At 43.3% G+C, this 88,712-nt stretch carries 71 protein-coding genes and 3 pseudogenes; 38 read left to right on the top strand and 36 right to left on the bottom strand.

Annotated features, from left to right (window positions below; genetic code table 11):
• The 6 genes from A1QO_RS14450 to A1QO_RS14425 form a co-directional block, all read left to right on the top strand.
• Positions 1-1,654 (top strand): calcium-binding protein (locus A1QO_RS14450; protein ID WP_026027073.1); only part of this gene is annotated, 1,654 nt, incomplete at its 5' end.
• A gap of 20 nt (positions 1,655-1,674) precedes the next feature.
• Complete coding sequence (locus A1QO_RS14445) at positions 1,675-1,953, top strand: DUF3467 domain-containing protein (protein WP_017034550.1); 279 nt, start codon at positions 1,675-1,677, stop codon at positions 1,951-1,953.
• 3 nt (positions 1,954-1,956) lie between these two features.
• On the top strand, positions 1,957-3,783 hold the full coding sequence (locus A1QO_RS14440; protein WP_017041472.1) for an efflux RND transporter periplasmic adaptor subunit: 1,827 nt from the start codon (positions 1,957-1,959) through the stop codon (positions 3,781-3,783).
• On the top strand, positions 3,765-5,903 hold the full coding sequence (locus A1QO_RS14435) for a site-2 protease family protein (RefSeq protein ID WP_017040745.1): 2,139 nt from the start codon (positions 3,765-3,767) through the stop codon (positions 5,901-5,903). Before A1QO_RS14440 ends, A1QO_RS14435 begins: the two co-directional genes overlap by 19 nt.
• Positions 5,896-6,792 (top strand): efflux RND transporter periplasmic adaptor subunit, encoded by an 897-nt coding sequence (locus A1QO_RS14430; RefSeq protein WP_017041471.1) that lies wholly within the window; start codon positions 5,896-5,898, stop codon positions 6,790-6,792. Before A1QO_RS14435 ends, A1QO_RS14430 begins: the two co-directional genes overlap by 8 nt.
• Positions 6,793-6,807: 15 nt before the next feature.
• A complete protein-coding gene (locus A1QO_RS14425) occupies positions 6,808-8,175 on the top strand; it encodes a TolC family protein (RefSeq protein ID WP_017041470.1) in 1,368 nt (455 codons plus the stop codon).
• Positions 8,176-8,361: 186 nt separating this feature from the next.
• On the opposite strand, the gene A1QO_RS14420 is transcribed toward A1QO_RS14425, so the two are convergent.
• A complete protein-coding gene (locus A1QO_RS14420) occupies positions 8,362-10,041 on the bottom strand; it encodes a GGDEF domain-containing protein (RefSeq protein ID WP_017041469.1) in 1,680 nt (559 codons plus the stop codon).
• Positions 10,042-10,495: 454 nt separating this feature from the next.
• On the opposite strand from A1QO_RS14420, the pseudogene A1QO_RS20770 reads away from it, so the two are divergent.
• Both A1QO_RS20770 and A1QO_RS14410 read left to right on the top strand, forming a co-directional pair.
• Positions 10,496-10,615: pseudogene (locus A1QO_RS20770) on the top strand (integrase); the annotation flags it as partial.
• 347 nt (positions 10,616-10,962) lie between these two features.
• Positions 10,963-12,669, top strand: coding sequence for an autotransporter assembly complex protein TamA (locus tag A1QO_RS14410; protein ID WP_017041467.1), 1,707 nt, complete (start codon positions 10,963-10,965; stop codon positions 12,667-12,669).
• Positions 12,670-12,727: 58 nt separating this feature from the next.
• Here A1QO_RS14410 and A1QO_RS14405 read toward each other — a convergent pair whose 3' ends face one another.
• The 3 genes and pseudogenes from A1QO_RS14405 to A1QO_RS14395 all read right to left on the bottom strand — a co-directional run.
• Positions 12,728-14,179: a phospholipase D family protein gene (locus A1QO_RS14405; RefSeq protein WP_017041466.1), complete on the bottom strand. Its 1,452-nt coding sequence runs from the start codon at positions 14,177-14,179 to the stop codon at positions 12,728-12,730.
• Positions 14,180-14,280: 101 nt separating this feature from the next.
• Entirely contained in the window at positions 14,281-16,320 is a 2,040-nt protein-coding gene (locus tag A1QO_RS14400) for a carboxylesterase family protein (protein WP_017041465.1), read from the bottom strand.
• 224 nt (positions 16,321-16,544) lie between these two features.
• A pseudogene (locus tag A1QO_RS14395) lies at positions 16,545-16,799 on the bottom strand (hypothetical protein); the annotation flags it as partial.
• A gap of 467 nt (positions 16,800-17,266) precedes the next feature.
• Between A1QO_RS14395 and A1QO_RS14390 the strand changes: the two are divergent.
• The 3 genes from A1QO_RS14390 (at position 17,267) to A1QO_RS14380 (ending at position 19,177) form a co-directional block, all read left to right on the top strand.
• The gene (locus A1QO_RS14390; protein ID WP_017041464.1) at positions 17,267-17,476 is read left to right on the top strand and encodes a hypothetical protein; all 210 of its coding nucleotides are present in this window, start codon (positions 17,267-17,269) and stop codon (positions 17,474-17,476) included.
• Entirely contained in the window at positions 17,476-18,738 is a 1,263-nt protein-coding gene (locus A1QO_RS14385) for a hypothetical protein (RefSeq protein WP_017041463.1), read from the top strand. The genes A1QO_RS14390 and A1QO_RS14385 overlap by 1 nt, the downstream gene beginning before the upstream one ends.
• A 187-nt stretch (positions 18,739-18,925) precedes the next feature.
• A complete protein-coding gene (locus tag A1QO_RS14380) occupies positions 18,926-19,177 on the top strand; it encodes a hypothetical protein (RefSeq protein ID WP_010430691.1) in 252 nt (83 codons plus the stop codon).
• A gap of 354 nt (positions 19,178-19,531) precedes the next feature.
• On the opposite strand, the gene A1QO_RS14375 is transcribed toward A1QO_RS14380, so the two are convergent.
• The 4 genes from A1QO_RS14375 to A1QO_RS14360 form a co-directional block, all read right to left on the bottom strand.
• Positions 19,532-19,750, bottom strand: a complete 219-nt coding sequence (locus A1QO_RS14375) for a hypothetical protein (RefSeq protein WP_017041462.1) — start codon at positions 19,748-19,750, stop codon at positions 19,532-19,534.
• 92 nt (positions 19,751-19,842) lie between these two features.
• Positions 19,843-20,835: a DUF2955 domain-containing protein gene (locus A1QO_RS14370; protein WP_017041461.1), complete on the bottom strand. Its 993-nt coding sequence runs from the start codon at positions 20,833-20,835 to the stop codon at positions 19,843-19,845.
• Positions 20,825-21,931: an HlyD family secretion protein gene (locus A1QO_RS14365; protein WP_017041460.1), complete on the bottom strand. Its 1,107-nt coding sequence runs from the start codon at positions 21,929-21,931 to the stop codon at positions 20,825-20,827. Before A1QO_RS14365 ends, A1QO_RS14370 begins: the two co-directional genes overlap by 11 nt.
• Positions 21,932-21,950: 19 nt before the next feature.
• Positions 21,951-22,445, bottom strand: coding sequence for a hypothetical protein (locus A1QO_RS14360; RefSeq protein WP_017041459.1), 495 nt, complete (start codon positions 22,443-22,445; stop codon positions 21,951-21,953).
• 146 nt (positions 22,446-22,591) lie between these two features.
• Between A1QO_RS14360 and A1QO_RS14355 the strand changes: the two genes are divergently transcribed.
• Positions 22,592-23,272 (top strand): potassium channel family protein, encoded by a 681-nt coding sequence (locus A1QO_RS14355; RefSeq protein WP_017041458.1) that lies wholly within the window; start codon positions 22,592-22,594, stop codon positions 23,270-23,272.
• A gap of 256 nt (positions 23,273-23,528) precedes the next feature.
• Here the strand turns inward: A1QO_RS14355 and A1QO_RS14350 are convergent, their stop codons facing one another.
• Complete coding sequence (locus tag A1QO_RS14350) at positions 23,529-24,491, bottom strand: nuclease-related domain-containing protein (protein ID WP_017041457.1); 963 nt, start codon at positions 24,489-24,491, stop codon at positions 23,529-23,531.
• 641 nt (positions 24,492-25,132) lie between these two features.
• On the opposite strand from A1QO_RS14350, the gene A1QO_RS14345 reads away from it, so the two are divergent.
• Both A1QO_RS14345 and A1QO_RS14340 read left to right on the top strand, forming a co-directional pair.
• Positions 25,133-25,996, top strand: coding sequence for a phage integrase N-terminal domain-containing protein (locus A1QO_RS14345; protein WP_017041455.1), 864 nt, complete (start codon positions 25,133-25,135; stop codon positions 25,994-25,996).
• Between the two features lie 246 nt (positions 25,997-26,242).
• Entirely contained in the window at positions 26,243-26,575 is a 333-nt protein-coding gene (locus A1QO_RS14340; RefSeq protein ID WP_017041454.1) for a hypothetical protein, read from the top strand.
• A 207-nt stretch (positions 26,576-26,782) separates the two neighbouring features.
• Here the strand turns inward: A1QO_RS14340 and A1QO_RS14335 are convergent.
• The 8 genes and pseudogenes from A1QO_RS14335 to A1QO_RS14300 form a co-directional block, all read right to left on the bottom strand.
• A pseudogene (locus A1QO_RS14335) lies at positions 26,783-27,684 on the bottom strand (DMT family transporter).
• 96 nt (positions 27,685-27,780) lie between these two features.
• Positions 27,781-28,494 (bottom strand): helix-turn-helix domain-containing protein, encoded by a 714-nt coding sequence (locus tag A1QO_RS14330; RefSeq protein WP_017041452.1) that lies wholly within the window; start codon positions 28,492-28,494, stop codon positions 27,781-27,783.
• A gap of 109 nt (positions 28,495-28,603) precedes the next feature.
• On the bottom strand, positions 28,604-28,966 hold the full coding sequence (locus A1QO_RS14325) for a DUF6404 family protein (RefSeq protein WP_017041451.1): 363 nt from the start codon (positions 28,964-28,966) through the stop codon (positions 28,604-28,606).
• Positions 28,967-29,584: 618 nt separating this feature from the next.
• Positions 29,585-29,863 carry a 50S ribosomal protein L25 gene (rplY, locus tag A1QO_RS14320; RefSeq protein ID WP_017035298.1) on the bottom strand — a complete coding sequence of 93 codons (279 nt, stop codon included), beginning with the start codon at positions 29,861-29,863 and terminating at the stop codon, positions 29,585-29,587.
• 283 nt (positions 29,864-30,146) lie between these two features.
• Complete coding sequence (locus A1QO_RS14315; RefSeq protein WP_017040749.1) at positions 30,147-31,505, bottom strand: ATP-binding protein; 1,359 nt, start codon at positions 31,503-31,505, stop codon at positions 30,147-30,149.
• Between the two features lie 63 nt (positions 31,506-31,568).
• A complete protein-coding gene (locus A1QO_RS14310; protein ID WP_017035300.1) occupies positions 31,569-32,228 on the bottom strand; it encodes a response regulator transcription factor in 660 nt (219 codons plus the stop codon).
• A 28-nt stretch (positions 32,229-32,256) separates the two neighbouring features.
• Positions 32,257-32,649: a PepSY domain-containing protein gene (locus tag A1QO_RS14305; RefSeq protein ID WP_017038896.1), complete on the bottom strand. Its 393-nt coding sequence runs from the start codon at positions 32,647-32,649 to the stop codon at positions 32,257-32,259.
• A gap of 73 nt (positions 32,650-32,722) precedes the next feature.
• Positions 32,723-34,465 (bottom strand): DEAD/DEAH box helicase, encoded by a 1,743-nt coding sequence (locus A1QO_RS14300; protein WP_017038897.1) that lies wholly within the window; start codon positions 34,463-34,465, stop codon positions 32,723-32,725.
• Positions 34,466-34,643: 178 nt separating this feature from the next.
• On the opposite strand from A1QO_RS14300, the gene rsuA reads away from it, so the two are divergent.
• The 3 genes from rsuA to A1QO_RS14285 all read left to right on the top strand — a co-directional run bounded on the left by rsuA (position 34,644) and on the right by A1QO_RS14285 (position 37,351).
• Entirely contained in the window at positions 34,644-35,339 is a 696-nt protein-coding gene (gene rsuA, locus A1QO_RS14295; protein WP_017035303.1) for a 16S rRNA pseudouridine(516) synthase RsuA, read from the top strand.
• 141 nt (positions 35,340-35,480) lie between these two features.
• Positions 35,481-36,689 carry a Bcr/CflA family multidrug efflux MFS transporter gene (locus A1QO_RS14290; protein WP_017035304.1) on the top strand — a complete coding sequence of 403 codons (1,209 nt, stop codon included), beginning with the start codon at positions 35,481-35,483 and terminating at the stop codon, positions 36,687-36,689.
• Complete coding sequence (locus A1QO_RS14285) at positions 36,689-37,351, top strand: DUF2913 family protein (protein WP_017035305.1); 663 nt, start codon at positions 36,689-36,691, stop codon at positions 37,349-37,351. The genes A1QO_RS14290 and A1QO_RS14285 overlap by 1 nt, the downstream gene beginning before the upstream one ends.
• A gap of 79 nt (positions 37,352-37,430) precedes the next feature.
• On the opposite strand, the gene A1QO_RS14280 is transcribed toward A1QO_RS14285, so the two are convergent.
• On the bottom strand, positions 37,431-38,864 hold the full coding sequence (locus A1QO_RS14280) for a DUF2867 domain-containing protein (RefSeq protein WP_017040750.1): 1,434 nt from the start codon (positions 38,862-38,864) through the stop codon (positions 37,431-37,433).
• 293 nt (positions 38,865-39,157) lie between these two features.
• Between A1QO_RS14280 and A1QO_RS14275 the strand changes: the two genes are divergently transcribed.
• The 14 genes from A1QO_RS14275 (at position 39,158) to nspC (ending at position 57,148) form a co-directional block, all read left to right on the top strand.
• Positions 39,158-39,829, top strand: coding sequence for an ABC transporter ATP-binding protein (locus tag A1QO_RS14275; protein WP_017035307.1), 672 nt, complete (start codon positions 39,158-39,160; stop codon positions 39,827-39,829).
• On the top strand, positions 39,810-42,263 hold the full coding sequence (locus A1QO_RS14270) for an ABC transporter permease (RefSeq protein ID WP_017041450.1): 2,454 nt from the start codon (positions 39,810-39,812) through the stop codon (positions 42,261-42,263). Before A1QO_RS14275 ends, A1QO_RS14270 begins: the two co-directional genes overlap by 20 nt.
• Positions 42,264-43,394 carry a lipocalin-like domain-containing protein gene (locus A1QO_RS14265; RefSeq protein ID WP_017041449.1) on the top strand — a complete coding sequence of 377 codons (1,131 nt, stop codon included), beginning with the start codon at positions 42,264-42,266 and terminating at the stop codon, positions 43,392-43,394. It begins immediately after the preceding gene.
• Between the two features lie 258 nt (positions 43,395-43,652).
• Entirely contained in the window at positions 43,653-44,810 is a 1,158-nt protein-coding gene (gene nhaA / locus A1QO_RS14260) for a Na+/H+ antiporter NhaA (protein ID WP_017035310.1), read from the top strand.
• 487 nt (positions 44,811-45,297) lie between these two features.
• Positions 45,298-47,586, top strand: coding sequence for a putative monovalent cation/H+ antiporter subunit A (locus A1QO_RS14255; protein WP_017041448.1), 2,289 nt, complete (start codon positions 45,298-45,300; stop codon positions 47,584-47,586).
• Positions 47,586-48,020, top strand: coding sequence for a Na+/H+ antiporter subunit B (locus A1QO_RS14250; protein ID WP_017035312.1), 435 nt, complete (start codon positions 47,586-47,588; stop codon positions 48,018-48,020). Before A1QO_RS14255 ends, A1QO_RS14250 begins: the two co-directional genes overlap by 1 nt.
• Complete coding sequence (locus A1QO_RS14245) at positions 48,021-48,374, top strand: Na+/H+ antiporter subunit C (protein WP_017035313.1); 354 nt, start codon at positions 48,021-48,023, stop codon at positions 48,372-48,374.
• Positions 48,371-49,867, top strand: a complete 1,497-nt coding sequence (locus tag A1QO_RS14240) for a Na+/H+ antiporter subunit D (RefSeq protein ID WP_017041447.1) — start codon at positions 48,371-48,373, stop codon at positions 49,865-49,867. Before A1QO_RS14245 ends, A1QO_RS14240 begins: the two co-directional genes overlap by 4 nt.
• Positions 49,864-50,337 carry a Na+/H+ antiporter subunit E gene (locus A1QO_RS14235; RefSeq protein ID WP_017038905.1) on the top strand — a complete coding sequence of 158 codons (474 nt, stop codon included), beginning with the start codon at positions 49,864-49,866 and terminating at the stop codon, positions 50,335-50,337. Before A1QO_RS14240 ends, A1QO_RS14235 begins: the two co-directional genes overlap by 4 nt.
• A gap of 4 nt (positions 50,338-50,341) precedes the next feature.
• A complete protein-coding gene (locus A1QO_RS14230) occupies positions 50,342-50,617 on the top strand; it encodes a monovalent cation/H+ antiporter complex subunit F (RefSeq protein WP_017035316.1) in 276 nt (91 codons plus the stop codon).
• Positions 50,610-50,993, top strand: a complete 384-nt coding sequence (mnhG, locus tag A1QO_RS14225; protein ID WP_017035317.1) for a monovalent cation/H(+) antiporter subunit G — start codon at positions 50,610-50,612, stop codon at positions 50,991-50,993. The genes A1QO_RS14230 and mnhG overlap by 8 nt, the downstream gene beginning before the upstream one ends.
• A 758-nt stretch (positions 50,994-51,751) precedes the next feature.
• The gene (locus A1QO_RS14220) at positions 51,752-54,640 is read left to right on the top strand and encodes a pyridoxal phosphate-dependent class III aminotransferase (protein WP_017041446.1); all 2,889 of its coding nucleotides are present in this window, start codon (positions 51,752-51,754) and stop codon (positions 54,638-54,640) included.
• A gap of 22 nt (positions 54,641-54,662) precedes the next feature.
• Positions 54,663-55,907: a carboxynorspermidine synthase gene (locus A1QO_RS14215; protein WP_017035319.1), complete on the top strand. Its 1,245-nt coding sequence runs from the start codon at positions 54,663-54,665 to the stop codon at positions 55,905-55,907.
• A 92-nt stretch (positions 55,908-55,999) separates the two neighbouring features.
• Positions 56,000-57,148: a carboxynorspermidine decarboxylase gene (nspC, locus tag A1QO_RS14210; protein WP_026026757.1), complete on the top strand. Its 1,149-nt coding sequence runs from the start codon at positions 56,000-56,002 to the stop codon at positions 57,146-57,148.
• A gap of 73 nt (positions 57,149-57,221) precedes the next feature.
• Here the strand turns inward: nspC and A1QO_RS14205 are convergent, their stop codons facing one another.
• Together A1QO_RS14205 and A1QO_RS14200 are read right to left on the bottom strand one after the other, a co-directional pair.
• On the bottom strand, positions 57,222-57,737 hold the full coding sequence (locus A1QO_RS14205; protein WP_017041445.1) for a glycine cleavage system protein R: 516 nt from the start codon (positions 57,735-57,737) through the stop codon (positions 57,222-57,224).
• Positions 57,738-58,010: 273 nt separating this feature from the next.
• Entirely contained in the window at positions 58,011-58,922 is a 912-nt protein-coding gene (locus A1QO_RS14200) for a DUF3943 domain-containing protein (RefSeq protein WP_017041444.1), read from the bottom strand.
• Between the two features lie 191 nt (positions 58,923-59,113).
• Between A1QO_RS14200 and A1QO_RS14195 the strand changes: the two genes are divergently transcribed.
• Positions 59,114-60,349 carry a CinA family nicotinamide mononucleotide deamidase-related protein gene (locus tag A1QO_RS14195; RefSeq protein WP_017041443.1) on the top strand — a complete coding sequence of 412 codons (1,236 nt, stop codon included), beginning with the start codon at positions 59,114-59,116 and terminating at the stop codon, positions 60,347-60,349.
• Positions 60,350-60,621: 272 nt separating this feature from the next.
• Positions 60,622-60,876 (top strand): hypothetical protein, encoded by a 255-nt coding sequence (locus tag A1QO_RS14190; RefSeq protein WP_017035324.1) that lies wholly within the window; start codon positions 60,622-60,624, stop codon positions 60,874-60,876.
• Between the two features lie 33 nt (positions 60,877-60,909).
• Here the strand turns inward: A1QO_RS14190 and yfaE are convergent, their stop codons facing one another.
• The 4 genes from yfaE to ubiG all read right to left on the bottom strand — a co-directional run bounded on the left by yfaE (position 60,910) and on the right by ubiG (position 65,871).
• A complete protein-coding gene (gene yfaE, locus A1QO_RS14185) occupies positions 60,910-61,188 on the bottom strand; it encodes a class I ribonucleotide reductase maintenance protein YfaE (RefSeq protein WP_017038908.1) in 279 nt (92 codons plus the stop codon).
• The gene (nrdB, locus tag A1QO_RS14180; protein ID WP_017040758.1) at positions 61,188-62,321 is read right to left on the bottom strand and encodes a class Ia ribonucleoside-diphosphate reductase subunit beta; all 1,134 of its coding nucleotides are present in this window, start codon (positions 62,319-62,321) and stop codon (positions 61,188-61,190) included. The genes yfaE and nrdB overlap by 1 nt, the downstream gene beginning before the upstream one ends.
• A gap of 103 nt (positions 62,322-62,424) precedes the next feature.
• Positions 62,425-64,707 carry a class 1a ribonucleoside-diphosphate reductase subunit alpha gene (nrdA, locus tag A1QO_RS14175; protein ID WP_017038909.1) on the bottom strand — a complete coding sequence of 761 codons (2,283 nt, stop codon included), beginning with the start codon at positions 64,705-64,707 and terminating at the stop codon, positions 62,425-62,427.
• 453 nt (positions 64,708-65,160) lie between these two features.
• Positions 65,161-65,871: a bifunctional 2-polyprenyl-6-hydroxyphenol methylase/3-demethylubiquinol 3-O-methyltransferase UbiG gene (gene ubiG, locus A1QO_RS14170; RefSeq protein ID WP_017041442.1), complete on the bottom strand. Its 711-nt coding sequence runs from the start codon at positions 65,869-65,871 to the stop codon at positions 65,161-65,163.
• Positions 65,872-66,153: 282 nt separating this feature from the next.
• On the opposite strand from ubiG, the gene gyrA reads away from it, so the two are divergent.
• From gyrA to A1QO_RS14155, 3 genes are all read left to right on the top strand, one after another.
• Positions 66,154-68,817 (top strand): DNA topoisomerase (ATP-hydrolyzing) subunit A, encoded by a 2,664-nt coding sequence (gene gyrA / locus A1QO_RS14165; RefSeq protein ID WP_017035329.1) that lies wholly within the window; start codon positions 66,154-66,156, stop codon positions 68,815-68,817.
• A 139-nt stretch (positions 68,818-68,956) separates the two neighbouring features.
• Entirely contained in the window at positions 68,957-69,586 is a 630-nt protein-coding gene (locus tag A1QO_RS14160; protein WP_017035330.1) for a LysE family translocator, read from the top strand.
• 509 nt (positions 69,587-70,095) lie between these two features.
• Positions 70,096-71,667: a BCCT family transporter gene (locus A1QO_RS14155; RefSeq protein WP_017035331.1), complete on the top strand. Its 1,572-nt coding sequence runs from the start codon at positions 70,096-70,098 to the stop codon at positions 71,665-71,667.
• 134 nt (positions 71,668-71,801) lie between these two features.
• On the opposite strand, the gene A1QO_RS14150 is transcribed toward A1QO_RS14155, so the two are convergent.
• The 8 genes from A1QO_RS14150 to A1QO_RS14115 form a co-directional block, all read right to left on the bottom strand.
• The gene (locus tag A1QO_RS14150) at positions 71,802-72,518 is read right to left on the bottom strand and encodes a 3'-5' exonuclease (protein ID WP_017040490.1); all 717 of its coding nucleotides are present in this window, start codon (positions 72,516-72,518) and stop codon (positions 71,802-71,804) included.
• Positions 72,519-72,527: 9 nt separating this feature from the next.
• The gene (locus A1QO_RS14145; RefSeq protein ID WP_017035333.1) at positions 72,528-74,417 is read right to left on the bottom strand and encodes a putative nucleotidyltransferase substrate binding domain-containing protein; all 1,890 of its coding nucleotides are present in this window, start codon (positions 74,415-74,417) and stop codon (positions 72,528-72,530) included.
• 225 nt (positions 74,418-74,642) lie between these two features.
• On the bottom strand, positions 74,643-75,746 hold the full coding sequence (locus A1QO_RS14140) for a phosphoribosylaminoimidazolesuccinocarboxamide synthase (protein ID WP_017040491.1): 1,104 nt from the start codon (positions 75,744-75,746) through the stop codon (positions 74,643-74,645).
• Positions 75,747-75,970: 224 nt separating this feature from the next.
• Entirely contained in the window at positions 75,971-76,360 is a 390-nt protein-coding gene (locus tag A1QO_RS14135; protein WP_017035335.1) for a SulA-like leucine-rich domain-containing protein, read from the bottom strand.
• Positions 76,361-76,598: 238 nt separating this feature from the next.
• Complete coding sequence (locus tag A1QO_RS14130) at positions 76,599-76,781, bottom strand: hypothetical protein (RefSeq protein ID WP_017035336.1); 183 nt, start codon at positions 76,779-76,781, stop codon at positions 76,599-76,601.
• Between the two features lie 183 nt (positions 76,782-76,964).
• On the bottom strand, positions 76,965-78,011 hold the full coding sequence (locus A1QO_RS14125; protein WP_017040492.1) for a J domain-containing protein: 1,047 nt from the start codon (positions 78,009-78,011) through the stop codon (positions 76,965-76,967).
• Positions 78,012-78,109: 98 nt separating this feature from the next.
• Complete coding sequence (locus A1QO_RS14120; protein WP_026026758.1) at positions 78,110-78,793, bottom strand: DUF2786 domain-containing protein; 684 nt, start codon at positions 78,791-78,793, stop codon at positions 78,110-78,112.
• A 301-nt stretch (positions 78,794-79,094) separates the two neighbouring features.
• Positions 79,095-79,778: a DUF3334 family protein gene (locus A1QO_RS14115; RefSeq protein WP_017038915.1), complete on the bottom strand. Its 684-nt coding sequence runs from the start codon at positions 79,776-79,778 to the stop codon at positions 79,095-79,097.
• Between the two features lie 210 nt (positions 79,779-79,988).
• Between A1QO_RS14115 and ydiJ the strand changes: the two genes are divergently transcribed.
• A complete protein-coding gene (ydiJ, locus tag A1QO_RS14110; RefSeq protein ID WP_017041441.1) occupies positions 79,989-83,039 on the top strand; it encodes a D-2-hydroxyglutarate dehydrogenase YdiJ in 3,051 nt (1,016 codons plus the stop codon).
• A 207-nt stretch (positions 83,040-83,246) separates the two neighbouring features.
• The gene (locus A1QO_RS14105; RefSeq protein ID WP_017035341.1) at positions 83,247-83,708 is read left to right on the top strand and encodes a methyltransferase family protein; all 462 of its coding nucleotides are present in this window, start codon (positions 83,247-83,249) and stop codon (positions 83,706-83,708) included.
• A 135-nt stretch (positions 83,709-83,843) separates the two neighbouring features.
• On the opposite strand, the gene A1QO_RS14100 is transcribed toward A1QO_RS14105, so the two are convergent.
• The 4 genes from A1QO_RS14100 to A1QO_RS14085 all read right to left on the bottom strand — a co-directional run.
• A complete protein-coding gene (locus tag A1QO_RS14100) occupies positions 83,844-84,569 on the bottom strand; it encodes a DUF3581 domain-containing protein (RefSeq protein WP_017035342.1) in 726 nt (241 codons plus the stop codon).
• Between the two features lie 187 nt (positions 84,570-84,756).
• Positions 84,757-86,289, bottom strand: a complete 1,533-nt coding sequence (gene hutH / locus A1QO_RS14095) for a histidine ammonia-lyase (protein WP_017041440.1) — start codon at positions 86,287-86,289, stop codon at positions 84,757-84,759.
• Between the two features lie 163 nt (positions 86,290-86,452).
• Positions 86,453-88,150: a urocanate hydratase gene (hutU, locus tag A1QO_RS14090; protein ID WP_017035344.1), complete on the bottom strand. Its 1,698-nt coding sequence runs from the start codon at positions 88,148-88,150 to the stop codon at positions 86,453-86,455.
• 154 nt (positions 88,151-88,304) lie between these two features.
• On the bottom strand, positions 88,305-88,712 hold a 408-nt coding region (locus A1QO_RS14085; protein ID WP_017038918.1), incomplete at its 5' end, for an arginase family protein.

Here is an 88,712-nt window from a genome sequence, read left to right as displayed (position 1 = left end):
CGAAGAATCACAAGGTGGCAACGATGTGATTACAGCGGGTCGTGGTGATGACGTAGTAATTGGTGGCGTCGGGTCAGACAACATTCAAGGTAATCAGGGTATTGATGTGTTGCTGGGGGATTTAGGCATAGTCTTCCCTGCTAATGGTTCACGGGCTGATGTTATTTCTCGTGAAGCCGAACTGGGTGCAGACGACACGATTTCTGGAGGTGACGGTCATGACGTTATCATTGGTAGTGGTGGTCAGGATGATCTAGATGGTGATGCTGGCAATGACATGATCCTTGGCGATAGTGGGTATGTCATTCGTAACCAAGCTCAACAGGCATTGAATATTGTGACGACTCAGGTCGACATTGGTGACAATGATAAAATTTTAGCTGGAGAAGGTGATGATTTCGTCATTGGTGGACAGGGAGATGATGTCATCACTGGTGAGCAAGGGCGAGACATTATGCTTGGTGATGCTGGCTACCAAATTAATGATGCTAATTGGGTGGCTCGAGAAATGGTTTCTACCGACTTTAGCATTGGTGGCGATGACAGAATCTTTGGTAATCAAGGTGAAGATTTCGCTATTGGCGGAATCGGCAATGACTATTTAACAGGTGATCAAGGGCGAGATACCCTCATTGGTGACCAGGGCATATTCAAGTGGCTGAGTAATGGACATAGAGATTCAGCCAAAACGATTGCTCAGGTAAACGTGAACGGTGAATTTAACGATGAGCTTTATGGTGGCGAAGGCAACGACAATTTATTTGGCGGACGTGTTAACGATAAGCTATACGGTGGCATCGGCAGTGACATCTTAGTTGGTGATGAAGGCAACATTTTCTTTAAAAACGATAAAGAGTACATTGCGCAGTCCAAAGAGTCCTTTACTGGTGGTGCTGACACCATGCATCTAGGCACTTGGGAAGGTAATGCTGAAGGTGTTGACCTCTCTCCCGATTTCTTACTTGGCGGTGAACAACCAAACTTCAATTTTGCTGACGCTCTATTAGATATGATCTTGCATGAAAATGCGCATGTTGAAGTCAATCCAGACCGAATCGGTGAGTGGGACGAACCTCCGTTCCTTGGTGACCCTGTCGCGACAACGACAGACGACTTCTTCTCTTTATCCGGTGAAATGGACCTGTTAATAGACGAGTTAGAAAACCGCGAATCAATCAACACGCAGTTTAACGAGCCAGAGACTTCTCGAAATGCTTTGAACCGAGATATGGGTGCTGATGTTCGTGGTATGAACAATTCTGCTAAACCCAACAATGTCAACTTACTAGGTGACACTTTGCTAGGTGACACTGGAAACGAAGAGATTGCTGCTCTCACAGAAACTGAGAATGAGAGTAATCCTGTTGCCACGACAAACTCGATCACTTCAGCGCAATCGACCCCAGCGTCTTCAAACAAAGGGCAAACAAATAATGGTTCAGATTCAAATCAAAGCACGGCACCAGCGCCAAATGATGCCAAATCATCACAACCTAGTTCATCTTCTGAAGCAAGCAATGACGAAGAGGCTGAATTAGAAGATCAAGTGGGTAATCTACTGTTTTTCGATGCGCAGTTAGGCCTCTGGATTAAAGCACAACCTGAATCCGATGTTCGTATTCAGGATAATCAACATAAAGTAAGAATCATCTAACAAGTAGTAAGGATTAAATGATGAGCAATCAAGACAAAACACCGAGCAACCAGACAAACATTAATTGGAATGACGATCAAATGCGTTCTACTTACTCGAATGTTGCCAATGTAGGCAGCACCATAGAAGAGTTTATGCTGCTATTTGGAACGAGCCAAAACTGGAATGGTTCAGCAGAGCAGATTGATGTTGAGTTAAGTGACCGCATTATTATGAACCCTCGTGCTGCCAAGCGCCTATTTTTACTGCTTGGTAAAGTGCTCAAAGAGCATGAAGAAAAGCACGGTGAAATTAAATAATTAATGATTATGCAAAGCAATACCCCCGTTAGTGACTCTGAGCTATGGCCAACCTTTTCTAGGACCAACGATCCTGAGCAGCTTGGCCAAACATGGTTGGCCATCGTTTTGAATCAATTTTCACAACGGGCGGATATAGCAATACAAGATGGCTTGCTGGCCGTTGGTCAGCCAGCCTCTGCTGATTATAAAACCGTTGCATTTACCTCAAATGGCGCGAAGTCATCGGCAATATTAAAGCAAGTGGGTGAGCAGGCTATGCAGCGATTAGCGCCTGTCGTTCAAAGCGAGGAGCAAAAGGGACTCTATTTCTTAGCGTGCCCGTTAGTGGTCGAAAATCAACTCTATGGTGTGGTCATTTTATCGCTGAAGCTAAACCATAAGAGCTTACTGACCAAAGCGACAGAAATAGTACAGTGGTCGATTCCCGTTCTTGTACAGCGTTTAACGCCTTCGAATCAATATGCAATCGCCACTGAAGATTCTAACTCGCCCGTGTTTTCTCTATTGGAACAGATAAATCAGCCTGTCCCAATTGCTGATATGGTCGAGTGGGTATGCACAGAGCAGCTTAAAAGGTTTGGTTTAACTCGCTGTGTTATGGTGATTGCGGACGATAAAGCCAATTCTCTTTTGCAAGTGGGCACGTATACGGGAGAACTTGAATCCAAATCTGAAACAGAGGTTATTATTAGCCAAGCTCGTGAAGCCTTGCTGCAAGGGAATGGGCCAAATAAACTGCGCGACAATGCCGATAACATCGGTCTACAGCTCAAACATCAAGATCAGGTCTCATGGGCTGATTGGTTTACCCAACCGCTGACATACCGAGAAAGTACAGTACATGTTCTTTGGTTGGTTTCTTGTGACAAAGTACCTACGGCGGGGATAAGAGATCAGATACAGCAAACTCTCTTTACTCTTTCTTCTCCTCTGGTCTCTAAATATTTTGAGCAACAGTCTTTAACCCGCACGTTGACGAAATCAACAAAAGTCAAACTATCTAACTTTTTTCGCAATCGAAAAAAGACGCCAATAACGCTCGGTACGTTCATCCTATTGGCTGCTTTTTTATTTTGGCCAGTGAACTATCAAGTGGTTGCTGATGCGAAAATTGTCGGTGCGGAGAGACGGGTCATTTCGGCGCCATTTGATGGGTATATATCAAAAGTGGCTGTTCGACCAGGTGATGAACTCATTAAAGACCAATTGATGTTCTCTCTCGATGACAAAGAGTTAGAACTGCAGAAACTCGATCTCAAAGCGAAATTTGTAGAAGTTTCTCGTCAAATGGACGCAGCGCGTGGTGAGTATGATATTGCAAAGTCAAATATTCTAGCGGCCTCTCAAAAGCGCGTAGAGGCAGAAATTCGCTTGATTAATCATAAGTTAAGCCGCACTCAGATTCTTTCGTCATTAGACAACGCCATAGTGGTCAGTGGTGATCTTATTGACGCTATTGGAACGCCGGTTCGTCAGGGAGAGGTTCTCGCGGAGTTATCCCCTCTTAATCAGTACAAATTGTTGATTGAAGTTGAGCAACTGGACATCGGCTATATTGCTCTCGATCAGTTAGGGAAAGCACTGCTTACTCCAATCCCTAATCAACCTTTTGAGTTTAAGGTGAGTAGAGTGACACCCATTGCCCAGGCTAAAGATGGAAAAACGGTGTTTCGTGTCGAGGGTGTGCTGCAAGGTGATGTTTCGGATCTTAGACCAGGAATGGATGGAGTGGCGAAAGTAGAGACTGTTTCTCAACCTAGGGTATGGAACTGGACGCGCAAATTATGGGCATGGGTTTCTATTAAAACATGGGTACTCATGCCGTGAACCCAAGTGCCTGGAAAGCAGTTGCGACGTCACGACCAACATTAAAACCCGGACTTTCGACAGCAACACACCTTTATCGAGGAAAACAGTGGTGGGTCATTCGAGATGATGATACTCATCGCGTTTTTCGCGTGCCTATCAATGCTGTGTCTTTTGTTTTGGCGCTTAAAGGTGCTCAAACAATCGAGCAAATTTATCAAGCGTATAGAGAGAAGGGGCACGAAGAATTACTCAGCCAGGAAGAACTTCTATCGTTATTGAATCAGTTAGAAGTGCAGGGGTTAATTGTAGGGCTGAGTCAATTAGGGCTAGAAAAACTGACCCAGAGAAGAACTCGACAGAAGAGGTTGGCACTATTTAGTAAATACGGTAATCCAGTCTCATTTAAGCTTCCTCTATTGAATCCAACAAGATTCGTGGCTCAGATGGTTGGTGTGGCTGGTGCTCTATTCAATCCCTATGCGCTGTTTTTATGGGGAATGTTAGTGGCTGTTAGTGGAATTCTAGCGGCTATGCATTGGCGAGAAATTACCGATAATCTCAATGATAAATTTTTCAGTGTTGAAAATGCATTATTGGGCTTAATCGTTTATGTGTTGATTAAAGCCTTTCATGAGCTTGCTCACGTCTTTGCGATAAGTCGCTATGGTGGCCGGTGTAAAGAGGTGGGCTTACTGTTTATTGCGTTTGTACCCGTCCCTTATGTGGATGCGTCACAATCTTCGTTGCTACCCAATAAATGGCATCGTGTATGGGTGAGTCTTGCTGGAATACAGTCTGAATTGTTACTGGCTGCTATCGCAACCTTTGTCTGGTTAGCCGTCGAGCCCGGTTTACTGCGTGCAGCAATGTATAACGTAATGATGATCGGTTGGATCAATACCTTGCTTCTAAATGGTAATCCGCTGCAACGTTTTGATGGTTACTTCGCATTGCAAGATGCGTTTGAGCTTCCAAATCTAGCCACACGATCTGCTAATGCTTATCACTATTTAGCCCAATATTATTTGTTAGGTGATCGGTCTGCGGTAAAGCCTGACTACCAGAGAAAAGAATGGCTGTGGTTTCTGGTTTATTGGCCTGCGTCATGGTGTTTTCGTACCGCAATCATGGTGACGATTGCACTTTATTTAGCAGAACATATTCCTTTTGTAGGCTGGATATTAGCCGCGTGGACTTTGATTCAGATGTTCGCTATTCCTTTGATAAAGTTTGTATTGTTTATGAGTCGTAATAAAAAAGAGACACAACAATCTCCAGTGCTGCGTCGAGGGCTACTACTGAGCTTGATGATCGTGCTGTCTATTTCATTCGTGCCATTACCCAACAATTCAGTCGTTGAGGGTGTTGTTTGGCTTCCCGATGTTCAGCGAGTGAGATCGACGTCGAATGGCTTTGTAGAACAGCTTCATGTTGATCCTTCGACTCTAGTGACTGCTAAGCAGCCTCTAGTCACATTAAAAGCGCCTCTCATTGAATTAGAACGCAGTGAGAAACAGGCACAACTAATACAGCTAGAAAGACAATACGACGCTGATTTGGTCGATGATCAAGTGAAAGCGGCGATTACTAAAGAAAGAATTCAACAAGTTGAGTTTGAAGTTTCAGAGCTTGAGCGCCGTCTTTCCGAGTTAGTGGTTTATGCGCCCAGTGATGGGGAGTTTGTAATGTTAGAAGAGTCACTCATTATTGGCAGTCATGTAAAAAAAGGTGACCCGATAGGAGAAGTCCAACTGGTAGATTACAACTCAGTTAAAGCCGTTATACCAATGGATAACATTGATTTAGTGCGAGAATCTCTTGTGAATGTCGAAGTTCGGGCAGCCCACGCTCCATTCAAAGTGAGCAATGCGAGCATTGTTCGTTTAGATCCTGGAGCAAGTCAAACGCTGCCTAGTGAGGTTTTGACCATAGAAGGTGGTGGTTCTTTTGCCGTTGAAGATGCAGAAAAATTAACCAGCCACCAGTTGTTTTATCTTGCTGATATTCGCTTAGCGAACCCAGAACCATTTTATGGTGGAGAACGCGTGACGGTTCGATTCCAGCACGAATATCAGCCTCTTTTTTTCCAGGTTGCAAGGTTAGTACGTCAGACATTACTAAGGAGACTCGATGTATAAAGTAACATTGGCAATGCTGTTACCTTCGTTGGCTGCAATGCCTCTAGCGGCCCAGACATTTCCCTGCCAAGTCAAGCCAAGTGAGTTACTCGAATTAGCATCGCCAGTCGTTGGTGTTGTAGCTGAAGTCCATGCCAATCGGGGTAAATGGGTTAAGCAAGGAGAGCTGCTTGTAAAACTCGATGATAGGGTTGAACAAGCAAGAGTTGCCTATTCCAAATCCCGAGCACAAAGCAACGGTTCAGTGAGCGCACGAAAAGCGAAATACGAGTTTGAGCAGCGTCAAATTGAGCGAAACAAAGAAGTGATGGCACAAAATATCATTTCAGCTCAAGCCGCTGATGAAATTCGAACGGGGCATGTAATCGCGAAAATGGAATTGAAAGAAGCTGAAGAGCAACAAGCGATTTTCAGAGATGAACTGGCAATGGCAAACGCTGAGCTAGCGCTAAAACGCATTCATTCTCCGATAGATGGAGTGGTGGTAGAGCGTTTTGTTGGTTTAGGAGAGCAAGTCCGGGATGAGCCAATCATTAAAATTGCGAAGGTTGACGTTCTCTATGTCGAAGCTAGCGTGCCTGTAGAGCAATATGGACAGTTTAAAACAGGTGATAAAGCTACCGTCTCTTTTACCTTACCCGGATTAACGGACAAACAACTGCCCATTACTTTGATTGACCCAGTAGCAGACCCTCGAAGCCATACTTTTAATGTACGCCTAGAGCTACAAAATAAAGATTTTAAAATCCCGGCTGGGAGCAAATGTTTAGTCAAAATAGATCTTATCGAATCTAAATCGTCGGCCAATGACGACTTACTATCAACGGCGTTGTCAGATTTAGATTCTTTGTTACCCGAAGCCCAATCGAATATAGATAAACATCAATAAGGACGTAATTAAAGCATGAAAACACCTAGAAGAACCCTTTCAGCGTTGATATCAATACTGGCTGTTTCAACGGCTTCAGCAGGGACTTTACTCGATGTTTATAGTCAAGCGACTCTCAACAACCCAAGTTTGCAAAAAGCGGAAGCACTCACCAATGAGGCAGAAGCGGCTTATACGAACTCTTGGTTGGGTATTGCTCCAAGAGTTAACTTGACTCTCGATTTTGAATCGGTGAGTCAAGAGCTTAAAAGAACTGAAAACCCAACGTTTAACTTGGGGGAAGCTGAATTCGACAATTCGAACCGAACCTTATCGATCGTTCAGCCAATCATCGATGCATCGTTGTTTGCTTCAATACAACAAAGTAAATATCGATTAAACAAACAAGTGTCTGAGTATCAAGTATCGGAACAAAATCTGGCTTTTGATACTATCGAAGCGTATTTAATGGCACTAGCGAGCCACGATGCTTACCTGCTTGCTAAATCGGAATATGAGATCTACGCAGAGCAGAAAAATCAGCTAGAGGTTCGTCGAACCAGCGGGTTAAGTAGCAGTTTGGAGTACAGTGAGATCACAGCAAAATTGAGTTTGGCTAAAACTCAAATGTTGCAAGCTTTGGCTCAAGTAGACAATAAATTCTCAGAGTTAGAAGTGCTGACAGGACAGAGGCTAGAATACATTCAGCCGCTCAATGTCGATTTTCCTTTGCAGCCACTCGCGTACAATGATGTTGATTTTTGGTTGGCACAAGCCCAGAAGCAAAGCCCAGATTACCGTGCTCTCGAGCATGATGTAAAATACGCGAGGTCAGAGCTTGCTAAGCAAGATGGTGAGTTACTACCTACCGTTGAATTAAGAGCGACAAATACCTATCGTGATATTGGTGGTGCACTTTTTGGCTCTGCTTCTGAAAGTGAAGAGACCATTGTGGTTTTGCGCTTCAATGTGCCAATCTTTAACGGCAATGGCGTCGGCTATGAAAGAATGGAAGCAGCTCACGCATGGAAGTTTAAGCAGTATGAAAAAGTCGAATTTGATCGCGCATTGAGGCAGCAAATCAAAACCGCATTAGTACAAGTTAATAACAGTATTGAACGTCTACCTCATCTCAATACTTTAGTAGAAAGTCGCAAAGCCATTGTTGAGAGTAGTGATAAGCAACTTTCCGCCGGTCTAATCACGGTCGATACCTTGCTTGATGATGTTAGTGATGTCTATAGCGCGAAGCGTCAGCAATTGTCAGCAAGCTATAACTATTTACTGGGTAATTTATTGTTAAATCGCTTAACGGGTGAAATTAATATCGCTTCCGTTGAGCGAGTTAATCAATTGTTAGACATGAGCGCAATTCCAGTCGAAAGACCGACCTTATTTAATTAAGACATCGGCTCAGTTCAATACTACCTACTTCCTGTCAAGTAGGTAGTATTGGCTTATTTACTTCAACGCAGTGATCTATTGTTTTATTAAGTTCTATTTATTTGAGATATATTTATTAAGTAATGCATTATTAAAGCAATGTTCCATGTAAGTAAGGTTATATTGGCACAAGCTGAGCACTCACCTTTACATATAGAAACAGTTTCTTCCTTTCTCTTTTGCTTTGTATAAAGCCTTATCTGCGTTGTGCAGTAAACTTCCCATCTCTTGCCCGTTGGTGGAAGCCGCGCAGCCAATACTGACACTCGTAGAAACACCCTCAATATCAAATGGGTGCGAAGCAATAGAAGAACGCAAGCGCTCAGCAAGCTCAGTGAGGCGATTATTATCAGAGTGCTCGATAAGAATGAGAAATTCATCACCACCCCATCGAGCAGCACTATCACCGGGTTTTATTGAGTTTTTCAGTATCGTTGCTATGGTCACTAAGACTGTATCTCCGACCGTATGTCCATGAGAATCATTGATACTTTTGAACCAGTCGATATCAATCCAGAGAATACCAACCTGGGTATTATCTGAGGCAGATTTCTCCAAACTGGCTTCGATCCTGTCTGTCATTCCACGACGGTTATACAGCTCGGTAAGGGGGTCTATCTGAGTCAGTCGCTCTAATTCTGCAGTTCGATCCTGAACTTTTTGTTCCAGATCCCGTTTTGATTCCAGAATGACCTCCGACATACGCATGAAATGTTGAATCAAACTTGCTAGATCCCCTGAAGCATTAATACTCAGATCCGCGCTGGGGCTTTTTCCTTTCTCCACTCTATTCATCGCATGTTCTAGTTTGCTCATCGGGTTAAGTACCAGGCGGTTTATAAAATAGTTCAATAGAATAAGAGCAACTAAAAGGCCAGCGACAAACATAATAGCGATTTTCACGAAATTCTCGGTAGGGAGAATATAGCTAAGATCAATCAGAGAAATTTCATACCAGTCGATTTCTGGTAGATACACAACACCAACGAGATGTCGCTGACCAAAGAGAGTAACAAAACCGGTTACGACCTCATTCTCCAATTTCTCCGCTTGTTCCATTGCGCGATAAACCGTCTGTTTATCCTCTTCTTTTTCAAAAATGAGGTCGACCGTCTTTTGTGTCCCTTCATGCTTTCCAATAGAACCAAAATCAATAAAATCCTGATTTCTGTGTAGCTGAATTGCACCCGAGTGATCGAGGAATAAATTAAGGATACCGGGTTCACTGTCGCTAGTCAGATCATTGAGTACCTCTGTCAAATCTAGGCCTGTACCTGCAACCCCCAGAATCTCGTCACCACTGCGAATTAACACATCAATCCAAAGCTTCGTAACGCCAAGCTCGACATCAGGGTTCACGTTAATATGAATATCACGTCCCTGTTCAATTAAACTGTAGAACCAGTTATCAGATTCTTTATCAGCATCGAGTACATATCGAAATTCATGGCCCCTAAACTCATCGGTACTATTATTGTGGTAATAGTGCCCATTGCTTAGAAAAGAGACAAAAAAATTCTGTCCTCTAAAATTCAGGCGATAGTTTTCTAGCTCTTCCAGGGCTGTCTTTTTTAGAACTTTATTTTCAGGGTCTTGAGCCCACTCTCGAATAAACCCAGAAGTCGCGAGTTGCCGAGAAAGTGCAAGTTCCCGCATAATAGGCTGTAGAGTCCTGCTTTTGTCATACAGCGCCTGTTTAATCATAAACTTAGACGCCCACTGCTGAACAATATCTTCTGATAATGTACGGATTGACCAAGAAACCCCAATTGCTGTCACCAAAAAGAGTGTCGCTGTAAGCAATAAAAAGCGTGGTTTTAAGTTCATTCCTTTTCCCAATACCGAGCCGAATATATCCATGTATTCAGCAATTTTTTATATGAATTAGATGCCCCGTAGTAGGTCATTGAATTCTTTTCTATTTATCCCGGTATATTCCCGGCAGAAGACTTTACATTAGAGCTTAGTATACATTTGTTATATCGACCTCTGGAAGTCTATACCAGGACGCCATAAGTGCTTTAGGTCATATAAATAGGTTTATGATTTGTTGAATAGTTCTAATTGATAACGAAATGAAAGTATTTTGGAAGTAGCAATGATCAGCGTGTTGTACGGGGAGTCTGATGTTTAGAATGCTAAAAACGGTGAAACCCCGATGTTGGTAGTAATCTTAGTTGTATGGTATTGATTTATATGCATTTCATGTGTTTGGAGCTGGTGGTTAAGCTCTAATTGGCATAAAAAACGGTTAAAAAGGCCAATGAAATAGCCAAATAAAATCAATATATTTCCTATCGGGACTGTAGAGCAAGAAGCGATACAAGCTGCGCATGTTTATAACTTGCAGTATCGCCCTGAGCTAGGAAACGCGTTTTCCCTTTCTGAGATGACCCCATTTCTAGCTGGAAACTAGGAAGAAATTCTTCTCGATTACCTAAATCACCTTTGCCCCTTTCTAATTTTGCGCGGCTTCTCATATCACTTTTCACGTATTGTCATGGCATAAAATTTTGTAATGCTTTCGTAGAATCTTTGATTCTTATTTTTTGGTAAATTAATGTTTTTTCAGGCTTATTTGAGTTGTTTCATGTTGAACAATGGACTAGATTTAAAAACTGGTGTATCTCCTACGTGAGTTTTAATCATTATATCTAAATTTGTAGGAGTTCATCCTACATACACGATTAACGTGATTTCTTGAGTGCGATTAGCCTAGTTGGGTGTCAAACCCACTAAGGCAGATTTGTGGCTTCTCTCGTCCAAAAACTCGTTGGAATTTCTGTATTCGTCTTCATACCTTTTGGTGACGTATTGGCTGCTGAATTTGCTATTCAAGGTTTATCCAAACCGCTAGAGAGGAATCTGGAATATCACCTCATGCCGTTAGCGAATACTTCAGCCAATGACATTCCCGTAAATCAGCTCAATAAGTTGGTTAGGTCAGCATTGAATCCTTATGGCTACTACCATTCTAAGTTCAGTGTTCAGAGAGAGCCGAACGATCTCATTGTATTAGATGTGGAACTTGGTGAGGTCGTGTTGGTAGCAAAATCTAATATCGTCGTGTCTGGTGAAGCCTCAAACGATGAAGATTTCCTCGAGTTAGTCAATCAAGCCCAGCTTAAACAAGGGCAGCCGCTACTGCATTCTGAGTACGATACGCTAAAACGAAACTTGACTTCATTAGCCCAGAAAAAAGGTTATTTGGATGGGCGCTTTATCGAATCGTCTTTGGAAGTCATCCCGAGCATGAATCAAGCAAATGTGAACCTACATTTCTCGAGTGGTTCTCGTTACCAGTTTGGTGCGTTATCGGTACCAACGTCGGGTATTGAGCCAGCTCGAATAGAAGTGATGCGAACGTTTGAGCAGGGTGACGATTTTGACACCGTGAAACTGAGTCAATATCAGGCCGACCTCTCCGGCACTGATTGGTTTCGCAGTGTGATTGTGAAAGCGAATTTCGAAGAGATATCCGATGGCCAAGAGGTGCCGATAGAAGTGCTCGCAGAGCCAAGCTCACGCAATATCGTGCAAGTCGGCGGTGGGTATACGACAGACTTGGGATTACGTGCTGCGCTGAATTGGACTAAACCTTGGTATAACACACGTGGACATAGTTTTGAGGCACAAGCGTACGCTTCAAAACCAGAACAGTCGCTATTGCTTGGCTACAAAATTCCGACCCAAAATGTCCTGACTGATTACTACGGTATTCAGTTTGAATCTAAACATGTCGACTATCGAGATACGTCGAGTTTTTCCAATGATTTGTCGTTTGAAAAGCATTGGCGGTTAGACAGTGATTGGAAAAGCACTATGCACGTTCGTTACTTGCAAGAGAGTTATCAACAAGCGTCGGAAAATAACGACTCACAGATGCTATTGCCAGGGGTAACGTTTTCATTGCTTGATCGCAAGAATGATCAATTAGAAGTAAAACACCGTCACGTTTACTCATTGGAATACTCGGATCCGAACTTTTTCTCAGATTCTCGTTTGCTGCGTATTGAAGGCAACAGTATGCTGTCTTGGGATATCAGCGAAAAACACAAGTTTCACTTTCGTTCTAATGTCGGCATCAACGTGGCTGAGGCTTTGAGCGATATCCCATCATCATTACGTTTCTTTGCGGGTGGTGATGGCAACCTTCGCGGTTATGGCTATGAGTCAATCTCTCCGAGAGATGAAAATGGTGATTTAACTGGTGCCCGTTACCTGTTCACCGCTGGCTTGGAATATCAATATCAGGTCTACCATCAACTATGGCTTGGTGCATTTTACGATGTAGGTGATGCCTTCAATGATAAGGTGGATTGGAAAAGTGGTACAGGGTTGAGTTTGATATGGAATTCAAAATACGTGCCCGTCAAAGTGGATTTTGCTTACGGGTTTGATGCGCCACATGGAGACCAATTTCGTATTCACTTCTCATTAGGCACGCAGTTTTAACTGCCATAAAAAAGGCTCTCATCAATGCAGATAGAGAGCCTTTTTTATGTTTTATTGCTCAGAGTTCGAACTCACCATTCAGTTGCTTGAATATCCAGTTAGGCGCTTTATGCCATCCACCATAGTTTGGATTCATAGTATGGGTTTCATTCATTGATTGCCACTGAGTTTGGCCTTGTCCATCTCGAGATACTTGCCAAAACAGTTCATCTTGTTGTCGGGTTAAGTAGTGCATGACATGTTCTGCAAAGACTTCGCTTTGGATCAACACACCAAGTTCCACATTGAGGAAATCCGATCTTGGGTCGAAGTTTGATGAGCCGATATAAGTTAGCCGATCATCGAGTATCACCGTCTTGTTGTGATAATAAGTATCCGAATGGAAGTAATGGTCATCATTTTTCGCTTGGTTTTTGTACTCCAGTATATGAACGCCCTTATCCAAAAGGTTTTGACGGTGCTCCTCGTAATAAGCCGGAATAAAGCCAGAATCATTAGAAGCAGACGAATTCGTCATTAACGTGATGTCCGCTTTTTGCTCCATCAAGGTATCAATAAAGGCAAATTTACCATCACTCGGTACCACGTAAGGCGTTGATATTACGGCTTTGTTCGCGGTAGCTAGTTGTTGCCAAACTTGGTGCTCTGCCCGCTTTCTAAAGTAGGGTTTGTTGTTTGCTAACTTGTTTAATGAGTCGAAAACGGGGGTGACTTGCGCAGTGATCAAGTCGGGACTGGTCAGTTGTTTAACCTGTTTTTCAACTTCAGCCAGAATGATGTTTTTGTCTTTCTCCCCTTTATTGACCGCTTTAGCAAACGCGGAATAGTTTGGGTTTACTTTAACGATATTTTCTATTGGTGTGACATGCTTGCTGTTCCAAAGCTGTTGGTAGTTTTGATCGAACGCTTGAATGATGCTGCCTTTAAACAACACACCCATATCAAAGAAGTTGGCTTTGCGGCTGTAACCAAAATAGTCGTTGCCAATGTTGCGTCCACCTAGAATCATCCATTGATGGTCGACGTTGAAATACTTCTCGTGTAGACGATTGTCCAAACGTTGTTGATGAGTAGAGAAGTTGACGGCGCGACCAATCCAACCTGACTTACGTGAATCAAACGGATTGAATAAACGGATTTGAATGTTGTCGTGAGCACTGAGATCAGCAAGCCATTTCTCGTTAAACACTAATAAATCATCGAGAGTGAGTCGAACTTGCACGCCTCGATCTGCTGCTTGTTTGAGTTCACTTAATAACATCAAACCAAGCGTGTCACTCTCCCAAGAAAAGTAAGTCATATCGATGCTTTGTTGAGCATTTCTTACCAGTTCAACGCGACGAGCAAAGGCTTCTGGAGCGGTAGGAATTAAGTAAACATCGGCTTGATGCGGAGTAGTTTGCCAATTGGCTTCAAAATCCGGTTCAACTTCAGGGTAAGGCTGGGCACAGCCGACCAATAGCGCGCTGAAGGTAAAGAGTAGCAGAGCGCGAAGGGCGTTAGGAAACATGAGTAAACCTTCCTAATTATGTTCAAGGAATCAGGATGAAAAAAGCCAGCGAACTGGCTTTTAGACATTCGGTAATGAGTTTTTAGTGATTGAGGATAACGTTACATGTGACTAAGAATCAGCCCGAGTTCCTCGAGACCGTTGAGGCGGCCTTGACGCAGTTTTGGATCGATGCCTGTGTGATGAGCATTGTCCCAGTCTTGCGTGGATTGAATGCCGCCATCGTTATCGATCAGCAATACTTGATCAGTCGCACTGTTGTATTGGAAGTCTTCGAATAGACGTTCGCTAAACCACATGCGAGAGAGTTCGTTCATCATTGCTTTGTCTTTATTACCTGGACGAACACTTGAACCATCGAGCTTTAATGCTTTGTTAAACACAAATGGTAATTCCGATGCATTGCAAGCGCCCACAATACAACTGATGCTGTTGAGCAAGTCACCCACGTCTAAATCGCCGTTTTCACCTGTGGTGTCATAAGTCCAAACATTGAAGCCTGGTGTGTAGTCAAAGTAGTAAAAGCTTTGCGTTGCTCCTGTTGTTTCTTCACTTGAAACCTTATGACGGTTTGGACCCGTGAAGAGTAAGTCATGCAACGCGGTTTTGAATTGCTGCATGTTTTTGGCTGCACCATCCAGTTCGTTTTCATCGTTAGGGAAAAAGTCAGCCAAAGCGAGTAACTCAGCTGTCGAATCAGAGTTCCCTAAACCAAAGAACAATTTGGTCATCGCTTCATAAGCGCTACTCGGCAGTCGCTCTAACAAGTCAGACAGGTCAAGATCAATCGACGTAGAGTCGTTAAGTAATGCCCGATATTCCGTGCGCAAGCGGCTCACATTCGTTTCCGACTCTAGCCACTCTCCCATGTATTCGACGATTAAGGTTTCGTCGCCACTTTCGATGATGTCTGACGCTTCTTGGCTCAACATTTCAAGGATAGTTGGGATCAAAAACGTCAGGCTCGGCAGCATGCCCAGCGTGTTGCTTTCTGCGCTGTTTGAGCCAATCACAGTCGGTACTATCCACTCACTCTCAATAGCTTGTTCAGTAAAGTGATGGCCTGGTACTTCTTCCACTAGCAACGCTGGTGGGCGGTGCTCAATGTACGGCGCAAAAGGCATCAACGTGGCTAAAGGGCTGTTGTCTCGTGTCGGGCTGATTAACGGAATGTTAGCCGCGGTCAGTACCCAGCTCTTGAGACGCTGAATAGGGTCAAGTATGTCACCCTGAACCTTCAAGACCTCATCAAGTGGTACTAACGTAAGCTCGTCAAGGTTTTGTTCTGGTCTCTGGCTCTTGGCTACATCGTAACTTTTGTACTCAAAACCGTAAGCGTTACTCTGCATAATCGCACGTTGAAAGTGCTCACCTGCGATTGCAGCACCACCTTTAGATTGCTGTAAAATACCCAGCGACATCGCCCCCGCGCCTTGACCCATAAGTGTCACGTTTTGTGGATTGCCGCCAAAGGCTTCTATATTTTGCTGAACCCACTCAAGCGCGTGTTTTTGATCGCCCAAGCCAAAGTTACCGCCTTCTGGGTTTTTCAAACCATCTACCCAAACACTGCCCAGTAAGCCCAAACGATAGTTAAAAGTCACAGCAATAAACGGCTTACCATCGTCGGCGCCTTGTGCAACCACCATATCACCGTGAATCAACGGCTCTGACCCCGCGCCGTATTCAAAGTCTCCGCCGTGAATGACGACGTAAACTGGTAAATCTGCATACGCTTCTGTGCCTGCTGGTCGCCAAATGTTTAGGTTCAAGCAATCTTCTGATTGTGTTTGTGTCGTTGTTTTTAACTGTGGACACGCATCACCGAACTGAGTCGCATCAATGTTGCCTTCAAGCGGCGCAACAATGCTGTGCTGAAAGCGGTCTGCTTGCGCAAATTGGATACCTTTGAACGCTTCTACTGCTGCCAGTTTTTCACCTGAACCAAGAGGCGTGATGACAAGAGACTCTTTGGCGGCTTGAATGGTCGCATCGCCAATTTCCAAGGAGATTTGCTCTGGTGGTGACGGTTGTAACGGCTGTGGATTGTAAGGAACGCTGGGTTTACTTGAATCATCACCACAGGCAGCTAAGGCAAGAGTGATAGTAATAGCTAAAGTTGAGCGATTGAGTAAAGTCATTGTTATGTCCAAAAAGTCATTTGGTGCGTGCACCGAAAGTGATGAACGGCATCGAACAAGCGACGTCCTGACGCTTTGGTATTAATCCGTGAATGGTTGGATGGTTTGTTGTATTGATGGCTCAAATGGTAGGGCATCGGTGACAGTTTCAATAATCGCCTTTGTAGGATGTCATCCTACTAACTAATGGCCTACCCATGTATGTGCTTGGTGTCTCTGTGCGCTTAGAAGCGATAACCCAAATTCAAGGTTAGTGCGGCACGTGTTTCACCTTTGTTGTAAAGCATGGTCAGGTTATAGTTCTTACCAATTTGCTTATTGAAACCAGTCAGGAATGCCCACTCGTTAAGCTCGACACCGATGTCGTAATCGAACTCGATATCACCGCTTTTGACTCGGCCATCCATACGAGAGTCCAAACCTTGGTATTCAGCACCCACGAAGAACTGAGCACGGTAGTCGACCAACTGAACCCTTAATCCACCCAGAAAATCTAGGGGTAAAGTGTGGGAGAGGAAAGTTGATTGATTTCAGTGTATTGCGCGATATTTTGAACGTTTTTGAAGGCTCAGAAACGGTGAAACCCCGATGTTGGTAGGAAGCCGTTGGTAAACTATTGATTTAGGTGTGTATTCAACTGGTTAGCGTGTAGGTTTTGGGTTGGTTTTAAATGAATTATCATGAGTTTAGCGTTCATCATTAGTGATTTGTAATCAACGCCTTACTAAAAGCACTCTACTGTATAAGTACACCCTATATCGGGATGAATATGGAATGATTGAACTAGATTTATGCTCTTGTTCATCTTCTTAGTTTTATTCATGGCCATTGGTTAAAACACAAACGGCTGCGCGAATAGAAATTTTCCTCAAGTCTCATTCATAATTCTTCTGTTCATTCATGAATAACCCCGCACTTAGACGTTAAGTTGGGGTAGGGAGATGCTATGACAGTAAGAAAAATCAGACCGAAGCAATTTATTGATGAGTTCTATCCTGATTCAGGCTTATGTCCTAGAACGGTTGTTAGCTGGATCAAGCAAGGTAAGTTATTAGGAGATAGAACGCCCACTGGGCGATTTTACGTATGTATCGACGTTGAAACGGGGAACCCAGTTGATAGGGTCAATGAACTCGTTCGATTCTTGGAGCTATGATGGTAGGGCGCAGTCGAAGTAAGGAGACGGCTCACTATCCTCCTTTCTTGATAAAGATGAGCCACAGGGGGCAACAACGTTTTCGGTTTACGACTATAGACGGTGTGAAAAAGCTTTTTCCAATTGGAACTACCGAGCAAGAGGCAATACAAGCATCTTATGTGTATAACCTGACGTATCGACCTGATTTGGTAAAGGAGTTTGCTCTGAATGATAGTTCAGGCTTTAAGGCCGCAATATCCAAGGCAAAAAGGGACAAGTTCAATAAGCCTCTGAAAGATTGGATACCATTAGTATTGTCACGAATTGAAAAAGAAGAACGTCTGTCTGATGGGGTGTATAAGAACCTGCAGCGTGACTGTAAACGTTTGGTTGATTACTTGGGGAGAGTACAGAGCAAATCACTGACTTTACCTCACATTAATGAATTTATTAACAAACACTATTCCACCATTAGTAATCGTCAGCTGAACAACAAAATCAGTAATCTGAAGAAAATATTCTCATATCTAGCGGATGAAAGTGCGATAGAAAGTAACTTTGTTTTGAATAAGAAGCAGCGTCGATTATCCAAAGAGGATTACGCTAAAGTTCGTCATGACCTAGATTTTGATCACTACCAACAGATTTATGATGCAGCGCCTTTATTTCTTAAAGTTGCAATGAGCTTAACGCTTGAAACTACTCATGCCGTTAGAGAAATCTACCGCCTCCGCTACCGCATCTATAAACCGCGTGAAGGTATATGCGGCATTCTTTGGAATTTGGAAGGGAGGGTTGAATACATAAATGGTCATGCTGTTTATGGCACGCTGTATATACATCGAGAAAAAGTTAAAAAATCGCAATCATCGACGGTGGCTATCCCAGTTACTCAGCGAATCAAAGATATCGTTGATTTATCGAAAACCTCAAGACTTCATTGCCCATACATTGTCCATCGCAAACCTAGGCAGCTTCAGCGTGGCATCTCTAAAGATAATGATCACTTATACCAAGTGCATCATCACAATATTAGCAAGGAGTTCAGTAGAGTTCGTGATACTTTGGGCTTGTACGATCATCTTGAGAAACCATTGAGACCGACATATCACGAGATTAGAGGGCTAGCGGCCAGAATGATTGAGCAACAAGGGGAGAGTGCCACACAGAGAATGGCTCATGCTGATGCAAAGACCACCAAAATTTATACAGGTAGTCAGGAGATCAAGTGGAATGAAGTACCACCGATTGAAGTTATGCCTAGATCGAAGAGCAGCTAAGAGAAGTTCGAACTTCGAATTTCTCTTAGCTGCTGAGTCCACAGAATCGCTTGATGCTCATAACTGGCTTTTGAAATCTATAACTCAGTTTTGCCCCATTTCGTTTCAGGACAACCCCCTTACGCTATAACGAATAACTCAGTATGCTATAAATAATCTAATCTCATTTTGAATGGAAAGGCGTACTATGAGCAAAAAACGGTTGTCTGCAAAAGAACTGCTGGAGGGGATGACACCCCATACTGCGCATAGTGATGATCTAGCCGAGGTAACATTGGATGAGTTGGGCCTTGAAATCTCTGAAAGTGATTACAAGACAGCGTTGAAGCGAATTGAATCACTGTTTGATGTGGCCGAACCTGGCACGCCTGAAGGTGAAGAGCTAGAAAGGCTAGCGGCAATGGTTGAAGAGTATGAGGAAAAGCACTTCCCCATTTAATAACTGCAACGCACTTCTGCCCAATTGCTTACGAACTGTATATGAACGTGGCAAATTTGGACGGAAGAATCTTAGCTTTTCTAATACCCAGATACGACAAGAGCCACTGTAGTGGCTCTATTACGCGCTACCTGCGGTCAATACTCTATGAGCGGAAGAGAACAGGGCTATTGAAAATGCGGAGGTCTTTGGTTATCGCGGCGCGGCCTGCGACTCTTTAGAGTAGACACCAATGTACTAAAAAGTCCCGCTATCATTGATATCATCTAGTCTATCCCTAAATTAAACAACAAAGCAACCTGAGCTTGAACTAGTTAACGGACTCGCGTAATCCGATAGGTCTTTATGCTGCCTTCAGCCATAGCTTTCAGGTAAGCTGCTTTGATTGCCTTCAATGCTTTCAATTTTTGCTTTTCGAGCTTTTGTAATTGGCTTCGCTGACTTCATAGCTATGCCTTTACCTATTAACCACTCGTCACAGCATACCACGCTACAAGCATTGATGCTCCAGCAAGTCACTCTGAATCGAGTTAACTCATCTTTGCCCCATTCCTTGTTATTACGCTCACTCATTCACATCATATTGATGCTACTTGCACGCAGTACAACTTATCCCAAAATAAGACAACCAAGCCGAGTTAAACCTAGGCTTGGTTGTTGTGACATTAAGTTCTAGTTCTAGGGTATAAGATAATCAAACTCATGATACCGATTAATACCGCGGCAAAAACCGAACTAAAACGCACGAGGTCATCTGAAATCGCACTGATACTTGTTGAAGTAATCCCATAGAATACTAAAACCACATAACTGGAATACATCAGTTGAATTGAGTTATAGCTAGCTTTCTTTGTAACGGCATGAATCCCCATAAATAAAGCACTGACTACAGCAACACCCACAGTTCCTACCAAATTGACTTGCAGCAAACTCATGATTAGGGGAGGAATGGCATACAGCACGCTCGCGTATGTTGTAAGCAGCCTTCTTAAACCATAATCTTTACCAATACTAGGATCAGGATTTTTAATCATTAACGCGACGATGATGGTAATAATCGTACTTTGTTCTAAGTCCAATTGTATCGTACATACCATCATGGTCATGACAATGATCGCTTTGAGCAAGGTTTGCCAATCAAGCAAATATTTCGTTGTCGAATTGACAGGTGGCATGCTTATCGCGAGTGGCTCACCTCGTGGAAATAGTAGGTAGGCCAAATAGGCGGTGAAGCCAGCGATAAAAATATTTTTTAGCAGAGCCATGGGGATTTGCTCAACGCTAATCCCTTTTTGCTGCGTAAAAACAGCAATCATTGCGGTTGAGACAATCAGCAATATAGCAAATACATCTTGCGGATTTTTCTTGGTACGCTCCATGCACCAGTAAAAAATTCCAAACAAGAACAGATAGTAAACATGTACGTAATCAATCAATAGTTCACTCATTAGTGCCTGAAACCAAGCAGTAATGAATAAAATGCCCCCCATAACAAACACCATAATTACAGGCGGTGGTTCATGAGTTGTAGTGAGAAAAACCGCACACATCGCTGGAGCGAGTAAAGGCAAATCCGTCCCATATACATATTGCCAAAACAGCAAAAGGACAGGGAATACCGCAACTCTTATAATTGGGTTAGCGGCACTATGATACATAACTGATATAACTCCATGCCCAGATCCACAAATCTTGTAGTCTCTCACCTAGGTAGCTTTCATCAGGGTAGAAACCCACCACAGCTCGACCACCGTATCTCAGATTTAGATCGGCAGGCAACGACGTGAACTCGATATTGACGGGGAAACGCTGCGCTTTTGAACTGCTTGTTGGTGACGTCATAAGGCCATTACTGGCATCTTGGGCAAGGCTACCATTACCGCTACTTCCCCAACCGATTGAAGATATTTTTCCTTCATAGACCTCTCCAGGGTTTGCATCAAAAACAATTTTGACGTTATCGCCAGGCTTTAGATGAGCCAGTGAATTCTCTCTCACCATGGCCGTCAGCCATAAGTTGTTGTTATTGATAAAGGTAAGAAGTGGTTGCCCAGCAGCAGCATAATCGCCAACAGCAACATCCATATTAGTGATAACACCATTAGCAGGTGCCGTCAGTTTGGTGTGATTGAGATTTAGTAGAGCCTGCTCTTGTCGGTTTAATACCGATTGGATTTCAGGGTTATCAATTCCTCTCGGGCCAAACTCTTGTTTCGCCTTTTCTAGTGCTGATGACGCTTGAGCCAACCCCGCTTGGGCCGTCTCTAGTTCGGCGATTATGTTATCCATTACCGCTTGACTTATCGTTCCTTTATTGGCAAGTACTCGATTACGCTCCACATTCTTCTTAGCATTATTGACCTTAACACGAGCTGCGACTTCATTTGCTTGAGCGACACTGATTGCTGCTGAATCCGCTTCATAAGACTGAGCTGCTTGTTGCAAATCAAATTTGGCGGCCTTAACGGCTAATTCAAAAGGACGCGGATCGATCGTGACGAGTTCATCTCCTGCCTTGACAATACTATTGTTAGTAATAAGTACTTGTGAAATAGGGCCAGAGACTTCTGGGCTAATGCGGATCAATTGGCCATTTACTCTAGCTTGATCTGTCATTGGCGTCATTCTGTCCGCCCATAAGGTGTAAAGCCAAAGAGCAGCAACTAAGGCAAAAATATAGTAAGTGAAAGAGCGAGCTTGGCTAATTTTTTTATCGCTATGTTCAGCACTGGTTTGGGCATTGTTATCTGACATTTTCTTTTCCTACTGTCGTTTACTGAGGTTGTTCCAGTAAATTTATCTTTTTATAAATGATACTTTTCTTAGTTCGTACTTCGACGGCAATGGTAATGATGAATGCAAATAGGCCAACCAGTGCAACAGCGCTTGAAGAAGAAACCATCACTTCGCCAGCGTATTTAGTCCAGATCACAGCTATAGCCACAAACCAGCCAAATAGCGCTGCTGCATGGGTGACTGCAATAGGAACAAGGTGAGACCAAAAACCACTCTGAAGTTGACTAATGTGTTGTGGGTGGGATTTGTTGAGCTGATGAATAAATAGCTTGGATGTGATCAACGACAAAATGATCCCTAAACCAAAAGTTAGAGATACCGCTTGTCCCCACACAGTCACTTCAGAATTAGTGATCACGTTAAGCGACATCGGTACGCTATCCATTCCTTTGAAATGGTGGCTCGCAATATAACCATTGATAACGCCGTTAATCACGCCACCAATCAATGAATCTTTCACTTTGATATCCACGTCTAGCACCTTCACTGTTGTACAATAAACTCTTACTGATTATAACGAGAATGTTCGAATAAATGCATATCAAACATGACCATTTTTGATACTGTTGTGGCTAGAGCATATTTGTGCGCCATGATAACTGTGGAAAGGGGTCAATCATGAATCTCGATAAAGCGTTGTCAAATATTAGCGAGAAGAATAACTTTATCTACTTAACGTTAGCTTTAATCATGCTGTTAATTGCCGCCGCCCTCGTTCAACTACTACAAGACAATGTGATCGAATACGTCATACAGGGGATTATGGTAGTGATTTTTATTGTTTGCTTTGTAAGTTTGCGCTTTGATCGAAAGTGGACGCATTTTTTAAGAGGTTTAGCCGTGGTTTGGATAGCTGCTATTGCCGCGAAACACCTCTTTCATATCAAAGAGATGAGCATATTTATGCTTTCTCTGACTTTTGTCTTTTTCTATGGCACTTTCCAATCTTTAGTAAGAAAAATCTTGTTTTCAGGCCAAATAGACACCAACAAACTTATTGGTTCTGTAACCCTATTCTTATTGCTTGGTTTAATGTGGGCGGTGGCTTACCTTTTGTTACTTGAGCTAGACCCTTTCGCATTTCGCGGGTTAGAAGCAATTCCTTGGGAAGATAATTTTTCTAATAGCGCTTATTTTAGCTTCGTGACCTTAACCACTCTCGGTTATGGAGATATCAATCCAGTGACTCCAATTGCGAAAACGTTAGTCTATTTAAAGTCGGTTGTTGGTGTTTTTTATATGGCAGTAGTGGTGTCTAGTTTAGTCAGTTCGAATTTAGGTAGAAACACGGCTAGATAAAAGATATCCCTTAAGTGGTCAAGTTATCACTAATGACAATTGCTATATTCGTATTGCTTCATAATATGATAAGGGACTGTTCCGAACCTTACTTTCTAATCAGTATTGCCGTTTGAGTTTTGGATTAGTAAACGTTATGTCAAAAAGAAATAGGGTTTTTTAGCTCTAAATGACTTCTGTCCAGAAACGAGTCAAAGGGCTCAGTCCTGACATTTGTGATCACCAAGTAATTTAATTCAGTAAGGCTTCAATTGTCTTACTGAAATACCACCTGTGTTCCTTCGCCACAATCACAAGAAATACTATAAGTGTTCTTCTTCTTAGTGACTTTTGCTCCACTGGAGTTGCAGAAATGGCAGCTAATACGCATTGCAGTATTAGTTTTGCACTTAGGGCAGAAAACGTAGTATCCGTACTTGCCATACTTAGGTTCTGTTTTCTTGCTCTGGCATTTCTTGCAAGCAAAGCCACTTTCAATGCTCGGCTTGGTAGTCTTCTCTTTGGATATATCACTAATCGGTGAGTCGGGAACCATCTCAATTTCTTCTATTTGTCGTTTAGTTATTTTTTGAGAACTGGCAGCGGTTGGGGTGTGTTGGTCAATGAGAAAGTTGACGATTCGATAAAGCTCATCTCGGCTAAAATTGGGGTTAGCGTTTAGAATAGTACCTGAACGATGTTGTTTGATTAGTTTTTTAACAGCGCTACCAATAGACTCTGCCTTAGTGAGTTTCTTGGATATACTTTTGGGAGCTGAGTTACGGTCTATTAAGGCATCATTCGAAGCGGCACATAGTTGATCCCAGCAACGTCCACCAAAGTACCCTTGAAGAAACGCTACCTTTTCTAGTAGTGATTTAGCGTTCTCATTTAATAGTGCTTTTAAGAGTTGGCTCTGGAGTTTAGCTTGTTCGATTGGAGACGGCATTCCCGTCCACTTCCCTCTAACAGTTCGGCTCCACTCTAATTGCTCATTGATTTTTACTTCACCTCGAATTGATTTTGATTCGATAACAATGAACCCCTTGTTGTAGATAACGATGTGGTCAATTTGTGCTGTTTCATTTTTTAACTGTACCCGCAAATCATTGATGATGAAAACATCACTCGTTTCTCCAAACTCTCTACGTAAATAGAAGGCAACATCTTGCTCAACTTTAGCCCCTGCTTTTTGTTGAGGGTTGGTATCTGGCTTTGAATCTCTGTCCTTGGTAATCATTTTATCGTCCTAATGTCTTCATCTCTAAAGATTATCAAATGCACTAGGGTTCATATTTATTTTGATGCAAATTATGCGACATAAGTACTTCTTCAAAAGAAAGTAATCGAATTAAAGACGGAATTAATCAGTCCTGTCACTCCAATTTAGGGGAGTGACAGGACGGGCAGCATACGCCTACTGGGGGCTACAAGCGAAATATCGGAATTGAAAATGAATGACGGCGAGAATTTATGACGCTGACAACGCCGCTAAATTTGTGGGTAGATTAGATTGAGACAATAATGAAAGAGAAATTAAAAGCAGCTGTCGCTGCAAAGACTACTAAACGTAGATACTTCTTTAATAACCAGCGCATTCTTATCTCAAATGCCTTACAGGCTTCTGGGAATTAGCAATTGCACATGGCTTACAGTCATTCAATTGTTCGGAATTTCTGGCCGCGCAGTAGTCCAGCTCTAGTACCGAATAACTTCATTGAAGTGATAGGCGTTCTGTCGAAATGAACGGGAGCAATAACACTAATCAAAACTCGCAATGATACCTACTACTGCACCCATGAAATAAGAACCTTGAAATGACAAAAGCACGAGCCACTAATCAAAGTGGCTCTTTTTTCCATTAAAATTAGAGGTGTTCACATGGCGACAAATTTCTATTATCAAATAAAACAACTTCTACACCGTAACTTAGATGGGTCAAAGGCGACTCAGGCAGAGCGAAAAAAAATTCTTAAGTTGGTGGATAGGCAACTTAAAGAGCTCGGCTTTAGGAAGCTTGAATTGCGAAACCTAGGCCGAAAACACATTGAGAAACTAGTAGAACACTGGAAGTCTCAGCGCCTCGCTGCTGGCACTATCAAAACTAGAATGACACATTTTCGGTGGCTAGCTGAGAAAATTGGAAAACCAGGCTTGATACCGAAAAGCAATGCTTTACTTGGCATTGAAAATCGACAATACGTAACTAACCAGAATAAGTCCTGCTACCTAGTTAAAGATAAGCTCAGCAATTTGAATGATTGTTACCTAGAGGCTAGCTTTCGCTTGCAAGCGGCATTTGGGCTACGCAGAGAGGAATGTATGAAAATACAGCTAAAGATTGCAGATAGAGGTAGCCATCTACTGTTAGTTAAAACAAAAGGCGCTAGACCGAGAAGCATTCCAATACTCACTCTAGAGCAGCGGAAATTAATAGATGAAGTGAAAAAGTGGGTGGGGGATGGGTCACTGATTCCTCCTAAGTTTAAGTACGTGACTCAAATGAAGCGGTACGAGCGAGCATGTATAAAAATGGGACTGAATAAAGCCCATGGTTTAAGGCATGCTTACACGCATGCTAGGTATCTTGAGCTGACAGGAAATATGGCCCCCGCAGCCGGTGGTGCATCCACTAGAGGGCTGACTGGCGAAGAGAAACGCATTGACTATGAAGCCAGAATGACAATATCAAGCGAATTAGGACACGCTAGAGAAGAAGTAACTGCTGTGTATCTGGGGCGATAGCCCTAACCAAGAAGGCTTTCGAAATTCGAAAGCCTTTGTTACTGCTCATTATGCTTGTGATGCGACACTTGCCATGTAACGAACCTATCTCTTATAAAACGTCTTTAATAAATTTGTGAGTTTGCACTGAGTATTTAGCTGTAAGCTAGGCTGAACTGTTGAGTCTAGGTGGGTAGTAAAGCACCATGTAAATAAGCGCTGTATGGGTTTTTATGTGCGCTGATTAATCAAATAGGTGGGGTTGGTATGAGTCTAAGTTTGGGTGATTGGGCAATTAAAAATATCAGAGAAAGTTTAATCGTTGAGCTAGAAGCGGAGATACAAATCAACTATGCCAAACAGTTTTCTCTGGTGAGAGAGGTAACTTTGATTGGTCTTGTGTTTATTGAGACAAACCGGCAGCTACCACTCGCTGTGTTTCTAGAAGAGTGGGCTTCAATTGAAACATCAATACAGACTGGTTTTGATCTCATGTATTCAACTAAGAAAGATTGCTATTTAGCCGCTTTTAATGAAATCAAAGCTGATCCAGGAGCATTTCAGGGCTTAATTGACGCAGTTACTTGTGGGCCTGCTTAACTTGTTTTTGGACATTTCTGAGTTAGCGACTTTGCTACTTTAGTAACATGCGAATAATTCTAGGTATTGGAAAATCGCTTGGTAAGGTGTCTAATTTCGTGGTGCGGCTCGATATAGAGCCATCAAACCACTTTAGTAGTCAGCCTAATGCTTAACATAGGACACAATTAGGCATGATAGTATCCATGAGTATTTGTTCGTGGGTGGCTAACTGTCTTTTACTTGAATCAACAAACAAATGAGGATTAAACCGATACCACTCCAACCAAGCAGCGGTATCGACTCACCAACCACCACCACAGCTAAAGCTGCTGCTACAACAGGCTCAAAAAGCGTAATCAAACTTGCACTGCTTGCGGTCACAAACCTTAGGCCAAATCCATAAGCAATATAACCTAAACCCATTGGAATCAAAGCCATATAGCCAACTACCAGAATATTGGTTGTTGATGCAAAAAGGTTTTCGCCAGTGACCAAAAGTGTTGGGAGCAAAATTAATGAACCAAAACCAAAAATACAGCCTAAAGCCGATTGGGATTCGACACCCTGTTCAATGAGTGTTTTAGCAACCCATGAATAGACGGCATAAAATAAACCCGCCATAAGACCCAACAAGATGCCAATCAGTCTTAAGTTACTGACTGTATCGGTTGCAGATGACTCTGAGAAAACTAACAACATGATGCCTGCAATTCCGACAGAGAAGCTTAGCAACCATTTTTTCGTGATGTTTTTACCTTTGCTAAATAGACACTCAAGTAAAACCGCAAAAAACGGTGCTGTAGCAATAGAAATCACGGTACCAATTGCGACACCAGCCAGCCTCATGGAGGAATAAAATGCTAATGGATAAGCAGCTAAAGCAATTGCACTAATCGCCAATTTCCTCTTATGATTCAGAATCTTTTTGAAATCATGTCGAAGTTGCTTGCGAGACAGTGCGACTTGAAAAAGCCCACCAACCCCCATTGAAAAGCACCTATTGCCAGAGAACTGATATCTGGAGCTAAACTAGCGACTGTGCCAGTAGTGCCCCATAAGATTGAAGCAAACAGTATCGAGAAAATGCCGAGCTGATAGGAAGTATAGCGATTGTACAACATAAATATATCTACCGAGGAACTGATAACAAGGCAGAAATATTAGGCGATTAATCACATCATGTATTTGCTAAAAGGACGCAATAGTTGCTTAAATAGACCAACTCAAGAACGAGCGAACGCTCTTGGTGACATTCCATAGTAGGTGGAAAAACGTCGACTAAAAGCTGAAAGGTCACTGTATCCTACTCGTTCAGCTATTAACTGCACAGGTAAGTCAGTATGGGTTAGCAGTGCCTTAGCCTTTTCCATACGTTGCTCAGTGATGTATTTGAACACACTCATTCCTATGTTTTCTTTAAAAAGCTTCTTGAACTGGGTTGGACTAAGATATATAGCCTTAGCAAGCGATTGAATAGTTAGAGGCTCGGCTAGCCGTTTGCTGATCATGTTCTGCACTGCACGAATTCGTGGATCGCTCGTTCGAGACAACTCTTGCTGTCCCAGCAATAAAGTAAAAATATTGACTATAGAGGCTTCAATTTGATTATCCACCTGATATTCAAGTTGCTTTTCAACAAAGTGAAGAAAGCTCAACAAAGGGGGAGAGGTTGAAAAAACGGCTAACTCCTCACTGATCAAATGTGAAGGAAGTTGACCATAATCAGCTACAATGAATCGTGCGGCTTCATCAGCAGTAAATCCATGTGCTATTCCTTTTGGGATCACCACGCATTCACCGACACTCACCTTACCCAAGAAACCATTCATATCAATATTAATATTGCCTTGAATAGGCAGTACCAGTTGATGATAGCTATCGTGAACATGGCTACTAAAGTGCTTTGTGTAAGTGCGAATACTTAAACTAGTTTTCATATCAACAACAAGTTAAAAAAACAGGCATCTTCAGCCACTTTCACTCATAACAAAAAGTAGGTCAAGCAGACGCTTCACGTAACTTACAATGGGGCAAAAGCCAGCTACCTCATGACTGGGGATAGTTATCCTCTCTCCATTGCTGCCAATCTCTTGTACCAGTAAGTTTTTGAGCTGAAACAATATGATAAACATCTATTGTGGCGCAGGCAGTTCCAACAAACAAAGAGGCTATAACTTGGGTAGTTGTAGGCTCTAGTGTTCTTTCCCAAACAAGAAGCCACATCAAAAAAAACCAATAAAACGATAATACAAACGCCTGTTTAACCCAAAATACATAAGGGTTTTCAAACACTCTTGGCATGGTGTTATGTGTGACGTACTTACTTAAAAGATAAGGATAGGGTTTAACGGAATTACGATGTACTCCCTTCGCTAATAAATGTTGACGTTCAAATTCATTTAGGTTCATCTTGTTCTCCAGTGGAGAGGACATTGTAAAGGCTAAAAATTCATCCTGGAGTTAGGATTGAAAAAGATGCGATGGAAAAGGCACCTAATAACTCGCACTAGAAACCTAGTTACACCTTTAGGAGAGAGAGCCCAAAACAATTAAGCTTCATGGCCCCCACGTCCTGTAAAAAGGTGAAGCTACAGACGGAGATCAACCTACGTCTTTGGATTAGACAAACTAGACCACTACACATATTGCATGAGGGCTGCAGTCAACATAATTAGCTAAATGATAATGGGGTACAACTGAGCTAGCTAGAGCGCTATTTGCAGCTGAGACATTTGAATTTGGCTTAAAATCAATCTAAGATTTGTTACTAGAAGAACTACTGTATAAGTCCACCTTTCGTCCACCTTTAATCCACCCAGAATGAATAGGGTTATATATTAACGGTAGGTTCTACAGGTATTTCAGTAGCTTGAATGGGAAATTGGAAGATTTTAGACCGTTAAAAACGGTGAAACCCCGATGTTGGTAGCATCGGGGTTTCGAATTTTTAGACTATCGAATGGTAAGGTCGATTATCTTATCTATGCAGAAGGCTTGGAGTTATCCAATCAATTCCTTGGTAGGGAATTAGATACGGATGAAGTCCATGTGCTCAACTTTAGGCTTGAACGCGTGACGTTGAACGTCTTGCGGCTTAACCTTAACTTCAGCGCCGTCAACCACTAGAGTGATTGCTTCGTAGAATTCAGGCTTATCCATTTGGTTGATCACGTCAGAGTGAACAAGTTCGATAGATACTGCTGGTGCTTCACCACCGTAGATTACAGCTGGGAATTTACCAGCGTGACGTAGGCGGCGGCTCGCACCTTTACCTAGTTCAGTACGTACTACTGCTTCAAATTTCATAGTTTTACTCTCAATTAGTAAACATTAAATATCACAACACAATGCGACCTTGTGATGCGCTTACATTCAACCGTAACCGAAGTTACTTTCAAACGAGCGCGGATACTATCATTCTCTTTGTTTTCGAGCAAGAGCCTACCTTGATTTTAAGGCGTTAACTTAGCGTAATTTCAGCGTTTGATTAGATATCGTTCAGTTGAAGCTTCATAAGCCTTGGTATAGAGTTTCGATATCATATTCCAATGTATTTTATCTGTGCCTCAGGCTGGTTACTGAGACCAAGTTACGGATGTGAAATATTCAATGTTAAGGCTGCTTTCAAGCCTCCCATGGCGCTTTTCGACAAGGTGACGTTTCCTCGGTAACTGTGGGCCATTTCGCTTACTATATTAAGCCCAAGACCTGTGCCTGGTGTTGTTTCATCGAGCCTCACCCCACGTTTGGTAACAAGATCAAGTTTTTCTTCAGGGATCCCAGGCCCATCATCTTCGATGATAAGAGTGACATGGTTACGATCAACGCTTTGGGAGTGAACTCTGATAATGCTACCCGCCCATTTGTACCCATTTTCAAGAAGGTTCCCGATCATTTCATCGAGATCGGCGGTTTCTACTGAAACTTCAATCTCGGAATCAAGTTCATTGATGAGTGTTATGTCTCTGTGGGCATACACTTTATCAAAGGCCATTGAAATTGCGTCAACACGCTCGCTTGGGTTTGATTTGACCGACAGAATATTCATAGAACCAGCCATTCGAGCGCGGCCTAAATGGTATTCAATATGATTTTGAATCTGATGGATCGGTTGTGAGAATTTTTCGGCATCTTTTTTGGGTAGTGTTTCAACTTCATTCTTGAGCACAGACAAAGGCGTTTTAAGCGCATGAGACAAATTACCAGCGTGATTGCGCGCCCGTTCAAGTAATTCCTGATAGTGAAACAGTAAGGCGTTCAAATCTGACACAAGTGGGGACACTTCTTTCGGATAATTGTCCCCTAAAGATTGTTGTTCACCGTTTCGAAGTAACACTAATTCTCGTTGCATCCTATTTAATGGCAATAGTGACCAACTGACTTGAATCCCGATCAACAGCAAGATACCCACAAAGAGCAATGACAAAATCAACCAGATTTCCCTTGTGATTTGTTGGACTGTTGATACTAGAGGCGCTTCATCAACACCGATGGTGATGGTTACGGGTACACTGAGATCGGGCAAATACACAGAGCGAGCAATATAGATGAGTTTTTCATTCTTTGCGCCAGTCACCGTGAGACCTAATGGCTTCTTTTTGAATGAGAGGCTTTTGTCCCAAAGGGAGCGAGAACGCAATGTCTTATCGGTTGTTTTGGCTGTCCAGTATAGACCACTATATGGCTGATAAAACCGAGGATCTGAAAGTCTGCTCAGCATCACTAAATTGCCATTGGTATCGGTTTCAATGTTGGCGGTGAGTTCATCCATAGCAAGGCTGAGTTGCTGCTTTATATCATCAGTAAGGTAGTCTTTAACGAGCTTAGGAATGCCAAGGCCTGCGGCCAAAATCATCGCGCCAAGCCAAAAAGCCGCGGCGAGAAGCAAACGGCTCTTAAGGCTGATGTTCTTAAGGTTTTTCTTGGATGGAGAGGCTAGCTTAGGCACGATACGCTCTTAATGTCATTGATGATAAAGAGGTGGTTAACCGATGTGGGCATATTAACATCATTACTCACAATTCAGTTGGTAGCCTAATCCACGCACTGTTTTTATGATCTTAGGGGCAATCTTTTTACGAATTCGTCCAATAAAGACTTCAACGGTATTTGAGTCACGGTCAAAATCTTGTTTATAAATATGCTCCACCAATTCAGTTCGTGAAATCACCTTATCTGCGTTATGCATAAAATAGGCAACGACTTTATATTCTAGGGCAGTCAGGCTGACGGCTTGTCCTTGCCAAAGCACTTTTGAACTGCGAGTGTCTAAGCTTAGGTCGCCAATTTGTTGAATAGGCGACGCATTGCCTGATGCTCGACGCAGTTGTGCACGAATGCGAGCAATTAACTCAACCATTTCAAAGGGCTTGGTTAAGTAGTCGTCAGCACCGGCGTTTAATCCTTCTACCCGCTGGCTCAAGGTGTCTCGTGCGCTTAAGATAACAACTGGCGTATTGATGTTTTCATCTCGGATGCCTTTTAAAACTGTTAAACCATCAAGTTTTGGCAGGCCAAGATCGAGAACAATGGCATCCCACGGCTCAGATGTTGCTCGGTATAATGCGTCAATGCCGTCTTGAGAAAGCTCTGGCACCCAATCTGCTGATTCAAGTGTTTCAATAATTTGTTCGCCAAGACGAGGGTCGTCTTCAACCACTAAGATTTTCATAGGTCACCACGTTGTGTTTATGTCGTTTTTATTTCTTGATCACATCTTGCAGATTGCGGCCCTTTATCTCTAACATTTCTAGAGTGGTGGCGTTGTATTCTACTTTGATTACGTTGTCATTATGAACCAACTTTAACTCGTAGATCCATTCATCGTCGTCTTCTTCTAATTCAACTTTGATGACGCGACCGTGCAGTTGTGATTCAATGGCATCGTAAAGGTCAGAAAAAGGCAGTATCAAGCCCTCTTTTACTGCTGTATACACTTCATCTTGGTCTTCATCGAACTCGATACGAGCACCTTCTTTGTACTCATCTTGAACGAGGTCATGACCATTTGTGTTGGAGTCTGACATCGCGACATTGGGTAATAAAAGCGCGCAAAACAAAGACACGCTAGCAATGGTTGTTTTACTAAGCATAACTGATCCAAAGTTGGGGCGACCTTCATTATCTTAAAACAATGAACATGAATAGAAGGTGAATTTGCCAACCTTAACGGTTTTGAAGCTCGTCATCGAATATTTTGTCTCTCATTTTCCAAAATCGGCCAGATTTACGTGCGATCACAAATTGAGGCAACCGAAATCGGTGTTGATTAGCAGCGACTTTGGTTGGAGACGCCGCGTCAAATGCGCGATGTTTGTCAGCTAAGTGCGGACGAACAAACTGATCTTTAAAGGCTTGTTTCTGTTTTTTTGTGGTGAGGGACCAAAACTCATGGACCTGGGCTTGGTTCTCGCCACGATAAGTGACTTTCAACTGAGACTTACCGTGACTGTCTTTAAAAACCGCGATATCCATTTCTAAGCACTCAAAGACCAAAGCGTCTTTTAGGTTCAAGGCTTCTTTGAGCTTTTTGTCTGGGTCGACTAATGTCGCATCACACTCATGGCATATGCGTGCTGCTATATCGTTATCGGCACCGCATTCATTGCAGTATTTGGCGCGAAAGCGATAGCCGCAGTGTTCACGTTCGCCCGTATCTTCATCGGTAAAAAAACCTTGGCAACGTCGGCCAAAGTGTTCGAGTAAGAAGCCGTTGCTGTCGAGTTTGCCCCAGAAATTATTGTTAAATCCACAGGCGGGGCAGGGAATGGTAATGATTTCGCTGTTCGAGTCAGGTTTAGGGTCGCCCACTTCTGGTTGGTAGAGGTCGTAGTTATTGCCTGCGTAATCGAGAACCAAGCACTCCGCCTTTCCAGGAGATAAACGTAACCCACGTCCAATAATTTGCTGATAAAGACTCACGGATTCTGTGGGCCTCAAGATGGCAATGAGGTCGACATGAGGGGCATCAAAACCGGTTGTTAAAACAGAAACATTGACGAGATATTTAATCTTTTGCTGCTTAAAACGCTGAATAATGTCGTCACGTTCGTGTGTCGGTGTGTCACCAATGACAATCGCTGACTCGGCTACGGGAAGCCGTTGCAAAATCTCTTGAGCATGGCGCACGGTTGCGGCAAAAACCATCACGCCTAACTTGTCTTGCGAATACTGCAAAATCTGATCAACGATTTGAGGCGTGGCCCGTTTTGCTTTGTCGATCACCATGTCCAGTTCGGCTTCTTTATAGCGCCCAGTGTTGGCCGGTTTTAGTTGAGAGAAATCGTAAGAGAGTACAGGTGCATCCATCATTCGAGCGGGAGTTAAAAAGTCTTCATCCAGTAAGTAATGAATGGGGAGTTCAAAAATGCAGTCGCGGAAGAAGCGGGGTTCTTCACTGCGTACCTGGCCTCGGGTGTGATATTGATATATCCACCCCATACCAAGTCGGTAAGGGGTGGCAGTTAACCCAAGTATTTTTATTCCTGAATTGAGCTCTTTTAGATGAGTAATCACTTTTTGATAGCTGCTGTTTTTGTCGTCGGGAACACGGTGGCATTCATCAATAACCAACAGTGAAAACTGGTTCTTAAAATCATCGAGATTACGAACCACTGACTGAACCGACGCAAACACGACTTGCTGGTCAGTCTCTTTTCTTCCTAACCCAGCAGCATAGACAGAACCTTTTAAGCCGTAGCCTTCATATTTTTCGTGATTTTGCTCGACTAGCTCTTTGACGTGAGCAAGTACCAAAACACGCCCTTTAGCGAGGCGAGCAAGTTCTGCGATCACTAGGCTTTTCCCGGCGCCAGTGGGCAGCACGATCACTGAAGGCGTCGAGTGCTTGCGAAAATAGTGAATAACCGCTTTAACTGAATCGGCTTGGTAGGGGCGAAGGGTATACATGGTAGTTATCGTTCTTTTTTATGGACCACTAGTATACAGGCTAACGGGTTAAGGCGACCACTAGCAGCTGATATAATAAGGAACATTGGCAATAAACAGCAGATAACCTAGGGCAAGCGTTCTTAGTTATCCATTTTCCATGTATACTGCGCGCGAAATTAGTGCGTTTGAGGCAGATATGCGTTTAGATAAGTTTTTGTGTGACACGCTTGGTGTAACAAGAAAAGAAGCTCACCAGATATTGCGATCAAAAAAAGTGATGGTTGACGGTGAGATGGAAAAAAGAGCAGCGTCACATGTGACGGAAGAGTCAGTCGTTGAATGGCAAGGTAACCAACTGGCGTTATCTGGGCCTCGTTACATTATGCTTTACAAGCCGGAAGGGTTTGTTTGCTCACACGAAGATGGCGCGAACCCTACGGCGTTTGAACTGATCGATGAAATAAAAATGGACGAGCTTCACTTTGCGGGTCGTTTGGATGTTGATACGACAGGATTGGTTCTGATCACCGATGATGGACAGTGGTCCCATCGAATCACCTCGCCGAAGCACAAATGCCAGAAAACTTACCGTGTTTGGCTAACGGAACCTGTTGAAGATGACTATGCAGAAAAATTCAAACAAGGTATTCAGCTGAAAAGTGAAACTGGATTAACGCTACCTGCTGAACTCGATGTGCGAGCGGAAAAGGAAGTGTTGCTAACCATCCATGAAGGTAAATATCACCAAGTGAAACGAATGTTTGCTGCTCTTGGTAACAAGGTAGAAGCGCTACATCGTGAGAAAATCGGTGATATAGAAATGGATGAAAGCCTAGAGCTCGGTGAGTATCGTTATCTTACGGAAGATGAAGTGAACTCTATCTGGAAATAACTCGGCTTTAGAAACACGTATATTTCTAAATGAGAACTAGTCTTTTTTATAAGAGTCGTTATTATTATTCGTTAATAATACGCCACGAGTTGGTTATGGTATCGGTACCATAATCAAATCGGCCACTGATTTGATAACCTAATGACAAATAATTCGATATCTTCTCCTGCCAGCTCACAACAAATAGGACTGATTCTTTTTGCGGTGCTTGGTGCTATTGGTGCTTTAACGCCACTGGCCATCGACATGTACTTACCTGCGATGCCATCCATTGCTAATGACTTGGGTGTGACGGCTGGTGAAGTTCAATTTACCTTGACTGCTTATACTGCGGGTTTTGCGATTGGTCAGTTGTTTCATGGGCCATTTGCTGACAGCTTTGGTCGTCGTCCTGTACTACTCATTGGTGTGGCTTTATTTGCTATTGCATCCATAGTGAGTGCGACCACTACGGGCATTGACGCGTTAACGTTTATTCGATGTGCACAAGGTTTTGCAGGGGCAGCGGCAGCCGTCGTTATTCAAGCGGTTGTCCGCGATATGTTCGACAGGGAGGACTTCGCTCGAGCGATGTCTTTTGTCACGCTCGTCATGACCATTGCTCCTCTTCTTGCGCCTATGATTGGCGGGCACCTCGCTATCTGGTTTGGTTGGCGCTCCATCTTTTGGGTGTTGGCTGTTTTTGCTGTTGTGGTGATTTTGCTTGTGGTTTGGAAAATTCCAGAAACCTTGCCAGTAGAAAAACGGCACCCGTTGCGCTTAGGTACGACAATTCGTAACTACTTGGGTCTATTTCGTAACCCGACCGCGATGGGGCTAATATTTTCAGGTGCATTTTCTTTTGCTGGGATGTTTGCCTTCTTAACAGGTGGCTCATTCGTTTATATTGATATTTATGGTGTTCGTCCCGATCAGTTCGGGTACCTTTTTGGCCTTAATATTGTCGCTATGATTATTATGACGAGTATTAATGGTCGGCTTGTTAAGCGGGTAGGGTCGCACGCTATGCTGCGCTTTGGATTGGTTATTCAGCTTATCGCTGGCATCGGTTTATTGGGCAGTTGGTTGCTTGATTTAGGATTATGGGGAACGGTTCCTTTTGTGGTCTTATTTATCGGCACTATTTCAACCATAGGCAGCAATACGATGGGCTTACTGCTCAGTGGTTATCCAAATATGGCGGGGACTGCATCGTCGTTGGCGGGCACGTTAAGATTCGGAACCGGGTCTATTATTGGTGCCGTTGTTGCGGCTATGCCAAGCGATGTAGTCTGGCCGATGATATTCGTAATGACAGCGTGTTCTGTGCTGTCAGTAGCATTCTATTGGACATTAGGAAGAAAGGCATAGTGTCAAATTATACAGTTGAAATTCAAAAGGTCGTCAATCTAGCCTTAGCAGAAATGCAGGCTGAACATGCCTCTGGCAAGTTGGCTGATGCGCCAATTGCCAATAATCATTTCTTGGTGCGCTGGGTGACAAAAGCTCTCAAAAGTCAGCGTTTTGAACGGTGTGTCGTGGATGATTTAATTCGTTGGCAAAAATCAGGGCGTTCAAAAGGCGATAGTGCAGGACTACCCTTTATCTTTAAACGAATTTCCGTGTTTTATGCGCAGTTTTTCCAGTCAGACGAATTGCTGAAAGAGCTTAAAGACAGTGATATTGAAACGTTTTTGGATGTAATGATTGCCGCGAATTGGGACGTTTCAACCTCAGAGCCGTTAATTGGTGGGGGTAAAGTTCAGATCTTTACGGATGGGCATAGTTCGCTAGCATTGTGCGCTAACCAGTGTGATGACTGCTTTGAGGGGGAGTTACTCACTCAACCAATGCACTGGTTTGTACGGGGTAATCATGCCGAGTTTATTGAAAAATCGGCGGCGGCAGGTTTTATGGTTCACAAGGTAACGGATTACAAATCTGTGGTTAAATACCATGGTGAATACGTGATTTTCCCACGAAATCAGGGTAATCAACTGGCTGAAATTCCATTGAATCTGAAGATAGATTAAGACGTTAAGATAGACGAAGCTTTCAGAGGTTAAACAAGATTTAATGAAAAGACGTACTCAATGAGGGCACGTCTTTTTTTTACTTGTTGCCGTGTGCATTTTTGACTATAGCTTTAACCATTCCGTTGAAGATAAAGAGGTGAGCTGGCATCATTGCAAACCAGTAGAGTAACCCTAAGAACCCTTGTGGGTGCCACCAAGCGGTGATGGTGAGCTCTCTTTTATTTCCTAAGTCTGCAATCGCGACCTCTAAGCGCCCTAGGCCCGGCCCTTTCATTCCAAACAAAAGAGAAAGAAATTGATCTTTTTCACATCGGATGACTTTCCAAGAATCAATGTAATCTCCGACCTTGAGCTCAGGCCCTTCTGGCTCGCGACGTTGCGGCACTCCTCCACCAAATAAAACATCCAGCCACTCCCGTGTACGCCATAGAGTATTGGCAAAGAAATACCCGTGTTTACGACTGCCTATTTGCTGAGCAACCTTCCACAATTGCTCCGATGATAAGTGTGTTTTAATCGTGGCACCTGCCTGTTTAGGGTAATAACCGTAACCGGGTTGCCATCGACTGAGCGCTTCCGGTTCAAATCCCCAAACATTGCTTCGAACAAATGTGCCTTCTTCTTTGATGGCGGTCTTAACGGCTTGTTTATAGGAAATAAGAGTCTGCGGGTAGTCTTTCTGAGCTTGGTTTGAATCGGAAATATAATCATGCTCTAAGCCCGCGAGTAACGCTCGGCCTATGTTACTTGGAACGGATGTGACTAAACCTAGCCAGTAGGACGCTAGCTTAGGTGTCAGCAAGGAAGTGGACCAGAGCCGAAACGGTTTATTCGCGATCTCGCAAATGGTTTTAAACTGCTCTCGATAAGAGAGGACATCTGGACCACCGATAGAAAACTGTCGATGTTCAGTCGGGGATTCTTTGGCGATTTCAATCAAATAGTGATTGAGGTTTTCAAGAGCGATTGGGTTTGCTTTTGAATCGACCCATTTAGGTGCAATCATCACGGGTAAGTTGTAAACGAAGTCCCTCATTATTTCAAAAGCTGCTGAACCTGGCCCAATGATAACCCCCGCTCTTAGCTCAGTGACCGGTACGCTGCTTTGCCTAAGAATATCGCCAGTCTGACGCCTTGCATCTAGGTGCGCGGAATTACCCGTTTGAGGTTGCAACGCGCTGAGGTAAATGACTTGCTGTACCGAGCTGTTTACCAATGCAGCTTTAAAGTTGTGCGCTAGGGAGAGCTCGTATTCTAAAAAGTCGTGCCCTGCGGCCATGCCGTGAACAAGAAAGTAGATCAGATCAAATTGAGGAATCAATTGTAGAGTTTCTTCACGATGAGCAAGGTCTAGGTAGGTAAACCTTAAATTAGCGTGAGGCGTTACTCTTGCTTTCAAGTATTCAAGATTTCGAGCTGCTGCTGTTACATTGTAACCTTTAGAAAGGAGGATCGGTAATAACTGAGAGCCTACGTATCCTGATGCGCCAAGAACCAAAACCTTTTTCATACATTCCCTTCAATCACCATGGTTAAGAATATATTACTGTATACTATAACGCGTTGATTTTCTGTTTATTGAGCGTATGAGGTTCAAGTGCCAGATTATCGCGGTCATGCCGAATACCCCTATGCCTAGTGCAAAAGCAACAAGTAAGAAAATAGTTTATTATAAAATGAGAAGTGACGCGGTTAATTGTTGCAATTGAATGCATATCTTGTGATCAGGTGTCCAAAATACTTTCTAGAAAGCTCAATTTAGTGTAGATTCTCCTTCCCAGTCATATTATTGCGAGCTATTTAATGTTAAAGCTGAACAACCTATGTAAAGGATACGTTGACGGTGGTGAATTCCACCCAGTTTTACAAGGTGCAGAACTGACATTAAATCAAGGCGATCAGGTTGCTCTTATGGGCGAAAGTGGTACAGGGAAAAGTACGTTACTTAACTTGATAGCCGGGCTTGACACCATCGATTCAGGAGAAGTTCAATATCCGAATTTCTCGATGCATGACAGTCCAGAATACCTAAGAACAGCATATCGCCGTAACAATGTTGGTCTTATTTTCCAGCAATTCAATTTACTCCCTACGCTAAATGTTGCCGATAACATTCGCTTTTGTCGTCAGCTTAAAGGGTTACCAGAAGATCATGGACTGTGGCGACAAATTTTGTCGGCGTTGGATCTTATGCCTCTCTTAGGGCGCTACCCAGAAGAAGTATCAGGTGGGCAGCAGCAGAGGGCTGCCATAGCAAGAGCCTTGTATATGGAGCCAAAGATTTTGTTGGCCGATGAGCCTACCGGTAGCTTAGATGAAAGAAACGCTGAAGCGGTGATGCGCTTGCTGACTTCCTTAACTCGCCAGTTAGATTGCACGCTTTTGTTGGTCACGCACAGCGATAAAGTGGCCGAGCACATGGATGGTCGGATTCGTCTTCAAGGAGGGCAACTCCATGTTATGGCCCGTAGTTAAAGCGTTATTCGGGCACTATCGTCGTTACCCTTTACAGATGCTCTTAGTTTTACTTGGGTTAACGTTAGGGGTTTCTTTGCTGGTTGGGGTTACTTCTATCAATCATCATGCTCGTCAGAGCTACGCTGACGGTGAGAAACTCTTTTCTAATCCATTACCCTATCGAATTCGCCCTAAGCACATTAGTAATACGGTCCCTCAGGGCTTATACATTCAGCTAAGACGAGATGGTTTTAATGAGTGTGTCCCATTCGTTCAACAAAATCTCACGACCGATGATGGCGACGAATTAGTGTTGGTAGGTTTGGATCCTATTTCCATGTTTCAAACTGAACAGGGGATGTCACTGGCACAACTCAAAAGTCTGGATCTCATGGATCCACCGTATCCAATTGTTGTGAGCCAAGGGCTAGCTGAACGTCATGACTGGAAAGATGGAGATTCAATAACGCTAGACGATCAATCGCTTCTTGGGCCCATTGTTGTCGACAAAAATAAAAGCTTGAGCGGCACTCGCATGATTGCTGATATCTCACTACTTAAAATGCTTAATCGTAGCTCCGGTATAGGCCTGATCGCTTGCGAAGAAATGCCAAAAGACAAATTAGCCAAATTAAAGAGCAGTCTTCCTAACGGTCTATCTTTATCACGTAGCTCCCATTCAGAACTTGAATCATTAACCAATGCCTTCCATATGAACCTAAGCGCGCTTGGTATGCTGTCCTTTGTCGTCGGATTGTTTATCTTTTACCAAGCCATTTCACTCTCATTCGTTCAGCGTCAGCCTCTTGTTGGCATTTTACGACAGACTGGGGTGTCAGGCTGGCAATTGGCTCAAGCGTTATCAATAGAACTCATTGGTATGATATTAATCAGCTGGCTATGTGGCAATGTGTTCGGATTGATGCTTGCAAATCAATTAATCCCAGCTGTAGCCACCAGTTTGGGTGAGCTTTACAACGCGAATGTAGGTATTGATATTGGTTGGAGCTATTACTCAAGTTTTTACAGTCTAGGCATGTGTGTACTAGGGGTGATTACTGCATGTATTTGGCCACTTGTTCGGTTGCTGCGCTCACAGCCGAATCGATTGACTTCGCGTTTATCGCTGGTCAGGTTTGCTGGAACCGAATTTACCCTCCAAGCTTTTTTAGCTTGCGCACTATGTGTTGCGGGTGTGGCTATCTACCAAGTGCCCCAAACACAAACATCAGGCTTTGCCATTATTGCGCTAATGATGATGAGTGTTGCGCTCTTTACTCCGTTTCTGATATGGAAAGTGTTTACCAGTTTTACCTACTCATTGCGTTGGGTGAAGTTACGTTGGTTTTTTGCCGATGCAGCGACCAGTATGAGTTATCGTGGTGTGGCTACTATGGGATTAATGCTCGCTATGGCTGGTAATATTGGTGTGGAGACCATGGTTGGTAGCTTCCGTGATACGACCGATAAGTGGTTAACCCAAAGGTTGGCCGCTGACCTTTATATTTACCCAAGTAATAGTTCTTCGCCTCGCGTAAGTCACTGGTTACAAAAGCAACCTGAAGTTGAAAGTGTCTGGTGGCGATGGGAAAAAGATGAACCGACAGCAAGAGGCGTACTTCAAATAGTAAGTACCGGTGCTTCTGACGCAGAACTTGACGCGTTGACCGTCAAACTTGGTATTCCAAACTATTGGTATCACCTGCACCACTCGAAAGGTGTGATGATCAGTGAGTCTATGTCGTTGAAATTAGGCATCAGACCTGGCGACTTTATCAGTCTTTCTAATCAGCTTGGGCAACGGTGGCAGGTTGTTGGTGTCTATTACGATTATGGTAACCCGTATAACCAAGCTTTGTTATCGCATCGGAATTGGCTCAATGAATATGCAGGCACCGGAGATGTCGCTCTTGGCGTTGAGCTTAAACCGGGGGTGAACCCAACCGGATTAAAGCATCGACTGGCCTCTGTGTTTCGTTTGAATTCCGACCGCGTGTTCGATAATAGTGATATTCATACTCAGGCTATGAAAGTGTTTGATAGAACGTTTGCTATCGCTGATTCTTTAGGCCATATCACATTGTTTATCGCAGTTTGCGGCATCTTCTTTGCTACCTTAGCTGGTGAGGTTTCTCGCCAGCGGCATATCGCTTTGTTGCGTTGTTTTGGCATTTCTGGAAAAGAGCTCGTGATTATAAGTGGGCTTCAACTTCTGGTGTTTTGCATGATTTCAGTGGTGATAGCAATGCCACTTGGGTTGGCCTTAGCAAGCCTTGTGGTGGATGTTGTGATTAAACAATCGTTTGGATGGACCTTGGAGTTGAGATTTGTTCCTATGGAATATGTTAAGACAATATTCTGGGTGATTGCATCGTTAATGGTGGCTGGCGCACTGCCGGTATGGCGAACGATCAAGAGCACCCCCATGAAGTCTTTACGGGATTCGCTATAAATGAAAAATACTCTCAAGACCCGTAAGTTAAGCTTTATTCGTTTGTTATCTTCTGTTGCTGTGATTCTTTTCGTATCAATCTTACTTTATTTGAATTACGATCTCTCTGACTCTAAGGTACACGATCATTCGCATCAGGCTGTTGTCCAAATGCTGCAAAAAAAAGTGTTTGAACCTGTCCTACCAGATAGAGCGGTGACTCTTCCTCACGACTTTAAATCCCACCCGGAATATCAGCATGAATGGTGGCAGTACTTTGCTAATGTTGTTGACCAGCAAGGCACTGAATATGCTATTCAGTGGAGCTTCTTTCGAATAGCTCGGGATGAGAGAAAGACTGAAGGCTGGCAAAACCCGCAGATCTATATTTCTCATGCCGTCATTTCTAATAAAACGCAAGTGTGGAAAGAGCAGAGGATTGCTCGTGGGGGAATCGGACAGTCGGGCACGAATGTGAACCCATTTAAAATATGGATTGATAATTGGGGGTGGCAGTCATTGGGCTATACGCCATTTCCTGGCGAATTAGATATTTCAACTAATGACTTCAGCATAAACCTTCAAACATTGACAGCAGGCCCTTTTGCGCTACTTGGCGAGAATGGGTATCAGCCCAAACATGATCTCCTTCCTATCGCGGCATTTAACATTAATGCGCCATTTTTGTCTGTATCTGGCGAACTGAGCCTAGATAATGGTGAGCCATTGAAAGTGAAAGGCAGTGCATGGATGAGCAAAGAGTGGGGGAGTCAGCTGATTTCGAAGCATCAGGAAGGTTGGGATTGGTTTGTCATTAACTTAACCCCGACTGAGACGTTAACCATAAGTCGTTATCGTCATCATGAACAAATGCCGTATCTCTATGGTTCTATCATCAGCAATAGTGGAAGAATAACGTTACTTGATGAAACGAGTATCTCGTTAAGCCCTTCAAAAACGACGGTATTGTCGAACGGAAAAAAAATACCTCTTGAATGGAGTATAGTGATTGCTGAGCATGGCATCGATGTATTACTCACACCGGTTAATCGCCATTTATTATTACCTTTTGTTATTCCTTACTGGGAAGGGCCAGTTGAAACATCAGGTTCTCACGAAACAAAAGGATTTATGCAACTAACGGGCTATTAATACCAAATGTAGTATAGATCTCATTTTTTAGATGATTAGACTCGCTTAATCTTTTGATTAGCGAGTTTTTTTTATTCTAGTTCTTTTGTGTAACATTGTGTTATAAATTGAATGATTAAGTGTGCCTCTGATTGTTATATCGGAAATTCCGAATTAACATATCAGAAGAAACGAAATTATATTTGCTGAGGATAAAAGCTAGTCACCATTAATTTCGTTAATTTTTTAATTATTTAAAATTCTAAGGGCAACAACAACATGACAAGTATGATTCGTGACTTCTTAAAAATGGAGTCATCTAGTGGTATTTTACTGGTCATTGCCGCAATCACTGCGATGATGATAGCTAACTCGCCTCTCAACGGCTTTTATCAGGGTTTTTTACATACTTATTTGTTGGGGATGTCTCTATCTCATTGGATCAATGATGGCTTAATGGCTATCTTTTTTCTTATTATCGGTCTTGAAGTGAAACGTGAGCTGGTTGAAGGTGCGCTGAAGTCAAAAGAAACAGCGATGTTCCCAGCAATCGCGGCAGTAGGTGGAATGTTAGCGCCTGCACTTGTTTACGTTTTATTTAATTATCAAGATCCAGAAGCCCTCGCCGGTTGGGCAATACCTGCTGCCACCGATATTGCATTCGCACTTGGGATTATGGCCCTTCTGGGTAATCGTGTTCCTATCAGCCTAAAAGTCTTTTTACTTGCGTTAGCGATCATCGATGACTTGGGCGCTGTTATTATTATTGCGCTTTTCTATACCAACGATTTGTCGGTAACTGCGTTGACAGTCGGTTTTATTTCAACTGCTGTTTTGTTTATCTTAAACTCACGTCGTGTCACGTCTTTACCTCTGTACCTAATTATCGGCTTCGTGCTTTGGTTCGCGGTACTAAAATCTGGAGTGCATGCAACGTTAGCGGGTGTTGTTGTCGGGTTCGCTATTCCATTAAAAGGGAAAACAGCCAGTGACTCGCCACTTAAAACGTTAGAACACGCCTTACACCCGTACGTCGCATTCGGTATTTTACCTTTGTTTGCGTTAGCTAACGCAGGCGTATCTTTACAGAATATCTCGGTAGAAGGTTTAACATCTATGCTTCCTTTAGGGATCGCTTTAGGCCTATTGGTGGGTAAGCCTATTGGTATTATGTCTTTCTGTTGGCTGTCGCTGAAATTGGGGATTGCAAAGCTTCCTGACGGGATTCAGATGCGACATATTTTTGCCGTGTCTATCTTGTGTGGTGTGGGCTTTACAATGTCGATATTTATATCTTCATTGGCTTTTGGCTTTGAGAAAGAAGTCATGGACACATATGCTCGCCTAGGAGTTCTACTTGGCTCTACAGCTTCTGCACTATTGGGGTATGCAATTTTAAGTATTGTTTTACCAAAGCAAAAAGCCGTGACAAATTAATTTAAAATAGTTCGCAAAGGCAGACTTTAACGTCCCTTTGCGAACTCTTCTCCTATCCAAATCTCTCGCCCAGTTACACTTAGATACAGAAAATTATCGTTTAATCTACAACGTTATTTGACAAGTCATTTCTTCCTTTTATTCATTGAGCAATAAGTAATCAGTCCGTTGTCTTTTGAATATTTACTAATCTATTTAGATGGTATTTTCGTCGTATTTGTCAGTTTTTTACGGAAATACCGAGTTATTGGTTCATAACAAGCGAGTATTCAAGCTAGTGCTATTTAAATAAACTCCTCGTTCAATAATAACGTTACTTTCTGTATTTCGTTTTTGAATATTATTGCGTTATAGATTGGTTGTGATTATGCTTTTTTTAAGGTTTCTCATGCCCTAACTCGTATACACTAATTCAAATATCGGATTTATTTTGAGTTAGCGTCTTGCTACTTGATTCTATGGTCGAAGTTTTTGGAGGCTATTTTTAATGCTTATTGCTGTCCTGTCAGGTTTTTTCCTGGCGGCATTTGTTCCTTGGTTGTTTAAGCGTTTTGGTGAGAAAACCAGCCACTTGCTCGCACTGTTGCCAGCGGCTTTGTTTGTCTATTTTCTTACTTTTATGCCGGCTGTGACAAGCGAAGGTCGACTGCTGATCAGTTATGAATGGGTACCACTATTAGGTATCAGTTTGAATTTTTGGCTAGATGGGTTGAGCCTACTGTTTGCGTTACTGATTTCGGGTATCGGCTTTTTCGTCATTATTTATACAGGCAGCTACCTAGCTCATAAAGCCGATCAGCGTAAGCTCTTAATGTATCTGATGGCATTTATGGCGGCGATGCTCGGCGTTGTGCTGTCTAGCAACCTGATGGCCATGTTTGTCTTCTGGGAACTGACCAGCATTACTTCGTATATGCTGATTGGCTATTACCATGAAAAAGAATCATCGCGTAAATCAGCGCTTCAAGGACTCATGGTGACCGTTGGTGGTGGTCTTGCGCTACTGGCGGGCATTATTATGCTTGGCCTGATTGCCGGTACTTATGAAGTCAGGGAGATTCTTGCTCAAGGCACGAGTCTTCAATCCCATCCCTTATTCCCTGCAATGATGGTGTTGGTTCTACTTGGTGCATTTACTAAGTCAGCACAATTCCCATTTCATTTTTGGTTGCCTAACGCGATGGCTGCCCCAACGCCTGTCAGTTCTTACTTACACTCCGCCACCATGGTAAAAGCGGGTGTCTATTTGATGGCTCGATTGCAACCTACGATGGCAGGTTATGAAGCATGGACTGTTGCGCTTACATTCTTTGGTGCGACGACAATGTTACTCGGAGCCACTTTGGCTGTCACTAGTACCGATTTGAAACGTATTTTGGCGTACTCAACCGTAATGGCATTAGGTACGTTAACGATGCTCATTGGTATCGGTACGGAAGCTTCATTGGTTGCAGCGGTAGTCTTTCTGTTAGGTCACGCGCTGTATAAAGGTGCGCTCTTTATGGCCGCGGGTACGATTGATCATGAAGCGGGAACAAAGGACGTACGTGAATTAGGCGGGCTTAGAAAGGCTATGCCATATACGGCCGCCTTTATGTCATTAGCCGCTTTGGCACTGGCTGGCGTTCCACCACTGTTCGGCTTCATTGGTAAAGAATTGATGCTAGAAGGCGTTTTATCTAGCCCTTGGGCTGTACTTCTCATCTTCATGACGTTGTTAACCTCTGTCTTTATTGTTGTTTGCGCAGGGTTGCTTGTGATTAAACCATTTTGGGGTGAAAAGAAAGCAACACCGAAAGAGGTACATGAAGCGCCGATGGGTATGCGTTTAGGTTTTTCTGTACTGGCAACAGTAGGGCTGATTTTTGGGTTAATGCCAAGTCTCGTGACACCGTTAGTCTCTTCTGCGGTGAGTGCGATCTCATTTGGTCAGATTGAGTCCGTTGATTTAGCACTTTGGCATGGTATCAATCTACCGCTGATGATCAGCGTTGCCGCTCTTGGTTTGGGTTATTTGCTGTTTAAGAAGTGGGACACGTTAGGCCCACGAGCATCAACATTGAAACCTATGCTTGAGTACGGACCTGAACGTGGTTACGAAATATTTATGGATAACTTAGTGACGTTTGCTAAGTGGAGTACCATGAAGCTGCAAAATGGCTACATGGCAAACTATATCCTAACGATATTTATTACGACGATTGCTCTAGTCGCGTATGCGATGTTCACTAAAGTTGGATTCCATTGGGATATTGATTTCTCTGATGTGACGCTTAAAGACGTAGGCATCTCGATTCTCATTATCGCGGTGATTACCTATGCGTGCATGACGCCTCTTCGACTTGGCGCCGTTGCCGCTATTGGTGCTCTGGGCTTTTCGATGGCGTTAATCTATGTCTTCTTTAGTGCTCCAGATCTAGCGATTACTCAAGTACTGATAGAAACATTGACGGTTATTATGCTTGTTCTCGTGCTGTTCAGATTGCCTAAATTCCAAAAACTATCAAGCAGTGACGTGCGTTGGAGAGACTGTTTTGTGGCGGTTACTTTTGGCGTGATGATGGCCGTTCTACTGTTGACGGTTACGCACTTTGCGATGCCTGATCGTATCAGTTCTTATCTTATTGAAAATAGCTACACGATTGCCAAAGGACGAAATATCGTCAACGTAATCCTAGTCGACTACCGTGCACTTGATACGTTAGGTGAACTATTCGTACTTTCCCTTGCAGCCATAGGGGTTACAGCCATGCTTCGAACTCGGGAGGAAAAGTAATGAACAATACGGGTACTTCTCTCATTCTTCAGGTAGTGGCGCGTTTCTTACTGCCAATGCTGTTGTTGTTTTCTGTGTTTTTGTTGTTACGTGGGCACAATGAGCCAGGCGGTGGTTTCATTGCTGGTTTGGTCGCTTCAGCCGCATTTGCGCTTCACTTTTTTGCTTTTGACGCGACTCAAACCCGAAAACTTATTGGTATCGATAGTAGCTACTTGATGGGTGGTGGCTTGCTGATTTCGTTATTAAGTGGGTTTACTGGTTTTCTCATGTCAGGCCGTGCTTACCTTAGTGCTGTTTGGTGGGATGTGTATGTCCCTGGTATTGGGGAATTAAAAATAAGCACACCTTTGATTTTTGATGTTGGCGTTTACCTTGTCGTTACGGGCATGGTTACAACGTTGCTCTTCTCGTTAGCACAGTTGGAGGAATAAATGACAACTCTATTTGCTATTGTCATTGGTGCTCTTTACGCCGCAGCACTCTATATGATGCTTCGACGTAGTGTGGTTAAGCTTGTGATTGGACTGATGATTTTGTCTAATGCGACCAATTTGTTGATCTTCACTGGCGGAGGCTTAATTCGTGGTGCGCCTCCTCTTATTGAAGAAGGAATGAAAATACCATCAGGGCCGATAGCCGATCCATTGCCTCAAGCGCTTATTCTAACGGCTATCGTGATCAGTTTTGGTGTGTTGGCATTTGCTGTTGTACTGATAAAGCGCGCTTATAAAGTCATAGGCGCAGACGACATGAACGAAATGAAGAGTACAGATTCACAATTATGATGATATTAATGCCAGTACTGATCCCAATGTTTGCGGCAGCGTTATCAATGTTGCTGTGGAAACATCGAACGCTACAGCGTTGGATCAGTGTAATCTCAAATTTTTCGCTGCTGGTTGCTGCGATTACGTTATTTAACAAGGTTTACACGAGTGGTATTCAGGCCACCAATCTAGGAGGCTGGGAAGCACCGTTTGGTATCACTTTAGTGGCCGATTTACTTGCAGTCGTCATGGTAACAGTGTCTTCGGTTGTGGCTTTTTGCATATCAATCTATGCATTGGCCACCATGACCAAAGAACACGAGAAGTTTGGTTTCTATCCTTTATTGCATCTAATGCTTGCGGGCGTTATAGGCTCGTTCCTGACCGGAGATATATTCAACCTGTACGTTTGGTTCGAGATAATGCTCGTGGCATCGTTTGGCTTGCTGATCTTAGGGGGTGAACGAAGCCAGATGGAGGGTGCGCTGAAATATGTAACGCTTAACCTACTGTCGTCAGCGCTGTTTCTAAGTGCGGTAGGCTTGTTGTACGCCTATGCGGGCACGTTGAATATGGCCGATTTGGGACAAAAGTTGTCAATGTCTGCCAACCCTGAGGTTGTGACGGTCATATCGCTGCTCTTCTTGGTCGCCTTTGGTATTAAAGCCGCTGCTTTTCCGTTGTTTTTCTGGCTACCAGCGTCGTATCACACGCCTCCTGTTGCGATCTCTGCGGTCTTTGCAGGTTTGCTAACCAAAGTGGGTGTTTACGCTTTATACCGAGTGTTCAGTGTTATCTTCGTGGGTGATGTGGACTTTACTCATCACACTTTATTGATGTGGATGGGTATCTTTACCATGGTCACGGGTGTGTTAGGCGCCGCCGCTCAGTTTGAAGTTCGTAGAATTCTCTCGTTTCATATTGTGAGCCAAATTGGTTACATGATTTTAGGGCTCGCGCTCTTTACGCCATTGGCGATTTTAGGAGGCGTGTTTTACTTGTTCCATCACATTATAGTCAAAACCAATCTATTCCTAATCAGTGGTGTGATGTATCGAATGCACGGTAGCTACCGATTGGAGAGGTTGGGTGGACTTTATAAGTCAGCGCCTTTCTTAGCCGTACTGTTTGCGGTTCCTGCTATGTCACTGGCTGGGATTCCTCCACTATCGGGTTTCTTTGCCAAGTTCGTCGTTATACAAGCGGGTATTGAAGCTAAAGAGTGGATCGGTGTTATCGCTTCCTTAGCGGTTGGCTTACTTACCATGTATTCAATGATTAAGATTTGGTCTGAAGCGTTTTGGAAGAAATTACCAGACGATGCTGAGATCAGACCGGCGATGTCTGATTCTGAACGTTTGTGTCTTTACTTGCCAATCATCGTGATGGCGGTCATTACCATTACTATTGGTATCAATGCGGAATGGTTTGTAAATCTAGCTTCTATGACGGCGGAACAAATACTCGACCCGCAGCAATACATTGACGCTGTATTGGGAGGTCAATCATGAAGGCATTTGGATGGAATATGCTGCTAGCATTGGCTTGGCTAGTGCTATCAGGTACTTATACCATATCTAACTTTTTTGCAGGCATGCTGCTGAGCTATGTCGTTTTGGCTTATGTATTGCGAGACCATGAACCATTTAAAGTCTATTTTGGTAAGCTGCCAAAGATGCTTAATTTTATTCTGTTCTTTATTTGGGATTTAATTAAAGCGAATGCGAGAGTGGCCTACGATGTCGTCACTCCGACGCATTTAATGAAACCAGCGGTTATTGCAGTGCCATTGGATATCGACACTGAGGGTGGTATTACGATCTTCTCTACTTTGATTACGGTAACACCTGGATCGCTGGCATTGGATGTATCAACGGATAAAAAGGTGCTTTATGTTCATCTGATGTATTTCGAAGATGAGAAACTTCATATCGCTGAGCTTAAGCGCCTTGAAGCCATGGTTATTGATTTATTAGGTTAAAATTATGCTAGATACTGTTTATAACATTTGCTTCATTATTATGACCTTGGCGTTGCTACTTTCCTCGGTCAGGTTATTGAAAGGGCCGTCTTTACCAGATCGAGTTGTCGCACTTGAATTGATGGCGTCCATCACTGTAGGGCTGGTTGTTCTCTATAGCATTGCTCATAGTGAGCCAAAGTTCATTGATGTCGCGATCGTATTGGCACTGACGTCGTTCTTAGCGGCGGTCGGTTTTTCTCGATACTTAGAACAAAGAGGAATTAGAGAAGATGATTGATATGATCGTAGCTTTTTTCGTACTAACAGGTGCTTGTCTCATGTTATTGGCCAGTATCGGTATTAATCGCATGCCTGATCTTTTAACGCGCATGCACGCAACTACGAAAGCTGGCGCCCTGGGTATTGGTTTAATTGTGGTCGCGTTCTCGATCATTTTTTGGAGTGATACAGCGGTGGTCGTGCGTGCTATGGCGGTTGTGCTTTTTGTTATTCTTACTGCTCCTATTGCGGCTCATGTACTGGCTAGAACCAGTTACTTTGTCGGCGTTCCAGTGTGGGAAGGGACGGTGAAAGATGCGATAAAAGAGCAGTACGACATGGATACTCACCAGCTATCGAGTCGCTGTGCTGAAAAGAAAAAGGCGTCTGAATAGGTTGGTATAGTTTGCCTTGTTGGTGAGATTTGTCATCATGAAATGAGGTCAAGCAATGATTGAGTTAGAAAACGGTAATGTCTGTCTTTTCTCAGTCTCAAACTTTTAAAAATGCTCCTTAGAATAGGGAGCATTTTTTTTCGCATCGCACGTGGTTGAACAAACATTAAAGGGCGAGATTAGAAAAATAGCACCAGCTTGTCTTTTTATCCCGCAGGATAGAAAGATTTATGGGTATAACAACACTAAATGGAGGGAATATAAGCAAGCAGAAAGTGAGTGAAGGAGCTTGGTTTTATTTACAAATTGGTTAGTAAAAATAGTTGCCAGCCTCTTTGAGTTTGTGATACTTTTCCGCGCAATCTCGGAGCACTTATTAATGCATTACTCTGGGGGATACTCGTAACGTACATTCGGCTGATTGTCTCGTTGCGTAGGGTAGGTATCAGCAAGCCCTTGTTGATAGACGGGATATTTTTGTTGCATTGGCAACAGATGAGAGAGAAACCCAACAGTGAAAACCTTTAATTTATACAGCCTAATCAGCTTCGTACTTCCTAAGTGCCCTGTACTTCACGTCAGTAGCATTACTGAACCCTGAATTCCAGAACTCCTAACGGACCATTCTAAATGGTCACGATCTTAATCCCGAACGTATGGATGTTTTCGGAAGGTATTGCTTTGCCTCTTTTTTATCAACCGAGTGTTTATCAACCGTGTTGAAAGAGCGCAAATCCTCTATTTTTTAGGGAATTACAATGAGTACAGTTTTTGACGTCGATAACGCGCTTATCGCAACCCCTTTTTCTACAAAAGTTCCTCATGTAGAAGGTCTTTATGATCTCACTCCAGACCAAATCCTGCTGGATCAAGCAGAACATGAGTCTGAAGTTCGTTCATACCCAAGACGTTTACCCATAGCGATAAAACAAGCCCACGGTGTGCTTGTCGAAGATACGCGTGGTCAGCTTTTTTTAGATTGCCTAGCGGGTGCAGGCACCTTGGCTCTGGGTTATAACCACCCAGAGATCAATCAAGCGCTAAAAGACCAACTTGATTTGGGCTTGCCATATCAAACTTTGGATATGACGACCCGAGCAAAAGACACCTTTATCAAGCGTGTGAAGGCATTTTTACCTAAAGAGTTCGCCCATAATTCTGCGATTCAGTTTTGTGGCCCGTCAGGGGCTGATGCTGTTGAAGCGGCGATTAAGTTGGCTAAGCAAACCACAGGTCGCAATACCATGTTTGCTTTTCGCGGCGCGTACCATGGCATGACCAATGGCACCATGGGTATGATGGGTAACTTAAGTACCAAAGCGCGTCGAACGGGTTTGATGTCTGACGTTCACTTTATGCCCTTCCCATACAACCTGCGTTGTCCATTTGGTTTGGGTGGCGAGGAAGGGGCACAAGCGAGCATTCGTTATATTGAGCGCTTACTTCATGATGATGAAGCAGGAATCATGAAACCTGCTGCTATTATTGTCGAGCCAGTTCAAGGTGAAGGCGGGGTTTTACCGGCTCCTGCATCTTGGCTTCGGGAACTTAGACGTATTTGTGACGAGCATGAGATTTTACTTATCCTTGATGAGATTCAATGTGGTGTAGGAAAAACAGGCTATCGATTTGCGTTTGAAGAAGCGGGTATCTCTCCGGATATCTTGTGTCTATCCAAAGCCATTGGTGGTGGATTACCGATGTCTATCCTTGTATTTAACAAAGAGATTGATACATGGAAAGCGGGTGAGCATACCGGTACGTTCCGCGGTAACCAGTTGGCGATGGTATCCGGTGCTAAAGCCTTAGAAATCATCGAGCGTGATAACTTGGTTGAGCATGCCAATATTGCCGGTCAATATTTGCGAATGGGTCTTGAAAGCATTCAAAAGCGGGTGAACTGCATAGCAGAAGTTCGTGGTAAGGGCTTGATGCTAGGCATGGAAATCCAAAAGGCCGATGGTTCGACGAATAAATTTGGTGAGCCTGTCGCCGATGGTGAATTGACACTTGCGATTCAACGTGCAGCACTAGAGCGTGGCCTGATGGTTGAAAAAGGCGGGCGTGATGGCTCTGTTATTCGTTTCCTTCCACCAATGATTATCTCGTTTGAACAAATCGATTTCGCACTTCGAGTCATGGAAGAAGCGATCTTGGCTGCTGGTGGCGGCAAGCGAGAGACACTCGAAGAGAACGCAAAGTGGAAACAACACTTTATTCATACCGGTGAAAATGGTGCTGATAATTATGCGACGGTGATGAATCACGCGACAAATGCGTTAAAGCAGATCTTTGAGCAGGTCGATAAGCCATACACGGGTATGGATCCCAAGCTTCTAGAAGCTCAAGTTAACGCGGTGTGTTTAGATTCTGCCAACCACAGCTTAAAAGAGGTGATTGATAGCACCAGTGAGTTAGTTGTAAAGAATTCTATTTTTACACAGCACCCTAGCTGCATTGCACACTTACATACACCACCTTTGATGCCTGCGATAGCGGCTGAAGCGATGATTGCGGCTCTGAATCAATCTATGGATTCATGGGATCAAGCCTCTTCTGCAACCTATGTTGAACAGCGTGTCGTTGATTGGCTATGTGGGAAATACGAGCTGGGTAATCAGGCTGACGGCATCATCACCAGTGGTGGTACTCAAAGTAACCAAATGGGTCTATTACTCGCTCGTGATTGGGTTGCCGATAAGCTTTCTAACCATTCCATTCAAAAGCTGGGTCTGCCTGAATACGCTCACAAACTGCGCATTATCTGCTCTGAAAAATCACACTTTACGGTACAGAAATCTGCATCGTGGATGGGACTTGGTGAGAAAGCAGTAGTGACTGTACCTGCACATGTGAACGGTACCATGGACACATCGCTTCTTGATTCGATGATCAGTGAGCTTAAGCAACAAGGTCTTATCCCATTTGCCATCGTGGGCACGGCGGGTACCACCGATCACGGTGCCATTGATGATTTAGTATCACTGGCGGATTCAGCGAAACAACATGACCTATGGCTCCATGTGGATGGCGCATATGGTGGCGCTTTGATTCTAAGCCGTCACAAAGATCGATTAGCTGGTATTGAGCGAGCGGATTCCATTAGTGTGGACTTCCACAAACTCTTCTATCAAACAATCAGCTGTGGTGCGTTATTACTTAAAGATAAGTCTCAGTTTAAGTACCTGCTTCATCATGCTGATTACTTGAACCGTGAACACGACGAACTGCCTAACTTAGTGGACAAATCCATTGCGACCACCAAACGTTTTGATGCGCTTAAAGTCTTCATGACCATGCAGAGTGTTGGCCCGCAAGCACTGGGTGATATGTATGACCATATCATCGCTCAAACGCTTGAAGTGGCAGATAAAATTCGTGCGCATGAACATTTTGAACTACTGGCCGAGCCGTCATTGTCAACAGTGCTATTCCGTGCGACTGGCACGTGTGAAGGCTCTACCGACAAGCTTAATCAAAAAGTTCGTATTGAAGCGTTAGTTCGCGGTGTGGCTGTCCTCGGTGAAACTGTGGTAGCAGGGCAATCCGCGTTGAAGTTTACGATCCTGAATCCATGCCTGACGATGGCAGATTTTGAGACATTAATAACAGATATAAACCAGTTAGTCACAGAACTCGCTGATTAATAGAACATAAGGTAAAAGAACAATGGCAATTCTACAAATTGGTGCAGGTGGTGTTGGTTGGGTAGTAGCACATAAAGCGGCGCAAAACAATGAAGTATTAGGTGATATTACCATTGCGTCGCGCACTCTTAGTAAGTGTGAAAAAATCATTGCGTCTATTAAGGGAAAAAATAACCTTAAAGATACGACCAAGAAATTAGAAGCACGCGAAGTTAACGCAGATGATGTAGACGCATTAGTTGCACTTATTAATGATGTAAAACCCGATCTAGTGATCAATGCGGGTCCTCCTTGGGTCAACATGGGCATTATGGAAGCGTGCTACCAAACAAAAGTGTCGTACTTAGATACATCGGTCGCTGTTGACCTATGCTCTGAAGGGCAGCAAGTTCCGCAAGCTTACGATTGGCAGTGGGAATACCGAGAGAAGTTTACCGAAGCAGGTATCACCGGCATCTTAGGCGCGGGTTTTGATCCAGGCGTTGTTTCTATTTTTGCTGCGTATGCGGTTAAGCACCTGTTTGATGAAATCGATACGATTGATGTGATGGACGTTAACGCAGGCGATCATGGTAAAAAGTTTGCGACTAACTTTGATCCAGAAACGAACATGCTAGAGATTCAAGGTGATTCGTTCTACTGGGAAAATGAAGAGTGGAAACAGGTACCGTGTCACTCACGTATGCTTGAGTTTGATTTCCCGAACTGTGGCTCTCACAAAGTGTATTCAATGGCCCACGATGAAGTTCGCTCTATGAAAGAGTTCATTCCAGCGAAACGCATTGAATTTTGGATGGGCTTTGGTGATGCCTATTTGAACTACTTCAACTGTATGCGTGATATCGGTCTATTGAGCCCAGATCCACTGACGCTTCACGATGGAACTGTGGTTCAGCCATTGCACGTTCTTAAAGCACTGTTACCAGATCCAACTTCTTTGGCTCCCGGTTACACGGGTTTGACGTGTATTGGTACATGGGTTCAAGGTAAGAAAGATGGCAAAGAGCGTAGTGTATTCATCTACAATAATGCCGATCATGAAGTCGCGTATGAAGATGTTGAACACCAAGCCATTTCTTACACAACCGGGGTGCCAGCCATCACTGCTGCACTCCAGTTCTTCCGCGGTAAATGGGCAGACAAAGGGGTATTTAATATGGAACAGCTTGATCCAGATCCGTTCCTAGAAACAATGCCAGAGATTGGCCTTGATTGGCATGTTCAAGAATTAACACCAGGACAGCCAGATATTAAAATCCTAAAATAGGTCTAATGGGTTATCTATTTAATATTCTAAGCCGATGCGATTGCGTCGGCTTTGTTCAATTTAAAAGCGATTGAAAAATGAGTACAAACGACTTGATGAAAAATGACTTGAAAACACCATACTTCATGATCAATGAAGAAAAATTGATGGCGAACCTAGAGAAAGCTAAGCAGCTAAAAGACCGGTCAGGTGTAAAGTTAGTACTGGCACTGAAATGCTTCTCGACATGGGGAGTGTTTGACATTATCAAACCGTACCTAGACGGTACAACCAGCTCTGGGCCTTACGAAGTTAAGTTGGGCCACGAAACCTTTGGTGGTGAAACTCATGCTTACAGTGTCGGTTACAGTGAAGAAGATGTCAGAGAAGTCGCTGATATTTGTGACAAACTGATTTTTAACTCTCAAACCCAGCTTGCGGCGCATCGTCACATTGTGGAAGGCAAAGCATCCATTGGTTTACGGTTAAACCCAGGTGTAAGTTATGCAGGTCAAGACTTAGCCAATCCAGCCCGTCAATTTTCTCGCCTCGGGGTACAAGCAGATCACCTAGACAGTAAAGTTTTTGATTCTATAGATGGTGTGATGTTCCACATGAACTGTGAGAATAAAGATGTAGATGCTTTTGTCTCTCTTCTTGATGCCATTTCAGAGCAGTTCGGGTCTCATTTGGACAAACTTGATTGGGTCAGCTTGGGTGGCGGGGTGTTCTTTACCTGGCCAGATTATGATATTGAAAAGCTGGGTTTAGCATTAAAGGCTTTTTCAGAAAAACATGACGTTCAACTCTATTTGGAGCCGGGTGAAGCAATTATCACTAAAACCACCGATTTAGTCGTGACTGTCGTGGATATCGTAGATAACGTGAAGAAAACAGCGATTGTTGATTCAGCAACAGAAGCACACCGTTTAGATACGTTGATCTACAATGAGCCAGCAACGATTCTAGAAGCGAGTGAGAAAGGTGAACATGAGTTCATTATTGGTTCTTGTTCATGCCTTGCTGGTGATCAGTTTTGTGTTGCAAACTTTGATGAGCCACTCACTATCGGGCAGCGTCTGCATATTACAGACAGCGCAGGTTACACCATGGTTAAGCTTAATTGGTTTAACGGTTTGAAAATGCCTTCTATATATTGTGAACGTTCAAATGGCGATATTCAAAAGCTGAATGAATTTGGTTACAGTGATTTCAAACGTTCATTGTCGCAGTGGTCAGTCATTCCTGTTGATAATAAATAACGCCCTAGATAGCTGGTAGATAAAAAAAGAGCAGAAAATCTGCTCTTTTTCTTTTAAGGATTCTATCCACCTCTTATAATGCTTCTAAAATAACCCGAGTATCTTCACTCAGTAATTCGAGTTCATTGGCTACATCTTCAATTTGCACTTCACTCGGTAGCCGGACGGCTAAATTCGCGGTAAAGAGGCTTGAACTTACTCCTCCACCACCGGCAACAAACACACGCTGACAATCCATATCGAGAATACTGATCCCTTGAGCATCAAGTACATGGGTTATCTCATTGACTATGCCTGCGCGATCATTGGAATCGAGACGAAATTGGAAGATGGTTTCTTCTCGATGTGGTGATGCTTCTGAATCGACTATCTGAACTAACAGATCTTGGTGCGATCTAAAAGCGGCTTTGACAGTATCGACATTAGTTTCAGGGAGCTGAACCTTAATAACGGCAGCGACTTGGTCTTCAATAAAGTTAACTTTACTGATCAACCATTTTCCACCGTTATCGTGGGTTACGGAAGCAAATTGTTTAATTGTGGCGGGAGTGGCTTTCCCGACGAAATTGACGATAAATGTCGTATTCATAATGATTCTCCTGCGCCAAGTGGGGATAACTAATTAAAATAATTGATAGTTTCAGTGTAGAAGTTAACAGCAGGAAAGATTTGATGAATGTCAATTTTTGAGGGTAAAGAGGTGACTCAGTATTGATAACGAGTTATCAGACACACAATGGAAACAAAAAAGCGCCTATAGATAGACGCTTTAAACGTTGAACAATGTGCATAGTTTTGAATGCAGAGGGCAATATTATGGTTAGAAACCTGCTGTTAGAAACTTGTTGTCAGAAACCTATAGTTAGAAACCTATTGTTAGCTCAACGCCGTAGAATTGGCGGTCATAGGAAGCCCCTGAATCCATTGCGAACGCAGCGGCATTCGAGTTTCCAAACCAAGGAGTGCTGCTATATTGAAATTCAGCACTGCCACCCCAAGCGCCACTTACCCAACCGTGAATATGACCAACGGGATTGAGGAAGAAAAGGGTAAAGCTACCTACGCCTTCCGAGCCGAATACTTCGCCGCCATTGGCAACAATATCTTGTTCGGCTTCAAACATCATCTCACCGACGACAGCGCCAAAAAATGGGGTAACAAATATATCTTGCCAAGAAGGGACTTCAGCAAACGCTTCCACGCCCATTTCCCAAAAGAAGGTAGACATAGCAGCAGAATAGACAAATGATTCAAACTCGTTAAAACCTGCGTGTCTTGCTGCGGTATAGTACACACCACCAAAATACGGGTGCATCACATAATTCAAAAAGTGCTCGTCGCGATCCCATACCGGACCTGCACTGATGTTATCTTTCCATTTTGAGCCTAATTGACTCATATCACGGTCTTCTTCATCCCATTTTGTAATGGACTCTGGTAATAGCGTCATTAAGCCCACAGTCGCCACGCTTAGACCTAAGATAGTGTAGGTTTGCCCCATAAGGTAGTCCCAGTCTTTTTCATCTTGCAGGACAAGATATTTAGGTAGACCGGGGTCTTCAACGTTAAGCTCTGGTTCTTTCAATGAGAGCATGAAGCTCTCTTCATTATGGAACAACGTAGGTTGGTAAGAGTATGTGCTGTCGTTAAGACAGAAGCTATTTTCACAATCGACCGTGTAAGAAAATTCTATATGTTGATTGACGTTAAAGTTGTTGGCGTTTGCACAAGCGGAAAACGATAACATCATTGCAGCGATGTTTTTCTTTAGCACGGTGGCTCCATTATTATGTTTATAAGATCCTAGTCACAATTATCTAATAAAGGACCGGTAATAGAAACCATAAAATGAACTATTTTAGGGAGTTATGAAGATTATTTTCGAATCATGAGAGTAAACGTTGCATAATTTTAATCAAAGTATGTGATGATAAGCATTGCAGTTCTAAATGATAGGAAATATTAATGACAAAAATCGCAATGCTTAGTACGGGGGAAGAGGTCCTCTACGGAGATATTGTTGATACCAATGCCGCTTGGTTATCACGACTTTTCTTTGCTAATGGTTTTTCTTTGTATAAGCGCTCCACCGTAGGTGACAGTTTGGTTGCGCTGAAAGAAGAAATACTCATGCTAAGTTTCAATTGTGATGTTGTCATCGTAAATGGTGGACTCGGACCGACAACTGATGACTTAAGTGCCGCTGCCGCCGCAGAGTCAGCAGATGAAGCGTTGACTTTATTCCCAGAGTGGCTGGAAACGCTCCATGCTTTTTTTAATGCTCGAGGTATCACGATGCCAGAAAGCAATGTTAAACAAGCCATGCTGCCTCAAAGTGCCACGATTATAGATAACCCGATAGGAACAGCGTGCGGTTTTAAAATGGTGATTAATGATTGCCTGTTCTACTTTACGCCAGGTGTTCCTAAAGAGTTTGAATTGATGGTGGAAACTCAGATCTTGACGGATTTAAGACTCCGTTTCCCTGAACGAGAAAGTTACAGTTGCAGTCGACTATATACACTAGGGACTTCCGAGTCAGTGTTGTCAGATAAATTAGACAAGCTGCAACTTCCACAGGGATATATGATTGGGTATCGCTCGTATTTGCCTTTTATCGAAGTGAAGTTATTTGCGCCTCAAAACGACTTGGAGACTCAAGTTCGTGTGCTGCAAATGATCTATAAGCTTATTGAATCCAACGTGGTGAGTGTTGATGAAAGCATGCTTTCCCATGTTGGTCATCTGGTTGCCGAAAAGAAACAGTCTATCTCTATTTCAGAGCAATCAACCCATGGATGGCTGTCAAATTGGCTCCATTCAGATGTTAATGCGAATCCATTTTGTGGCCACTCATGGATTATGAGTGGTTCTTTAGATGTTTCAAGCCAAGAACAGAACCCTCTGGCCGCTGCATTTGCTCTAGCAGGGGCAACACGAGAAAAGTGTTCAACTGACATTGCGTTAGTGACAGGCAAGTTAGAAGGTAATGAGTTTTCTATCGCGTTATCGACGTCCAAAGGGGAATGGGGGCAAACGCTAGAATTCAAACGTCAATATTCTATGGCTGAACGAAAAGAACTGATCTCGACGATCGCGGCAGATATGCTACGACGATATTTGTCAGGTAAACCAATGTTCATTCAGTACAGTTCAGTGACAAGCCTAAAAGAGATGTTTATTCCTTCAACTCTTATTTAATCTGCAACACGCCTTAATCAACAACTCAGGAGGCTACTTATATCAAAAGTAGCCTTTGTCAAACGTCTACCGAGTGCCGTGCCGTAATAAATTGATGAAATTACTCCTTATTACATACAGAAGAACAACTTTATTTTTTATAAACAAATGGTCTAAATGTAAGTCGATGATTTCAATATAGCGGCTTCATTGTCCTATTTTTGAGGCTATCAATGATGGTGATTACTTGTACACTATCTCCTTCGATGAAACATTCGGTCAAGGAGGTCACTGTGTTTTCTCACTCGAAAATTTTAGTCTGGTATCAAGTGGCAAGTCAAAAAGTGGTTTTAGGTGAAGCGCTTAGGACTCATGGTTACGACCTAGCATCTGATTGGCGACACGCGCCTATTGAAGACAGCAGCAAAGTGGCGCAAGGATATCGTCTCTCTTTGTTTGATGATGACGGTCGAGAAATTGCGGATAAACCGGTTTCGATGTTTACAGCCGATGCATTTTTGGAAGGTATAAAAAAGGCCAGTTTATAACTGACCTTACTCGCTGATTTTTATGAATACGCGTTATGCGCGTTTTTCTTTCATTCTGTAGCGAACATTTGATAGCTCAACGTTGCTTTTGGCTTTACAGATACAAGGTAAAATTTCATTTTTCTCTGTATAGGCCATAGCAAAACCAACAAACTCTACTTCCCCTGAATCTAATGTACAGCGGCACGCTCCACAGTGCCCATCACGGCAATTGTATTCTGGCTCAAGACCAGCCAACTCGAGCGATTCCAATAAGGTATTGGAAGAATTTGACTCAATGGTGGTGACTTTGTTGATTTTAAGTTGTGCCATTACAGTTCAAAATCCTCAAAATCATTTGCGCTGACTTCGTTGTCAATCTGTCCAACCAAGTAAGAGCTGATTTCTGCTTCCTGTGGCGCTACTTGCACGTTATCTGAAGATAACCAAGCGTTGATCCAAGGAATTGGGTTCGATGTTGCTTCTGGGTAAGCAGCACCTAGGCCAACGGCTTGCATGCGAATATTAGTGATGTACTCAACGTATTGGCAAAGAATGTCTTTGTTAAGACCAATCATAGAACCATCTTTAAATAGGTATTCAGCCCATTCTTTTTCTTGTTCTGCTGCTTCTTTGAATAGGTCAAAACATTCTTGCTTACATTCTTCAGCAATTTGCATGAATTCAAAGTCATCTTGACCATTGCGCAGCAAATTAATCATATGCTGAGTACCTGTTAGATGAAGAGCTTCATCACGAGCAATTAATTTGATGATCTTCGCATTACCTTCCATTAGCTCTCGTTCAGCAAAAGCGAATGAACATGCAAAGCTCACGTAGAAACGAATCGCTTCTAGAGCATTAACCGACATTAAGCAAACGTAAAGCTTCTTCTTCAGGTCGTGAAGTGAAATCTTAATGTCTTCGCCGTTGATGTTGTGGTTGCCTTCACCGTAGCGGTGGTAGTCAGCCGTCAGCTTGATCAAATCATCGTAGTAAAACGCGATGTCTTTCGCACGTTTCAGGATCTCTTCGTTCTCAACGATATCGTCGAATACGACGCCTGGATCATTCACGATGTTACGGATGATGTGCGTGTATGAACGAGAGTGAATCGTTTCAGAGAATGACCAAGTCTCAATCCAAGTTTCAACTTCTGGTAGTGATACCAAAGGAAGTAGGGCAACGTTAGGGCTGCGGCCTTGGATAGAATCTAGAAGCGTTTGGTACTTCAGGTTAGAGATGAAGATGTGCTTTTCATGCTCTGGAAGCTTGTTGTAATCGATACGGTCGCTAGACACGTCTACTTCTTCTGGACGCCAGAAGAAAGAAAGCTGCTTTTCGATCAACTTTTCGAAGATTTCGAATTTTTGTTGGTCGTAACGTGCAACGTTTACCGACTGACCCAAGAACATTGGTTCTTTTAGTTGGTCATTTTTTTGCTGAGAAAAAGTACTGTAAGCCATAAATGCCTCAAATCCTTTAAAGACCCGTAATAAAACGGACCCTGTTAATGCTTTAAACCCAGAGAAGATAACTCTTCTCTGGGGTCTTAATGTTTATTGCGGTTTAGATCTTACAACCGCCGCCTTCACAATCTTCTTCCGGCACTTGAACTGCATCGCCTTGGTCGTCTTTAGCACCATCACGAGTGTTATGGTAGTAAAGCGTTTTAACACCGTATTTATAGGCAGTTAGCAGATCTTGAAGCAGCTTCTTCATTGGAACTTTACCGCTATCATACTTACTAGGGTCATAGTTAGTATTTGCAGAGATAGCTTGATCAACGAATTTTTGCATGATGCCAACTAAATGTAGGTACCCATCGTTTGGACCGATATTCCACAATAACTCGTAGTTCTCTTTGAGATTAACGAAATCAGGAACAACTTGCTTCAAAATACCATCTTTAGACGCTTTTACAGAGACATACCCACGAGGTGGCTCAATGCCGTTTGTCGCGTTGGAAATCTGCGATGAGGTCTCTGATGGCATTAGTGCTGTTAATGTTGAGTTACGCAGACCGTATTCCATAATGTCAGAACGCAGTGCATCCCAGTCGTAATGCAACGGTTCATCACAAATCTTATCAATGTCAGCTTTATAAGTATCGATTGGTAGCAAACCTTTCGCGTAGTTCGTTTCATGGAACGAAGGACAACGACCTTGTTCTTTCGCGAGTTCAACCGATGCTTTCAGAAGGTAGTATTGAATCGCTTCAAAAGTACGGTGGGTTAAACCATTTGCACTACCGTCAGAGTATTTAACGCCATTCTTAGCTAAGTAGTAGGCATAGTTGATAACACCTACACCTAAAGTGCGACGGTTCATTGTTGATTTGTACGCCGCCGGTAATGGGTAGTCTTGGTAATCCAATAAGGCATCGAGAGCTCGAACAACCAGATCGGATAATTCGGCCAGATCATCTAATTCGTTGATAGCACCAAGGTTGAAAGCAGACAGAGTACAAAGAGCGATTTCGCCTTGATCATCTTCTACATTCGAAAGAGGCTTAGTCGGCAATGCAATTTCTAAACATAAGTTAGACTGACGAACCGGTGCTACTTTTGAATCAAATGGGCTATGAGTATTACAGTGATCGACATTTTGAATGTAAATACGACCAGTAGAGGCTCTTTCTTGCATAAGAAGAGAGAACAGCTCAACGGCCTTTACAGAGGTTCTCTTAACCGCTGGGTCATTTTCGTATTGAACATATAAACGCTCAAATTCATCTTGATCTTCGAAGAAAGCGTCGTATAGACCTGGAACGTCAGATGGAGAGAATAAACTGATGTTTCCACCTTGGACCAGACGAGAATACATGAGTTTATTCAGCTGGACGCCATAATCCATATGACGAACACGGTTTTCTTCCACACCACGGTTATTTTTTAGTACCAATAGTGATTGGACTTCACCATGCCAAAGAGGGTAGAAGACGGTTGCTGCGCCGCCTCGGACACCACCTTGAGAACAACATTTAACAGCGGTTTGGAAGTACTTATAAAAAGGGATACAACCAGTGTGGAAGGCTTCACCACCCCGTATTTCTGAGCCTAAAGAACGAATACGTCCTGCGTTAATACCAATACCTGCGCGTTGAGAGACATAACGAACAATAGAGCTAGCGGTCGCATTGATAGAATCTAAACTATCGCCACATTCGATAAGAACGCATGAACTAAATTGACGGGTCGGCGTACGCACACCCGCCATAATTGGCGTTGGCAGTGAAATTTTGAATGTCGATGTCGCATCATAGAAGCGCTTGATGTAGCTAAGGCGAGTTTCTCTTGGATAATTCGCAAACAAACACGCTGAGACTAGGATATACAGAAATTGCGCACTTTCGTAGATTTCACCAGAAACACGGTTTTGAACGAAGTACTTTCCTTCTAGTTGCTTAACAGCAGCGTAAGAGAAGTCTAAATCACGTTTGTGGTCGATGTAGCTGTTCAGCTCTTCAAATTCAGCTTGAGAATAATCTTCCATCAAGTGCTTATCATATTTTCCCGTTTCAACGAGACGAGAGACATGATCATAAAGCTTTGGCGGCTCATATTGGCCGTAGGCTTTTTTACGTAAATGGAAGACAGCAAGACGCGCCGCCAAATATTGGTAATCTGGCGTTTCTTCCGAAATTAAATCTGCCGCAGACTTGATGATAGTTTCATGAATGTCAGAAGTCGTAATACCGTCATAGAACTGAATGTGAGCTCTTAGTTCTACTTGTGAAACGGAGACATTGTGAAGGCCTTCTGCAGCCCATGTGATCACGCGGTGTAGCTTTTCGAGATCAATACTTTCTTTACGTCCATCACGCTTGGTGACAGTGAGTTGTTGATTCATTCTGATTTCGTTCCCTAACAAAACGGATGAAAGCTCTATTTGTATGTAACTTTACTAAAAATGGGTACTGGCTTTGTGATCAAGCTCTCTCTATATATTCTAGTTCAAAACACAACATATAGGGGTATCTGGTCATTTGGGTTACAAGATAGTGCTATGCCATGCAATTATCAAGGCAGAGATCTTGGATGACTTGTGGATAACTGACAAATTTAAAAAAAACTGTAAGTGTCCACTTACTGAGGAAGAAAGAACGTTGCTGAGTGTCTAAAGTTACCGTTTTGTAATCGGTTTAAATCTCACCACAAACAAAAATATTTTCCTTGATCTTTTCCTAAAATTCGAACCTTAAATCAGACAGTACAATTTGGAATCTAACGCACAAAAACCAAGCAACAAAAGGAAGAATGGGCAACATTAATACATGCTACCCAAGAGACAAATCAATTTGACCTAAACAGGATAATGAGTGTGGACAATGTAATTGACGTCCACATTTGGGCCCAGCTTATAGGCGTCTGTTAATGGGTTGTAATGAAGCCCCGTGATTCCTTGTTCAACCAGGCTAGTTTTATCGACCATCTTGATCAGTTCCGAAGGGCGAATGAACTTGTCGTGATCATGGGTGCCTTCTGGCACTATTTTTAACAGCTTTTCTGCCCCAACAATGGCAAAAAGATACGATTTGAAGTTTCGGTTCAACGTTGAAAAAAAGACATGACCACCAGGCTTAACAAGTGCAGCGCAAGACTGCACCACAGAAAGCGGGTCTGGTACATGCTCTAGCATTTCCATGCAAGTAACGACATCGTATTTCTGTGCATTCTCTGAGGCATGATCTTCAATGGTGCTTTGTATATAAGTGAGGGTGGTGCCTGTCTCTAGTGCATGCAGGCGAGCGACTTCTAGCGGTTCTTTACCCATATCTAGCCCAGTAACAATGGCGCCTTCTTTTGCCATGCTCTCAGCGAGAATACCGCCGCCACAACCCACATCTAAAACGACTTTTCCAAAAAGCCCGTCCGATTTCTCTAAGACATAGTTAAGACGCAGAGGATTAATTTGGTGAAGGGGTTTAAATTCGCCTTCAAAATCCCACCACCTTGATGCCATGTCTTCAAATTTTTTGATTTCGTTAGGGTCTACATTTTGCTTTGTGGTCATAATCCGTACTTCACTCATATTCCTATATACTTGCCAGCATTATAACGGGTTATCGGCACCTGACTATAGGTGAACGGTTTTTCATAATTGAGCGAGTGAAATTTAACCAATAATCAAGTGGGTATACAGCGATTGTGTAAATTCTCGGCAGTTGATTCACAACCAAGTTCACAACATGATAAAAGGAAAGGGAAAGTGATGCCGAATAGGCTAAATGTGTGTTATATTTTCCGACCTTGTACGTATCAATATACGATCAAAATATAGAGGGATAATGGCTCTATGAGCGATCTAGCTAAAGAGATCACGCCGGTAAACATAGAAGATGAACTTAGAGGTTCATACCTTGACTATGCGATGTCAGTCATCGTTGGTCGAGCGCTTCCTGATGTGCGTGATGGCCTAAAACCAGTACACCGCCGCGTTTTATTCGCGATGAATGTATTGGGTAATGATTGGAACAAATCATATAAAAAATCTGCCCGTGTGGTAGGTGATGTAATCGGTAAGTATCACCCACATGGTGATAGTGCTGTATACGAATCGATCGTTCGTATGGCGCAGCCGTTCTCACTACGCTATATGCTAGTCGATGGCCAAGGTAACTTTGGTTCGGTTGATGGCGATTCAGCGGCGGCAATGCGTTACACCGAAGTTCGTATGTCAAAAATAGCGGGCGAGCTATTGGCGGATCTTGATAAAGAGACCGTTGACTACGTCCCTAACTATGATGGAACAGAGCAAATCCCAGCGGTACTGCCTACTAAGATCCCGAACCTATTGGTTAACGGTGCTTCTGGTATCGCAGTCGGTATGGCAACCAATATTCCTCCGCATAACTTGACGGAAGTGATCGATGGCTGCTTAGCGTTCATTAATAATGAAGACATTACTATTGATGAACTCATGGACTATATCCCAGGTCCTGATTTCCCGACAGCAGCATTAATCAGTGGCCGCAAGGGCATTGTTGACGCCTATAAGACTGGTCGCGGAAAAGTCTACATGCGCTCTAAAGCGGATATAGAAGCGGATAAGAACGGTAAAGAAACGATTATCGTTACAGAAATTCCGTATCAAGTTAACAAAGCAAGATTGATTGAAAAAATCGCTGAGCTCGTTAAAGATAAGAAAGTAGAAGGTATCAGTGCATTACGTGATGAGTCTGACAAAGATGGTATGCGTATTGTTATTGAATGTAAGCGCGATGCTGTGGGTGAAGTTGTACTGAACAACCTTTACTCTCAGACACAGCTGCAAACGACCTTTGGTGTCAACATGGTTGCGCTTAACAATGGTCAACCTCAGCTATTCAACCTGAAAGATATGTTGAAATGCTTCGTTGATCACCGCCGAGAAGTGGTTACCCGTCGTACCATTTATGAGCTGAAAAAAGCTCGTGAGCGTGCGCATATTCTTGAAGCACTTTCTCTTGCTCTAGCGAACATTGATGAAATTATCGCACTGATCAAGAACGCTCCGACACCGGCAGAAGCGAAAGTTGAGCTTGTTGCCCGTGGATGGGATCTTGGTAATGTCGCGTCAATGCTAGAGCGTGCAGGCACCGATGCTGCTCGTCCTGATTGGCTTGAAGATGAGTACGGTATTCGTGATGGTCAATACTACCTTACGGAAACCCAAGCTCAAGCAATCTTGGAGTTGCGTCTTCATAGATTAACAGGTCTAGAACATGAGAAAATTCTAGATGAGTACAAAGCACTGCTCGAAGAAATCGCTGAGTTAATGCATATCCTTGCCAGCACAGAGCGCTTGATGGAAGTTATCCGTGAAGAACTTGAGCTAGTAAGAGACAACTTTGGTGATGCCCGTCGCACTGAAATTACAGCCGCTGTCCATGATATTGATATGGAAGAGCTTATTGCGCGTGAAGACGTTGTTGTCACGCTTTCTCACGAAGGATACGTTAAGTACCAAATCTTAAGCGACTACGAAGCACAGCGTCGTGGTGGTAAAGGTAAGAGTGCCACTAAGATGAAAGAAGAGGATTACATCGAGCGTCTGCTGGTTGCTAATACTCATGACAACATCTTATGCTTCTCAACTCGTGGAAAAACGTACCGCTTGAAGGTGTACCAATTACCGCAAGCGAGCCGTACTGCTCGTGGTAAGCCGATCGTCAATATCCTTCCATTGGAAGAAAACGAACGTATTACCGCAATCTTACCGGTTTCTGAGTTCAGCCCAGAGAAGTACATCTTCATGGCAACTGGCGACGGTACCGTTAAGAAAACATCATTAGATCAGTTTGCTAACGTACGTGCTAATGGCCTAATTGCTGTTAACTTACGTGACGAAGATTCATTGATTGGTGTTGATATCACCAATGGCGACAGTGACATTATGCTGTTCTCTAAAGCGGGTAAAGTGGTTCGCTTTAGTGAAGATAAAGTGCGTCCGATGGGTCGTACCGCAGCGGGTGTTCGTGGTATGAAACTGGTCGATGGCGATCAAGTTGTGTCACTTATTGTTCCTTCTAGTGACGGTGAAATCTTGACGGTCACTGAGAATGGTTATGGTAAACGTACACAATTAGCTGAATACCCAACTAAGGGTAGAGCGACTCAGGGTGTTGTTTCCATCAAAGTTTCAGACCGTAATGGCCCAGTAGTTGGTGCTATTCAGGTTGATGAAGGCGATGAAATGATGATGATCACGGATGCTGGAACCTTGGTTCGTACCCGTGTATCTGAAGTCAGCCAAGTGGGTCGTAATACTCAAGGTGTTACTCTGATTCGTACTGCAGATGATGAAAATGTAGTGGGTCTTCAACGTATTGATGAAGTTGAAGAATCTGAACTGTTGGATGATGAGCAATCTGAAGAAGCCTCTGAAGGTGCGACAGCTTCAAGTGAAGTTACGTCACCGGATGTAGAGAGCAGTACAGACTCTGATAGTGAAGTGAACGAAGAGCCTGATGACGAATAATCGTTAATCACGTTGAACAAAAGCCGAGCGATTTAGCTCGGCTTTTTTGTATCTGAGCAAGAATATCAACCGATTATAGGGTTTACATTATGAATATTTTCTGTTCAATTAGTGTTGAAACCAATTAAAGGAGTTGAATATGACATTAGACACATGGATTGTGTATCTTATTGCCGTTCTCGTACTAACGGCATCACCAGGACCGAGTGCACTTTTATGTATGACGAAAGGCGTCACTCATGGTACCAAAACGGGTCTTTACACGGCTCTTGGTAGCTTAACCGCTATTACCTCGATATTAACCTTATCTTTCGTTGGCCTAGGGGTCATCATCTCATCTTCAGAGTGGCTATTTAATATTATTAAATGGATAGGCGCGGCATATTTAGTTTACCTCGGCATTCAGTCTTTTCGCTCTCAGCAACAGGACTATCAAGCAGCAGACAATAAGCCAAGTGAAGAGGCCAATATTCGCGAACACTTTCTGAGTGGCTTCATTGTGGGAGCAAGTAACCCTAAAGCGATTCTGTTTTTTAGTGCACTTTTCCCACAATTTATTGATGCAAGCTCAAATATGCTGGTTCAGTACATCATTTTCTGCTTAACATTTGTTGTCTTGGAATTTTCATGGTTAATGCTTTACGTACGCTTGGGGAATCGCTCCTCTAGTTGGTTATTTGCAAAAGGAAGAGCCAAGCTATTTAATCGTTTGACGGGCGGTGTTTTCATTGGAGCAGGAACCTTACTGTCTTTTTCGAGCCGAAACTGAGAGTAGGGCGAGGGGAGGGTGAGAGTCAGTTGTCACGCCTTCCAAGATACAATTTGATATACATTCAGTTTTATATTTAAAGCTTGTAAAGCCTAGTACTTCACTAGGCTTTTGTATTTTTTCTATCAAAATAAGTCAATCCAGTCTCTTTTAAGTACAATTTTCACTCAACTGGTCTGAAATATAGTAGTAAAGTTACAAGGATACGTACGGATTACTGATTTTCACCATGAAATAACGTATCATTACAGATGCGAATTACGACCACTAGAAACCATCATAGGTATTAATACCTATCGCAGTAAATGACGGGTCTTCTTAGCTTGTTAAAACACTCGATAACTGCATTAGAGTTTTTGATTGTAGACTCTCTATCTACCGAAAATTCTGTCTTGCTATCTAGCTTTTTTCTACGCTATTTCTAACCACTTACTGTGATTGGTAAAAATAGGTGATTTTTACTGGTCGTGTTTTATATCGACTATGATTTTAGTTTTAAGAGAGGAATGATGACGAAAGGGATCGATAAGTACAGTATTGACAGCACGGACTATACCGTAGGCCAAGATAACGTTCAGAAATGGGGGTTTGACGTACACAACCCTGTATTTGGTATTAGCGCGGGTTTAATTGGGCTATTTTTGCTCGCAGTATTGTTTTCAGATGCTGAAACCGCCAAGACGGCACTTGACGGAGTCAAATGGAAAATTATTGGCGCTTTTGATTGGTTGTTCATTTGGTCTGGGAATATCTTTGTATTATTTTGCCTTGCTCTTGTGGTCTCGCCATTTGGCAAAATTCGCCTAGGTGGACAAGATGCCGTTGCAGATTATTCATTAATTTCCTGGTTCTCAATGCTGTTCGCAGCGGGTATGGGTATTGGCCTGATGTTTTGGAGTGTTGCAGAGCCGGTTGCTTACTTCACTGGCTGGTATGAAACACCACTTAACGTAACCCCCAATACGCCAGAAGCCGCTCGCCTAGCACTGGGTGCCACTATGTATCACTGGGGATTGCACCCATGGGCGATATACAGTGTTGTTGCATTATCGCTAGCCTTCTTTACCTACAATAAAGGACTTCCACTGTCTATCCGTTCTATTTTTTACCCTATTTTAGGGGATAGAGCATGGGGTTGGCCTGGTCATATCGTAGACATACTTGCGGTATTAGCAACATTGTTTGGTCTTGCTACATCACTCGGTTTGGGTGCTCAGCAAGCTGCGAGTGGTATCCAACATGTATTTGGTATAGAGGCAGGCTTAACCACACAAATCATCGTTATTACCATTGTGACCTTATTAGCGGTTGTGTCAGTGATACGTGGTATCGATGGCGGTGTTAAAGTCATTAGTAATATCAACATGATTATTGCTGTTGCGCTCTTAGCACTCGTTTGCTTAGTGGGCTACGCGGTAACATTGGGTTCTATTCCAACAACGCTCTTTTCTTACATTGAAAATATCATTCCATTGAGTAACCCTCACGGTCGCGCCGATGAAGCATGGTTCCAAGGCTGGACGGTGTTCTACTGGGCGTGGTGGGTATCGTGGTCACCATTTGTAGGGATGTTTATCGCGCGTGTTTCTCGAGGTCGCACGGTTAGACAATTCATCACTGCAGTACTGCTTATCCCTACCGCATTTACCATACTTTGGATGTCTACATTCGGTGGAATGGCGATTGATCAAGTTAAGAATGGCGTAGGTGAACTCGGCGTAAATGGCTTGACAGATGTGTCTCTGGCGATGTTCCAGATGTTCGATTTACTGCCGCTAGGCTCTTTGCTTTCTATTGTGGCCGTTGTTCTGGTTCTTGTATTCTTTATTACGTCTTCAGACTCCGGTTCATTGGTTATCGACAGTATTACTTCAGGCGGAAAAATAGACGCACCGGTACTACAACGTGTCTTTTGGGCCTTTATGGAAGGGGCAATTGCAGTCGCATTACTCTGGATCGGTGGTACTCAAGCGATTGAAGCGCTTCAAGCCGGAGCCATTTCAACCGCATTACCATTTGTATTTATATTGCTTCTGATGTGTGTAAGTCTATTAATGGGTATGCGCACAGAAAAGCGTTAATCGACAAGCATTAAGATCATCGCGCACACTTAAAAACTCTAGCCATGCAGCTAGAGTTTTTTTATCTGAACATGTTGCGAGAGAATGGTTAACTGAATACGAGAGTATTCTTAATTGGAATCGCAGGGTAAAGCTTAGATCCAAAAATCTCGTACAGGCTGATTAGGATCGTAGTGGTATGAAATTTGTGCTTGTAGCAGCTCGGCTGTAGCGATGGCATCAGTAAGGGCATGATGCGGAGTGTAAGTGGGCAAGTGGTAACGAATACGACTTTGCCCCAGCCTGACAGATTGTGGTTTTTTCCCTTTGAGTCTGTTCCAGAACCCTCCGGCCCATTGCGCTTGGATGCGACTTTCTATTTGCATGGTATCGACAACTGGGAACTCAATTCCCTCCTCAAACCGAGTACGTAGCGCTCGATCTAAAAACTCTCGTTCAATACGATGATAATGAACAACCAGAATACGGCCAGAAAGGCACTCTAAGATTTCTTCAATAACCTCGGTTAAATCTGGTGCGTCGATGATGTCACTGTGGGTTATTCCATGGATCACCACAGATTCTTCGCTCAACTGTTTTCTTGGTCTGACGGTCCAGTGTCGGGCTCTATTCAGATAGATTCGATTGAGAGTGAACGGAACGACTCCCACGGTAATGATATCGTCTTTTTTTGGATCTAACCCGGTGGTTTCAAAATCAACGGCTAGAAATTCGATTTCACCAATGGGCGTGGTCGCATCAGGAATAGACTGTTGATAAAAATGAGTCAGGACAGGGTGCTTTGCCATAGCAAGATGCTTCTTAAATTTTAAAGCCCAATCTACGGCTGGTTTGCGTATAAAACTATTCATACCAGGGTCCTATTTGAAACTGCTGCTAGCTTGGTAACGGAATTTCAAAAAGTTTTGTGCGTTACTCAAAATCTGAAAGGCGTCTTTTAAATTACGGCGCTCAAAATCGGACAAGTTTTCTGGCTCGATATTGTTATCGGGTTCAATTTCATTTTCTACGTCAATGGCTTGGTGACGAATACGTACCATGGAAATGAATTCCATTGCATCCCTAAGATCCTGTGCACGACCTTTAGGGAGAATACCCGCATCAATAATATCGTCCAATCGCTCAAAAGAGTTGGTTGAACGTGAACCCACTGCCAGGGCATGAACGCGAATGAGATCGGCAAGTGGCGCCGTACCTCGGCGTTTCAAGTTAATGGAGTTGTTATGGCGTCCATCTTTTTCCATAACGAAATCTTTAAAAAAGCCAAGTGGTGGCGTTCGGTTGAGTGCATTTCGAGCAAGACACGCGAGAAAGCGATTGTTCTTCTTTGCGCGCCGAACGATAAAGCTGTTCAGTTGTTCTGCCCATTTCAAGCGCCCATAAACACCATCAAGATCGAAAAATATCGAGGAATTAAGCAACGCCTTTGGGTTGGGGTCATCAATCCAATCAGAGAAGCACTCTTCCCATTCTCGTCTTGTCATTCGCCAGTCGGGGTTGGTTGCCATAATATCGCCAGTGCACAGAGTGTAGCCACACATAGCAAGGCCATCACAAACAAAACGAGCGAACTTCTCAAAGTAAGCGTTGTGCTTTTCTGGGATGTAGCTGTCATCAAGGATAATGGCGTTATCTTGATCAGTGACGATAAGCTGCTCGTCTCGGCCCATTGAACCGAGTGCTAAAAAGCAATATTGAACCGGTGCAGGGCCTAGCTCTTGCTCAGCAAGCTCAATGATGCGCTGTTTGAAACTACGACCGATAACAGACATTGCTGTCCCGACCATATGAGAATTGGCATCTTCGTTGACCAGGCGCACAAAGCTATCTTTCACTTGCTCAGAAATTTGGACGAGCTCTTCGATGGTTTGCTGCTGGAAAATACTGCTGACGAGAAGAAGAGAGTTTTGAGACTCATACCGAACGATATCGGTAGCTTCGATTATCCCAATGGGTTGGCGATCTTTTAGTACGGGTAGATGGTGAACATTGTATCGCAGCATGGTCAGCATGGCTTCATAGACGTAGGCGTTGTGATCAAGAGAGATTACTTCCGTGGTCATTACGCTTGCAACGTCACCATTTGCGTCTAATCCCTCAGCGATCACTCGAGTACAGAGGTCTCTATCGGTAATGATTCCCAGAACGGGGCTGTCATCGCTATCATCATTATCGAGCTTGTTTTGATCGATAATAAGTAGCGAAGAGACATTTTCTTCAGCCATTTTAATGGCCGCTTGCTGAATGGTTTCGGTTCCGGCAATAAAAAGTACGTCTCGCGTGAGTAGAGTCCGCACCTTACAGGTCGTTAAGTCATTATCATCTTCGGTACTGGAAACGGTTTGCCTAAGACGGGCGTTATCTTCTACTTCCACAAAATCAGCGAATGAATCGTGGTTGTCATACAATTCTTGGAAAATCGCCTCCGGGAGACAATAGAGTAGAGTGTCTTCAATAGCCTTGGCAGGAAAGCGTACTTTATTATTGGTTAATAATCCCATTTGACCGAAAACAGCGCCCTCATCGATGCGATTATAGAGTTCCCCTTTACGACGATAGACTTCAACGATACCGCTACGCACGATATACAAGTCATTGATGTTATCGCCAAAGTGAATGATGGGAGTATCTTTACGAAAGTAGGAAATTTCGACATGTTTGGTGACGTGTTCCAGCACTTCTGGAGGGAGATCATCAAATGGAGGGCGTTGAGAAAGAAAGTTTTGAATTTCGAGAAGTTCAGCTTCCATTATTGAATCCGTTGAGTCATTTTCCCGATAGTATACCATTTTGTATCGGTGTGTATGTGATTGGCACAATCAGTAGGCTATCAACTAGGATTTGTAGAAAAACGCCAGCAAGTAATAATGGCTGGCGTTTTTTGTAGAGGCTTTAATCATTGATGAGCTGCTCGTGCTTTTGATGCTTAGCTTTTAGCACAGGGTAGTGTCTCAGTAACCTCATCAATAAATGGCCTAATCTATAAGGCCGTAATCGCTGCGCAGCACATCGATAATTTCTTGCTTAGGGTTTTGGCTGAGATGCACAGGTTTACCCGTAATCTTTTCTGCAATGCTGATATAAGTTCTAGAGATATCCATGAGAGCTTCATTCGGCAATGCGTTATCACGAGCCAATGCTTCTCTTTCTGGCATGCGTTCTTTGTTAAGAAGAATATCAGGATCTGGAAAGTGACCTAAAAGGAATTGGCGGAAACCTTCTTTCGAATTTTCGACGATATTGCCTGCTTGATATTCTTTGGTATCCCAAATACGAGAAGAATCCGGCGTGCCTACTTCATCCATATAGATAAGCTTTTCATTACCCGCTGAATCGGTGACATAGCCAAACTCAAATTTAGTATCGACAAACGTCTGATCAACATCGGCCAACGCTTTACTGATAACCGAAAAGCCATCTTTAAGCAGGGATTCGTATCGAGCTATATCGTCTGAGGTGGAGAAGTTGAAAGCAGCAAAGTTATCTTCGATGTTCTTGCGAGAAATATTGACATCATCCGCCTCAGGGACTCTCGGAATACCCTTAAGGATTCCTTTTGTTGAAGGAGTAATAAGAAGCTCAGGTAGAACTTTATCTTTTTCTAAGCCTTCAGGAAGCTCAATACCACAGAATTCACGTTCACCTTTCTCGTAAGCACGCCACATTGAGCCCGTGATGTAATTTCTACAGATGGCTTCAATCATGACGGGTTTTGCTTTTTGCACAATCCAAACAAACGGATGCGGGATATCCAATATATGACTGTCTGCGAGATTATTCTTCTTAAACAAATCAAACCAATGGTTAGATATTGCGTTAAGAGCGGCCCCTTTTCCTGGTACACCTTTAAGACCACCTTCAGCATGCCAAATACAATCAAAGGCAGATATACGGTCACTGATAACCATGATAGCTAACGGTGCATCAGGAGCGACATCGTACCCTTTTTCTTGAATTAGACGCTGGCTATCTTCATCGGTCAGCCAGTAAACAGAACGAACTTTGCCACTGTGGACAGGCTTGTTAGTGCGAATGGGTAAATCGTCATTGACGGCTAAAACTTGATCAGCAAGGCTCATTAGACATTCCTATTTTTTAAACGTCAGATTGAGAAGGAACCCAAGACTACAAACAGTAGGACTTAGGCTGTGAATATGCCCCGCATCATACCAGAACTTTTTATCATCGACACTTAAAAAGCAAACGTTTGCTTAAAATCTATCGTATATCGATACAGCGAGAAAAAATAAAAAAGCGCCTCGAAAATGAGGCGCTAAAAGAGTGCGAAAATTCGTTGAACTTACTAGTGATACTTTTGGCCTCTGCCTTCAACGAAAAATACTTCACAGTCATGGAGCGACGCTAACGATTTGAGTAAGGCTTGGTTAACGTGATCAATATTATTTGAAGCGACAACAGCACTGGCGTTGCCAGACTTAATGGCTTTTGTCACTGTTTCTAGTTCTGTCATCGATTGAGATGCTTTCATATGAATAATTTTATTGCAGCTGATTTTCGATGAAGAAAACTGTTCAAAATCAGGACGGGGGCATTCTGACGTAAATAGAATCCATTGCTGGCTGCTTGATAAACCGGATAACCGACCCATGATTGAATCGTCGATCGTCATCGGAGCTGTTGGCTGAGCAAGAGTGTTGTACTTCGAGTGCTGATTAGGTTGTATTTGCAACATATCCCTGTCCTTTTATACATGCTGTATGTCTATACAGTAGTTTTATTTTGAGTAAGGATCAAGTACAAATTGCTTCAATTATGAACAAAATGTGATTTAGATTGGGTGCTGAGATTGTTTTGTAAGCGGTAGAGGTCGGTTTTAAAGGGCAGAAATTAAAAAAGTCACGTTAAGTGACTTTTTAGTGCAAGCTATTGGTTGGTAGTGAAAGAGTGAGTATAAAAGAAGAAGGGGCAGTCTAATATTGTGCGCAGTGCTGCTCTTGGTGCTGACGTTCCGCAATGTTGAATTCGCGTACATCCAATGAAGCAAGGTCATAACAGTCTTCACATGAATTGTTAGACTTTCCATCAATATAATTAAGTTTGGTAAGAGCGCTTGGTTTTTTACACCAGTCACAAGTACCTTCTGAGCTGAACATTATTTTCTCCTTCTAAAGTGAAGTTCACTTTCAATTTTCTTCGGATATTATGACATATAAAAGGAGGCGAGGTTAATTGTTTGTTACATGCTTGAGAGGGGGATCGCTTGCGTGACGTGCTTTTTCTTGTGTTTCCTCAAAATGCGACACTCAAATGTAACATTCCATTAACCTGATGGGGCGTTACTTAATGTGTGCCAGGATAATTTTAAGCGCATTATTTAATCGCTTCATTTCATCATCCGTTCCGCTCAAGTCTGGATGATAGAGTTTGGACAGTTGCTTGTAACGAACTTTGATCGTTTTTTGATCGGGTAGTTTTGTCGAAGTGAATCCAAACATCGCGCATGCAGTGTACAGTTTCTGGTCGTTGGCATTTTTAGGTGATGCTTGTTGTAATTTTTTAACGTGTCTGTAAATCGTCTCGATCTGTTTTTTTTGCTGCTTGATGATCAGTGCTTGAGCTTGGTTTGATTCAATCAGCCGCCGCTTTTGGTCATTCTCTGCTTTAGTTGCGTGATCTGATTTAACTCGGCGACGTCTTTTATATAAGAAGGTGATGAGGGAAGCAGCAACGATGATTAAAATGATCAGAACGTAAGTTGGGTTGGTTTGATGGTTTATCGTTGGCATCTGATCTGAGGTGTGGTTTACATCCGTTTGCTGAGGCTCGAAGGCGATATCGAGTTGGTCGAGAGAAGAAACTTGTTGAGCTTTCCGTTGGTTGAATTTAGCTTCTAAGACTCTGCTGTATCCTTCAACTGCGAGCTCACTATTGGGTTGTGCCAGCAAATACCAAATCTCGGCCATATCGAGGTTTTCTACTTGGTCTGTTGTTTGTTCATAAATGGTCGCGAGTGCTAGCTGAGCATCGACATTACCTGTCGTAGAAAGCTTAGTAAGCCAAAATATTGCCTGGGTTAAATTTTGCTCGGTTCCAATACCTTTAAGGTAGTACGTAGCTAATGAAAAATGCGCTTGCGTATGGTTATTGGAGGCAGCTTGTTGGTACCAGTATAAAGCTTGTTCAAGATCTGTTTCAGAGGTGGAATTGGCATACAGGTTTGCGAGTTGAAATTGAGCCGAGGCATCATTTGATTCCGCTCTCGGCGTAAGATCAGCTATCGGGTCGCCAAAACAAAGGCTCGGTAACAATAATAAAGAGAGAAGCCACTTCAAGATAAGCACATTCCGTTGTGATTTAATAAGGTTGGCCCTAAAAACAAACATAGCCATCATTGCTGAGTATAAGATTAGATGGCTTTATCTGCCGAACAATACCACTAATTATCAAGCACAGGCGGAAAGAAACTGACACTGGGTGTGATTTATTTCAATTGTTTTGGCGCCTGTGCACCATCAATCGGTCGATTAACCGAGACCTTACGGCCTTTCTTAAGCCCTACCTCATAGTCTGCAGTGAGGTTCTTCATCGCTTCTTTTAGCTGTTGTTTGAAGGTTTCTCTATCAATATTTTCGAATTCTTTGTCTATGTAGTTATTGATTTTATTATTGGATTCATCATCTGGAGTGATGGTCGGTAACTTCTCTAACGCGCCTTCAACCCAACCGGAAACGAATGAATTAACTCGACGAGTCACTTCAAGTGATGAAGTGCCGCTGCCCGAAAAACTATTTCTGAACTGTCCGGTATGTTCGTTCATTTCTCGATAAATAATGTCAAACGCAAATGCGGCAAAGATGGCACGATCAGCTTCGCCAATAAATTCCGCACGTTTAAGGCCTTTATGGTTTAGCAACACAGCCTCAACGCCAAACTTGGTGTTGATACCTCTAATAACGCGCAATAATGTCGAACTAATATTTGCAGGTAATAAGTGCGATGATTGTGTTTTACCCATTTTAATGAACTCAATATCGTCTTTATCAAGACCATACTTGAGCATCAAACTGTGCGCCATTTTGATGGCATTGGCGGCTTCGTTAACGTTGGCTGAGTTACCCAGTTCCAAGCACTTAGCTATTTTCTTTAGAGCTTTCTGTTTATTCATCGATATTTTAAGGCAGATGCGATTTTTGCAAAGTCTGACATAATACCTTTTTATAGCTATAAACTGAATCGCTGTGATAAAAATACCCGTTAGATTAAAAGAATCCGGCGATTTGAGGGTAAAAGAAGGGGGAAGAAAAACCAGAATAGATGCATGGAATCGATAGGACGTATTTAAACCGATTCAACTGATTCAACGTTCAAATAAAAACTCCCTCTATTCAGCCTAGTCAAAAAGAGGGAGTAGGTAAGGTTTTGATAACGGTTACTTGGTTACTGCCAGTTAATCATAATCAGAACGGTTAGATGCCTAGCTCATCGAGCAAATCATTGGCCATAGAGTCTTCAACTGGGCTTACCTTCTCCTTTTTTGCAGCCATGTTGTTCTGAGTGGCTTCTAGAATTGAATCTGGGCATTCATCTTCGGCAACTTCGAACTCTTCCAATTGAATAAATTCCGTTTTATCCATAGCGAGTTCCAGGTAGAAGATATTGTTGTTAGCGGTAGAAAACGTGACTCGTCTCGCTTGAGGTCGGTCAAGGTTTGTATCTACTGACAAGTTCACTTGCTTGTTCAATGCCAACATTTTTGGCTGATTTTGAGTGATGTTGGTTTGTAGTTCTTTGCGAATTTTATTCGTGAAGTCACCAACCAATTGGTTCATAAGCTCCCCAAGTACATCACCCACTTCGTCTGAAGTGTGCAATACCGCAAGCTCTTCTGCTGGCATGCCCATGTTACGCATATAGTTTGTATAGATTTCAAGCGCAGCCTTAGCGGTAAAGTTAATAACAACCAATCCCGAGAAACCACCATCGAACAGAACAAAACACCCAAAGTCAGGTTTTAAGCTTGTCTTATTAATTTTTTGAACCATCGCTGAGTAGGAAATCTTGGAATCAGTCGCAGAGGTGAGTACCCCAGACACTGACTGGCACAATTTTAGAAGGATATCCTCAGTGGTTACCGTTTTGTTTTTTTTCATTATTTAATCACTCTAAGTCAAAGCTATTTGCTGAATGCGTTGTTCATTTTTAAGCTTACGTTTTAAAAAAGAAAGCATTAGTTGTATTTTTTGGTTGAGAATCTGTTTTGATCACGTTTTCAAATGTTGTAAAGTGACCAGATTCTAAAAAATTAATAAATACAATTACCCATAGCTGATTGGATCAGCGCTTTAGGGGGCAGGAAGCACATGTTACCAAGACTGCAATTTCAATCTGATGTCGACCCAGTCGTACACAGTTACTTACAAGAACTTCATCAGGCTGGCTTTAGTGGAGACATAGAGTCTCAATACGCCAGTCGTTTGGCGGTAGCCACTGATAACAGCGTATACCAACAACTCCCTCAAGCGGTTGTACACCCTAGAACAACGAATGATGTTGCTCTTATAGGTAAGGTTAGTTCAAAACCCGAATATAAGCGCATTACATTTTCTCCACGTGGTGGCGGCACAGGGACCAATGGTCAGTCTTTGACCAAAGGCATTGTGGTGGATTTATCTCGCCACATGAATTCTGTGTTAGAGATCAATGAAAAAGAGGGTTGGGTTCGCGTTCAGACTGGGATCATAAAAGATCAGTTGAATGATGCCGTGCGCCCATTTGGCTATTTCTTTTCTCCAGAGCTGTCCACCAGCAATCGCGCCACGCTCGGTGGAATGGTCAATACCGATGCATCGGGGCAAGGATCACTGAAATACGGTAAAACCTCCGATCATGTCCTGTCGCTTCAAGCGGTCTTTGCAGACGGAAGTATATTGGAATCAGATTTGTCTTTGGGTCAACCACAAGCGCAGACACAAGCTGCGATGGCTCTCGATATTACCGAGAAAGTCTGTCGCGATAACCGTGAAAAAATTCTTGATAAGTTTCCGCCGCTCAATCGATTCCTAACGGGCTATGACTTAAAAAACGCCATTGATGAGAGCGAGCAATTTGATTTCACTCGCGTGTTGTGTGGCTCTGAAGGCTCCCTTGCTTTTATCACGGAAGCTAAATTAAACCTCACGCCTATTCCAAAAGCGCGCACCTTAGTCAACGTTAAGTATTCCAGTTTTGATGCGGCATTACGCAATGCCCCGTTTATGGTAGAGGCCGATGCGCTGTCGGTTGAAACGATTGACTCAAAGGTGCTTAACCTAGCAAAACAAGACATTGTTTGGCACAGCGTGAGTGATTTATTGAGAGAAGTGCCAAATCAAGAAATGCTGGGCATTAATATGATTGAGTTCGCAGGCGATGATGAACAAAAGGTTGCCGCTCAAGTTAAAGCATTAAGTGACAAGATTGAAGTTATGATCACCAACGGTGAAGCGGGAATTATTGGCTTTCAAACGTGCAGTGATTTATCGAGCATCGGCAAAATTTACAATATGCGCAAAAAAGCCGTGGGTCTTCTTGGCGGAGCTAAAGGCAAGGCCAAACCGGTCGCTTTTGCTGAAGACACTTGCGTACCCCCAGAAAATTTAGCGGATTTTATTGCTGAATTCCGCCAACTTCTCGATGACAAGCAGCTCAATTACGGGATGTTTGGGCATGTGGATGCGGGTGTATTGCATGTTCGACCGGCTTTAGATCTTTGCGATCCGGAACAAGAACAATTAATGCACCAAATATCGGACCAAGTGGTTCAGTTGGTGGCTAAGTATGGCGGTTTGATGTGGGGTGAGCATGGTAAAGGCTATCGCTCTGAATATGGGCCTGAGTTTTTTGGTGAGGTGCTTTTCCAAGAGCTTCGCCGTGTCAAGAGAGCCTGCGATCCACATAATAAAATGAACCCAGGTAAGGTATGTACACCGTTAGACAGTGATGCAGAGCTCGTTAAGGTATCAGATACCAAACGTGGCTATTATGACCGTCAAATCGATATTGAAGTGAGAGACAGCTTCAAGCAAGCGATGGAGTGTAACGGCAACGGATTGTGCTTCAATTACGATACAGCGTCTCCTATGTGTCCTTCTATGAAAGTCACATCAGATAGGCGTCATTCTCCTAAAGGGCGAGCGGGCCTTGTACGAGAATGGCTTCGTCAGTTAAGTGAGCAGGGTATCGATATCCTTGATATTGAACAAAAAACCTTGTCGGGTCGTTTAAGCATTAAATCGCTACTCGATCGAGTGAGAAACAGAATTAACAAGCGTCATGAATACGATTTCTCGCACGAAGTTTACGAAGCGATGAATGGGTGTTTAGCCTGTAAAGCCTGTGCAAGCCAGTGTCCAATAAAGGTTGACGTACCAAGCTTCCGTTCAAGGTTTCTTAATCTCTATCACACTCGTTATCAGCGCCCAGCCAAAGATTACCTGGTCGCAAATATTGAAACCATGTTGCCACTGATGGCGAAAACGCCCAAGGTCGTTAACGCCGCTATTCGTCAGCCTTGGGTTCAAAGCCTGACAGAAAAAAGTGTGGGGTATGTCGATACACCGTTGATGTCGGTGCCAACGTTAGCCTCGCAACTGGATAAATCTCATAAGTTTGATTTGCAACGACTCGCAGCGTTATCTAAGCAAGAGAAAAGCAACCATGTACTGATTGTTCAAGATCCGTTTACGAGCTTTTATGACGCTGAAGTCGTCGCTGATTTTATTGCGCTGGTTTCTAAACTGGGTAAAACACCTATTTTATTGCCATTCAAACCCAATGGAAAAGCGCAGCACATCAAAGGGTTCTTGCAGCAATTTGCTTCGAGTGCAAAAAATACCGCTACTTTCCTTTCCATGGTTGCTGATTTGAATATCCCAATGGTTGGGGTTGATCCTGCACTGGTGCTTTGTTACCGAGACGAATATGCTGAGGCATTGGGTAACGACCGAGGAGAATTTGAGGTACTAACAGTACATGAATGGTTGCAACCTCGTTTAGCCGAAATAGACCTAAATCTGGTTAAAGCCAATCAATCAGAGACTAGAGAGCCTTGGTACCTATTGGCGCATTGTACTGAAAAAACTAAGATGCCTAATGCAGAAAAAGAGTGGGGCGAAATTTTCACTCACTTTGGTGCGACATTAAACACGGTTCCAGTAGGTTGCTGTGGTATGGCTGGAACGTTTGGGCATGAAAAAGACAAGCTAGAGATGTCAAAAGACATTTATGCATTAAGTTGGAAACCAAGGCTTCAAGATCTGCCGTCAGAACGTTGTCTAGTGACGGGCTACTCGTGCCGAAGCCAGGTCAAACGTTTCGAGCAGGTGAAAGTGAAACACCCATTACAAGCACTGCTAGATGTTATTGATCGTTGATATAGTTTAGATACGCCAGTATATAGATACAAGGTGTGTAGCTAGAAAAGTGTGCAGATAGAAAAGTGTACTGCTTGAAACGTATACCAATGAAACGTGTATCGAAAAATAGCCCAGACGATGATTCTGGGCTATTTTTTTATCTACAGCTCATAAACGGTATAAAGTTTGTCATAGAGGCCGTCTAATATTAAAAAGAGGATCGAAATGGATAGATTGGAGCTCAAAATCCCGCCGGTAGCGGTGTTTGTGATCGTTATTCTTCTGATGAACTTTGCAGCTAAGAATCTGATGTTCGCGCACATTATTTTCCCTTTCACCTGGCTGGTGTTTTTAGTATGTTTTATCGCTTCGGGTATCGTTGGGCTACTGGGCATTCGAGAATTTCGCCGAGTAAAGACAACGGTGAACCCAGTGAAGCCCGAAACCGCTTCTTTGGTTGTGGATAGCGGTATCTTTGCTTTTACGCGTAACCCCATGTATTTAGGGCTCTTTATTCTTTTATTTGGAGTGGGGTATTGGTTGCAAAATGGACTTAGCCTTTCCCTTAGTTTTTTCTTTATCGTGTATATGAACCGTTTCCAGATACAACCAGAAGAGAAAGCATTAGAGCGACTGTTTGGTGCTGAGTACGTAGATTATAAACAGAGCGTTAGACGCTGGATTTGATGGGATGAAAGCGTAAAATCAAAAACACCCGCTTACTGAGCGGGTGTTTCATATTGATCTGTATTTCTAATTCTCTGAGAGGAATAACTGAATTCATTGAATAAGAGAATGAGATAAGACAATGAGGCGAAAAGGTTAAGCCGCTGTAGCAAACTTCTCTAAAAACATGTCTTTACGCTCATTAAAACGGTTAACCAGGTCATCAACGGAATCTTGATCGTAAGGTTTTAGTCCACTGGCTAGCATGCGTTTTACGCCTTTGCCTACAACGATACCATCTTCTTTAAAGGCAAAGTTTAGTGTTACCACGCCACGCTTTCCATCGACATCAAACGTCGCACCGGTAAATTCTACTTCAGGGTGTGTCAAATCGAGTCGTTCAAATTCCACTTCCATGCTTTCATAGATGACCAACGGACGCTGGCAGTTAATCATCATCTGTTGCTCTTCCATCAGTGGGACCATGATGTGAGGGAAGTTCATGCCAGAGAATTGAACGTAGTTTGTAACGACGTGCTCGATGAACGCGGCATCGTGGCTCACATCGCCTTCGCGGTTCATGTGAAGGTATTCTTTGCCTTTTTCGTCAACGAGAGCGCTTTCTTTCTCACATTTGTTTTCAATACTCAGTGCTATACCGTCGTTAACCATACCAGAGAAGTCAAAGCGCATCTTTTTGCTGATGCCTTCTTTTTGAAGCAAGACTGCAAAAAGTAGGTCGCCAGGAACACAAAAGCGTTTGTTATCTTCATCATGAAGAGGGTTAAAATCCCCCGCGACTTTTTTGGCAAAGTGGCTTGCCTGTTCGCGAGTGAACGTGAATTGATGGTCTTGTACTGAAACAAAAGAAGTTAGAAACATAATCTACATTGGGTAGTGAAAACTGGGGAAGATTATACAGGGAAACGCATTTTTAATGGTCCATCCAGTACGTAGTGTTGAATAAACGAACACTTAAGTGAAACAACAAAATAAAAGGCCCACCAATGAATGATGGGCCCCTGAACTATCAATGCTAAAAACGGTCAATACTGATTGCTGTCACTACTTAGTAGCTGTTAAACAGTTGGCCTGGCATTAAGTGGTTATGAATGGCGAGTTTTAGCAATGCATTAGCTTGCTCAATATCTGGAGCGAAGTAACGATCTTTGTCATAAAATGCCACTTTTTCGCGCAGCATTGCTTTTGCTTCTTCAACCCGTGGCGAGGACTTTAACGGAGCACGGAAATCCAACCCTTGCGCCGCTGACAAGTATTCAACCGCCAATATTCCGCGGGTGTTTTCAGCCATATATCTAAGCCTTCTGGCCGCAAATGTCGCCATCGATACATGGTCTTCCTGGTTTGCTGAGGTCGGTAAACTGTCAACAGACGCTGGATGAGCGAGGGATTTATTTTCACTTGCTAGTGCTGCCGCGGTAACTTGAGCAATCATAAACCCTGAATTTACCCCACCATTATCGACTAAGAAAGGAGGCAGTTTGCTGAGTGCACTGTCAATCAGCAGCGCCATTCTTCTTTCTGATAAGCTACCAATCTCTGCGATGGCAAGCGCAAGATTATCTGCGGCCATTGCAACCGGTTCTGCATGGAAGTTTCCGCCTGAAATAATGTCGCCATCTTCAGCGAATACAAGGGGATTATCCGATACCGAGTTTGCTTCAATTTCCAATATGGATGCAGCATTTCTCATCTGTTGTAGACAAGCCCCCATGACTTGAGGCTGGCAACGCAAAGAATAAGGGTCTTGCACTTTTTCACAACCGGTATGGGAATCACCTAACTCACTGTTAACATCAAGTATATGACGATACGCTTCTGCCGCGTCCATTTGACCTCTATGGCCTCGCACACGATGAATACGTGGGTCAAAGGGGCGTCTGCTTCCTAAAGCGGCTTCGACAGTCATGGCTCCGCATACGGTTGCTGAAGCAAACAGATCTTCTGCCACAAACAAACCTTCGAGAGCGAATGCGGTAGAAGCCTGTGTGCCGTTTAAAAGAGCGAGACCTTCTTTAGGCGCTAGGGTAATCGGTGTGATACCTGCAATGGCTAAGGCTTCAAGACCGGAAATAATTTTACCATTGTGCCTTGCTTCACCTTCACCGAGCAATATTGTGCTCATGTGCGCTAAAGGAGCCAAGTCGCCCGATGCGCCGACAGAGCCTTTTTGAGGAACACAAGGGTAGACTTGAGCGTTGACCAGCTTAATCAACGCATTAATCACCGATAAACGTATTCCAGAATAGCCGCGGGCGAGGCTGTTAATTTTCAGAACCATCATCAAACGTACGGTTTCATCAGACATCAGTTTCCCGATGCCCGCCGCATGCGACAGTACGATGCTTCGCTGCAATGTTTCTAAATCTTCAGGGGCAATACGCGTGTTGGCGAGTAGACCAAAACCGGTGTTAATGCCATACACGGTTCTATCTTCGGCGATAACCTGTTCCACAACGCGAGTGCTTGCTTCAATGTCTGGAATCGCATCTGGGTTAAGCGCCAGGTTAATGGGCGTTCGACTGACTTGACGCAGTTCTTTTAAGCTAATGTGTCCAGGCTTTAGCAATAGATTTAACATCTTCATTGATCCTTTAATACTTCTCTATTGAATCGTTACTCACCGATTGTTTTTAAAAACTCGTTCTTTTATAAATACGTGCATCTACAAAGCAAGTCCTCTTAAAAACAAAAAGTTCCACAAAACAGCGAGTAACGATAGAAAGTGGCAGAAACCAGTTCGCTTATTTAAGCTTGCTCAGTTCTTCGTTTAACATTGGAAGGTCTAACCCTTGCTCCGCTGCGCATTGTTTTGCAATGTCGTATCCCGCATCAGCATGACGCATGACTCCAGTCGCAGGGTCGTTATGCAGAACTCGCGCTATACGTTCTGAGGCATCATCACTGCCATCGCAACATATGACCATGCCAGAATGCTGAGAGAACCCCATTCCAACACCACCACCATGGTGAAGCGATACCCAAGTTGCACCACCAGCGGTGTTAAGCAGAGCATTCATCAGTGGCCAATCTGAAACCGCATCCGATCCGTCCATCATGCCTTCTGTTTCTCGGTTAGGGCTGGCTACTGAGCCTGAATCTAGATGATCACGGCCAATAACAACGGGCGCTTTAAGCTCACCATTTTTAACCATTTCATTAAAGGCTTGACCTAAACGTTCACGGTCTTTTAGGCCAACCCAACAGATACGTGCGGGTAACCCTTGGAACTGAATACGTTCGCGCGCCATATCAAGCCAGTTATGAAGCTGAGGGTTATCTGGAATAAGCTCTTTGACTTTTTGATCGGTTTTGTAGATGTCTTCAGGATCTCCAGACAAGGCAGCCCAGCGGAAAGGCCCAATGCCTTCACAAAACAAAGGTCGAATATAAGCAGGAACAAAACCCGGAAAATCAAAGGCATTGTTTACGCCTTCTTCGAGTGCCATCTGTCGAATGTTGTTGCCGTAATCCACCGTCGCAGCGCCTCGTTTTTGTAAATCGAGCATGGCGGTGACTTGAATGGCCATGGATTGTTTTGCTGCTTTGATCACTTTCGCTTCATCGTCTTTTCGAACCGATGCCGCTTTGTCCATGCTCCAACCTTGAGGCAGATAACCATTAAGAGGATCGTGAGCTGAAGTTTGGTCGGTAACGACATCTGGGGTGATGTTACGTTCAACGCATTCAGTGAACACGTCTGCGGCATTCCCAAGTAAACCAACAGAAATAGGCGTGTCAGATTCTTGAATCATTGCCATTGCTTCATCGAGGCTCGTGGCTTTTTTATCGACATAGCCGGTGCGAAGTCGGTAATCAATTCGTGATTCATCACATTCGACAGCAATCATGGAATAACCCGCCATGGTGCCAGCAAGAGGTTGCGCGCCACCCATGCCGCCAAGACCACCGGTTAGAATCCACTTACCTTTCGCATTGCCATTAAAGTGCTGTTTTGCCATCGCGACAAACGTTTCGTAAGTCCCTTGCACAATGCCCTGAGAGCCAATATAGATCCAGCTACCCGCCGTCATTTGCCCGTACATCATTAAACCCTGTTTATCGAGTTCATTGAAGTGTTCCCAATTCGCCCAATGGGGCACAAGATTCGAGTTTGCAATTAAGACACGAGGTGCATTTTTGTGGGTTGGAAAAACCCCAACAGGTTTACCGGACTGAACCAATAAGGTCTGGTCATCTTCAAGTCGTTCAAGCACTTCAACGATTTTGTCGTAGCATTCCCAGTTGCGAGCGGCTCTGCCGATGCCGCCATAAACCACCAAAGCATGGGGGTGCTCAGCGACATCGGGATCAAGGTTATTCATTAACATACGAAGCGGTGCTTCGGTTAACCACGATTTTGCACGAAGTTGCGTACCATGTGGTGAGCGAATGGTTCGAGATGTGTCGAGACGCTTATCTACACTCTGGTGTTCCGTCATGTTGAGGCTCCTTTTGTTATACGTTATAGGGTTTGTTCTATTATTCTTATTTGCACTAATTGTTTATGTGAACTGGCTATGTGAACTGGCTATGTGAACTGGTTACACAAATGAGTGACGAGAAAAGAGTGATCACGTGAAACTCGTTCATCACTCACTGTTTATGCGCACTTTCGTTATCGTTAATGCTGGTCACCTTATCGGCCATCGCATTCGCCATATCCCAGCAAAGTCTTGCGGCTAACCTCGCGGTTTGGCTATCAACGTCGTAAGTCGGGTTGTATTCGGCTATATCAGCGATCATCAGCTTGTTGTGGCAATTAAGAATACGCTCCAACAATAACGAGATGGACTCATAGCTGACTCCGCGAGCGGCGGGGGCACTGACTCCAGGTGCGGTTGATGCTGGAAACACATCCAAATCAATCGTCAAATACAGGTAGTCGCACTGGTCGATAAAATGTTGAAGTTGGGGAAGGTGAGTATCATGTTTCATTGGAGATAACTGATGGTCTTCCACATACCAAACCCCAAGTTCATCGGCGGTGTTGAAGAGTGCCGC

It is taken from the genome of Vibrio genomosp. F10 str. ZF-129, assembly GCF_000287055.2.
In the GTDB taxonomy this organism is placed as follows: domain Bacteria; phylum Pseudomonadota; class Gammaproteobacteria; order Enterobacterales; family Vibrionaceae; genus Vibrio.
The sequence above is the reverse complement of the archived record's forward strand: the minus strand, read 5'-3'. Positions and strand labels throughout refer to the sequence as shown.

Excerpts from the sequence above, each read along its gene's own strand:
- A1QO_RS14445 (WP_017034550.1), top strand. The coding sequence starts at position 1,675 with ATGAGCAATCAAGACAAAACACCGAGCAACCAGACAAACATTAATTGG.
- A1QO_RS14440 (WP_017041472.1), top strand. The coding sequence starts at position 1,957 with ATGATTATGCAAAGCAATACCCCCGTTAGTGACTCTGAGCTATGGCCA.
- A1QO_RS14435 (WP_017040745.1), top strand. The coding sequence starts at position 3,765 with ATGGGTACTCATGCCGTGAACCCAAGTGCCTGGAAAGCAGTTGCGACG.
- A1QO_RS14430 (WP_017041471.1), top strand. The coding sequence starts at position 5,896 with ATGTATAAAGTAACATTGGCAATGCTGTTACCTTCGTTGGCTGCAATG.
- A1QO_RS14425 (WP_017041470.1), top strand. The coding sequence starts at position 6,808 with ATGAAAACACCTAGAAGAACCCTTTCAGCGTTGATATCAATACTGGCT.
- A1QO_RS14420 (WP_017041469.1), bottom strand. The coding sequence starts at position 10,041 with ATGAACTTAAAACCACGCTTTTTATTGCTTACAGCGACACTCTTTTTG.
- A1QO_RS14405 (WP_017041466.1), bottom strand. The coding sequence starts at position 14,179 with ATGTTTCCTAACGCCCTTCGCGCTCTGCTACTCTTTACCTTCAGCGCG.
- A1QO_RS14400 (WP_017041465.1), bottom strand. The coding sequence starts at position 16,320 with ATGACTTTACTCAATCGCTCAACTTTAGCTATTACTATCACTCTTGCC.
- A1QO_RS14390 (WP_017041464.1), top strand. The coding sequence starts at position 17,267 with ATGACAGTAAGAAAAATCAGACCGAAGCAATTTATTGATGAGTTCTAT.
- A1QO_RS14385 (WP_017041463.1), top strand. The coding sequence starts at position 17,476 with ATGGTAGGGCGCAGTCGAAGTAAGGAGACGGCTCACTATCCTCCTTTC.
- A1QO_RS14380 (WP_010430691.1), top strand. The coding sequence starts at position 18,926 with ATGAGCAAAAAACGGTTGTCTGCAAAAGAACTGCTGGAGGGGATGACA.
- A1QO_RS14375 (WP_017041462.1), bottom strand. The coding sequence starts at position 19,750 with ATGAGTGAGCGTAATAACAAGGAATGGGGCAAAGATGAGTTAACTCGA.
- A1QO_RS14370 (WP_017041461.1), bottom strand. The coding sequence starts at position 20,835 with ATGTATCATAGTGCCGCTAACCCAATTATAAGAGTTGCGGTATTCCCT.
- A1QO_RS14365 (WP_017041460.1), bottom strand. The coding sequence starts at position 21,931 with ATGTCAGATAACAATGCCCAAACCAGTGCTGAACATAGCGATAAAAAA.
- A1QO_RS14355 (WP_017041458.1), top strand. The coding sequence starts at position 22,592 with ATGAATCTCGATAAAGCGTTGTCAAATATTAGCGAGAAGAATAACTTT.
- A1QO_RS14350 (WP_017041457.1), bottom strand. The coding sequence starts at position 24,491 with ATGATTACCAAGGACAGAGATTCAAAGCCAGATACCAACCCTCAACAA.
- A1QO_RS14345 (WP_017041455.1), top strand. The coding sequence starts at position 25,133 with ATGGCGACAAATTTCTATTATCAAATAAAACAACTTCTACACCGTAAC.
- A1QO_RS14340 (WP_017041454.1), top strand. The coding sequence starts at position 26,243 with ATGAGTCTAAGTTTGGGTGATTGGGCAATTAAAAATATCAGAGAAAGT.
- A1QO_RS14330 (WP_017041452.1), bottom strand. The coding sequence starts at position 28,494 with ATGAAAACTAGTTTAAGTATTCGCACTTACACAAAGCACTTTAGTAGC.
- A1QO_RS14325 (WP_017041451.1), bottom strand. The coding sequence starts at position 28,966 with ATGAACCTAAATGAATTTGAACGTCAACATTTATTAGCGAAGGGAGTA.
- rplY (WP_017035298.1), bottom strand. The coding sequence starts at position 29,863 with ATGAAATTTGAAGCAGTAGTACGTACTGAACTAGGTAAAGGTGCGAGC.
- A1QO_RS14310 (WP_017035300.1), bottom strand. The coding sequence starts at position 32,228 with ATGAAAATCTTAGTGGTTGAAGACGACCCTCGTCTTGGCGAACAAATT.
- A1QO_RS14305 (WP_017038896.1), bottom strand. The coding sequence starts at position 32,649 with ATGCTTAGTAAAACAACCATTGCTAGCGTGTCTTTGTTTTGCGCGCTT.
- A1QO_RS14300 (WP_017038897.1), bottom strand. The coding sequence starts at position 34,465 with ATGTATACCCTTCGCCCCTACCAAGCCGATTCAGTTAAAGCGGTTATT.
- rsuA (WP_017035303.1), top strand. The coding sequence starts at position 34,644 with ATGCGTTTAGATAAGTTTTTGTGTGACACGCTTGGTGTAACAAGAAAA.
- A1QO_RS14290 (WP_017035304.1), top strand. The coding sequence starts at position 35,481 with ATGACAAATAATTCGATATCTTCTCCTGCCAGCTCACAACAAATAGGA.
- A1QO_RS14280 (WP_017040750.1), bottom strand. The coding sequence starts at position 38,864 with ATGAAAAAGGTTTTGGTTCTTGGCGCATCAGGATACGTAGGCTCTCAG.
- A1QO_RS14275 (WP_017035307.1), top strand. The coding sequence starts at position 39,158 with ATGTTAAAGCTGAACAACCTATGTAAAGGATACGTTGACGGTGGTGAA.
- A1QO_RS14270 (WP_017041450.1), top strand. The coding sequence starts at position 39,810 with ATGTTATGGCCCGTAGTTAAAGCGTTATTCGGGCACTATCGTCGTTAC.
- A1QO_RS14265 (WP_017041449.1), top strand. The coding sequence starts at position 42,264 with ATGAAAAATACTCTCAAGACCCGTAAGTTAAGCTTTATTCGTTTGTTA.
- nhaA (WP_017035310.1), top strand. The coding sequence starts at position 43,653 with ATGACAAGTATGATTCGTGACTTCTTAAAAATGGAGTCATCTAGTGGT.
- A1QO_RS14255 (WP_017041448.1), top strand. The coding sequence starts at position 45,298 with ATGCTTATTGCTGTCCTGTCAGGTTTTTTCCTGGCGGCATTTGTTCCT.
- A1QO_RS14250 (WP_017035312.1), top strand. The coding sequence starts at position 47,586 with ATGAACAATACGGGTACTTCTCTCATTCTTCAGGTAGTGGCGCGTTTC.
- A1QO_RS14245 (WP_017035313.1), top strand. The coding sequence starts at position 48,021 with ATGACAACTCTATTTGCTATTGTCATTGGTGCTCTTTACGCCGCAGCA.
- A1QO_RS14240 (WP_017041447.1), top strand. The coding sequence starts at position 48,371 with ATGATGATATTAATGCCAGTACTGATCCCAATGTTTGCGGCAGCGTTA.
- A1QO_RS14235 (WP_017038905.1), top strand. The coding sequence starts at position 49,864 with ATGAAGGCATTTGGATGGAATATGCTGCTAGCATTGGCTTGGCTAGTG.
- A1QO_RS14230 (WP_017035316.1), top strand. The coding sequence starts at position 50,342 with ATGCTAGATACTGTTTATAACATTTGCTTCATTATTATGACCTTGGCG.
- mnhG (WP_017035317.1), top strand. The coding sequence starts at position 50,610 with ATGATTGATATGATCGTAGCTTTTTTCGTACTAACAGGTGCTTGTCTC.
- A1QO_RS14220 (WP_017041446.1), top strand. The coding sequence starts at position 51,752 with ATGAGTACAGTTTTTGACGTCGATAACGCGCTTATCGCAACCCCTTTT.
- A1QO_RS14215 (WP_017035319.1), top strand. The coding sequence starts at position 54,663 with ATGGCAATTCTACAAATTGGTGCAGGTGGTGTTGGTTGGGTAGTAGCA.
- A1QO_RS14205 (WP_017041445.1), bottom strand. The coding sequence starts at position 57,737 with ATGAATACGACATTTATCGTCAATTTCGTCGGGAAAGCCACTCCCGCC.
- A1QO_RS14195 (WP_017041443.1), top strand. The coding sequence starts at position 59,114 with ATGACAAAAATCGCAATGCTTAGTACGGGGGAAGAGGTCCTCTACGGA.
- yfaE (WP_017038908.1), bottom strand. The coding sequence starts at position 61,188 with ATGGCACAACTTAAAATCAACAAAGTCACCACCATTGAGTCAAATTCT.
- nrdB (WP_017040758.1), bottom strand. The coding sequence starts at position 62,321 with ATGGCTTACAGTACTTTTTCTCAGCAAAAAAATGACCAACTAAAAGAA.
- nrdA (WP_017038909.1), bottom strand. The coding sequence starts at position 64,707 with ATGAATCAACAACTCACTGTCACCAAGCGTGATGGACGTAAAGAAAGT.
- ubiG (WP_017041442.1), bottom strand. The coding sequence starts at position 65,871 with ATGACCACAAAGCAAAATGTAGACCCTAACGAAATCAAAAAATTTGAA.
- gyrA (WP_017035329.1), top strand. The coding sequence starts at position 66,154 with ATGAGCGATCTAGCTAAAGAGATCACGCCGGTAAACATAGAAGATGAA.
- A1QO_RS14160 (WP_017035330.1), top strand. The coding sequence starts at position 68,957 with ATGACATTAGACACATGGATTGTGTATCTTATTGCCGTTCTCGTACTA.
- A1QO_RS14155 (WP_017035331.1), top strand. The coding sequence starts at position 70,096 with ATGACGAAAGGGATCGATAAGTACAGTATTGACAGCACGGACTATACC.
- A1QO_RS14150 (WP_017040490.1), bottom strand. The coding sequence starts at position 72,518 with ATGAATAGTTTTATACGCAAACCAGCCGTAGATTGGGCTTTAAAATTT.
- A1QO_RS14145 (WP_017035333.1), bottom strand. The coding sequence starts at position 74,417 with ATGGAAGCTGAACTTCTCGAAATTCAAAACTTTCTTTCTCAACGCCCT.
- A1QO_RS14140 (WP_017040491.1), bottom strand. The coding sequence starts at position 75,746 with ATGAGCCTTGCTGATCAAGTTTTAGCCGTCAATGACGATTTACCCATT.
- A1QO_RS14135 (WP_017035335.1), bottom strand. The coding sequence starts at position 76,360 with ATGTTGCAAATACAACCTAATCAGCACTCGAAGTACAACACTCTTGCT.
- A1QO_RS14130 (WP_017035336.1), bottom strand. The coding sequence starts at position 76,781 with ATGTTCAGCTCAGAAGGTACTTGTGACTGGTGTAAAAAACCAAGCGCT.
- A1QO_RS14125 (WP_017040492.1), bottom strand. The coding sequence starts at position 78,011 with ATGTTTGTTTTTAGGGCCAACCTTATTAAATCACAACGGAATGTGCTT.
- A1QO_RS14120 (WP_026026758.1), bottom strand. The coding sequence starts at position 78,793 with ATGAATAAACAGAAAGCTCTAAAGAAAATAGCTAAGTGCTTGGAACTG.
- A1QO_RS14115 (WP_017038915.1), bottom strand. The coding sequence starts at position 79,778 with ATGAAAAAAAACAAAACGGTAACCACTGAGGATATCCTTCTAAAATTG.
- ydiJ (WP_017041441.1), top strand. The coding sequence starts at position 79,989 with ATGTTACCAAGACTGCAATTTCAATCTGATGTCGACCCAGTCGTACAC.
- A1QO_RS14105 (WP_017035341.1), top strand. The coding sequence starts at position 83,247 with ATGGATAGATTGGAGCTCAAAATCCCGCCGGTAGCGGTGTTTGTGATC.
- A1QO_RS14100 (WP_017035342.1), bottom strand. The coding sequence starts at position 84,569 with ATGTTTCTAACTTCTTTTGTTTCAGTACAAGACCATCAATTCACGTTC.
- hutH (WP_017041440.1), bottom strand. The coding sequence starts at position 86,289 with ATGTTAAATCTATTGCTAAAGCCTGGACACATTAGCTTAAAAGAACTG.
- hutU (WP_017035344.1), bottom strand. The coding sequence starts at position 88,150 with ATGACGGAACACCAGAGTGTAGATAAGCGTCTCGACACATCTCGAACC.